Below are 110676 nucleotides of genomic sequence, written 5' to 3'. Positions count from 1 at the left end.
CTCGCCGCCTGGCTGCTCGACTCCGCGGAGCGGGGGACGGTCGGCACCTTCGACGCCGTCGGCCCGGTGGTGCCGTTCGGCGAGTGGATCGAGCTGTGCCGGGCAGTCGGTGGGCACACCGGGCCAACGGTCGCCGCCGACTCCGCGTGGCTGCTGGAGAACGGAGTCGCCCAGTACATGGGACCGCAGTCGCTGCCGATGTGGCTGGTCGAGCCGGGCTGGGAAGGCTGGTCCGCCCACACCGGTGCCGCGGCCCGCGCCGCAGGTCTGCGGCACCGGTCCCGGTCGGAACTGCTTGCCGACACGCTGCACTGGGAGCGCGAGCAGGGCCTGCACCGCGACCGCCGCGCCGGCCTGGACGCCGAGCGTGAGCGGGAACTGCTCGCCGCCCTGCCGCGGTAGCAGGGAGCCTTCAGGGACGGATCTCCAGGGCAGCGACTACAACGGGTTCGCCGACGGGCAGGGGCCCGCGGCGATCAGACAGGGTCGCTGTCGCGGCCGCTCGGAAGACGGGAGCCGGCCTTGTTGAGGGAGCGCAGGGCAACCAGCAGGAAGCCGATGTCGTCGAGCAGGACCGGGTCGGGCAGCAGGTCCACCGGGCTGACCAGGTAAACGATGGACGCCCAGAACAGCACCTTGTTCGACATCGGGATCCCCGATGCCCCGAGCAGCTTCCTGGCCCGGACGAGTTTCACCACCAGGACGGCCGCGAGCACCACGGTGACCACGACCGCCGCGCCGGCCAGCCACCAGAGCGCGCCGTCGCCGTTCATCAGTGTCCCTTCATGGGTGGACACCCCTCTTTCAGGAGAGGGGAGGATGCCGTCCGTTCAGCCTGAGCTCGGTGTGCGGTCCTGCGAGAGCCTGCCGCTGTTCGGTGCATCGGGCAGTCCGGGGTACGCACGGGAGGCGGGTTCGTCGGAGCGGGGCCTGCGCGTCTGCCTGACGCTTTTGCGGCACAGTTGCTGCGCCTGCAGCCGGGGCGTCAACCGATGTCGATGCCGGTGACGGCCGGGGTGCCGACGCCGATCGCGTCGTCCGGGTACCCGGCTGCGGCGAAGGCGCGCCGGGTCAGGTCCAGTGCCACTTCGCCGGCGGTGCCGTGGTCGGGCGCCTCGACCTCCAGGCGCAGTACGAATGTTCCCTCGGGCTCGTCCAGTGTGAGGACGTCGAGGTCGGGGACGCGGGTGCCGACCTCGTCGGGGTCTGCCGGGTGGACTGCGGCCAGCAGTGTGCGGCGCTGCGACTCGTCGAGCGGGTGTCGAAGGGTGCCTGGAACGGTGATCACGTAATTTCCATGGTGTGTGTCTCACCCGTCGGTGCGGTCGAAAACCCTCCTGCGGGGGTGATCACTCCCGCGGGGGGGGGTGGCGTCGACGTGAAAGACGTCGATGTTCTGGACGGCGACTCGGACTCATCGGCGCGCCGGGGCGGAGGTTCGGTGTCACTTCGCCGGGCGCCGGCGGGCGGGCCTGCTTCGCGAGGCGATGGGCGTGGCCCGGTGGTTCAGGCTCCTTCGACGGCGGGGGCCGGGACGGTCCGGGGCGCGGGCCCCGGCAGGTGTCGGCCTTGCAGGCTCTCGACGACGAGGGGAGGACAGCTGGGGCAGGAGGCGCGGTTGCCGACCCAGCGCCAGCCCTTCGCCCACATCGAGCGCCGCCAGGTGCGGGTCTCCTCGTACCGGTCCCCCTCATCGTCGTGGACCACGAGGTCGGGTGTTGAGACCTCGGTGGCGAGGCAGTCGCCGATCGAGCAGGACACGGTGTCGTGGCGGTACGCGGTGAGCATGGTCCCGCATCCTGCCAGGCCGCGGCACGGCGAGCCGTCAACCGGGCCGCGGACCGACGGCATTTTCTGACCGGAGATCAGGACGGGATCCCGCGTCAGCGGGGCGCGGGCGGCGCGGAGTCGGCGGGACCCGGCGGTGGGCCAGGTAACCGCCGGCCTCCCGATCACCGACCGGCGCAGAGGGGCCCGCGCGAGGTGGGCTCCTGCCCGACGGCCGCCGGGCCGGCGGCCGGTCCCCGTTCGGTCCTTCGTCAGTAGCTGATGGTCATCCGGAGGTTGGGCTTGTCGATGACGTGGTTGCCGCCGATCTGGTCGTCCGCCGTCCCGGCCGGGTGGAGCGTGATGGTGGGCCGGGCGTCCCGGGCCCCGTCCCAGTGGCGGATCCGGTCGCAGAGGCGATCGGCGAGGTCCTGCCGGCCGGGCCACGGCCCGTAGCGCCGAGTTCGAAGCGAATCGCGCCCTCGCTCTCGCGGCGGGTCGGGGTGAGGTGGGCGAGGGAGTCGCCCTCGGCGAGGGCGGGGCTGCGGCCTGGGACAGCGGGCCTGCACAGGCCCCTGTCGATGGCGGCCCGGTCGGCGGCGATGCGGCAGGTGTCCGGGTCGGTGGCGCTCAGCCGCAGCCAGACGCCGTCGAAAACTCGTCGCCCCGGACCGTCACGCCGGAGGCGAGGGCGGTCTTCGACTGTTCGAGGACGCATCGCAGAACGGCGGGGTCGATCGGCTGGTCGGCGTCTGTATGCGCTCGTGCCGGACTCCTCGGTGATCCACCTGTCCGATCCGCGGCTCGACGGCAAGCGACTGGTGACGGCGTGCGCGCAGGGGCACATGTCCAACGTGGTCAGGCGGATCGGGTGCCGGCCGTTCGTGGAGGCCGAGCTGTGGGCGCTGGCCGGTTGCCGTCTGGGCTCGGCAGCACTCGGCCTGGACGGTGCACCCCCTCGGGACGGCCGAGTTCCTGGTCCGGCTGCTGCGCGACGAGTTCGAGAACTGGCCGCTGAGCGACGTCAGCCTCAGAGGCGCTGGCACCGCACGGTTCCTGCACGAGGACGACGAGGATGGCGACGCGGACCCGGGGAACGGCCCCTGGGACCGATCCGGGCCGGGCCTGGCTTCGACCTCAACCCTCCGGTCACTCTCCGGAGTCGGCGCTGCCGTGGTTCGGAGCGCGGAAAGCTGTGCACAACAGCTGCTCGAATGCGATGACTTGGCCTCCCTGGCTGCGCAGCGAGCGGGTAGGGTGTCACGGTCCGCAGTCGGGGGGAAGGAAGCCGGGATGCCGGGAACCGCAGAGTGGGACGGGCTGTTCGACGGCATCGAGGAGGTTGCCGCGCAGACCGGGATGGCCCGGGCGTGGACCTACGGACTCTGCTTGCATCCTGCGCTGGACGTCCGGGTGCGGCTGGCCGCGGTCGAACCGATTCTGGTGGGGTACTCCGACCGGACGCACCCGCCGGAGGTCGTCGACGCCGCCGTCGCCCAGTCCGACTGGCGCATCCGCCGGGCATGGGCGGAGCACCAGCGAGGGATGAGCGTCGCGCAGTGGGTGCGGCTGATCGGTGACGAGCCCGCGGGATGGCGCCGGGACATCCTGCTGTACCGGGCCTCCTGGCACGCGCCGCGCCCCACCGCGCAGGACTTCGCGGGCTGGGCCGCCGACCCGGACCCGAAGGTGCGACTGCGGGCCCTGTACTTCCGCGGCATGCCCGAGCCGGTGGCCGCGGCCCTGGCCGCCGACCCCGACCCCGAGGTCCGGACGCTGCTGTGCGAACGCGGCTGGGAGTGGCTGGACGCGCACGCGCGGGCCCTGCTGACGGCCGATCCCGACCCGGAGGTGCGGGCGGCCGCCGAGACCCATGCCAGGCACGAACTCCCGATGTCCCGAGCCGAGTTCGACGCCCTGGACGAGGAGGAGCAGTCGGACGCGGCGAGCCTCCAGCACTTCGACGAGGACTGCCTGCGACACCTGCTCGACCACCCCGACGAGGAGGTCCGCCGCTACCTGGCCGAGAACGAGCGGCTGACCCCGGACACGCTCGCCGTCCTGGCTCGCGACCCCGAGGCGATCGTCCGGTCCCGGGTCTCGGTCCGCCCCGACGCCCCCGAGGAGTTGCGCGCCGAGATCGAGCCCGGCCTGCCCGCTCGCGTGCCGGGCTGGCAGATGCACTGGGTCGAGGACCAGCACGGCGATCCCGTGGCGATGCGCCGGCTCGCTGCCTCCGCGAGCACGGCCGTCCGGAAGGCCGCCGCCGGGGCCCGGACGCTGCCGCCCGACGTCCTGGAGCTGCTCTCCCGCGACCCCGCGGCCTCGGTGCGGTACGCCGTCGTCCACCACAACGAGGCACCGCCCGCCGAACTGCTGCTGGAGGCCGCCCTGAACTGGACCTTCCCCTGGTCCGTACTGGACCGCCCCGACTTCCCCCGCGAGGCGCTGAACGGCCTCGCCGACCACCCCGACCCGAAACGGCGCCGACTCGCCCTGTACGCCGCCGACTGCACCCCCGAGACCGTCGAACGCCTCGCCACCGACCCGGATCCGATGGTGCACGGCCCCGCCGCGGCCGACCCGCGCCTGTCCCCCGCCACCGCACTGCGCCTGCTCGCCACCACCGAGGCAGACTTCCGGGCCACCCAGGAAACCAGCGGCCTGCCCGTACCCGCCACCTACCGGCTCCGCACAGCCGTGATCCGCAACCCGCAACTGCCGGTCCCCACACTCACCGCCCTGCTCCGCGACCGGGGCTCGGCCCAGGACGCGGCCGCCAACCCCGCGATCCCGGCCGCCGTCGCACACCGCCTGATCGACCTGGCCACCCACCACCTCTGAGCCGCAGCGACGCGATTGCGCCCGACGCCGGCCGAGCCGGCCTCGACCTCCGCTGCCATGTCCGGACGGTGATCGACCAGATGCCGGCGCCGGTCGGCAGCCGACGGGCAGCGGCAGCAGGGTGTTGACGATCTCCGCAGCTCCACCCGGGACGTCCGAAGCCGGCAGAGTGACGGCTATCCCGGGCTGCCGTCCGACGCGAGAGTCCCGGAGACGACGAACGACGGCCCGACGGGCAGGCCGAGCCTCGCCGCCCAGGCCAGCGCATCGGCGAGAGTCGCATCGCCTTCGACCAGGCGGGCGGCAGCCAAGGAAGGCGGGACTTTCCCCTCGTTCAGCAGGACGTCCCACTGACTGCCGGTGAGGGCCAGGTAGCGCAGGTTCGGAAACTCCGCGAGCACGGTCAGGTCCTCAACCACAGCCTGGCACAGGTTCAGGCCGTGCAGATTCGGTGCCGTACGCAGTGGGGTGATGTCGGCCGGGGTGGTGGTGGCGAGGTCCAGGGAGCCGAGGTGCTGGTGGCCCTCGAGCGGGGCGAGGTCGCCTCCGTCGAGACTGACGGCCAGTGACTCGATGGGCAGGTCCCGAATGGGGGCGAGGTCGGTGACAGGGCGGCGCTTGAGTCCGAGCTCTCGCAGATGGGGTGCAGCGGCGAGCGGGGAGAGGTCCAAGGGGCCGACAGGTGCGTCGACCGGGATATGGACGGTCTGGAGATCAGGCGAGACGACACGGGGGATTCCGCCGGACTGCCACTCGGGCTTGGAGCCGGAATCACGTGGACCCTCCAGGAAGTCGATGTAGTCGACGTCGTCCTCCTCGACCTCGTAGGCGCCGCGGTCCAGCAGGTCCAGGTAGCGGGCGAGGAGCGAGGTGACGGAGTCGCAGACGTAGAGCGGCCCGTCGTAGTAGTCGCGCCCGATCTGGATCACTTGTCCGGGCTGTCCGGCACGGGCGGGGGACATGTCGACCGCCAGGTAGTTGCCGTCGTCGGCGGTGGCGAACGGGAGCCACCCGGGGTGCTCGAGGCAACGCCGGACCATGCCGGGCGGGTAGGTGTCCAGGACGACGGCGTCCCAGTGGTGCTCCCAGCCGGTCCACACAGGTTCCCGCAGGTCGGCGTTGTCGGCGACGAGCCGGGCGAGCGGCATCCAGCCGAGGTTGCCGAACAGGCCGCATGCGTCGTCCCCGCTGCCGTCGGCGAGCAGGTAGAGCGCTCGCAGGTCGGCGGGAAGCGGTCGGCCGAGGCGGCGCTCCGCGTCGGCGAGGTCCGCCTCGGTCACGGGCGGCGGCAGTGTCTCGGAGCGTCCCAGGATTTCGGCACGCCGCTCCAGGTAGGCGCGGAGCCGGGCAAGCACCAGGTCCGGGTCGCCCGCCGGGCCGGCCGTGCCCTCGGCCTCGGTGTACCCCGGCGGAACGAGCCGGTAGTCCTGATCCAGCACGGCCAGGAAGCCCGGACGCTCTCCGCGCAGGCGTGAGACGACGTCGCGGGACGCGACGAGCATGTACTCCCCCGACGGCCGGCACCGTACTTCCAGCCTGGTGCGTTCCCAGCCGCGGGCTGCACCCGCCGCAGCCGTCGCGTTACTCAGGTCCTCCAGGCCACGGGCCCCGTGGAACTGCCGCCGTGTCGCGTCGGAGAGAACGTACTCACCGGAGATGTCGCGACCGAAGTGGCCCTCGAGCACCGCCTCTGTCCACCCTTCTGGCGCCCTCTCCGCGATTGCCCCCACCACACGCACGACGGTTTGCTCGATCAACCCGGCCATGTTTTGTTCCGCTTCTGTCGACAATCCGCTGATCATCGCAGGGGGCCACGACAGACAACGGTCACCCGTGCGCGGAGGAGCACTTGGACGCTTCGGGTGGTGACACCGCCGGTGTGTGGACAGTCAGCGGCGGCCGCGCGCGGTATCCGAGGGCGAGCGTCCGTAGGCCACCCGTTACTGACGTCGGCGCGTCAGGGTGAACTGTTCCAGGCGATCCGCATGCCGTCGGGCAGAGCTGGGACAGCCCGGGTACTCATGTCCACAGAGTGAGCAATCCTGGGGAATCATGACGGGTGACCGTCACGACGCGGTCGGCCCGGCTCGCCGCATCCGGCGCGAGAAGATGACGGCTCGGTGGGGCCGCAATGCGCTGTGGGCCGCCATGGGCGGCTTTTTGCTGATGGTGGCGGTGTGCTCCCTGATTGCGCTCACCGATGACCCCGGCGGTGGCAGGCCGTGCCCGCCCGCCAAGGTCTGTGGTTTCGTCCGTTGAGCTTGCCGAACAGGCCAAGCGAACCCGACCGGCTTGCTCGGCCCCTCCGTGACCTCGTGTCCCGCCCCAACGAGCACGCACCTCAGTCGGTAATCCGCGCTGTCAGAAGATGCGGAATGTCCGGACGGTGCGCTGAGGATTGCTGCCGAGGACCGCGACCGCCCGCGTGTGTCCAGGGGTGCCGGGAACGGTGCGGGAGGCGGGGAGGGCGGCAGGGTCAGGGCGGGGGTCAGCGGCGCAGGGTGACGGGCAGCGCCTCCAGGCCGCGCAGCATCATCGAGTTGCGCCAGCGCAATTCGCGCTCCTGGCAGGCCAGGGTCGTTCCGGGGAAGCGGGCGAGGAGCGCGGTGAGCGCGATCTCGGTCTCCAGCTTGCCGAGCAGGGCCCCGAGGCAGCGGTGGATGCCACCGCCGAAGGCGAGATGGCCGGCGTCCTGGCGGTCGAGGACGAGGCGGTCGGGGTCCTGGAAGCGCGCCGGGTCGCGGTTGGCCGCGCCGAGGGACAGCAGCACGAACTCGTCCTGCGGGATCTCCACCCCGCCGACGTCCACCGGCTCGGTGGTGAAGCGGGTGGTGGCCATACAGATGGGAGAGTCGTAGCGCAGAAACTCATCGACGGCGCCGGGCATCCGGGTGGGATCGGCGCGCAGCCAGGCGGCCTGGCCGGGATCGCGCAGCAGTGCGAGGCACGAGGTGCTCAGCAGGTTCACGGTGGTCTCGTGCCCGCCGATCAGCAGCAGGGCGACCATGCCCACGATCTCGTCGTCCGTCAGCTCCCCGCGCTCGCGGGCCGCCATCAACTCGGTGAGCAGATCGGCGGGACGGTCATTGCGGCGGATACGCCGGTCGGCGATGGCCAGGACGTACGAGCCCATCTCCTGGACGGCTCGCAGGACCGCCGCGTGGTCGCCCTCCTGGGTGACGATGGCGGTCGACCACTCCCGGTAGAGGTCGCGGTCCTCGGGCGGGAAGCCGAGCAGTTCGCAGACGACGAGGATCGGCAGCGGGAAGGCGAAGTCACGTACCAGGTCCACCGTGGCGGTGGTGGTGCGGGTCGTGTGGCGCGCGGCTGCCGCGTCCAGCCCGTCGAGGAGTTCGCGGGTGATGCGCTCGACCATCGGCCGCATCGCCTCGACCCGCTTGCGGCTGAACGCCGCCTGGACCACGCGGCGGAGGCGGGTGTGGTCGGGCGGATCGCTGCTGAGCATATGGGTGATCTCGGCGCCCAGGTTGACGCCCTCGACCCGGCTGTCGGCCAGGGCCTGGGCGCGCCGCACATCCTGCGCGAAGCGGGGGTCGAAGAGCGCGGCCCGGACATCGGCGTAGCGCGGGATGATCCACAGCCGCAGGCCACCGTCGCTGTGCAGCACGGAGACCGGGGCCGATTCCCGCATCCTGGCCAGGGTCGGGTACGGGTCGCTGAGGAACGTCGGCGGGTCGTGGCGCGGTTCCGTCGTCTCGGGCTTGTCCGGCCGGTGCTTCTCCGGCCGGGGACTGTTCGTCCGGGGTGCTGCCGTAGCTGTGGTCATGATGTTCTCCTGTCCTCACCGGCGCGGCCGGCGCCGCGGCGGGGTGCCGGGCATGGCACCCCGCTACGGCGCTGTTCGGGCTCACTGCAGAGGCGACTACTTCTCCGTGTTCTCCTCCGTGCGGGTGGGGCAGCTCCGTGCCGGGCCGTTCGGCCGGACCGGGACCGCCTTGTTCAGGGAGGACCCGGCCGGCGGAATGATGAGTCCGCGCTCCCGCTCGGTGGCGCTGATGGGGTCGACGCGCAGTCCGTGACGCTTCATGGGATTGACCTTTCTTCGGTGTGATGGACGGGGTGGTGCGAGCCGGTCCGTCCGCTGTCGCGGCGGTCGGCGGTTCTGGGGGAGGCGCGCAGCGCGTCGTCGGCGTAGCGCACCATGGCGGCCCACGCGGCGGCGTGTCCGGCCGGGTCGCGGCCCACGTCGTGTCCGCCGCCGAGCCACTGGACCTGATGCGGGACGTCGCGGCGCCGCAGCGCGGCGAGATAGCGCTCGATCTGTTCCGGTGGGCACTTCTCGTCGTCCGCCGAGGCGGCGAGGAAGAGCGGGCCGCGTACACTGCCCACATAGGTCATCGGGCAGGCCGCGCGATAACGGTCTGGCACCTGCTCGGGGGTGCCGCCGAAGAGGCGGTCGTCGACCTCCCGCAGCGCGGGCGTCGTCGCCCGGTACGCCGCCGTGTAGTCGGCCACCGGGACGACGGCCAGCCCCACGTCCCACAGCCGGGGCTGGACGCCCATCGCCAGCAGCGTCAGATAGCCGCCCCAGGAGTAGCCGCACAGGCCGGTACGGCCCGGCTCCGAGACTCCCGCGTCGATGAGGTGGCCGCGCACCGCGGCGAGGTCTTCGAGCTGGGCGAGACCGACCCGGTGGCCGAAGTCGTCCCGCCAGCGGGGGCCGTAGCCCGTCGAGCCGCGGTAGTTGGTGCGCACCACGGCGAACCCGGCCTGGACCAGGGCCTCGGTCCGGGTGTCATAGGCGTCCCGGTCGTGGGTGTGGGGCCCGCCGTGGACGAGGAAGACCGTCGGCCAGGGGCGGTGGCCCGCCCTGCGGCCGGGCGGGGTGGCCACAAAGCTGTGGATCTGTCCGTACGGCCGACGTGTCCACAGCTCGCGGCGCCCGGATCCGGTCGTTCCGCCGGGCGCCGTGCCGCGTGACGCCGTCGTGGAGCGGCCGGAGCGGCCGGAGCGGTCGGAGCGGTCGGGACGATCCGGGGGTTCCGGGTGCTCCGCATTTTCCGAGCCTTCCGGGCCTTCCGGGCTTTCCGGGTGGCAGATCAGTGGCCGGGGCAGTTCGCCGTCGCGGCTCCACAGGCAGTGGACCGTGCGGTCGGGTGCGCAGGAGAAGTCGATGATCGTGCCCTCGGGCGTGGGAAGCACCGTCGTCGTACCGCGGTCGAGGTCGGCGCGCAGCAGGCGGCTGCGTCCCGCCCGGTCCTGCTGGACCAGCGCCGTGCGGCCGGGCCCGTACCAGCAGGCGGTGATCTCCGTGTCGAAGTCGAGCGCGGAGCCGGGACCGTGCGTACGGATCCCCTCGCCCTGCCGCCAGAAGGCCAGGGTGTAGCGGCCCGCGCGTTCGAGGACGAGCAGCAGTTCCGGCCGTGCGGTGGTGAGGTCCGGGCGGAAGCCCAGCGCCCACACCGCGCCGCCGTCGCCGTCCCCCGCTGTGCCGGGGATGGCATCCACGAGGACGCCGGAGGCCGGTGACCACAGCCGGACCGCGGCCGGTCCGGCCGGGCACCCCGCGGTGGCCAGCAGCCGGCCGCCGGGGGCCAGGCCCACCACTGCCGCATAGCCGGGCTCCTCGGCCACCAGGCGGGCGCGCTCGCCCGGCCGGCCGACGTAGTACCGCGAGCAGTCCCCGACCCCGACGCCGACGGCGGCGAGGCCGCTGCGGGGGTCGAAGGCCAGGCCGTGCATCCGCCCGGCGGGCACGCCGTCGAGCGCCGGGCGCGGGTGGCCGCCCTCGAACGGCCCGCGCAGCCAGCGGCCCTGACCGCCGGGAGCGGCGTCGAACCACCACAGGCCGTGGCCGTCCGGCTCGATGGCGGCGGTCTCCACACCCAGCGGTGCGGTGGTCGCCCGGCGGCGTTGATCCGTCGTCGGATCCCAGGCCACGATCTGCGGGAGACCGTCCACATACCGGGTCTCGACCGCTCGCCGCCCGTCACGGGCGGCGAAGGACGGGACGTGCACCGCCGGTCCGATATCGCCGCTCATCGCCGTCCCTCCCTTCGCTGGTGTCCGCTTCCGCCGCCGGTGGCCTCGGCTGTGGTGGCCTCCGACAGCCATCACACTGCCGGACGGGCGGGCTGCGTGGCAGAGAAGAAAGCGCAGCGGCACCGACAGTGAGCTACTGCCGGTGCCGCTGCGCTTTCTTCCCTGGCACCGGACGGTGGGCGGGCGACAGGGTGCGGGGGCGACCACATGGCCCGGACCCACCGAGGAGAAAGGGGCGACCCGATGACGATCGCGGCGACCCGGCCCAGCGCAGCCCCCGTCCCACCCGGCCGAGCGCCGAACGGCACAGCGAGCAGCAGGCCGAGCCGTGCGCTGACGGCGGTCTATGTCGCCGGCGCGGTGACCGCGTTGGGCACCCAGATGACCATGCTCGCGCTGCCCTGGCTGGTGCTGGAGACCACCGGCTCGGCCACCCGGGCGGGCCTGGTCTTCGCGGCCCAGGTGCTGCCCATGGCACTGCTCGGCTTCGCGGGCGGAGAGGTCATCCAGCGCCTGGGCGCCCGCCGGACCATGGTCGTCTCCGATCTCGCCCGCGCTCCCGTGGTGGCGCTGATCCCGCTGCTGCAGACCCTGGGCGCGCTCAATCTGGCCGTCCTCGTGGCGATCGTCGTGGCGCTCGGGGCGCTGGCCGTTCCGTACCACGCGGCACAGCGGGTGCTGGCGATGGAACTGCTGAGCCCCCACGCCCGCTCTCTGGCCCGCGCCAACAGCGCGCTGGCAGGAGTGACGAACGGCTCGGCGTTCGCCGGACCGGCGCTCGCGGGCGCGCTGATCCCACTGGTGGGGACCACATCCGTGGTGTGGCTGGACGCGGCCTCGTTCGCCTTCTCCGGCTTGCTGCTGCTGCGCCGCGTCCCGGCAGGGGGTGCCGGGGCCGGAGGGTCCGCGGCCGGGCCCCGCGGCCTGTGGGCGGGGGTGCGGCACCTGTGCGGCGACTGGTTCCTGAGCCGGGCGATGCTGTCCACCGTGGTGTTCGGGCTGATGCTGCGAACCCTGATGATCACCATGCCGGTGCTGGCGTTCACCCGGTTCGAGGGGGACGCCAGGGTCGGCGGCCTGCTGATCGCCACCGATGGCGCCGGTGGCCTGGTGGGCGCGGTGGCCGCCTATGTGCTGGCGACACGGGTCGCCCCCGTACGACTCGCCTGTACGGCCCTGGTCTGCGTCGCTCTGCCCCTGTGGACGCTCCTGGTGCCCGTGCCGGCCGGCGTGCTCGCCGCCGCCGTCGGCCTGTCGTCGGCCGCCGCGCCCCTGGCGAACGCGCCGCTGATGGGACTGCTCTCCGCCCGGCTGCCGGACGGCTTCGGGCCCAAGGTGTTGCAGGCCGTGGTCACGATCAGCACTCTGACCGGGCCGCTGGGCTTCCTGGCCGCGGGCGCCGTGCTGGACCGGGCCGGTGTCGCGGCGACCCTGTGGGGCGTCGCCGCGCTCGCGACGTTCGGCAGCGGCAACCTGATCCTGGCCCTGCGCCGCCTCCGGGCCACCGGGGACCCGGACTGACCCGGTCTTCCGAGAAGACCCCGGTGGGCGAGGGTCACGCGGCGGCGGAGTTCGCCGGAAGTCCTCCTCGCGGTACTCCGCGTCCGAGCCGGCCGCGGTGGCCTCGCGCAGCTCGATGCGGCGGATCCGGAGGCCGCCGCCGTCCCCGGCGGCGGCCTCCTCGCGCGAGCGGCTACGGCTACCGGGCTTCGTCGTGACCCGGGCCGGGCGCTGTCGGCGCGGTAGGTGTGGAGCCGGTCGGGGAACTTCGCCCGGGGGGAGGGGACCCGACTCGAGACGCGGAAGTAGCTGCGGGTCCCGAGAAGGCCAGGCGGCCGATGACGGGCCTGCGGAGCGGTCGGTGGCAGTGGTGCCGTCCTGGCCGAGAGAGTCGTGGGGTCCGGACGAGGTGCCGGATGCCGAGCGGTTCGGTGAGTGCGCGCAGCGCGGGCTCGGTGAGTTCCGCCGTCTCCTGGTCGGCGCTGATCAGGGCGTGCAGGGCCTCGGAGGTGCTGACAGAAACGGCGGTGCGGGCAGCGACGACCTGCACAGCAGCGGGGGTCCGGGCGAGCCGAGCGACGGGGCCCACCGTGCGGCGATCGGACCGGGCCACCCGGCGCCTCCACGGCCGGCACCAGGCCGGAGGGCCGGGACGGGGGCGGCCGTCACGCCCGGGTGCGGTACGCCTCCAGCCGGTCGGCGAGCTCGGTGGGGTGTCCGAGCATGAGGCAGTGGTCGCCCGGCAGTTCGTCGGGCGTGATCCCCAGGCGTTCCCGGACGATCCGGCGCATGTACGCGGCGGGGAAGAACCGGTCGTCCCGGGCCAGCACGAACTTCGTGGGCACGTCCGGCCACGCGGCCAGCGGCCACGGTTCCGTGAACGGGGTGGCCGACTGCCCACGCGCGTGCTGCTGCGCCTGCGCGACGAGGTCAGGCGGGGTGTCGTTGAAGAACAGGTCGGTGTCGTCGTCGCCCGGGGCCCGGCCGTCGCGCTCGTCCTGCTCGCGTCTGGCCTGCTCGTAGCCGGTGTTGGCCGTCCACTGGGCCGGGCTCTCGCCCGGTGCCGGGATCTGCGCCTGCACCATCACCAGGAGGTCCACCGGCACCCGGTCGCACACCAGCGGGGCGGTGAACCCACCGAAGGAGTGCGCCACCAGGACCACGCCGGTGCGGTCGCCGATCGCGTCGACCACGGTGGCGGCGTACTCGGCCAGCCCGGCCGAGTCGTCCTCGCACGGCAGGTCCACCGCCGCCACGTCGTGGCCCCGCCGTCGCAGCTCGGCCTCCACCCGGTGCCAGTACCACGGGCCCGACGCGGCACCGGGAATCAGCACGTACGCGGCCATGGTCGCCAGCACCTTTCGTCGGGCGGACGGAAGCGTCCACCTGCCGTGCCACCCTGACACACCGCCGGCCGGGTCAGTCGCTGTTCGGGGCCTGTCGGGGTGCGCGCAGGAGGCAGCCGAGGGCGGCGGCGAGCACGATGACGGTGACGACGACCAGGGAGGCGGACAGGCCGCTCATGAAGGCGTCCTTGACGGCCTGGGTGAGGGCCGGGCCCTGGGGGCCTGCCTGGTGGGCGACCTGAAGGCCGGCGGCGGCGGAGTCCCGTACGGACTGGGCTGCCTGGGGCGGGAGTCGGTCGATCGTCGGGGGCAGGGCGTTGCGGTAGTGGTTGCCGTAGACGGAGCCCATCAGGGCGATGCCGATGGCCGAGCCGACCTCGCGGGTGGTGTCGTTCATGGCGGAGGCGACGCCCTGCTGACCGCGGCCGAGGGAGCCGGTGATGGCGGCGGTGCCGACCGCGCCGGTGAGTCCGATGCCCAGGCCGCACAGGACGAGCCCGCCGAGGAACGGCAGGTAGCCGGAGTCCGCGTGGATGCGGAAGATGGCGAACAGGCCGCCGCCGAGCAGGGTCAGGCCGGTCACCATGACGGCCTTCATGCCGATCCGGGTGACCAGGCGGGGGGTGATCCGGGAGGTCGGCAGGACGACGACGGCGACGGGGACCAGGGCGACGGCGGCTTTCAGCGGGCTGTAGTCGAGGATGAGCTGCAGGTACTGCAGGCCGACGAAGAAGAAGCCGAAGACGGCCATGAACTGGACCAGGACGGTGACGGCTCCGGCGCGGAAGCCGCGGACGCCGAACAGGTGCGGATCCAGGAGCGGCTGGTCGTTGCGCAGCCCGAAGAACGCGTAGGCGGCGAAGCCCAGTGCGGTGACGACCAGGGCGGCGATCACCGGGGGCTCGGACCAGCCCTGTTCGTTGCCCTCGATGATGGCGAACACCAGGCAGCCGATGGCGGTCGCGGTGCAGATCGCGCCGATCACGTCGGGCCGGTGGGGGTGGGGGTCCTTGGTGTTGGGGGCGAGGGCCAGGGCAACGGCGCCGGCGGCCAGGGCGGTGACGGCGCTGGCGACGAAGATGGACCGCCAGCTGAACTGTTCGAGCAGCGCTCCGGCGGCGAGCATGCCGATGATGGCGCCGGCCGCGGCGAATCCGGACCAGACGGCCACGCCCTTGGCGCGCTGGTGCGCCGGGAACGCCGCGGTGATGGTGGAGAGCGTGCCGGGCATGATCATGGCCGCGCCGATGCCCATGACGACGCGCCAGACGATCAGGTGGCCGGTCGTGTCGGCGAGGGAGGCGGCGAGTGCGGCGCCGCCGAAGACCAGCGTGCCCGCGACCAGCACGTGGCGTCGGCCGAGGCGGTCGCCGATCGCGCCGAGCGGCAGCACCAGGGCGGCCAGGGCGACGGTGTAGGCGTCGGCGATCCAGGTGAGCGAGGCGTTGGAGGCGGAGAGGTCGACGGCCAGGGTCGGCATCGCGAGGTTGAGGGCCGAGACGGAGGCGACGACGAGCACGAGCGCCAGGCACATGGCGAACAGGACGCCGCGGTGGCCGGCGCGGCCGACTGCGATCTCCTCGGCGGGGCGGACGGGGGTGTGCGGGGTTGTGGTCATGACGGAACGTCCAGGGGCGTGTCGGTGCGGAAGGTGACGTCGTGGCCGGCGAGTTGGGCGCTCAGGCCGGTGTCGGACGTCTGCAGGGAGTCGAGGTGCAGGCCCTGCGGGAGGTTGCGCAGGGGGATCGGCCGGTCGAAGAGCCGCTCCAGCAGCCGCATCCCGGCGTCGGGCAGCCCGCCGGATGCGACGTGCAGGTCGGTGAACACGATGGTGTTGTCGGCGCCCGCGTCGACCTTCGCGGTGACGGTGCCGGCGCCGACCAGCGGCAGCAGGACCCGGGCGTCGACGTATCCGGGCCGGTCGCCGGCGGTGATGCCGACGCCGAGCGCGTCCGAGAGGTCGGCGTAGGACAGGAAGGCGTTCGCCTTCGCGGTGTCCGAGTGGGCGGCCTTCTCGTCACCGGCCTGCCGCAGGCCGGTGAGTTCGAGGTCGAGGCGGGTGATGGGCAGGCGCCCCTCGTCCGGGTCGGCCGGGATGGCGGCGGCGGTGATGTCGACGCGGTCCAGTCGGCCGCGGACGACCTGGCCGGTCGCCGGGAAGCCGTCGATGGTGACCGCGGGTGCGTGGGCGGTGCGGGTCGCCGCCTGGAAGGCGGCGGCGGTGCGGTGCTCGGCGTACGCGGCGACCGCGGCGTCGACCGCGGTTCCGGCGAGGGCGAGGACCGCGGCCGCGCCGGCGGCGGCGAGGAGGGGGCGGCGGCGCAGCGCCGCGAGGGGGGTGAGGGGCACGGGGTCCTCCTGGGCCGCGACCGGGGTGGTGATTGTTCAATCGATTCTGATGATGTCATCAGTATGACATGCGCGCTGCGCCGGACGCGATCGAAGCGACCGCGGAGCGGGGGGTCAGTCGTCCGGGATACCGGCGCCGCTGAGGGCCGGGACGGTCTTCTCCGGCCGGGCGAGGGAGCGGGCGCCGAGGCGGAACTGGTCGAGCTTGTCGATGATGGTCTGGCCGACCGGCGTGTGGCCCCAGATGCTGATGCCCCGGTGGGTGCTGGGCTGCCAGGTGGCCTCGTCGACGACGACCGGGTTCCAGCCGACCTCCCACTCGAAGCCCGAGGGGGTGCGGGCGTAGTAGGAGAGCTCCTTGTCGTTGGTGTGCTGGCCGACGGACAGCGCCATGTCGAAGCCGAGCTCGTGGACGCGCTGGTAGCTCCGGGCAAGGTCGTCGAGGCCCGCGGCCTGGATGTTGAGGTGCTGGACGCGGGTGCGGACCGGGTCGATGGGCAGGCCCCGTACGGCGGCGATCGCGATCGAGTGGTGTCGCTCGTTCACCCGCAGGAAGCGGATCTTGAGCTTGACGCCGCTGATCGTCTCGTCGATGTAGTCGGTCAGCCGCGCGTCGAAGACGGTGTCGAAGTAACCGCGCATCAGGGTGGGCCTGGCCGAGGTGATCGCGACGTGGCCGAGGCCCGCGTCGCCGGTGACCCAGCCGGAGGCGAGCATCCGCAGCGCGTCCGGGGAGGTGCTGGGCGTGGTGTAGATCTCCTGGGTGATGCCCTTGGGGCCGGGGAAGCGCAGCAGGCGCTCGACGCCGCGTGTCCTGGCCTCGTCGGCGGTGCCCTGCCGGACGGGCACGCCGCGGGCGCGGACGCGGGCTTCGATCCGCTCGAAGGTCGCGTGGTCGTCGACGTGCCAGCCCGTGGCGACGACGTCCTCGGCCGGGCCGCGCCGGAGCAGGAAGCGGCATTCCTGGTCGTCGAGGCGGAAGCGCATCAGGCCGGTGTCGAGGTCGTCGTGGTGCATGCCGATGGCGTCGGCGCCGAAGCGGCGCCAGTCGCCGAAGCGGTCGGTCTCGATGACGATGTAGCCGAGGTGGACCGCGCCGAACACGGAGGCGCTCGCCGTGGTGTTCATCGGCGGCCCGCCAGGAAGTCCCCGCAGAGCCGGTTGAAGAGCTCGGCGCGTTCGAACTGGACCCAGTGCCCGGTGTTGGCCACCTGGTAGAGGTCGCAGTTGGGCATGCGTTCGGCCAGCATCCGGCCGCCGGACGGGCGGTTCACCCGGTCCGCCGCGCCCCACAGCACGAGGGTCGGCACGGGCAGCCGGGACAGGCGCGGGTCGCGGGTGAAGTCCATCCTCCACAGGGTGCGCAGCGCGTGGGGCCCGGACGGCCGGCGCAGCGGCGGGGCGGCGACGACCTCGGGGTCGATGCTGTCCCGGTAGCGTGCGTCGATGATGCCGTCGGGCACGTCGGCGGCGTTGAAGACCAGGTAGGTGCGGATGAACTTCTCCAGCTTGGGCCTGGTCGGGCCTTCGCCGGTGTAGTAGTTCAGCAGGCTGTTGAGGCCGGGGGTGGGGACGGGCCGGCGGGTGGTGCCGACGCCGCCGGGGCCCATCAGGACCATGCGGTCGACCCGCTCCGGCGTGTCTAGGGCGAGCCGCAGTGCGCAGGCCCCGCCGTACGAGTTGCCGACGAAGTGGGCCCTGTCGAGGCCGAGTCGGTCGAGCAGGCCGCGGACGGTGTCGGCGAGGTAGCCGAACGGGTCGTCGCCGTCGACGCCCTTGGTGCTGCGCCCGTAGCCGGGCAGGTCGGGGACGATGACCCGGTACTCCCGGGCGAGGGCGCCGATGTTCCTGGCGTAGTTGGAGACTCCGGAGGCGCCGGGGCCGCCGCCGTGCAGCAGCAGGACGGGCGGGCCGTCGCCGGTCTGCGCGGTGAAGATCTTCTTGCCGGCGACGTCGAGGACGGACTCCTGCATCGTCGGAAGGTCGGTGTACGTGGTCATGGCGCTCCTCGGCCGGCGGTCGCGGCGGGGGTGGTGGGTCGGGCGGGTCGGGCGGCCAGTCCGCCGGGCGGCGGCTGGAGTCGGGCTCCGGGGGCGGCGGAGGTGTAGACGTAGGCGTCCGGGCGGAGCGCGAGCGTGGCGGCCCGGTGCCGGGCGAGCCAGGCGTGCAGCACTCCGTCGGCGTCGACGACCGCGCCCTCGGCCGGGTGCGAGCCGGGCGGCAGGACGGTCAGGGTCGGGACTCCGGCGCGCTCCCAGGCGGGCTCGGGTGCGGGGGGTCCGGTGTGCAGGAGGATCCACCGGCCGTCGAGGACGTCGTCCAGGCGGACCCGTGAGCCGTCGGGCGCGGTGACCCAGGGCTGGGGGATCTGGCGGCCGGTGGCCCCGGTGCGGGTGCGGGCCTGGAATCCGTGCGCGTAGCGCGCGACGGGTATCCAGTTGGCGTCGACCATCCGGCCGGTGAGGGCCCACGAGGGGCGCAGGGCCCGCAGGGCCGTGTCGCGGATCCGGGCCACCGGGAGTCTGCGCTCGGTGATGATCCGGCCGACGAACACGGCGCGGCGGGTGACCTCCTTGACGTGCGGTTTGCGCTCGGTCTCGTAGGTGTCGAGGACCGTCTCGGGGAGTTCGCCGCGCAGGACGGAGGCGAGTTTCCAGCACAGGTTCGCCGCGTCGCGGACTCCCGCGGCCATGCCCTGGCCGATCCACGGCGGCATCGCGTGCGCGGCGTCGCCGGCGAGGAACACCCGTCCGACCCGGAATCTGGCGGCGAAGCGGACGTGGTGGCTGTAGACGGTGGCGCGGAGGATCTTCACGCTGTCCCGGCCGATCCCGTAGCGGGCGACCAGGGCGTGGATCGCGTCCTCGGTGGTGAGGTGCTGCTCGTCGTCGCCGGGGAGGATCGGGAACTCCCAGCGGTGGTGGCCGAGCGGTGTGGGGCAGTCGACGGCGGGCCGGGCGGGGTCGCAGCGGAAGCGCAGCCGGTCGTGGTCGGGCCAGGGCTTGAGCATCCGGGTGTCGACGACCAGCCAGCGGTCCTCGTAGGTCCGGCCCTCGTAGCCCACGTTGAGCTGGGCGCGGGTGAGGCTGGAGCCGCCGTCGGCGGCGATCGCGTACCGGGCCCGCACGCGTCGTACGTCGTCGTCGGCGGTGGCGAGCAGGGTGAGGTCGACGCCGGTGGCGTCCTGACGCAGTTGCAGGCACTCGTGGTTCAGCAGCACCTCCACGTTCGGGTAGCGGTCGACGCCGTCGCGCAGGACCTGTTCGAGGGCGGGCTGGTAGATGAACATCTGCGGCGGGTGCCCGTGGCCGCGGGGGGCGGGGTTCGCGCTGATGAAGGTCCGGCCGCGGGCGTCGACGAAGTCGATCGGCCGTTCGGCGAGCATGTCCTGCTTCAGGCGGTCGGCCAGCCCGATGCGCTGCCAGATCCGGATGACCTCCTCGTCGGTGGAGATCGCCCGGGCCCGGGAGTAGATCCCGGCGTCGCGTTCCACGACGAGGACCTTCAGTCCCGCCCCTCCGAGGAGGTTGGCGGCGGTCACGCCCGTGGGCCCGTATCCGATCACCGCCACGTCGTACGTGCCGTCTTCGGCCTCGGGTCGGTCCATCGGTTTCCTCGCTGTCGCTCGTGCGGCGCGGCTCCTGGCGGCGCCCGCCGCGATCCTTACTGTAACGATCACTCCAATTGGAATGATTGCTACGGTAGGGTGGTCCCGCGGGACGGTCAAGGTCCCGATTCAGCGAAAGGGCCCCGCCATGACCAAGCCACAGGCCGAGCGCAGGCAGCGCGCCAACGGGGTGGAGTCCCGCCGGCGGATCCTCGACGCCGCCGTCGAGATCGCGGGCGAACGCGGGTACGAGGGCACGTCCATCGCCGCGGTCAAGGCACGCTGCGGGCTGCCCGCCAGCTCCATCTACTGGCACTTCAAGGACAAGGACGACCTGATCGCCGCGGTCATCGAGCGGAGCTTCGAGACCTGGCTGTCGGCCGTCGAACTGCCCGACGAGTCCATCGGCACGCCGCTCGAACGCGTCACCGCCATGGCGGCCAACGTGGCGCGCTCCCTCCTCGACGAACCGGACTTCCTGCGCCTGGGCCTCATGCTCGCCCTGGAGCAGCGCCCCACCGAACCCCGGGGACGCACCCAGTTCCTGGAGGCCCGGGCCGTCGCCCGGCAGAAGGTCGCCGAGGTGATCCACCTGCTCCTCCCCAGCCTGGAGGAGGACGACGTGGAGACACTCACCACCTACGCGATCGCCGGCGCCGACGGCCTGTTCGTCCAGCGTCAGATCAACGGCGACAGCGTCGACCTGACGAGGCTGTTCCGCCTGCACGCGGAGCTCGTGTACGAGGCGGGGCTCCGCATGGCGCAGGCCCACGCCTGACCCCTCCCCCGGCCCGACGCACCTGTGGGGCCGCGGACCTGCGGCCCCACCCCGTCCCCTGCCGCGGCCCGGCACCGTGCCGTCGTTCCTCGCCCTTCCCGTTTCCGGCGCGCGCACTCTGCGCCTCCTGCCCGCGCACCGCTCCCGCGCCGCACCGACGCGACGCGACCGCCCCCACAGCAAAGGCCACCGCCGATGACCACCGAACCCCACCGGATCGACGTCCACCAGCACGTAGTGCCGCCCCTGTACCGCGACGCCCTCGCCCGGGCCGGCATCGCCGAGGCCGGCGGCCGTGCCGTGCCCGACTGGAGCCCCGAGTCGGCGATCGAGGCGATGGACCTGCTCGGCACCGACACCGCCGTCCTGTCGGTCTCCACGCCCGGTACCGGCTTCCTCGACGACCCCACCGCCGCGGCCGACCTCGCCCGGCGGCTCAACGACTACTGCGCCGACCTCGCATCCCGGTACCCGCACCGCTTCGGGTGGTTCGCGACCCTTCCCATGCCGGACGTCCCGGCCGCCGCCGAGGAAGCCCGCCGGGCCCTGGCCGACCTGGGCGCGGACGGGGTCACGCTCCTCGCCAACAACCGGGGCAGCTACCTGGGTTCGGCGGGCCAGGACGCGCTGTGGCAGGTGCTGGACGAACACCGGGCCGTCGTCTTCGTCCACCCGGCCGACCTGCCCGCGCCCGCCGTCGACGGCATCCCGCCGTTCGCCGCCGACTTCCTCCTCGACACCAGCCGGGCCGCCTTCCTCCTCGTCCGCGCCGGTGTCCCGCGCCGCTACCCGCGCATCCGCTTCGTCCTCAGCCACGGCGGCGGGTTCCTGCCGTACGCCTCCCACCGGATGGCCGTCGCCCTGGCCGCCGAGACGGGGCGCAGCCCGCTCGACGTCCTCGACGACTTCCGCGGCTTCTACTTCGACACCGCGCTGACCTCCAGCCCGGCGGCCCTTCCCACGCTGCTCGCCTTCGCCCGCCCCGGACACGTCCTGTTCGGCAGCGACTGGCCGTTCGCCCCCAGCCCGGCGGGCCAGTACTTCGCCAACGGCCTCGACACCACCGTCCCGGCCGACACGCTCGCCGCCGTCAACCGCACCAACGCCGAAGCCCTCTTCCCCCGCCTGGCTTCCGCTCCCCCATCGCCGCCCCGGCCGCGGCCTGCCGTCGAACGCCTGCGCCGGTCCGCGCAGCGCGTCGCCGCGCGGCTCGCCTTCAAGCTGGTCCAGCCCGGCACCGACTGACCCGCGGCCACCCTCGCCGCCTGCGGCCGCCCGGCCGGACTCGGGCCGGGCAGGCGGGCGACCGCGCCGTCGACCGGTCTCAGCGGCCGGCGGCCCGCGGCCTGGTGCGCCGGGCGAGGACGGGCACGACTGCGAGGAGCGCCGTCGCCACAGCGAGCAGGGGGATCCCCTGCTTGAGGCCCTCCCGGTCCAGATCCTCCGGCTTCCCCGGCGGCACCCAGCCGGCCGGATCCACCAGGACGTCCAGCGTCCGGCCGACATCCGACCGGCCGTAGCAGCCCGAGGTCTGGTCGAGGAAGGCGTGCGGCAGGGGCAGCCCGTCCGTCCGGCGCAGATCGCACGTCCAACTGACCCGGTCGTTCTTGCCCTTGGAGCTGTGGGCGGCGGTCACCACGACCGAGGTGTGCACTCCGCTCAGGACCAGCACCTCGGACTGGATCGCCGGACCGACTCCGAGCAGCAGTGCCATCCCCGGCGGGACCATCAGAAGGACCAACCACGTGCTTGTCCGAGGCAGGATCGCCAGTGCACTGCCGAAGCAGAACACCAGGGTCCCCGTGATCAGGCTCACCACGGTGTAGTCCGAGTTGCTCCCGAGTGCCCCCAGGCCGATCAGCGCGAGCGGGGTGACGACCGCGCTGATGACACCGAGGCGTCCGGCCCGCGGGGACAACGTGCGGAACGTGCGGGTAGTGGCTCGCTTTTCGCCGTCCCCGGCCTCTGCGGCTTCCCGACCGTCCGACTTCACGGGAGCCGGTCCACCAGCAGTTTTGTTGCCCATTCCTGCTCCCTGTCGACGGTCGGGACAGTCTGGCGGACACCCCCGCCCCGGCAGCAGTCGGGGTATCAGGTGGCCGCGCGCAGGACCCGGGACAGGCCGAGGGCCGCCGTCCGCACCGCGGGGGCGAGCTGGGCGGGGCGGAAGCGGGCGCAGGGGACGGCCACCGAGAGGGCGGCCACCAGGGTGCCGCCGGCGAAGACCGGGGCCGCGATGCAGCTCACCCCCAGGGCCGCCTCCTGCTCCTCGTAGGCGAGGCCGGAGACCTGGATCTTCTCCAGTGCCGTGCGCAGCCGGGCGGGGTCGGTGATCGAGTGCGGGGTGAGGCTGGGCAGTGGCTGGGCGAGCACCTGCTCGGTGAGTTCGGCGCCGGAGAACGCGAGCAGAGCCTTGCCGATGCCGGTGCAGCTCAGCGGGAGGCTGCCGCCGATCCGGGAGGGCAGCCGGAGTGCTTCGTGTCCGTGGATGCGTTCGAGGTAGACGACGTCCAGGCCGTCACGGACGCCCAGGTGGACGGTCTCGCGGGTGGCTTCGAACAGGTCGTGGAGGAACGGCAGGGCCGTCTCGCGCAGGTCGAGGCGGTGCGGCACCAGCGAGCCGAGCTCGAAGAGCTTCGCGCCGAGGCGGTACTGCGCACCCGATCGGTCCAGCCAGCCCAGCCTGACGAGGTCCGCCGCGAGGCGGTGCACCGTGGGCTTGGCCAGACCCGAGCGCTCCGAAAGTTCCGCGAGGCGGAACGGACCGCCGCTCGGACTGAAGCATTCGAGGATGGCAGTGGCCTTGTCCAGCATGCTGCCGCCGCTTTCGTTCCGTGTCACGGAACAATGTTTGTCCCTGCCGGGGTGTCCTGTCTATACCGGGAGACACACAGCCGGCCACGTCGAGGCCGCTCGCGCTCTCTCCCCGCTCCTCCTGGAGGCAACCTGTGCCGACCGCTCCCGCCGGCGCCCGCCCGGGCCCCGACCAGACCCCCGCCGTCACGGCCGCAGAGCGGCTGACGGAAGCCGCCCGCACGCTGACGCCGTGCGCTCCGGTCCGCGACCTCTTCGCGGGCGGCGGCGACCTGGAGGCCGCGTACGCCGTCCAGCAGCTCAACGTCCGGCGCGCCCTCGGCTCCGGACGCCGACTGGTGGGCCGCAAGATCGGCCTGACCTCCGTCGCCGTGCAGCGCCAGCTCGGCGTGGACCGGCCCGACTTCGGGGCCCTGTTCGCCGACATGGCAGTGCCCGACGGCGGCGAGGTTCCCACCGGCCGGCTGCTGCAGCCCAAGGTGGAGGCCGAGGTCGCCCTCGTCCTCGGACACGACCTTCCCGACCGCGACTGCACGGTCGCGGACGTCCTGCGGGCGGTCGACGTCGCGCTCCCCGCCCTGGAGATCGTCGACAGCCGCATCGCCGACTGGGACATCTCCCTCGTCGACACCGTCGCCGACAACGCCTCGTGCGGCCTGTACGTCCTGGGGACCACGCCCGTCCCGATCGAGGCCGTCGACCTGGGCGCCGTCACGATGACGATGACCCGCGGCGGCCGGACGGTCTCCGAGGGCAGCGGCGCCGACTGCCTCGGCAGCCCCCTCAACGCGGCGGCCTGGCTCGCCGCGGCCCTGGCCGAGCGCGGCGACCCCCTGCGCGCCGGCGACCTCGTCCTCACCGGCGCCCTCGGACCGATGTCCCCCGCCTCTCCCGGCGACGAGTTCGAGGCCCGCATCTCCGGCCTCGGCTCCGTCGCGGTCCGCTTCGCCCCGGAAGGAGACCGCAGGTGAGCACCAAGGTCGCCGTCATCGGATCCGGCAACATCGGCACCGACCTCCTGATCAAGATCCTTCGGCTGTCCGGCAGCCTCGACGTCGTCGCCATGGCCGGGATCGACCCGGACTCCGACGGCCTGGCCCGCGCCCGCCGCCTGAAGGTCGCCACCACCCACGAGGGAGTCGGGGGCCTCGTCCGCCTCGACGAGTTCGCCGACGTCGACATCGTCTTCGACGCCACCTCGGCGGGCGCCCACCGCCACCACGAGAACGTGCTGCGCCCGCTCGGCCGCACACTGATCGACCTCACCCCCGCGGCGCTCGGCCCCTACGTCGTCCCGCCGGTCAACGGCGACGCACACCTCGACGCCCCGAACGTCAACATGGTCACCTGCGGCGGCCAGGCCACCGTCCCGATCGTCGCCGCCGTCAACGCCGTCACCCCGGTCCACTACGGCGAGATCGTCGCCTCGATCGCCTCCCGCTCCGCCGGCCCGGGCACCCGCGCCAACATCGACGAGTTCACCGAGACGACCTCCTCCGCCATCGAGAGGGTCGGCGGCGCCGCCCGGGGCAAGGCCGTCATCGTCCTCAACCCGGCCGAACCACCGCTGGTCATGCGGGACACCGTGCACTGCCTGGTCTCCGACTGCGCCACCGAGGCCGTCACCGCCTCCATCGAGGAGATGGTCGGCCGGGTCCAGGCGTACGTGCCCGGCTACCGGCTCAAGCAGCAGGTGCAGTACGAGAAGGTGCCCGCCGACGACCCGCTGCGCACCCTCGCCCCCGGCCCCGGCGACGCCCTGAAGGTGTCCGTGTTCCTGGAGGTGGAGGGCGCCGCCCACTACCTGCCCGCCTACGCCGGCAACCTCGACATCATGACCTCGGCGGCGCTGCGCACCGCCGAGCGCATGGCCGCCCACCGCGCCACGGAGGTGGCCCCGCGATGACGACCCGCGTGTACGTCCAGGACGTGACCCTCAGGGACGGCATGCACGCCGTCCGGCACCGCTACACCGTCGAGCAGGCCCGCACCGTCGCCGCCGCCCTCGACGCGGCCGGCGTGGCCGCGATCGAGATCGCCCACGGCGACGGGCTGGCCGGCTCCAGCATCACCTACGGGGTCGGCGCGCACACCGACTGGGAGTGGATCGAGGCCGTGGTCGACGCCACGCACCACGCGGTCCCCACCACCCTGCTGCTGCCCGGCATCGGCACGGTCCGCGAGCTGAAGCAGGCCCACGCCCTCGGCATCCGGTCGGTGCGGGTGGCCACCCACTGCACCGAGGCCGACATCGCGGCGCAGCACATCGCCGCCGCCCGCGAGCTGGGCATGGACGTGGCCGGCTTCCTGATGATGTCCCACCTCGCCGAGCCCGCCGAACTCGCCAGCCAGGCCAAGCTCATGGAGTCCTACGGCGCCAACTGCGTCTACGTCACCGACTCCGGCGGCCGCCTGACCATGGACGGCGTGCGCGCACGGTTCCGGGCCTACCGCGACACGCTCGACCCGGCGACCGAGCTCGGCATCCACGCCCACCACAACCTCGCCCTCGGCGTCGCCAACTCGGTGACCGCCGTCGAGAGCGGCGCCACCCGGGTCGACGCCTCGCTCGCGGGCCAGGGCGCGGGGGCCGGCAACTGCCCGCTGGAGGCCTTCGTCGCCGTCGCGGACCTGCTGGGCTGGGACCACGCCTGCGACCTGTTCCCGCTCATGGACGCCGCCGACGACCTGGTGCGCCCCCTGCAGGACCGCGACGTCCGGGTCGACCGGGAGACCCTCAGCCTCGGCTACGCCGGGGTGTACTCCAGCTTCCTGCGCCACGCCGAGACCGCCGCGGCCCGGCACGGCCTCGACACGCGCAGCATCCTGGTCGAGGTCGGTCGACGCGGCATGGTCGGCGGCCAGGAGGACATGATCACCGACATCGCCCTGGACCTCGCGGCCCGGGCCGGCGGGGTCTAGGAACGGTGGTCAGGCCGGCTCGGGCAGCGGCCGGGTGGCGAGCTCGTGCGCCTCGTCGGCGGGGACACCGAGCATGCGGAGGATCAGCTCGGCCATCTCGTCCCCGGCCTCGACACCGAGGTCGCGGACGGTATTGAGCTGGATCAGCCCGATCAGTGCGCCGCCGACCGCGGACAGGGCCACCATCGGGTCGGCGAAGGAGAACCGGCCGGAGGCCCTGCCGACCTCCAGGTCGCGCAGGGCCCGGGGCCCGAGCCCGGTCGGGGCCTGGATGTGCGGCAGCCCGCGCAGGCGCAGGATCTGGGTGATCTCGGGGTGCGAGGCGGCCAGCCGCAGGGTCAGGCGGATGTTGGTGGCGAACACCGCGGCCGGGTCGTCGATGTCCGCGGTGGCCCGGTCCAGCAGTTGGCCGTACTCCTCCAGGGCGTCGGCGACCGCGACGTCGAAGAGGTCGGCCTTGGTCGCGAAGTGGTTGTAGAAGCTGCCGAAGCCCACGTCGGCGCGCTCGGCGATCTCCTGGATGCTCGCGGAGGTCTCGCCGGTCTCGGCCAGGATCTGGCGCGCGGCGGCGACGAGCGCCTGGCGGGTGCGGGTGCGGCGGCGCTCGAAGCGGTTCGCGGTCGCGGGGTTCTCGGCGGTGTCCGGCAGCTCCTTCGACATGGCCCGAGTCTAGGGGGGTTCAGTTCTGATGACTCCATCAGTCACCCCCTCGACGCCCCCTGCCCCACATGGTGATGCTTTCATCAGTTACGAGCGACTCATCAGAGTCGTGCACCCATCCGCCCAGCCACCCGAAGGACCACGCGCACCGCCATGCAGTACACCCCCTACGACGAGTGGGCCGGCCTGATCGGCGACCGGTACGCCCTGCGCGAGGTCATCGGCCACGGCGGCATGGGAGAGGTCTGGTCGGCCGAGGACCTGGTCCTGCACCGCGCGGTCGCCGTGAAGCTGATGCACCCGCAGCTCGCCCTCGACGACGTCGCCCAGAGCCGCTTCCAGCGCGAGGTCCGCGCGGCCGCCTCCCTCAACCACCCGCGCGTCGCGGCCGTCCACGACGCCGGCCGGCTCGCGACCGCGCCGCCGCGCCCCTTCCTGGTCATGGAACACGTCTCCGGACACACGGCCGCCGAACTGCTCCGCGCGGCACCGCCCTCGCCGGAGGAGGCGGTGGCCTGGGTCGCCGGAACACTGGAGGCGCTCGCCTGCGCCCACGCGGCCGGGCTGGTCCACCGGGACATCAAGCCGGCCAACGTCATGATCACCAGCGACGGGCTGGTCAAGGTCATGGACTTCGGGATCGCCCACATCGCCGACGGCCACGACACCGGCCTGACCGGGACGGGCAACGCGGTCGGCACCACCGCCTACATGTCCCCCGAGCAGGCCCAGGGACTGCCCGTCGACGCCCGGTCCGACCTCTACTCGACCGGCTGCATGCTCTACGAGCTCCTCACCGGCCTTCAGCCCTACGTCGGGGACAGCCCGTTCGCCGTCGCCTACCAGCACATCTGCGCAGCCGCCCCCTCCCCCGCGGACATCGGCATCCGGCTGCCCCCGCACGTCGAGGCCGCCCTCGCCCGCGCCATGGCGAAGAACCCCGACGACCGCTTCCCCGATGCCGCCGCCATGCGGGAGGCCCTCCTCGCCCCGCCGGCGCACACCGTCGCAGGGCAGGGGGCCGACACGCTTCTCGAACCGCCGGCCGTCGAGGCGGCACCGGCCCGGACGGTCACCACTCCCGCCGGACCCCGGCACTCACCGCGGCCCTCCCGGCGCCTGGCCCTCGCGGGGCTGGCCCTGCTCGGTACGTGCGCGGGCCTCACCGCGGTGATCACCACCGGCCCGGACATCCCGCACGCGACCGGCCCCACCGCGCAGACCACGACCGCCACCGAAAGCTCTACCGCCGCGCCCTCCGCCACCCGTTCGGACAGCGCCCGCCCCGACCGCAGCGCCGGCCCGTCGGCGAGTCCCCACGCATCGACCGAACCCGCCACCCGGACCGTCGCCGTCCCCGACGACCTCGTCGGCAAGACCCTCGCCCAAGCGACGGCGGAACTGGCCGGGCTGGGACTGGACATCACCCTCACCCCCGGCTCCAGCAGCAGCCGCACCAGCACCGTGACGGCAACCGCCCCTCCGGCCGGAACACAGTTGGGCCCCGGCGACACCGTCCTCCTCACCACCCGCAGCGCAGCGGAGGCCACCTCCACCCCCCGCGCCACCTCCTCCACCCCCTCAGGCGGCGCAAGCTCCAGCGCCGGCAGCAGCCCGAGCACCTCGGTGTCGCCCACCCCCACCAGACCAGTGCCACCCACGCGGCCACCGCTCCCCTGACCGACGACAACCGGGCCATCCGTACGGGTGAGAGGCCGTGTCACAGACCGGTGCGGTACGTGTCGGGCGGGGAGACTGGCCGCACCAATCGGACGCACACCAAAGGATCGTGATGGCGGAGGAACTGTACGCGACGCTGAAGACCAATCAGGGTGACATCGTGGTCCGGCTGCTGCCGAACCACGCCCCGAAGACCGTCAAGAACTTCGTGGAACTCGCCACGGGCGAGCGGCAGTGGATCGACCCGAACACCGGACAGCCCAGCAACGAGCCGCTGTACGACGGCACGGTCTTCCACCGGGTCATCGAGGGCTTCATGATCCAGGGCGGCGACCCCCTGGGCAACGGCACCGGCGGGCCCGGCTACAAGTTCGCCGACGAGTTCCACCCGGACCTGGCGTTCACCAAGCCCTACCTGCTCGCCATGGCGAACTCCGGGCCGGGCACCAACGGCTCCCAGTTCTTCATCACCGTCGGGCCGACCACCTGGCTCACCGGCAAGCACACCATCTTCGGCGAAGTCGCCGACGCGGCCAGCCAGCGGGTCGTCGACGCCATCGTCGGTGTGGAGACCGGCCGCAACGACCGGCCGTTGGAGGACGTGGTGATCGAGAAGGTCGTCATCGAGACCCGCTGAACCCCCGCCCCGGCATGGCGCCCGGCCTCTGGTCCGGCGCCGTGTCGGGGCACGGCCACGGCCGGCGGACGGGCAGTCCGTCCGCGCCGCGGACCTCGATGCGCAGGCCGAACTCGTCGCGCAGCGCCGCCGCCTGCCCGGGGGTGGCCAGCAGGTAGTAGTCGTCGGCGCAGGGGCCGTCCCCGGGGACGCAGTGGAAGACCCGCGGGTCGTCACCGCCCGGGAGGAGATCCGCGATGCCCTCGTGGACGGCACCCAGGTCGAGGTAGTCGTCGGACTCCTGCTCGATCCGCCAGGACTTGGCCTCGCCGTTGACCTTGAAGTCGAGGTCCCGCAGCGAGCCGATCTCGCCGACCAGGGCCACGTCCGTCACGGCCACCGCGCCGCCGATCATCCGCTCCGCGACCTCGAGGATGTCGGCGTAGGCGCCCTCGGCGAAGTCGACGTCCTCGCCGTGGACCTGCACGGCCACGCCGCAGACCTCGAACACCCCGGTCAGTTCGTCGGTGCGCCGCTCCGGACGGGGCTCACCCCAGTCGGCGGCGTACACGCACGCCTCCTCCGCCTTCCGGCGGGTGATCATGCCGAGCTCGTGCAGCCGGACAGCCAGGCGCTGGTAGGTGTTCATCCCCGTGTTCTCGACCATGCGGCGGATTCTGACATGCCGTCACGACAGCGGGGCAGCGGCTTGAGCCGAACACCTGAACCAGTCAGTCCGTTGATCTACGCTCCGTCAGGAAGCTTGTGTAGCACCTGTGCTCAACCCGAGGGGAGACAAGGATGAGTGCGGAGATCGTCCGGTTGGTGGAGCAGACCGGCCCGTACCTGACCGCTGCGGTACGGGCCTACGGCGGGGCCGTCCTGGCCCGGGCGGGGAATTCCGCCGCGGACGCCACGTCCGACCTCGGCCGCCGCATCCTCCAAGCCGTCGCGCACCGGCGCTCCGAACCCGAGCAGGTCGCGCTGGCGGCAGCGGTCCAGGACGTTGCGGAGGACCCCAAGGACGCCGATGCCCTGGCCGCGTTGCGGCAGTTGCTGAAGCGGGCCCTGCGCGAGGACGCCGACCTGCGGGCCGAGATCGCCGCCCTCCTGTCCGCTCCCGCCGCCGCGAGCGAGCCGGCTCCCGCCTCCGACGCCATCGCGCTCCACCAGGCTGCCCTCGCCCAGGCCGAGCAGGTCCTCGGCAACACCCACCCCGACACCCTGACCAGCCGCAACAACCTCGCGCTCGCCTACCAGGCGGCGGGCGACCTGGACCGCGCCATCCCCCTGTACGAGATCACCCTCGGCCAGTCGGAGCGGGTCCTCGGAGACACCCACCCCGACACCCTGGACACCCGCAACAACCTCGCGATCGCCTACCAGGCGGCGGGCGACCTGGACCGCGCCGTCACCCTGTTCGAGACCACTCTCACCCAGTTCGAGCAGGTCCTCGGCAACACCCACCCCCACACCCTGGCCGGCCGCAACAACCTCGCCTCCGCCTACCAGGCGGTGGGCGACCTGGACCGCGCCATCCCCCTGTACGAACACGTCCTCACCCAGCGCGAGCGGCTCCTCGGCGCCAACGATCCCGACACCCTCGTCACCCTGGACAACCTCGCCGGCGCCTACCAGGCGGCGGGCCACCCGGACCGTGCCATCCCCCTGCACGAACACGTCCTCGCCCACTTCGAGGAAGCGCTCGGCGCCACCCACCCCCGCACCCTGGGCTGCCGGAGCAACCTCGCGTACGCCTACCACTCCGTGGGCGACCCGGACCGCGCCATCCCCCTGATGGAGACCACCCTCACCCAGTTCGAGCAGGTCCTCGGAGACACCCACCCCGACACCCTGAACAGCCGGGCCAACCTCGCGCTCGCCTACCACACGGCGGGCGACCTGGAGCGCGCCGTCCCCCTGTACGAGACCACCCTCGTCCAGCGCGAGCGGCTCCTCGGCACCAACCACCCCGACACCCTCATCAGCCTGGGCAACCTCGCCGCCGCCTACCAGGCAGCAGGCGACCTGGACCGCGCCATCCCCCTGCACGAGAACGTGCTCGCCCACTTCGAGGAAGCGCTCGGCGACACCCACCCCCTGTCCCTGACCTTCCGGGAGAACCTCGCCGCCGCCTACCAGGCAGCGGGCGACCCGGACCGCGGCGCCGCCCTCCACCGGACCGTCCTCAGCCAGCGCGAACAGGTCCTCGGCAACGACCACCCCGACACCCTGAAGAGCCGCAACAACGTCGCCCTCGCCTACCACGCAGCGGGCGAACCGGACCGCGCCGTCCCCCTGTTCGAGGCCGCCCTCCGCCAGTGCCTGCAGATCCTCGGCGACACCCACCCGACCACGCTGGCCGTCCGGTCCAACCTGGCCATCGCCCGCGACGCGGCGGGCGACCCGGACTGGTGACGGTACCGAGGTAGACCTGTCCGCGTTTGCCGAATCAGGTCGCGACCGCTCGGGGCGCGCTTGAGCGTGTTGCCGGCAACGACCCGCCGGCCCGATCGTCACATGATCGGGCCGGCATCGGTTGGTGGGGTGTTGTGAGCCACCATGAGCTGGGCCATCCGGTGCAACCGCTGCCAGACGCGCCGGCTGTCATCCTCGGTGACCTCCGGAAGGACCGTCTCGAGCCGGCCAAGGATGAGCCTCACGGTCGCCATCCCCCTCTCGTGGAGGGAACCACCGTTGGCGACCCACGTGTACGTGCAGCCCCCCAGCCTGGTGTCGAGCGACACCAGATCGACGCCCGCCACCTCAAGGGCGTTCCACCGGCGGTCCCACGGCCCGCTCTGATGCTCCTCCCACAGGGACACCATCACGGCCACAGGGTCTTCAGCGACATCCATGTCCTGCATCATCGCGGGCCCGCCTCGGATACGAAAGGCTGAGGCCACCGCCCGAATCCGCGTCGACCGGCCGACCGGCTTCCGGATGCAGTGTCAGCTGTGGTACTCCCGGCCCTCGATGCAGAAGCAGGCCGCGCTGATCGTGTCGTCCCCGACCCGTTCCGCCCGCGTCCACACCTGGGAGCTGCCTGGGCTGAGGTCGCCGTCGCATCCCACGCGCAGGATCATGTCGCGGTTCTCGATGTAGCCGACGATGTCCGCCTCGACGGCGGTGGGCTTGCGGCCGATCAGTTCGATCCCGTCGAAGAGGACTTGGGGGCCGGTGCGCCCGTGGACGCTCACCCGGGCCGGCCGGGAACCGTTCCCGTACAGGTAGTGCACGCTGATCCCGGCCCGGTCGTAGCGTTCCCTGCTCACGTGCCACGCCTCGGGAGTGTCGGGCTCTTCCCAGGGGCTGCCCACCGTGGAACGGCAATAGCCGTGGCTCTCGGCCGGGGCCTCACCGTCCAGGGCGGCCGACACCTGCTCCGGGCTCATCCCGAACCGCAGCGGGCCGACGCCCTCCAGCGGATCCAGCACCCACCGCTCCCGGTCCCCCAGTTTCCTCCACAACACCACGACAACCTTCCGACCGGCACCACCGATGATCTTTCCGGTCACCCTAGGCACGTCCGCCGACAACGCAGCCCAACTGCCTGCAGAGCAGCACGTGCCCACCCGGAAAGCCACTCACCGATCCAGCACGATCCGAAAGAGTCGGCCGGTGCACACCGCTGGTCACAGGGTCCACCGGCAGTACAGGCGGAGGCCGGCAGCCCCGGCGCGCCGGGTCAGGCCCGCCAAGGCCTCCAGGACGCCGAGTGCCGTCCGAGCATCGACCTGGCACTGCTGCAGTTCGGGCGTCTCGGACCACGGCCCGGCTGCGCGCGCCAGGTCGGCGGGCGCAGCCGCGGCGAGAGCCTCGACCAACGAGTCCGACAGGCTGAACACCAGCGGGGCGTCGTCCTCCGCGGAGGACAGCAGCTGCCCTGACCGCGGGCGCCGGACGACCTCCTCGTAGCCGCAGCCCGTGAGGACCGCTTCGAGCTGAGCGATGGCGACCACCGGGTCGATGTTCTTGAGGAAGACCACGTCGTGCCCCGCCTCAGCCGGCCCTCCGGGCCGGTCGACCACGGCGACAGCAGCCCGGTCGTCGGTGGCGGAGAAGTAGTCACACATCGTCATGCGCCGAGTCTGACATCCGCGGCCGACAGACCTCATCTGCGCGAAGCATTCAGCTCCGGCGCCGTCGAGGGGCACAGCAACGAGGTCATTGTCCGGAATCCGAGCGGTCGAGGTCGTGGGCGGTGCCGGCAACTGCCGGCCCGCAGTTGTGGGGCAGATGAGCGAGCACCAGGGCGACTGCTTCGTCAGGGGACTCGGCTTCTCCGATGTCCGCCGGTCCGTGAGGCGACCGGGTGTGCCACCAGGTCACTCGGTACCTTCCGTTCGCGGGGGTGATCACCGGGATGTCGTGGGTGTAGGGGAACCCGGTGCAGCGGCTGAAGTTCAGCGAATTGAGGCTGTGGAAAGGAAACAGGACTCGCAGCTGCGGCTGGGCGTAGGCAGCCTCGATGAGTTCATGGTCGACGAACCGTGCCGTGGTGTGCCGGTAGCTCGTCCACTGGGCCTCGACGCCGTCACCGCGCTCGTGGGCTTCGGCGAGCCGACTGTAGTCGACGAACGGGCATGCGGACTTCAGCTGTGCCAAGGTGGCGCCGGACTGCCAGGCGCCCATGGCCGACGCGACGGCGTCCAAGCTGGTCGTCGTGCCTCTGGCCATCCCGACGCCGCGTTCCCAGAAGCTCAGGATGAAGGCGCGCTCTGCGATGCCGAGGAGAGCGCTCGCCGTCCGACTGTCACTATCCATTCGGGCTCCGCTGCGCCACCAGCCCGGAGCGTCTTCGGGGAGCACGTCCAGCCCGTATCCGGCTTGATGAACGGCTGCCTGCAGGATGCTCCGGAGCGTTTCGTTCCGACCGAGTTCGGGATAGAGATGGGCCAGATTGTCCGTCGCGGGGTCGAGCGTCACGATTCTCCCTCTCGCCGATGCACTCCGGGACTTCGACGAGAGGAAGGAGCCTGAACTTGCAGGTATTCCGAGCCGGCGGGGCGTCAGGCCTGCCGGGGTGGGGCTCTACCAGGTCACGGGCAGCTCCTGCACCCCGTAGACGACCATGTCGGTCCGGTAGCGGATCGACTCGTACGGCACGGCGAGCCGCAGCTCGGGAAGCCGCCGGAAGAGGGTCTGCAGGGCGATCTGCAGCTCGGCGCGGGCGAGCGGCTGGCCGAGGCACTGGTGGACGCCGAAGCCGAAGGCGAAGTGGCGGCGGGCGTCGCGGCCGATGTCGAGCCGGTCGCCGCCGGGGAACACCTCGGGGTCGCGGTTGGCCGTGGAGACCATGCAGAGCACCCCTTCGCCGGCGCGGATCGGGGTGCCGTCCAGGTCGACGTCCTCGACGGCGACGCGCGGCACGCCCAGGTGGACGATGCTCAGCCAGCGCAGCAGTTCCTCGACGGCGCCCTTGGCGATGCCGGGTTCGGCGCGCAGGCGGGCGGCCTGTTCGGGGTTGCGGAGCAGGGCGAGGGTGCCGAGGGCGGTCATGTTGGCGGTGGTCTCGTGGCCGGCGACGAGCAGCAGGAGGCCCATGGCGGCGGCCTCTTCGAGGGTGATGTCGGGGCGGGCGGCGAGGCGTCCGAGCACGCTCTCGTCGGGGTGGCTGCGCTTGCGGCCGGTCAGTTCGCGCAGGTAGTCGGTGAGTTCGCGCTGGGCGACGCCGACGGCCTCGGCGGGGGCGGCGAGGTCGAGCAGGGCGGTGCTGCGGGCCTGGAAGAACGCGTGGTCCTCGTACGGGACGCCGAGCAGGTGGCAGATGACGAGCGACGGTACCGGGAGGGCGAAGGCGCTGACCAGGTCGGCGGGCGAGCCGTCGGCGATCATCCGGTCGAGGGTGTCGTCGACGATCCGCTGGATCTCGGGGCGCATGGCCTCGATCCGTTTGACGATGAAGTCTCCGGTGAGCATCCGGCGTTGGCGGGTGTGTTCGGCGCCGTCGAGGCGCAGGAAGGTGGGGGTGGCCCGGGTGACCAGTTCGCGGCGGCCGGGCGAGAGGAACGGGAAGCCCGGGTGGCGGGCGTCGGCCGAGAAGCGCTCGTCGGCGAGGACGGCCCGGACCTGGGCGTGGCCGGTGACCAGCCACAGCGAGCTGCCGTCCCACAGTCCGGCGCGGGTGACGGGCGCGGTGTGGAGGGCCTGGTCGTAGGCGGGCGGGGGGTCGAAGGGGCAGCCTCCGTCACGCGCGGCGGGGACGGCCAGGTCGGCGGGGTCGGTCGGGACGGCACGGTGTGCGGCGGTGGTCATTCCGGTCCTTCCGGTCCTGTCGCATGGGGCGGCTTGGTCACGCGTCGTGCACGGTGATGGCGTTGCCGGGGCACAGGGCTTTGGCGAGCCGGACGGAGGTGTGCTGCTCGGGCGCCGGTCCGGGGCGGAGCAGGCGGACCAGGCCGTCGTCGTCGGACTGGTCGAAGACCTCGGGTGCGGTCAGGACGCACTGTCCCGAGCCGCAGCAGCGGTCCTGGTCGACGGTCACCTTCATCGAGCACCTCCGGCGGGGGCGGACACGGTTGGCTGGGGTCGAGAGCACCTGCCGGTGGGGCGCGGGCACTCGGCCGACGTCGAAACGGTTGCCTGGGTCAACCGATAGCACGCCAACCAACGCCCTGCGTACCCACACGGCCGACTCACCCACCACCTGCCGCCAGGTGTCCGAATCCGTGCACCCACTTTCGGCCGTCCGGCAACCGACCGCTCCCGGCGGCGGCCCGCAACGCCTCCGGCCCGGGCAGCAGTACGACATTCCCGCGCGGGCAGGCCCCCTGGTGAGAGCCACGGTCGACGGCCCGAACACGCTCACGCTCGGTCAGCCGGCCCGCGCACCAGGGCACTGCGTGCCTCCGGCCGGGCGGGCCTGCCGACTCCCGCAGTGGTGGATCCGGCCACCTGGTACGTCGGACGCAGGCTGGAGCGTGCGCCGCAGGCCGGGTTCAGCCGTAGGCGTTGAACTCTCAGCCCCGACCGACGACGAAGCCGACACCGACCAACCTGTACGCGACAACAGGGAGTTGACGGCACTTCCGAAGTGCCGTCAACTCCCGCTACAAAATGCACCCGTTCGACACATCTCCGAGCAGCCGACCACGCATCGCAACCTCAGCTCCGGAGAGCGCGCTTCTCCCCGCCGGCGGCGGCGTTCAGCCCTTCCGGAAGACCGTGACCGCCTGCGGGTCGCAGCCGGTGCCGCCGGCCGCCGTCGCACCGTTGCCGTCGAGCACCTTGGTCCATGTTCCCGCCGGCAGGGTGACGTTGTAGGTGCTGCCGGTGGGGTTGGCGACCACGACGGTGTCGTACGCAGTCGGTGCGGCCGGGTCGGAGCTGGCGCGGGCGACGACCACGGCGCCGTCGGTCTGGGCGGTCATCTGGCTGTGGACGGCGTCCCAGCTGGTGAGCCGCAGGCCCGGAGCGGTCTTCCGCAGGGCGATGGCGTCGCGGTAGTAGCGGAAGACGGCGGCGTTGGTGGTCTTGTCGCCCCAATGGATCGCGTTGACGGCGTCGGAGGCGTTGTAGGAGTTCTTCGCGGTGGTGTAGTCCCCGTTCACGACCTTGGAGCGCAGGAACTCGTCGCCCTCGGCGATCACCGGGATCCCCTGCGAGGCGAGCACCAGGCCGACGGCGAACCGGTCGATCCGCCCCGCGGCACCGGCCGCCCCGCCACCGGCGCCGGAGTAGGTGATCTTGTCGTAGAGGTTGAGGTTGTCGTGGATGGACGCGTAGTTCATCGTCTGCTCGGGGTCGTACGCGAAGGCCGGGGTCCACAGGTCGGCGAGCGGCGCGGTGCTCTTCGCGTCGGTCGGTGAGCCGCGCAGGCCGAAGGCGATGGCGCCCGGGTTGCCCGAACCTCCCATGTACGCCATGACGTTGTCGTCGGTGCCGCCGCGGATCGCGTCGCGGTAGACCCCGTTGAACACGCCGACGTGGCCGCCGGCCAGGGCGGGCACGGTGCCGTACCGGACCTTCTGCGCCTCGTTCGGGTCGGCGGCCGCGCCGTTCCACGGCTCGCCGTAGAGCAGCAGCTTGCGGTCGGGGTAGCCGGCGTCGAGGTGGTTCGCCCAGGTGGAGACGTTGTTCCAGTAGTGCACGCCGACCAGGTCGAAGCGGAAGCCGTCGATGTTGTAGTCGCGGACCCAGTGCTCCAGGGAGTCCTGGATCATCCGGCTGACCATCGGGTTGCCGTCGTCGATGGAGTTGCCGGTGCCGGAGAGGTCGGTGGGCGTGTAGTACTTCCCGGTGATGCCGTTGAACACCGACGGGCTGTAGGTGTGGTTGTAGACCACGTCCATGACGACCCGGATGCCGTTGCGGTGGAAGGTGTCCACCATGTCCTTGAACTCGCGGATCCGGTCCTCGGGTTGGGTGAACTGCGAGTACTGCTCCTCGGGGACGTTGTAGTTCACCGGGTCGTAGCCCCAGTTCGGGACGGTGCTGCCGAAGTCGAAGGCGGGCATGATCTGGACGGTGTTGACGCCCAGCTCCTTGAGGTGGTCGAGGCCGGTCTTCGCCCCGTTGTTCGTGGTGCCCGCCTGCACCAGGCCGAGGAACTTCCCGCGCTTGGCGGGGTCGACCCCGGAACTGGCGTCCACCGTGAAGTCGCGCACGCTCAGCTCGTACACCACGGCGTCCTCGCGGTTCGCCAGTACCGGCCGGGGCGCCCAACCACCGGCCGAGGGGAGGACGGCGGCGGTGTCCACCACAACGCCCTGCGTGGTGCCGGGGACCACCATCTGCGCGTAGGGGTCGCGGACGGCCGTGCCGCCCGCCGAGAACTGGTAGCTGCGGCCCTTCAGATCACCGCCCACCACCGCCTGGTACACGTTCGAGTAGCCGCCGAGCGAGACCGGGGCGAGCGGGTACGTGCTGCCGCCGACCGCGACGGACACGTTCGCGCTGTCGGGCGACCAGATCCGGAAGGTGGTGGCGGTCGGGGTGTAGAGCGCGCCCAGCGTGTTCGCCACCGTGCCGCCGACGGAGCTCTGCACGGTCAGCAGATGGCTCGCGGAGCTGTACGTGAACGTGGTGGTCGCCCCGCCCGCGGGCACGGTGAAGCCGATGTTCGCACCGCCGGCCGCTCCCCCGGCGCCGTAGTTCTCCGTCCAGGACTGCCCGACGGTGACCTTGGTGTTCCAGGAGCCGGCCGGGATCGCGGTGGTCGAGAAGGTGAAGACGCCGTCGCCGTCCGGGTCCTGCATGACCGTCACCGCGCAGGCGGGGGCCCAGTCGGCGGAGCAGCCGAGCTCGGACTGGTAGTCGCCGACCGCCGTCACCACCGGCGCGGCGGCCTGGGCGGTGGCGGTGACCAGGTGGGTGGCCGGGTCGTAGCGGAAGGCGACCGCGGCGCCGCCGGCCGGCACGGACAGCGCGATGTTGGCGCCTCCGGCGGCGCCGTTCGCGCCGTAGTTCTCGGTCCAGCCGTTGTCGACGGCGACCTTGTACTCGTAGCTGCCCGCGGGCAGGTTCAGCGTGGCGCCCCAGCGCCCGTCGGCGAGCAGCGCCAACTGGGCCTGGGCGCAGGCGGGTTGCCAGTCTGCGGAGCAGCCGATCTCGGTGTCGAAGGTGCCCGGCAGGCTCACCGCGCCGGGGGCCGCCTGGGCGGTGTCCGCCGACAGCGGGACGAGGACGGCGCCGAGCAGGGCGGCGGCGAGGAGCGCGGCACGGGCCGATCCGGCACGTGGGGGTGCGGAGCGCGTCATGGGGGCTGCCTCTCGGGGCAGGCCGGGACGCCCGCACGGCGCGTGGGGGTGCGGCGGGCGTCCCGGAGTTCGGGTGGGTGGACTCCGATGCGCCCGGACCCGTGCTCCCCGGCCGGGGGCCGCGGGCCGGGGCGCGCCAGTGACGATCCCGCTTCGCGCGACGGCCGTCAAGGAGAACGGCAGAACATTCTGAAACTTTCAGAAAGTTTGCACATCATGTTCCCGACAATTCCTCAGCTGTCGGGCCGGGAACGGAGATACCCGGGCAGGTGGCCGTCGCAGCAGGCCCACTGCGTACCGCGGATGTCCACGACGGCGTACTTGGGCTCCCCCGCACACGGGTTGGTCCGGTCCCCTCCCCAGGTGCACCGCCGCCTGCTCTCCTCGCCGGAGATGCTCACGCGGTGGTGATCGTCGATCTCGGCCGAAGCGGGCCACCGCCCGGTCAGCCGCCCGACCCTGCAGACCTCGCCGGCCCCGAAGGCCTCGCCCACCCCGGCGGGCGTGAGGCCGGCGGCCTCGCCGAGGGCCTCCGGGGTGCGTGGGCGCGGGGTGGCGAAGATCCGGCCGTACGCCAGCAGCAGCCGAACCCGCTCGTCGGCGGGCCCGTGGATCGCGACGAGATCCCCGAGCGCACCGAGAAGCGGGTCCCGGCCCGCCCTCCCGGACCCCTCGGGCGGCAGTGGTGGGCAGATGGCACGGAGGTCGTCCAGCAGTTCCTGCGAAGTCATGCCCGGAAGCCTGCAGATGATCCCGCGTCAGGACAAGGGCTCAGCCGCGGCCGAGGGCCCCGGCGGTCCCCGCCCCCGTGGCGGCCTCGATCCCGGCGAGGATCTCCGCGCGGCGCTGCGGCCCGGAGGCGCGGCGGACGATCCGGCCGTCGCGGTCGAGCACCAGGACGGTCGGCGAGCGCAGGATCCCCAGGCGGGCGACCAGGTCGGGCCGCGCCTCGGCGTCGACCTCCACGTGGGTGACGCCCGCCGTCGCCGCCGCGAGACCGCCGAGGAGCCGGCGCGCCGCGTCGCAGGAGGAGCAGAACGTGGTGGAGAACTGCACCAGGGTGGCCCGCCCGCCGAGCGGCGACCCCAGCTCGGCGGCGGAGAGGGCGAGCCCCGCGTCGGCGCTGCGCACCCGCAGCCGGCCGTCGCGCGCCGTACGGACCGCGCCGAAGACGGCCGCCGCGACGAGGACCGCCGCGCAGATCACCAGTCCGGTCGGGTCAACCACGGGCCGGCTCCGCCCCGCGCAGCCGGGTGGCGAGCAGGTAGATCTCGCAGCCCAGGCAGTAGCCGAACGCCGCGTTGAGGAAGGCCGCGGCGAGCGCGGCGCCGGTGGCGGCGAGGCCGAGCCAGGCCGGTCCGACCAGGTAGCCGACCGTGCCGAGCAGGCCGAACGCGAGGCCGACGGCCTGTGCGAAGCGCGGCGGGCGCTCGTCCTCCAGCTCGGCGGGCGGGCCGAGGCGCGGCCGGACGAGGGTGCGGAAGAGCACGCCGTACGGGGAGCGGCGCAGGCCGAGGAGGGCGCCGGACGCGAAGACGGCGGTCTGTGCGGCGAGCAGCCAGCCGCTGCCGGTGACCAGGGTCGCGGCGAGGACGACGGTGGTGAGGGTGGCGGCGAAGCGCGGTCCGCGGGGGTCGATCAGGGCAGCGGAAGGGGCGCCGGCGGGGGCGTGGGACATGGGGGCTCCGGGAGGAAGGGCAGGACGGGGTCGTGGCGTGGTCAGGGACGACGACACGCCGCGGACCACACCCGACCGAAGTCGATGTGGGCCCTCGTCACCAGCAGCAGCCCGGAGCGCATCCGGCCATTGCAGCAGGGGCGCCGCCCGCCGTCAACGACGTCCCACCTGCCGGAACGCCGGCCTCCGCCGCGCCGGCGGCCGCCCCTGCCGTGGCTCAGCCGGGGTGACCTGCCCCCGCCGTGGATCAGCCGCCGAGCGCGTCCAGCGCGGCGCGCAGGCGGGCGGCGGCCTCGTCGGCGACGGCCGCCAGCTCGGGGTTCCCGGCGACCCGGACGATCAGCTGCGGGTCCATCGCCTCGACCACCGTGCGGCCGTCGGCGGCCCGGACCACCACGTTGCAGGGCAGCAGCAGCCCGATGCTGCGGTCGGCCCCGAGCGCGCGGTGGGCGAGCGGCGGGTTGCAGGCGCCGAGGATCAGGTACTCCTCGATCTCCTCGCCGAGCTTGGCCCGCAGGGTGGCCTGCATGTCGATCTCGGTGAGGATGCCGAATCCCTGGGCGGCGAGCGCGGCCCTGGTCCGCTCGACGGCGTCGGCGAAGGGCAGGTCGAGGGTGACGGGGATGCCGTACTCCATGCCGGGCTCCGTTCTCGGCGACGACTTCTGACGGCTGTCGTCGAGTGGACCACGGCCGCGACGCGGAAGGGCCCCCGCCATGCCGACGGGGGCCCACACGGGCACGGGGTTGCGGCCCGGTCAGTCGCCGACCGAGAGCTTCCCGGTGAGCCGGCCGTGCAGGTCGGCGCTCGGGTGGTTGAGGCCGACGATCTCGACCCGCTTGCCGCGCTGGGCGTACTTGTGCTCGACGGCGTCGAGGGCCGCGACCGAGGAGGCGTCCCAGACGTGGGCGAGGCTCAGGTCGACGACGACCTGCTCCGGGTCGCCCGCGTAGTCGAACCGGCCGACCAGGTCGTTGCTGGAGGCGAAGAAGAGCTCGCCGGTGACGGCGTACACCACCTGGCCGCCGTCGGGGTCGGTGACGGCGGTGACGTCGGCGAGGCGGGCCACCCGCTTGGCGAAGACAACCATCGCGGTGACCGAGCCGACGACCACACCGACGGCGAGGTTGTGGGTGGCCACCACGCAGGCGACGGTGATCACCATGACGGCGGTCTCGCCGGCCGGCATCCGCTTCAGCGTCCGCGGGGCGACGGAGTGCCAGTCGAAGGTGGCGAAGGAGACCATCACCATCACGGCGACCAGCGCGGCCATCGGGATCCGGGAGACGACGGGCCCGAAGACGACGCACAGCACCATCAGGAAGGCGCCGGCCAGGAAGGTGGACAGCCGGGTGCGCGCGCCGGACACCTTCACGTTGATCATGGTCTGGCCGATCATCGCGCAGCCGCCCATGCCGCCGAGGAAGCCGGTGACGATGTTGGCGACGCCCTGGCCGATCGACTCGCGGGTCTTGTTCGACCGGGTGTCGGTGATCTCGTCGACCAGCTTGGCGGTCATCAGCGACTCCATCAGGCCGACCAGCGCCATCGCGAGCGCGTACGGCGCCACCGTCCGCAGGGTGTCCAGGGTGAACGGCACGTCCGGCAGGCCCGGCACCGGCAGCGAGGACGGCAGCGCGCCCTTGTCCCCCACGGTCGGCACCGCGATGCCCGCGCCGAGCGTGACCGCGGTGAGGACCACGATCGACACCAGCGGCGCGGGGACGACCGCGGTCAGCTTCGGGAGGAACACCAGCAGCGCCAGCCCGGCCGCGAACAGCGGGTACACCGCCCACGGCACGTGGCGCAGCTCCGGCAGCTGCGTCAGGAAGATCAGGACCGCCAGCGAGTTGACGAAGCCGACCATCACGCTGCGCGGCACGAAGCGCATCAGCCGGGCCACCCCGAGCGCGCCCAGCACGATCTGGAACACGCCGGCCAGGATCACCGCGGCGACCAGGTGGCCGAGGCCGTGCTCCCGGTTCAGCGGGCCGATCACCAGCGCGACCGCGCCGGTGGCGGCGGAGATCATGGCGCGGCGCCCGCCGACCACGGCGATGGTCACGGCCATCGTGAACGAGGCGAACAGCCCGATCTTCGGATCGACGCCGGCGATGACGGAGAAGGAGATCGCCTCGGGGATCAGGGCCAGCGCGACCACCAGGCCGGCCAGCACTTCGGTGCGCCAGACCTTCGGGTCGGACAGCCAGTCGGGCTTCAGGCCGCGCAGGCGCGAGGACGTGGGGACGGGAACGGCGGCGGAGGACAAGGCTCGGTGGACCTGCTCGGCTCGGGCACGCCCGCCCGGCGGACCGGGGACGTACGGGAGGATGCGGGGCGCGGACCGCGGCGGGCCGACCGCGCCGACCGCCACGGGCTCGCGCACGTGCGTCTCCGGCGGGCGTTTCCCACCGGGGCTCCGTGGGCCCCGACACGACAACGGTGAGGCCGCGACCATGCGCCCTCACCGGCGGCAACTCTACCGTGGGGCGGGCCCGCACCGGCGCGCCCGGCGAGCCTGCGCGGCCGTCCTCCGAGAGGATGGGAACACTGCTGGAGCCGCCGCGCGACGTGCGGCGGGCCCGCCGCGGCTGTCGGAGGTGCGTGATGATCGAGGACACCGACCGACCGGACGTGGCGGCCGGGCCCGCGGTCGACTACCGGGCGGTCTTCCAGGCCCTGCCCGGCATGGTCGCGCTGCTCACCCCCGACCTGGTGTACGCCGACGCCAACGACGACTTCCTGCGGCTGTCCGGCCGTACCCGCGAGCAGGTGGTCGGCCGGTACCTCTTCGACGTCTTCCCCGACAACCCCAACGACCCGAACGCCACCGGCGCCCGCAACCTCGCGGCCTCGCTGAACCGGGTGCTGGCCACCGGCGAGCGCGACACCATGGCGCTCCAGCGCTACGACGTCCAGTCGGTCGACCGGCCCGGGGAGTGGGAGGAGCGGTACTGGAGCCCGGTCAACGCCCCGATCCTCGACAGCGAGGGCCGGACCGTCCTGCTGGTCCACCGGGTCGAGGAGATCACCCAGCTGATCCGCGCCCACGGCATGCCCGAGGGCAACCGGGCCCGCGTCCTGGAGGCCGAGCTGTACACCCGCGCCCGCGAGCTGCAGGACGTGAACGAGCGGCTGCGCGAGGCCCACGCCCAGGAGCGCGAGGTCGCGCTCGCCCTGCAGGAGGCGATGCTGCCCGCCCCGCGGCCGCTGGAGCGCCACCGCGCCGCCGTCCGCTACCGCCCCGCCCTGGGCGCGCTCAACGTCTGCGGCGACTGGTACGACCTGGTCGAGCTGCCCGGCGAGCGGGTCGCGGTCGCCGTCGGCGACGTGGTCGGCCACGGCCTGGCCGCCGCCGGGGTGATGGGCCAGCTGCGCAGCGCCCTGAGTGCCGCCTCCCGGGTCGCCCGCGGCCCGGCCCAGGCGCTGGAGGTGCTCGGGCTGTACGCGCGCTTCGTCGAGGGCGCCGAGTCGGCCACCGCGGCGACCGCGTTCATCGACGAGGCCGCCCACACCATCAGGTACAGCAGTGCCGGCCACCTGCCGCCCGCGCTGGTGCACCGCGACGGCACGGTGGAGTTCCTGGACGGGGCCACGGATCCGCCGCTCGGCGCCCGCCCCGACCACCGTCCGCGCCCCGAGGCGGCCACCCGGTTCTCCGAGGGCGACACGCTCGCGCTGTACACCGACGGCCTGGTCGAGCGCCGTACCGAGGACATCGACGTCGGCCTGGACCGCCTCGCGCGGTCCCTGGCTGCGCACCGCGCGGCCGACCCGGAGGTCCTCGCCGACACCGTCCTGGCCGAACTCCTGCCGCCCGACGGCGCCACCGACGACACCGCCCTGGTCGTGGTCCGCCTCTGAGCGGGCGGGTGTACGAACGCGGTCAAGAGCCTTGACGCCCCGTCGGCACCGCCCGTACGGTCTGCGCTACCGAAAATGTTTCCGGCAAGTTTCACGCTTCTTGCAGCAAGAGACCGCAGGAAGTGCCGTGCGCTTTTCGGGCAATCCCGGCTCCCACCCCACCAGGAGACCCCGTGGACCACCGCTCGCCCGTCCCCCACCGCCGGCGCAGCGCCTCCCTCGTCACCGCGACCCTGATCGCGGCGACGGCGGCGGCCGGACTCGCGACCGCTCCCCCCGAAGCCCGCGCCTCCACCCCGGGCAGCAAGACCGTCACCGCCACCCTGTTCGAGTGGAACTACGCCTCGGTCGCCAAGGAGTGCACCAACGTGCTCGGCCCGAAGGGCTACGGCTGGGTCGAGGTCTCGCCGCCCCAGGAGCACATCCAGGGCAGCCAGTGGTGGACCTCCTACCAGCCGGTCAGCTACAAGATCGCCGGACGGCTCGGCGACGCGTCCGCGTTCACCTCCATGGTCAACACCTGCCACGCCGCGGGTGTGAAGGTCGTCGTGGACGCCGTGGTCAACCACATGAGCGCGGGGTCCGGCACCGGCACCGGCGGGACCGTCTACACCAAGTACAACTACCCCGGCTACTACCAGGACTGGGACTTCCACTCCTGCCGGACCAACATCTCCAACTATGCCGACCGGGCCAACGTCCAGAACTGCCAGCTCTCCGGCCTGGCCGACCTCGACACCGGCAGCGACTACGTCCGCTCCACCATCGCCGCCTACCTCAACAGCCTGATCGCCAAGGGCGCGGACGGCTTCCGGATCGACGCCGCCAAGCACATCGCCTCCGGCGACCTCGCCGCGATCAAGGCCAAGCTCACCAACCCGGGCATCTACTGGGCCCAGGAGGTCATCTACGGCGCGGGCGAGGCCGTGCAGCCCGGCGAGTACACCGGCACCGGCGACGTCGACGCCTTCATGGGCGCCTACGACCTCAAGCGGATCTTCACCAGCGAGAAGCTCGCCTACCTGAGCAACTGGAACGACTCCTGGGGCGCCGGCTACCTCCCCAGCGCCAACTCCCGGACCTTCACCGACAACTGGGACACCGAGCGGAACGGGTCCACCCTCAACTACAAGAACGGCAACACCTACACGCTCGCCAACGTCTACCTGCTGGCCTGGCCCTACGGCTCGCCGAACGTCTACTCCGGCTACGAGTTCACCGACATCGACGCCGGCCCGCCGAACGGCGGCAGCGTCAGCGCCTGCTACCAGAACGGCTGGAAGTGCCAGCACGCCTGGCGGCAGATCGCCAACATGGTCGGCTTCCGCAACGCCACCAACGGCACCGCGGTGACCAACTGGTGGTCCAACGGCAACAACGCCATCGCCTTCGGCCGCGGCTCCAAGGGCTACGTGGCGATCAACCACGAGACCACCGCCCTCACCCGCACCTTCCAGACCTCGCTCCCGGCGGGCAGCTACTGCGACGTCCAGCACGGCGACCCGAGCGCGGGCGGCGGCTGCAGCGGCCCCAAGTACACCGTCGCCGCCAACGGCACCTTCTCCGCCACGGTCGGCGCGGGCGACGCCATCGCCCTCTACGCGGGCGCGGGCGGCTGACCGGTCGTACGTGAGGGACGGCCCGCTCCGTCCGGCCCGCGCAGGACGGAGCAGCGGGACGGAGCGGCCCGTCCCGTACGGGACGGGCCGCCGTACGGGACGGGCCGCCGTACGGGACGGGCCGCCGTACGGAGCGCGGGTCTAGCCTCCCCACCCCCACACCCGCGCGACGGCGAAGCCCACGAAGCTCAGCACCAGCAGGCCGATGGCCAGCAGGGGGATCCAGCTCGGCCAGGCCGTGCGCAGTTCGACCGGTTCGGGGACGGAGATCCCGTGGCTGGTCGACCCCTCGCACTCGGGTGTCTCTTCCGGTGTCCGCAGTCCGGGGCGGTCCGGATCGGGTGGGGTCGACGGGGTGGAGTCGGCGAGAGTCATGGCTGTCCTCCTCTGCACCCCATCCTGGCGGCCCTGTCCGGGGGGGTCCTCTCGCAGCGGTCGTGCACTGTTTTCGGGCGCGGCCCGGCGGGAGGACCACCCCTGATCACGTCACGAGCCGGAAACCTGCCGGGGGCCGAGTCCGCATAGGCTACGGCCATGATCGATCGAATGACTGTCCAGAGCGCCGTCGACGCACTCCTGGCGGGCAACCAGCGGTTCACCGCCGGCGAGCCCGAGCACCCCAACCAGGACGCCGCCCGCCGGGCCGCCACCGCCCCGTCGCAGAGCCCGTTCGCCGTGCTGTTCGGCTGCTCGGACTCCCGCCTCGCCGCGGAGATCATCTTCGACCAGGGCCTGGGCGACCTCTTCGTCGTCCGCACCGCCGGTCACGTGATGGGCCCGGAGGTGCTCGGCAGCATCGAGTACGGCGTCAGCGTCCTGGGCAGCCCGCTGGTCGTCGTCCTCGGACACGACTCCTGCGGCGCCGTCGCCGCGACCCGCGCCGCCATCAAGGACGGCACGACCGCGCCGGGGTACGTGCGCGACGTGATCGAGCGCGTCACGCCCAGCGTGCTGGCCACCCTCGCCGCCGGGTTCACCCACGACGACGACTTCATCAACGAGCACATACGGCACACCGTCGACCTGCTGCTGGACCGCTCCCGCGTGGTCGCCGACGCCGTCGCCGCCGGTGACGCGGCCGTGGTGGGCATCTCCTACCGCCTCGACGACGGCACCGCGCAGATCGTCACCGCGCGCGGCCTCACCGGAACGACGGTCTGACGGCAGCCCGCCACCGAGGGCCGACCGGCCCCGCACCGGGGCCGGTCGGCACCGTCCGCCGCCGTCCCCGGGGCGGAAGACTGGCAGCGCAAGCACCCCGAGGCTGACGCCGCCGACGCACAGGCGGCGGTGGGAAGAGTTGACGTCCTCCTCCGGCTAGAGCCGGGGGATTCCGGCCGCGCCTGCGGCACGGGGCTTGTGCCCCGGTCCGCCGGCGTGCCGGTGGGTTCCTGTTTCGACGGGCTGTGCCCGGCGTGGGATCGCCACGCCGGGTCTGACCGGCCCTCCGCAGGCGTTGAGCCTGTCCGCCCGTCCGGCGGCCAGGATGTTACGAGAGGCGTTGAGATCACGGTCATGAACCGTCCCGCACGCGCCGCAGGTCCATGCACGGACGCCGAGGGGCTTGGGGCCGTCCAGGACTTTGCAGGACGAGCACACCCGGGAGGTGGGCTCCCACCGGCCGATGACGCCGACATGACGTCCGTAGCGGGCGGCCTTCTCTTCGAGCATGCGCCGGAAGGTGGACCATCCGGCGTCGTGGACGGACTTGGCGAGCCGAGTCCGTCCCAGGCCGCGCACGTTCAGATCCTCCAGGTACACCGCTTGGTTCTCGCGGATGATCCCGGTCGTCTGCTTGTGCAGCCAGTCCCTGCGGGTGTCGGCCACCTTGGCGTGTGCCTTGGCAACCTTCCTCCGGGCCTTGGCCCGGTTCCTGCTCCCCTTGGCCTTGCGGGACAGCTCGCGCTGCGCGGCCTTGAGTTTCTTCTCGGCCTTGCGCAGGAAGCGCGGATTGTCGATCACGGTGCCGTCGGACATGACGGCGTAGCTGGTCAGTCCGAGGTCGATCCCGACTTCGGCGGCCACCGCGGGAAGATGCTCGGCTTCGATGTCCACGACGAAGGACACGTGGTAGCGGCCGGCCGGGTCGAGGATCACCGTCACCGAGGACGGGTCGGCAGGAAGGGCGCGGGACCACTTCACCCGCACATCACCGATCTTCGCCAGGTTCAGCTTTCCGTTGCCCCGGATGCGGAACCCGTTGCGGGTGAACCGGAGCGACTGCCGACCGTCCTTGCGCGACTTGAACCGGGGCAGCCCGACCGGCCGCCCGGTGCGTTTGCCCGACACGGAGTCGAAGAAGTTCCGATACCCGGTGTCCAGGTCCCGAAGAGACTGGATCAGCGGATCGACGCCGACCGAGGCAAGCCACGCCCGATCGGCAGTCTTCTTCGCCCCGGTGATCACCAGCTTCTGGAGATCTGTGCTCCTGGGATACGGCAGGCCGGCCTTCCGGGCTTCCTTCCGTACCGCCAACGCATCGTTGTACACCACCCGCGCACACCCGAACGTACGGGCAAGCACCGCACGCTGACCCGCCGTCGGACAGATGCGGTAGGAGTACCGAAGGTGCACAGGATCAACCTACCGAGGGCCACTGACAACAGCCTCCGTCAGAACATCCGAAGACCGCTCCGCCGCTCCGCGGCTCCGGTCCAAGGACCCTCCCCCACCCTCCGGGCGGGGGGACCCCCATCTCACCGGCCTGAAGGCCGGAGCATCCTGAGAGATCAAAGGTGAGAGCAATGCGCGCCGTGATCGTCTACGAGAGCATGTACGGCAACACCCGGGAGGTCGCCGAGGCGATCGCCGAGGGCGTCCACGAGGCCAGTCCGGACGCGTCGGTCAGCTGCCTGCCGGTCGCCGAGGCGGGCGTCGACGTCACCCGTGCGGCCGATCTGCTGGTGGTCGGCGGGCCGACCCACATGCACGGCATGACCAGCCGGCTCAGCCGGAAGATGGCGGCCTCCGCCGAGGCGGGGAAGGCCGGGCACGAGGAGCAGGCCGAGGAGGCCCGCGCCACGGCGGAGGGGCCCGGGCTGCGCACCTGGTTCCACTCCCTCCCGGACACCGAGCCCGGCACCCACGCCGCCGCCTTCGACACCCGCGCCGCGATCAAGCACCCCGGCGGCGCGGCCGAGGGCATCGCCCACCGGCTGGCCCGGCACCACTACGACGTCGTGGCCGAGCCGGAGGGCTTCCTGATCGACGAGTCCGACGGGCCGCTGCGCGCCGGGGAGCGCGAGCGGGCCAGGTCCTGGGGCGCCGCGCTGGTCTGAGCGGGTGTCTCCGAACGGACGGCGCCGCCGGCCGGGGTGTCCCGGCCGGCGGCGAGTGCCTGCAGCGACTGTCAGTGCACCTTTCTGCTGGTTCCGACGCACAGGGCCCAGATGACGAAGGCGTCGACGGCGATCAGGACGACCGACCAGACGGGGTAGTGGGGCAGCCAGAGGAAGTTGGCGATCATGCTCAGGGCGGCCACGACGATGCCGACCACCCTGGCCCAGACCGCGCCGCTGAAGAGCGCCAGTCCGGCCAGGACGATCACGATGCCGAGGATCAGGTGGATCCAGCCCCAGGCCGAAGTGCTGAACGAGAACGTGTAGTCGCGGGTGACGACCACCAGGTCGTCCTTGGCGATGGCCGAGATCCCCTGGAGGAGCTCCAGGGTGCCGCCGATGACCAGCATGACCGCGGCGAAGACGGTCAGCCCGGCGGCGAACGGCCGGTGCTCGGTGGCCGGGGCACCGCGGTCGGGTCCGGTGACGCTACTGCTCATGTCGTGCGCTCCTTCTGCGATGCCCGCGTCGCGGACGGCGCGGACCGGAAGGAAGGGGCCGGCGAGGACGGGCTCCGCCCGACCGCGTCGGCGGCCTCCACCCTCATCGTAGGAGCCACCCCGCGACGCGGCCTGGGCCGCCGGGACCACGGCCCTGGGCCGTCCGGCCCCGAGCCGGTGCTTCCCACCGGACATTACCGGCCGGTAGCATCGCCGCTGTCCGTCGAAGGACCTCACGCACCGCACGCCCCGCACGCCCCCGTCGAGAACGCCGAGGAGCACCATGCCGACCGACCGCTCTGCCCGTCTGCTCAGCGGCCTCCTGCTGGGCGCCGGTGTCGCCCACTTCGTGGTGCCGCGCCAGTTCGACGCGATCGTGCCGCGCAGCCTGCCCGGCTCGCCGCGCACCTGGACCCACCTCAGCGGCGTCGCGGAGCTGGCGGTAGGCGCCGCCGTCGCCCTCCCGGCAACCCGCCGGGCCGGCGCACTCACCGCCGCCGGACTGTTCGCCGCCGTCTTCCCCGCGAACGTGAAGATGGCCTACGACTGGCGCCACAAGCCCGCCCCGCTGCGGGCCGCCGCCCTCGCCCGGCTCCCCCTCCAGGCCCCGCTGATCGCCTGGGCCCTGCACGTCGCCCGCGGCTGACCCCCGGCGGCGGTGAGTGCGCCGGCCCACCCAGTGTCCCGAGTCGGAGATTCGGTGGCAGTAGGCGGCGACCTTGTCGAGGATTTCGTCGGCGGTCTTGGTCCGGACGAACGGTCGGGGGTTGTCGTTCCAGTCGGCGAGCCAGCTGCGGATGTCGCGTTCGAGGGCCTGAACGGAGCGGTGGACGCCGCGGCCGAGCTTCTTGGCGGTCAGCTCGGCGAACCACCGCTCGACCAGGTTGAGCCAGGAGGATCCGGTCGGGGTGAAGTGCAGGTGGAAGCGTGGGTGGGCCATCCAGATCTAGCTCCAACGCTGGCCGGAACGGGTCTTCGAGCGGCAGGAAACCGTTGGCGACACCGGGACGGCGGATGACAAGGTGCGGTCATGACGCCGCAGTATCAGATCCGCGCCGACTACGACGCCCGAACCATCGTGGTCTACCAGGCGTACTCGTCCGAGATCGCCGACGCCGCGCTGCGGGCGGGGCGTTTCGTCGCACCGTTCTCGTTCCAGCGGATGACGTGGATCAAGCCCTCGTTTCTGTGGCTGATGCACCGCAGCAACTGGGCTCGCAAGCCGGGGCAGGAACGCGTTCTCGCAGTGCGGATGACACGAGACGGCTGGGAGCAGGCGATGTCCCAGGCGGTACGGACGACCGCGGACCCGCAGACACTGGCTCAAGCCGCCGTGCACCTTCAGTGGGACCCCGAGCGCTCGCTGCGCGGAGCAGCTCTCAACCACTACAGCATCCAGGTCGGCATCGGTCGCCACCTGATCCGCACGTTCGCCGAAGACTGGGTCGTCAGCCTCACCGACCTCACGCCGCAGGTCCACAAGGCCGCGACGCTTGTCCGAAACGGTCGCGCCGCCCAGGCTCAGCGGCTCCTGCCCCCCGAGCGCGTCTACCCGATGAACCGGAGCATCGAAGCGCACCTCTCGCCCAAGTAGTTCACGGCCGAGGGCAAGAACGGATCTGTCCCTGGACCTGCCGGTCGAGCTTGGTCAGGAGCTTCTTGAACTCCGCTGTGCGGTGCCGGCGGTGGAGTGAGCCGATGACCTTGCCGGTCGCCGTGTCCAGCGCCGCGAACAGTGTGGTGATGCCCGAGCGGACGCAGTCGTGGGTGCGGTGCTCGGGCACTCCGGGCATCATCGGCAGCACCGGCTGGGACCGGTCCAGGGCCTGGATCTGCGACTTCTCGTCGACACACAGCACCAGCGCCCATTCGGGCGGGGCGAGGACGATCCGTGACCGCAACGCCGGCGCCTGGGCCGTCGAACGGCGACGCACCCAAGACTGCAGCACTTCCCGCTGCCCATCGGTGACCGGCAACGGCGGGATCTTCGGACCAGGACGACTCACACCCGACTGGCGCCGAATCTCCGACTCGGGACACTAGGCCGGGCGCCGCTGGCCGGGCATCACCACGCGTCCCATCGCGGCGTCGAGGCGGGCCAGCATCGGGGGGTCGGCCACCGTCTCCAGCGCGGCCAGCAGGAGCTCCAGGGTGAGCGGGTCGTTGTCGGCGACGGCGCGGGCGATCCGGTCGACCAGGTCGCGGGGCCGGCCGCCGGAGGGCGCGGGCACGGCCGTCACCTCCGTTCCGGGGCCGCCAGGACGCGCGGCATGCGCTCCGCGACCTGGTCGGCGAGCTGCTCGAACGCGGACCGCAGGAAGGGCGCGGCCAGCCGGGCGGCGCCCTTGAACCGCAGCTGGGCGCGGTAGACCAGGAGGGTGCGGCCGTCGACCGGGCGCAGCGTCATGTCGTCGGTCGCGGTGACCGTGCGGTTGCGGCCGACGAAGAGCAGCCGGTCCGCCTGGTAGCTCTCCAGGGTGTACGTGAGCTGGGTCCGGCGGCCGCGGAAGCGGGACACGTTGAGCCAGCTCGCGCCCGGCGCGACCGGCCCGCTGTCGATCCGGGTGCAGCTCTCGGTGCCCGGGTCCCATTCCGGCGCGTTCCCGAAGTCGGCCAGGTAGGCGAGCACGTCGTCGGTGGGGCGGTCGAGGACGATGCTCCGCTCGACGGTGACCATGGCGGTGTTCCTTCCGGGGTACGGGCGCGCTCCCTGTCGCCCCTTGTTCGGAGCGCGGGCCCGATCGGATGGCACCGCCTACCGCCGTTGCGGGTCAGCGGTCGGGGGCGAGGGCCTGCCAGCCGGTTTCGAGCAGGTCGAAGGCGCGGGCCACCGCCCGGCGGGGATCCGCCTGGCCGAAGGCGGCGCGGGGGGCTTCGAGGGCGAAGTGCGCCAGGGCCGCGCAGGCCGGGTCGTCCTCGGGCAGGCCGCTCTCCTCGGCGACGACCCGGGCCAGGGCCGCGGCGTGGCGCATCCACATGCCCTGGAGGTAGTCCCGCAGGGCGGGTGTGCCGTTCACCAGGGCGAAGAAGGCGGTGAAGCGCTCGTCGCGGCCGGCGGCGGCCATCCGGTGGCGCAGCGCGTGCTCGCGGAGTGCCGCCGGGATCGAGCAGCCCTCGGGGCGTTCGCGCACGGCGGCGAGCAGCCGGGCCTCCTGGTCGGCGTCCTGGTCGAAGACGAGCGCCTCCTTGACCGGGAAGTGCTTGAAGAGCGTGGTGGTGGACACGTCGGCCGCGTCGGCGATCTCGCGGATGCCGACGTCGTCGTAGCCGCGCTCCAGGAAGAGGCGCAGGGCCGCGTCGGCGATGGCCTGTCGGGTGGCGGCCTTCTTGCGTTCGCGGCGCCCGATCGGCGCGGGTCCGGTGTCGCTCTCGCTCATGTCGGGGATCGTACCGCCTTGGGTGGTGCGGGTTCAAAAGTGCAACCGTTGCACTTATGAAGCCGTTCTGGTTTTCTGGAGGCATGAACACCCGTATGAACACCACCCCCGCACCACGCATCGCCGTCGTCGGCGCCGGACCCGCCGGCCTGACCTGCGCCCGGATCCTCCAGCGCCACGGCATCCCGGTCACCGTCCACGACCGCGACGGCGGCCCCGACGCCCGCGACCAGGGCGGCACCCTCGACCTGCACCGGGACAACGGCCAGATCGCGCTGCGCGAGGCCGGACTGCTGGAGGAGTTCCACCGGCTCTCCCGCCCCGAGGGGCAGGAGATGCGCCAGCTGACCCCGTCCGGCGAGCTGGTCTTCCACCACGTCCCCGAGGAGGGGGAGCGCACGAAGCCGGAGATCGACCGCGGCGTCCTGCGCGACCTCCTGCTCGGTTCGCTGCGGCCCGGCACCGTGCGCTGGGGCAGCGCGGTCGAGGCGGTGGAGGGCCCCGCCGGCGGCCCCCGGCGGCTGCGCTTCGCCGACGGCTCCGCGGTCGAGGCCGACCTCGTCATCGGCGCGGACGGCGCCTGGTCCCGGGTCCGCCGCGCCGTCTCGCCCGCCACCCCGCAGTACACCGGTGTCAGCTTCCTGGAGGCCTGGTTCCACGACGTCGGCAACCGTCACCCCGAGATCGCCGAGCTGGTCGGCCGGGGCGGGGCGGCGGCGGCCGACGGCGAGCGCGGCCTGTTCGCCCAGCGCAACGGCGGCGACCACATCCGCGTCTACGTCATCCAGCGCGCCCCCGTCGACCACCTCGCCGCCGCCGGCCTCACCACCGGGCACACCGATGCCGTCCGCGCCCGCCTCCTGGAGTCCTTCCAGGACTGGTCACCGCGGCTGCGCCGGCTGATCACCGACAACGACGGCCGGTACGTCGACCGGCCGATCCACGCCCTGCCCGTCCCTCACACCTGGGAGCACGACCCCGGCGTGACCCTGCTCGGCGACGCCGCCCACCTGATGCCGCCGCTCGGCGTCGGCGTCAACCTCGCCATGCTCGACGCCTGCGAACTCGCCCTCGCCATCGCCGGGAGCGACAGCCTCGGCGCGGCCGTCCGCGCGTACGAGAGCACGATGCTCCCCCGCTCCACCGCGATGCAGCAGCTCCTCGACGGCGGGGCCGAGGAGCTCCTCTCCCCCGACCTCCCCGACTTCGCCACCGAGGACGCCCGCTGACCGGCGCCGCGCTCTCACCAACCTCCGGTCCCGGGCGTGCCCTTGAACGGGCCGCGGATGCGGGAGGTGATCCAGCCGCCGTAGAAGTCGCCCGGCTGGGGCGACACCGGCTCCTCGCCGACCCGGCACTCGTCGACCCGTTCCGGGTAGAACGCGAACGCGTCCCGGATCGCCTCGAAGCCGGGCAGCGGCTCCGGATAGCTCCAGGCCGCCCGGGCGCCCACCCTCGCGTCGACCCTCAGGTCCCAGTAGCGGGCGACGCCCTTCCACTCGCACTGCGTCTGCCCGGCGGCGGGCACCAGCAGATCCGTGCGCACGTCCTCCGCCGGCAGGTAGTAAACCGGCGGATGGCTGGTCTCCAGCACCCGCACCGACCGGACGGAGTCGGCCACGACCAGCCCGCCGAAGGTGACGACGACCCGCTCGCCGCACGGCACCACGACCGGCGGGCGCGGGTAGTCCCAGACGGATTCGGTACCGGAGTCGTCGAACGTCATCGCCCTCTCCTTCCACGTCCGCCGGGCTTCAGCCTCGTCGCCGCGGCCGGCCAGCGCCCCTCGCAGCGAATGCGCAGCGGTCGGCGAGGCTCTCAGGACGCCGTCCGGGGCTCGGGCGGCGCGGGCAGCGCCCAGCGGATCGACCGGACCACGGCCGTGCCCAACGGCCGGAAGGCGCATTCGAGCAGCGGAACGGTGGGCAGGCCGAGCAGCGCCCGGTGCTCCGGCTCCAGCAGGTGCACCGCGGCCGCCGCCAGCGCGCCGTACGCCGGGCGGACGGGCCACGGCAGGGGCGGGTGAAGCAGCAGGAAGCGGGCGGCCTCGCGCGCCTCGTCCGTCCGGGCGAGCTCGGGCCGGTACGAGCGCAGCACGGCGTCCAGTCCGGCGCGGTCACGGGGCGGGTCCTCGACGCCGAGGGCGGCCGCGACGACGGCCATGTCCGCCACGTAGGCGTCGTACCCGGCCGGGTCGAGGGGCGCGGCGCCGTACACCTCGTGCGCGCGCAGGAAGCTGTGCGCCTCCGCGGCGTGCACCCAGGCGAGCAGGTGCGGGTCGTCGGCGCGGTACGGCAGGCCGGCCGCGGTCGTGCCCCGGATCCGGTGGTGCACCGCGCGCACCCGGTCGACCGCGGCCTGCGCGTCCGGGGCGGTGCCGAAGGTGGTGACCGCGAGGAAGGTGCTGGTGCGCTGGAGCCGGCCCCAGGGGTCGCTGCGGTAGCCGGAGTGCGCGGCGACCGCCGCCATGGCCGACGGGTGCAGGGACTGGACCAGCAGGGCGGCGAGGCCTCCGACGAACATCGAGGCGTCCCCGTGCACGGCCCTGATCGCCGCGTCCGGCGGGAACCAGCGCGGCCCGGGCGTGCCGTGGATGCGCCGCCGCTTCGCCGGCCCGTCGGGGCCGGCCACCCGCTCGAACAGCGCGGTCCCCAGCTGCTCGCGCAGGCCGCGGTGCGTCAGCCGCTCGTGCAGGCCGCCGGGCGTCGCCCGGTCGTCGGCGTCCATGCCGTCAACGGTAGGAACCCTCCGCTGCACCATCAAGCGCCGGCGGCGGCGCGGCCGCACAACCGGACCACCACCGGCACGGTGTCGTCCGTCCGCCCGCCCGGCGGGAGGAGGTCGGCGAGGAGCGCGTCCGCCAGGATGTCGGCGTCGGCCGCGTGGTGCCGGGCCGGCGAGTCGGCGAGTCGGCGCAGCCCGGACCGGGCCCAGCAGGGGACGCCGTCCGGCCGGACACCGGTGCCCTCATGCCCGGTGAACTCGCGAGCGCTGCCGAGGACACGCTCGACCTCGCGAGTCGGTGGTGCGCCCCGCCCGAGCGCGGGCCGTCAGGGGCTGCGTCGCGGTTCGCCGGACGGGCCGGGGCGCAGGAGCGCCGTCCCGTCCGCGAGCCCGTCCACGACGGCCTCCGCCCAGGGCCGCGGGTCCGCCCCGGCGGGGAGGTGCGGGGCGCTGCCGGCCACGGCCCGGCCGGCGAATCCCGTGTCGAGGTGGGGCGGCCGGACGTCCAGGACGCCGATGCGCCCGGGGCGCACCTCCAGGCGGACGGTGTCGAGCCACCCGGCGAGCGCGGCCTTGGAGGCACGGTAGGCCGCCGTCGTGGCCAGCGGGCGCTCGACCACGATCCCGGTGACGGCGCCGATCGCACCGCCCGGACCGACGACCCGCAGGGCGCCGCGCAGCACCGCGACCGGAGCGAGCCCGTTGACCGCCATCAGGTGCTCCTCGACCTCGGGCGACATCTCGTCCGCGCGGCCGAACGCCACCACCCCGAACGCGGTCAGCACGGCGTCGAGCCCGCCGAGGAGGTCGGCCGCGCGGGTCGCGAGCGATGCGCAGCCGTCCAGGTCGTAGGCGTCGAAGCGCAGGGTGTCCGGCGCACCCGTACGGCGGGCGACGGCCGCGAGGCGGTCGGGATCGCGACCGGCGGGCACCACCCGGGCACCGCGGTCCGCGGCGACGGCGGCGACCGCGCCGCCCAGCTCGCCGGTGGCACCGGCGACCAGCAGTCTCAGCCCGTCCACCTGCCGGATTCCCGAAGGGCCCGTCTGCTGCTCTCCCCCGCTCACCGGCCGGCCACCCGGACGAGCCGGCGGAACGCGGCCACCAGCGCGACGGCCCCGGCGACGGCGGCCGCCGAGGCCTCCGGGGTGGCGGCGCCCGCGCAGACGGCCGCCGCGCCGGTCGCGACGGCCAGCACCGCGATGAGGACGACCAGTGGCGCGGGACGCCAGAGCAGGCGCCGGACGCGTCCGGGCCACCGGCTCAGCAGCCGGTCGAGGGCGGGGTCGCTTGCCCGGAGCCTCCGCTCGATGGTCTCTATGACGTCGAGCTCCGCTCGGGTGAGCCGTACGGTCATGAGTCCCGCACCTCCATCGCCGGGGAGGTTCCAGCCTGCCGACGGCCCGCCGCGCGGGGCAGCTCGCAGCGCTCGTGCAGCGCATCGCCGGCTGTCCTGCGGTGCGCAAGGATCGTTCGGGTCCGACGGCGTGTCAGGCCGCGCTCGCTTCGAGTCGATCTACCGTGGCTATCGGCTCCCGGGTGCCGGGACGACGGGCACGGAACGAGGTCGGGATGGACGCGGGGCTGTGCGTGGGCCGCCGGGTGGCGCTGCTGCGGGAGGCGTCCGGGCTCACCCGGGTCGAGGTCGCCGAGGCGGTCGGGCGCAGCACCGAATGGCTGCGGGCCGCCGAGGCCGGCCGACAGCGGCTCGACCGGTACGCGATGGTCGACGCCCTCGCCGACGTGCTCGGTGTCGCACCCGGCGAACTGCTGGGCCTGCCGTGCGGCCGGGAGGACCCAGTCACCGGGCCGCTCCACCGGGCCGTCCCGGGGCTGCGCCGGGCCCTGCTGCGGGTCGGCCTTCCCGCCCGGGCCACGGCCGACCCGCCGACCGCCGCCCTGCGCGCCACCGGCCCGTTCTCCGCCGGAGCGCGACCGGCCGACATCGCCTCCACCGCCCCGCGATCCGCCGACCCGTCCCCCGCCGACGTACTCCCCGCCGGCCCGGACCCCGCCGACCGGCCGTCCGCCGACGCGCTGCGGCGCCGCCTCTCGGCGGCGGTCCGCCACCGGCAGGAAGCCCGCTGGACCGACCTCGCCCTCGCCCTGCCTCCGCTCCTGGACGACCTGCGGGCCCACACCGCCGACGCCCCGGCCGGCGCCGAACCGTCCCGGCTCCTCGCGCGGGCCCTGCACGAGACCGCCCTCCTGTCCAAGCGCCTGGGCGCGCTCGACCTGGCGGCGCTCGCGGCCGCGGAGGTGCGCCACCTCGCCGAGCCCGCCGCGGACCCGGTGCTGTCGGCATCGGCGCTGTGGCTGCAGGCCGAGGTCGACCTGTGCGCGGGCGCGGTGTCCGAGGCCGCCGCGTGCCTGGACGCCGGGCTGGCCGCGACCGGAGCGGTGCTCGGCCGGGCGGACCCGCAGGCATGGGCGGTGTGGGGCACCCTGCACCTGGTGTCGGCCGTACTGGAAGGGCAGCGCGGACGGCAGGCGGAGTCCTCGGCGCATCTGGCCGAGGCGGCCTCGGCGCTCGCGCACACGGATGTGCCGTCGTCCGGACCGACCGGGTTCGGCGAGGGCGAGTGGGCGGTCCACACCGTCCACGCGGCCCTCGAACTCGGCGAGGACCTGGGCGCCCTGGCACGGATCGAGGGGATGGACCTCCGCGTCCTCCCGGCCGAGCGCCGGGCCCGGCACGGCATCGACCGGGCGCGCGCCGCGGCCCGCGCGGGGAACACGGTGGGCGCGGCCGGTGAGCTGCTGGCCGCCGACCGGGTGGCCTCCCAGGTGGTGCGGACCCACCCCTTGGTGGGCGAGCTGCTGCGCACCGTGCCGTCGAGCCGTCCGGTGGTGGATGCGGCGGCCCGGCTCGGGGTGCGGCTGTGACGGCCGTGACGGCCGTGACGGCTGTGAGGGCTGTGAGGGCTGTTTCGGCTGTTTCGGCTGCGGGCCGCGCGGCGGCGGTGGCCGCGTCGGCGGCCCTCCGGCGCCGGGCCGGAATCCGGTCGGACCTGCGGCTCCGAACCAGCCGAGCGGGCGGACCGGACACCGCGCGCGACGAAGACCGGCATGGCGGGCCCGGCGGCACCGGCCGGGACAGGGCGAACGAGGAGGCATGATGCGTGCGGTCGGTTCGGCGGATGTCGTGGTGGTCGGGGCGGGCCTGGCGGGGCTGGCGTGCGCGCTGGACCTCGCGGCGGCCGGGCGGCAGGTCCGGCTGCTGGAGGCGTCGGACGGGGTGGGCGGGCGGATGCGCACCGACCTCGTCGACGGGTTCCGGCTGGACCGCGGGTTCCAGGTGTTCAACACCGCGTACCCGCAGGTGCGGCGCCGCCTGGACGCGCGGGCGCTGCGGCTGCACCGGTTCACCCCGGGCTTCGTCCTGGCCGGGTCGCGCGGCCGGTTCCGGTTCGTCGACCCGCTGCGGCGGCCCGACCTGGCAGCCGACCTGCTGCCCGGCCGGATGCTGCCGCCGCGGGACGTGGTGGCGCTCGGCGTCCTCGGTGCGCGTGACCGGCTGCTGCCGGCCTCCCTGCTGCGCGGCGGACGCGACGTGTCGACGGTGGCGGCGCTGCGCGGCGCGGGGATCTCGCTGCAGACGGTCGACGGGGTGCTGCGGCCCTTCCTCGCCGGGATCTTCCTGGAGGACACGCTGACCACCTCCAGCCGGGTGTTCCACTTCTACTGGCGCAGCATGATGCGCGGGTCGCTCACCCTCCCCGAGGCCGGGATCGGAGCGGTACCGGCCCAGCTCGCCGCGCAACTTCCGCCGGGGACACTGGAGTTGGAGACCCGGGTCGCGGGCGTGGGCGAGGACGGCGTGCTGCTGGAGGGCGGCCGGGAGATCGGCGCGCGCTGCGTCGTGGTGGCCACCGACCCGCGCACCGCGGGCGCCCTGCTCCCGGGCCTGCCGGTGCCGGCGCTCCGGGCGGTGACGACCTTCTACCACGCGGCCGAGCGCAGCCCCCGGGCCGAGCCGATGCTCCTGGTCGACTCCGACCGTCGGCTGCTCAACTCGGTGGTCCTCTCCGAGGTGGTGCCGGGCTGCGCCCCGCCGGGGCTCTCGCTGGTGTCGACCTCGGTGCTGGGCACCGGCGCGGACGAGGGGACGGTCCGGGCCCGGCTCGGGGAGCTGTACGGGTGCGACACCTCGGGGTGGCGGGCGCTCGCCGCGTACCGGATCCCCGGGGCGCTGCCGGCCATGCCGGCCCCGCACCCGCTGAGCCGCAGCAGCCGGTGGGCGCCGGGGCGGTACGTGTGCGGCGACCACCGGGCCACCGGATCGGTGCAGGGCGCGCTGGCGTCGGGGGCGCGAGCGGCCCGCGAGGTGCTGGCCGACCTCGCGTCCGCGTCAGGGGGCTGACGCCCCGCGGGCCGCCTCGGCGGCGAGCACCTCGGGCAGGCCGGTGAGCCGGTCCAGTCCGGCGACCGAGCGGGCGGTGCGGTGGTTGGCGGCGAGGACGTCCCGGTGGCGGTCGACGAAGGCCCAGTACCCGGTGGTGAACGGGCAGGCCCGCTCGCCGAGCCCGTCCGCCCAGCGGCGGAAGTCCGCGAACGGCACCAGGAAGCCGCGCGGTGGCAGCACCTCCACCTGCGGCAGGGAGGCCACCAGCCCGAGGGCCGCCCGGGAGGTCGGGTGGCACACTGTCACCGGCGCCTCGCCCACCGCCCGGCGCAGCCCCTCCCGGTACGTCTCCGCCCGGACGTACCGGGCCCGGCCGCCCAGCTCGGCGGCCCGGTGCCGCATCGCCGACAGGACCAGGTGCGCCTTCGCCCGGTGGAAGCGCCGCCGGCGGAACACCGACCGGGCCTCGATCAGCAGCACGGGTGCGTCGGCGTCCGGCCCGTCCTCGCCCGGCTCGGTGAGGTACGGGCCCAGCTGGTCGCCGAACAGCCAGTGCACGCGCGCCGCGCTCATCGGGTGGTCGCCGCGGGGTGGCGGTGGCGGTAGTACGGGTTGTCGAGCGGCAGCCGGCCGCTGACCCGCCCGTACATCCCGAAGGTCGCGACGACCAGGCCCATCACGAAGCTGAAGACCACATTGGGGATGCGGAACGCCAGGACGTTCGCCCCCGAGTCCAGCAGGGCGAGGTTGACGAAGCCACTGAGCACGAACAGCCCGCCCACCACGATGTTGATCGTCGAAGCGGCGTTGCCCCCGACCACGGCCCCGCCGATCAGGACGGCCGCGGTGACGATCGAGATCAGGCTCAGCAGGCCGTTGCTCGACAGCCCGGCCACGTCCTGGCCGGTGGTACTGAAGAACGCCAGGCCGTCGGCCAGGCCGAGGCAGCCGAAGACCAGCAGCACCACACCGCACAGCCCGGCCCCGACCCGGTACACCCGGGCCAGCCGGTGGTCGACGGGAAGCTCGTCGCGGAAGTCCATGATCGCTCTCCTGTCCGCATCCGGAAGCGGGCGCCTCCGACCACCACCGTCGGCGCACGGGCCCGGGCCGGACACTCGCATCGTTCGCGCATCGCTGTCCCGCAGAATCGTGCGTCTGCGGGCGACCTCTCGCGTGCGCCGGACAACCGCCGCCGTACGTGACGAGGGGAGTCGGGGTCCGACGTCGTCAGCGGGTGAAGGTGTCGATGCCGGCGATCCGCCAGCGGCCCCCCTCGCGGACGGCGTCCACGGCGAACATGGCGGCGGCGTAGCTCGCGTTGTCCTTTCCGGTGGCGTCGGCCGCCGTGCTGACGTTGCGCTGGTCGGCGAAGACCAGCAGCCGGGCCCGGTCGCCGTCGAGTCGGACCACGCCGGCGTCCGTGACGGTGGTGGTGAGCACCAGCTTCTGCTGCGGGGCCTGCCGGCGGACCTGGGCGAGCATGCCGGCGTACTGCTGGACGGCACCACCGGTGAGCAGGGTCTTGGCGGCGTCGTCGGTGCGGGCGGTGTCGGCATAGTTGTACGAGAACAGCGCGTTCACCGCCTGGACCACGGCACCCTTGACCTCGCTCGTCCGGGCCGGGTCGGCGAGCGCGGCGTTGTGCGCGGCGCCCCCGGAACGCAGGTCGGCCGCCCGGCTCGCCGCGAGCGCGCTGAAGCCGCCGAGCAGCACGCTGAGCAGCGCGAGCGCCGCGAGCACCGGCGTGCGACGTGATCGGCGGGGTGGGGCGTCCTCGGTCGCGGGTTCGGGGGCAGCCGGGCGGGACGGTGCGGTGGGCTCCGCGGCGGACGGGCGGGCAGCGAGGCGGCGTTGACGGTTGATCACGTGGCGGGTGGTGGTCGACATGACGTCCTTTCACGGGTGACAGGCGGCGGGCTGGGCAGCGGCGAGGGCTACCCGCCGGTGGCGGACCCCATGGGTGCCTGGCCGAGGGCGCTGAGCTTCCAGCCCGTGGGCGTGCGGGTCAGTTCGCCGAGCAGCCGGCTGTCCTTGACGGCGGGCTGCTGCTTGGGCGCCTGGACGGTGATCCGCAGAGCCACCAGCACCGCCGCCCGGCCCGAGCGTTCGTCCAGTTCCGTCACCGCCCCGGCCAGCACCTTGGCGGTGCTCACCGTCTGCGCCTGGGTCACCTGCTTGCCGAACTCCGTCCGTCCCTGGACGAGTTGCTCGTGCAGGTCGCCGGTGGTGGAGGCCTCCCAGAGGTCCAGCCCCCGGGCGAGGTCGGCGTGGTCGAGGGTGTTCATGTTCTGGATCGCCTGCTCGCCGGCTGCCAGCGCCTGGTCCCGCGAGCGGGCGTAGGCCGCGGTGTCGTCGTGCGCCGCGGAGTACCAGGACCATCCCGTCCAGGCGGCCGCCACCGCCGCGGCGACCAGGAGTGCCACGGCCGCCGCCAGGACCGGGTCGAGCCGTCGTGCCGCCATCTTCCGTTCTCCTAAGGGGCTGTGGGTCATCGGGCTGTGAGTTCGGTGATCCGCCAGTGGCCGCCGGTCCGGCGGGCCGTGACCGAGAGCTGGGCGGCGGTCGTGTTCGCGGTCTTCCCCTCGCGCTGGGCGGTCTGGTCGAGGAAGACCAGCAACTTCGCCTGTTCACCGACCAGTTCGGTGACCCCGGCGCGCACCACGCGGGTGGTCAGGGTCAGCTTCTGGTCCTTCACCTGCTGCTGCACCTGCGCGAACAGGGCCTGGTACTGCGTGGCGGCCGTGCCGTCCAGCAGCTCGCCGGCCGCCTTCGCCGTCGCGGCGGTGTCGGTGGGCGTGTAGGAGAAGATCCGGCCGAGCGTGTTGCCGACGTCTCCCACCACCTCGGCGGTGGTCTGGGTGTCGGTGAGCGCCCGGTCGGCGTTCGCCCGGGCCTCGGCCCGGTTGGCGAGGAGGAAGAAGGTGCTTCCCCCGAGGACGAGCACCGCGAGGGCGAGCGGCAGCGGCCAACGCCTCGGCCGGGGCGGCGGTTCGGGGAGGTCGTCGTCCGTCACGGGTGTTCCTCTCAGCTGGCGCCGACGGGCACGGCGGTCAGCGAGGTGACCTTCCAGCCGTCGGCTGTCCGGGCGAGCCCGGCCTCGAAGCGCTTGCGGTCGGTACTGGGGCTGCCGGCCTTGGGCGACAGCTCGACTGTGACGGTCGCGATCAGTCGGGCGGTGCCCGCGCGGGTGTCCAGTTCGGTGAGGGCGGCGTCGGTGACCGAGCCGTGCGCGGAGGTGCCGGCCTGGCGCAGGGTGGTGGCGTCGGCGTCGCCGGTGCGCTGCAGTTGGTCGTGCAGCGGGCCGGTGGTCACGTCCAGCCACCCGCGCAGGCTCGCTTCGGCCTGCCCGGCGTCCACGGTATTGAGCCGGTCGAGCGCCGAGCGCCCCTGCGCGAGGGCGGCGTCCCGCGCCTGCCCGAACGCGAGCGTGTCGGACGTCCGCACCTGCCAGTACCGGCCGCCGGCCAGCACGCAGAACGCCGCGGCGAGCAGCACGGCGGCCCACGCGGCGGCCCGTCGCAGTCCGGCGCCTGCGCTCCGGCCCTTGGCCGGCTCACCACCGTGCTCCGTCTGTGGCGGCTCCGCCGGGGCGGGTTCGGTCGCCAGGGCCGGTGGCAGGGCCTGCTCCGGGTCGGCGAGTTGCTTGCGGGTGGTCACTGCGTCGCCTCCAGGCCGAGCAGGGCGGCGAGGCCGCTCGGGGCGCCGGCCGGGAGTGCGGGGAGGCCGAGGGCGCCGGGGAGCGCGGTCCGGGCTGTGTCCGTGCGGGCCGTCGTCGTGGCGGAGAGCGTGGAGCCGGGCTTGGCCGGGGTGGGGACGCCGCCGCGCGGGGCGTTCGCCGAGCCGCGGACGGCGGTGCCGGTGCCGGGGCTCGCGGTGCAGCGGGCGGCGGTGTTGAAGGCGGGGGCCGGTCCGGTGTCGAGGCCGTTGCGGTAGGTGGTGCCGCCGTACCCGGACGTGCAGGGCAGCGGGGAGAAGAAAGTGACGGCCATGCCCAGGTGCGCGCCCTTGTCGTCGATCGCGGTGGCTCCGGCCGCGGCCACGGCGGGGAGGCGGACCAGCAGTTCCTCCAGGCCGCGTTGGCGGGTGACCGCGAGGTCGGAGGTGGTGAGCAGGTTGGCGATCACCACGCTCAGGCCGGGGTCGAGGTCGCGGAGCAGTGCGCTCACCTGTCCGGTGGCCTCCGGGGCTGCGGCGATCAGCCGCCGCAGGTCGGTGTCGGAGTCGTTGAGCTGTCCGGCGAGGCCTGCCGCGCTGCTCGCGAAGGTGCGCAGGGCGTCGCTCTCCTCGGCCTGGGTGGTGAGGACGGCGCGGCCGTCCTCCATCAGCGTGATGTTGTTCGGCAGGGACTTGCTCGCCGCGTCGAGCAGGTGGCTGCTGTTGTCCAGCAGGGCCTGGAGGTTGGCGTTCTGGCCGTTGAAGGCGGCGCCGAACTCCTCGACCACGGTCCGCAGTGACTCCACCGGCACCGAGCCGGCCAGCGCGTCGACGCTGGTGAGCAGGTTGGTGACCGGGGGCGGTACGGACGAGTCGGCTCGGGCGACCACCGCGTTGTCGGTGAGGTACGGCGGCGCGTCCTCGGTCGGCCGCAGGTCGATGTACTGCTCGCCGACGGCGGAGAGGTTCGCCACCACGGCCTTGAGGCGAGCGGGGATGCGCGGGGTGGCGTTGTTGATCCGCAGTTCGGCCTCGACGCCGTCGGGGGTGAGCCGGATCGGGCCGACCCGGCCGACCGAGACGCCCCGGTAGGTGACGTTGGCGTGTTCGAACAGGCCGCCGGTCTCCGGGAGTTGGACCCGGACGGTGTAGTAGCCGCGCAGCCCGACGTACCGGCCGAGGTCGGCGTACCGGACACCCAGGTAGCTCAGCACCAGGACGGAGACGAGCAGGAAGGCGAGGTTCTTCAGCCTGGTGGTGCGGGTGAGCATCAGCGGCCTCGCTTCTGGGGGGCGGTGACGGGCGGCAGCGGGAGCGGCAGCCCGCCGCCCTTGAGGTGCCGCAGCAGCGCCGCCTGGTCGGTCGGCACGTCCGTGGGGGTGTCGGTCGGCGGGTCGGTCGGCTCTTCCGTCGGCTCGTCGGTCGGTTCGTCCGTCGGCTCGTCCGTCGGTGTGGGCTCCGGCGTCGGGTCCGGGGTGGGCGGCGGGGCGTTGTCCGCCGGGTCGAGGGCCGGGATGATCTGGGTGCCGGGCGCCGCGGTGAGGTCGAGGTAGACGTTGAGGTAGTCGCCCTTGACGCCGCGCAGCACCTCGTCGGTGAAGGGGTAGGTGAGCAGCACCTGCAGCGAGTCCGGCAGGGCCTTGCCCGCGTCGGCGAGCCGTTGCAGGGTCGGGGCGAGTGCCTTCAGGTCCGCCACCATGTCGTCCCGGCTGCGGTTGACGGTGTCGACGGCGACGGCGGAGAGGCCGTCGAGGGCGCGGAGCATGGTGACCAGGGCGCCGCGCTGCTGGTCGAGCACCTTGAGGCCGGGGCTGAAGTCGGTGAGGACGGTGCCGATCTGCTGGTCGCGGGCGGCCAGGGTGGCGGAGAGCCGGTTGACGCCGTCGAGGGCGTCGGTGATGTCCTGCCGGTGGGCGTCCAGGTCGGCGGTGAGGGTGGCGAGCCGGGTCAGCATGGAGCGCAGTTGCGGCTCGTTGCCCGCCATGGCCTTGTTCAACTCGGCGGTGATGGTCTGGAGTTGGGCCACTCCCCCGCCGTTGAGCAGCATCGAGAGCGCGCCGAAGACCTCCTCCACCTCGACGCTGCGGTCGGTGTGCGCGGCGGGGATGACGGTGCCGGTGGCGAGGCTGCCCTGCTGGGCCTCGCCGCTGGGCGGGGCCGACAGTTGCACGTACTTCTCGCCGAGCAGGCTGGACTGTTCGACGTGGGCGTAGGCGTTGGCGGGCAGGCGCACGCCGCCGTTGATCCGCATGGTCACGACGGCCGACCAGTCGCCGGGGGCGAGTTCGATCCTGGTGACCCGGCCGACCGCCACGTCGTTGACCCGGACGGCGGCCTGCGGCACCAGGCTGAGGACGTCGGCGAAGTGCGCGGTGATCTCGATCGGGTGGGCCCCGAGGTCGGCGCCGCCGGGCAGCGGGACGTCCTGGATGCCGTGGAAGGAGCCGGAGCAGCCCGCGAGTGCGAGGGCCAGGGCCGCGGTGGCTGCGGCGGCGACGGTGGCGCGTCTCATCGGCCCGCTCCCGTCGTGTCGGCGCCCACGCGAGGCAGCGGGAGCGGCGGGCCGCTCAGTTCGTTGAGGTTCACCCGGCCGTCGAGGGTGCCGTGGGCGGCGTCGAAGGCGTTGAGGGCGTTGTCGGCGGCGAGCGGCGCGACGTCCATCAGTTCGGCGAGCGAGGCGCGCTGGTCGACCAGGGACTGGGTGATCGGCACGAGCCGGTCGACCGCGGTCTTCAGCCGGGCCCGGTTGTCCTGGATGAAGCCCTTGACCTGCCCGAGCGCGGTGGCGAGCTGCTGCAGGGCCGCGCCGAGGTTCTGCTTGTCCTCGGCGAGGAAGCCGGTGACGTACGCGAGCTGGTCGGTGGCCGAGCGGACCTTGCCGTCGTTCTCCTTGAGCATGGCGGTGAAGGACTGCAGGTAGTCGAGGGTCGCGAACAGGTCGTCGCTGTGCCCGGAGAGGGTGCGGGCGGCCTGGCCGAGGCCGGCGATCGAGTCGCCGATGGCGCGGCCGTTGCCGGAGAGGTTCTGCGCGCCGGTGTCCAGGAGCTGCGAGAGGGCGCCGGTGGCGTTGGCGCCGTTCGGGCCGAGGGCGTCGGCGAGTTGGGTGACCGACTGGTAGAGCTGGTCGAGTTCCAGCGGGTTGGAGGTGCGCTCGACCGGGATCTCGGTGCGGTCGGCGATCTCGGGGCCGCCGGTCCAGGCCGGGGTCAGTTGGACGTACCGGTCGGCGACGACGCTGGGCGCGACCACGACCGCCTTGGCGTCGGCCGGTACCCGTACTCCCGGGTCCAGGGTGAGGTCGACGCGCACCCGGGTGCCCTGCGGCCGCACCGCGTCGACGGTGCCGACCTTCACGCCGAGGATCCGCAGGTCGGAGCCCGGGTAGACGCCGGTGGTGTGGTCGAACCAGGCGGTCAGGTGCTTGCCGTCCGGCTGGTGGGCGGCGAGCACCCCGAAGGTCACGGTGCCGCCGACGACGGCCAGCGCGGCGGCGCCCGCCAGTGCCCGCCGGCGCAGCGCGGGCAGCTCACGCGGGGATCGCGCGGTCATCACTGGCCTCCCTGGGGCTTGGGCGGCCGGCAGCCGCTCTCCGGGGCGCTGCCCGCGGGCAGGTAGTTCCGGGGGACGACTCCGCACAGGTAGCCGTCGAACCACCGGCCGCTGCCCAGGGTGTTGCCGAGCAGGCGGTAGTACGGCCCGGCGAGGGCGAGGGTCTGGTCGAGGCTGCCCTGGTTGGCGGTGAGGACGGCGGTGACGCGGCCGAGCGCGTCCAGGGTCGGGGCGAGCTGCCGCTCGTTGTCCGCCACCAGGCCGCTCAGTTCGGTGCTCAACTTCTGTGTTCCGAGCAGCAGTTGGTGGATCGCGTCGCGGCGCCGGCGGATCTCGTCGAGCAGCAGGCTGCCGTCCGAGAGGAGTTGCTCGAAGCGTCCGTCCTGGTCGGCCAGGGTCTTGGTGAGCTGCCGGCTGCCGGCGAGCAGTTCGGCCAGCCGGCTGTCGCGGCTCGCGACGGTCTTCGAGAGCGCGGAGAGCCCGTCGGCGGCGCTGCGCACCGAGGCGGGGGTGTCCTTGAAGGTGTCGGCGATGGTCCGGAAGCTCTCGGCGAGCTGCTTGCCGTCGATCGCCCCGGTGGTGCGTCCGAGCTCGTCGAAGGCCTGGGTGACGTCGTACGGGGAGGTGGTGCGGGTGAGCGGGATGCGCTCGCCCGGGGTCTGGCGCCGGGCGCCGAGCGGGTCGACGGCCAGGTACTTCTCGCCGAGCAGGGTCTTGATGCCGATGGCGGCGGTGCTGGCGTCGCCGATCCAGGCGTCCTGGACGGCGAAGGCGACCTTCACCTTGGCGCCGTCCAGGGCCACTTCGGTGACCTTGCCGACCTTGACGCCGGCGATCCGGACCTCGTTGCCGGGGCGCAGGCCGGCCGCGTCGCTGAAGTCGGCGCTGTAGCCGGTGCCGGAGTCGACGAAGGGCAGCGCGTCGGCCCGGTAGGCCAGTGCGGCGACCATGAGCAGCAGGAGCAGGCCGACGGCTCCCACGGCGGCGGGGTTGCGGTCCCGCAGGGGGCGGAGGGTCGTCATCCGCGGCACCTCGATTCGGTGACGGGCAGGCCGGTCGGCGGCGCGCTGCCGTCGTAGGTGGTGACGCCGGTGACCTTGGCCTCGCAGAGGTAGAGGTTGAGCCAGGAGCCGTAGGAGGTGAGCCGGCCGATGGTGCGCATCTTCTCCGGGGTGGTGCGCAGGAAGCTCTCCACCTGGCCGCTGTTGTCGGCCAGGTTGGTGGAGAGCCGGCCGAGCTGGGCGACCGAGTCCTTGAGCGGGGCGCGGCCCTGGTCGAGCAGTCCGGCGGTGCTGGTGGTCAGCCCGGCGATGGCGTCGAGGGACTGCCCGATCGGCTCGCGGTCGGCGGCGAAGCCGCTGACCAACTGCTGCAGGGTGCCGACCAGGTCGGCGAAGCCGGCCTCGCGGCTGTTCACCGTGGCGAGCACCGTGTTGAGGTTGTCGATCACCTGGCCGATCACCTGGTCCTTGCCGGCGAGCGTGCTGGTGAGCGAGCCGACGGTCCGCAGCAGGCTGTCGACCGTGCCGCCCTGGCCCTGCAGCACCTGGACGATCTCGTTGGCCAGCTGGTTCACCTGGTCGGGTGCGAGGCCCTGGAAGAGCGGCTGGAAGCCGTGGAACAGCTGGGCGAGGTCGAGGGCGGGGGTGGTGCGCTCCGCCGGGATGAGGCCGCCGGGCGGCAGGGTGCGGTCGACGGCGCCGGGGCCGCGTTCCAGGTCGACGTAGCGCCGTCCGACCAGGTCGAGGTACTTGACCGAGGCGGTCACCGACTCGGGCAGCGGCTTGTCGCGGTCGACCGAGAAGTGCACCTGGGCGATCCGGTGGTCGACCACGCTGACGCTGTCCACCTGGCCGACACGGACGCCGGCGATCCGGATGCTGTCCCCGGGGGCCAGGCCGGTGACGTCGGTGAACCGGGCCGTGTACCCGACGGTCCGCCCGACGCCGGTGTCCGCGATGCTCAGCGCCAGCGCGCCGGTGGCCAGGCCGGTCACCACCACGAACACCAGCGACTTGGTGAGCGGCCCGGCGAGGCCGCGCCGGCGGGTCCGGTCCTCGCTGCTCATTCGACCGTCACCTCCGCCCCGCGGAAGAGCGGGCCGGCCAGCAGGCTGGCCCAGTCGGGGGCGCCGGCCGGCAGCGGCGCGCCGGGCGCCCGGGTCCTGAGGAGCTCGCCGACAAGTTGGTTCTCCTGCGGGGAGTTGGGCAGGCCCAGGCCGCTGGGGTCCGGTCCGGCGAAGGAGGGCACGTCGCTGAGCGGGGTGGTCCGGCCGGTGTACGGGACGGCGTAGCACTGCGGGCCGCCGCTCGCCCGGTACACCGGGGTGTCCTGCCCGGGCAGGTACCGGCCGCGCGAGGGCAGGGTGGTGACGCTGACGTGCAGGCCGGGCTGGTCGGTGCCCTTGCCGAGGGCGCGGTCCATGGCGGGTACGAAGTTGGCCATCGTCCTTAGCGTGCACGGGAATTCGGGTGCGTAGCGGGCGAGCAGGTCGAGCGTGCCCCGGCTGTCGGCGGTGAGGTGGATCAGGTTGTCCCGGTTCTGCCGCAGGAAGGTGGTGAGGTCCTGGGCGGTGGCGGTGGTGGTGCCGTAGAGCGTGGCCAGTGCGGCCTGCCGGTCGACGAGGGTGGCGCCGGTGCGGGTGAGGTCGCCGAGCGCCTGCACCAGGTCGGGCGCCGCCTGGTCGTACGAGCGGCTGACGGCGACCAGCTGGTGGATGTCCTCGTTGAGGGTGGGCAGTTCGGGGTTGAGCTGCTCCAGGTAGCCGTCCAGTTTCGTCAGGGTCGTGCCCAGCTCGGTGCCGCGGCCGTCCAGCGCGGTGGCGACCGCGCTGAGGGTGGCGGAGAGCTTGGCGGGTTCGACGGCGGTGAGCACCGGCATCAGGTGGTCGAGGACCTGCTGCAGCTCGATCGCGTCGGCGGAGCGGTCCTGCCGGATCACCGCGCCGGCCCGCAGGTGGCCGGCCGCCGGCTGCGCGGCGTCGGGCACCAGGGCGACGTACCGCTCGCCGAACAGCGTGGTCGGCAGCAGCTGGACGGAGACCCCGGCCGGGATCTGCGCCAGCCGCTCCGGGTCCAGCGCCAGGGTGAGCCGGGCTCCGCCGCCGTCGCTGCTGATCCGCCGGACCTGGCCGACGACCACGCCGCGCAGCTTCACGTCGGCGTTCAGGTGCAGTTCGTGGCCCGCGCTGCCGGTCTCCACCACGACCTCGGCGGAGTCGGTGAACGCCTTCTCGTAGACGGCCACCGAGAGCCCGGCGAGCAGGGCGGGCACCAGCAGGAACACCACCCCGGCGCCGCGCCGGCGGTACTTGCGGGCGGCGTTCATCCGGCCACCCGCACCGTCGTGGTCGCGCCCCAGATCGCCAGGCTGAGCAGGAAGTCGGCGAGGCTGATCACCACGATCGCGTTGCGCACCGAGCGCCCGACCGCGATGCCGACCCCGGCCGGGCCGCCCTTGGCGGTGTAGCCGTAGTAGCAGTGCGCCAGGATCACCACCACGCTGAACAGCAGCACCTTGAGGGTGGAGAGCAGCACGTCGGCCGGGGAGAGGAACAGGTCGAAGTAGTGGTCGTAGGTGCCCGCCGACTGGCCGTTGACGTACACGGTGACCGCCCGCGAGGCCAGGTAGCTGCTGAGCAGGCCGATGCCGTACAGCGGGGCGATCGCCACGATGCCGGCGATCACCCGGGTGGTGACCAGGTACGACATGCTGCGCACGCCCATCCCCTCCAGGGCGTCCACCTCCTCGTTGATCCGCATCGCGCCGAGCTGCGCGGTGAATCCGGCGCCGACGGTGGCGGACAGGGCGAGTCCGGCGACCAGCGGGGCGATCTCGCGGGTGTTGAAGTAGGCGGAGATGAAGCCGGTGAAGGCCGTGGTGCCGAGTTGGTCCATCGCGGCGTAGCCCTGCAGGCCGACCACCGTGCCGGTGAACAGCGTCATCCCGAGCATCACCCCGACGGTGCCGCCGATCACGCCCAACCCGCCGCTGCCGAAGGCGACTTCGGCGAGCAGCCGGCGCACCTCGCGGGAGTAGCGGCGGAGCGTGCGCGGTACCTGGAGCAGGGCCTGGAGGTGGAAGAGCAGGTGGTCGCCGCTCTCGTCCAGCTTGTCGAGCAGGGCCATGGCTCAGGCTCCCTTCTGCGGGACGAGCTGCAGGTAGATGCCGGTGACGGCGACGTTCACCAGGAACAGCAGCAGGAAGGTGATGACCACGGACTGGTTGACCGCGTCGCCGACCCCCTTCGGGCCGCCGCGCGGGTTGAGCCCGCGGTAGGCGGCGACGATCCCGGCGATGAAGCCGAAGAGCAGCGCCTTGAACTCGCCCACGTACAGGTCGGGCAGCTGGGCCAGCGCGGAGAAGCTGGACAGGTAGGCGCCCGGAGTGCCGTGCTGCAGGCCGACGTTGAAGAAGTAGCCGCCGAGCACGCCGACCACCGAGACCAGGCCGTTGAGCAGCACCGCGACCAGCATGGTCGCCAGCACCCTTGGGACGACCAGGCGTTGGACGGGCGAGACGCCCATCACCTCCATCGCGTCCAGCTCCTCGCGGATCTTGCGCGAGCCGAGGTCGGCGCAGATCGCCGAGCCGCCCGCGCCGGCGATCAGCAGGGCGACGATCAGCGGGCTGGCCTGCTGGACGACGGCCAGCACGCTGGCCCCGCCGGTGAACGACTGGGCGCCCAACTGCTGGGCCAGCGAGCCGACCTGGAGGGCGATGACGGCGCCGAACGGGATCGAGACCAGGGCGGCGGGCAGGATGGTGACGCCGGCCACGAACCAGAACTGCTCGATCAGCTCCCGCCACTGGAACGGCCGCCGGAAGGTGTCGCGCACGGTGGTCGCGGCGAGCTGGAACAGCCGGCCGGACTGCCGCAGCGCGCCGAGGCCGGGGGTGCGCGTCCACGGAACGCTCATGCCGGGCCCCCCTGGCGGGGGATCAGTCCGGCGCCGATGGCCGCCCGGGCGGCCGGGGGCAGCCGGTCGCCCATGGCGAGCACCCGGGCCCGGCGGCGCTGCACGGCCGCCCGCGGGCCGAGGCCCGGCGAGGGCTCCAGCTGCGGCAGCAGCGGGCCGGGCGGCTCGGGGACGTGGTCCTCCAGCGCCAGCTGCGCCTCGTCCTTCTCCTCGGACATCCCGATCGGGCCGGCCCGGCGGCCGGTGAGGAACTGCCGCACCACCGGCTCCTGGCTGGTGAGCAGCAGCTCGCGCGGGCCGAAGGCGACGAGTTCGCGCCGGAACAGCATGCCCATGTTGTCGGGCACGGTCGCGGCGATGTCGAGGTTGTGGGTGACGATCAGCATCGTCGCGTCGATCTGCGTGTTGAGGTCGATGAGCAGCTGGGAGAGGTAGGAGGTGCGCACCGGGTCGAGTCCGGAGTCCGGCTCGTCGCACAGGATGATCTGCGGGTCGAGCACCAGGGCCCGGGCCAGTCCGGCGCGTTTGCGCATGCCGCCGGAGATCTCGCCGGGCAGCTTGCCCTCGGCGCCGACCAGGCCGACCATCTCGATCCGCTCCATGACGATGCGGCGGATCTCGCTCTCCTTCTTCCTGGTGTGCTCGCGCAGCGGGAAGGCGATGTTGTCGAAGAGCGTCATCGAGCCGAACAGTGCGCCGTCCTGGAACATCAGGCCGAACAGCTTGCGGGCCTCGTAAACGTCCCGTTCGGGGCTGTTGACCATGTCGACGCCGTCGACCACGACCCGGCCCCGCTCGGGCTTGAGCAGTCCGATCACGGACTTGAGGAAGACGGTCTTGCCGGTGCCGGAGGGGCCCAGCATCACGCTGACCTCACCGGCCGGCAGGGTGAGGGAGACGTCCCTCCAGACGGTCTGCTCGCCGAAGGACTTGGTCAGACCTTCGACGGTGACTTCGATGCCCATGACACCTCCCGGGGTCGCGGTCGTTGGCGGTCAGCGGCGGCGGGTGGGCGGGTCGGGGATGACGATCTCGGGTTCGCAGCCGTTGGGTTGGTCACTGGTGGGGGTGCAGATCGGGCCCTGCATCAGGTTGAGCGAGTTGCCGGGGCCCGAGACGGCGGCGGTGAACAGGGCGTCGAGGTTCTCGCCGTGGCTGCCGCAGCCGGTGAACGGCGGGACGTACAGGTCGGTCTGGGCGAGCGGGCCGCCGCCCTGCAGGGTGTAGTCGGGCTTGCCGTCGCCGCCGTCCGGCAGGTAGCCGTCCTGGCGGCCCTTGAGCACCAGGTCGACCGGCTCGGCGGTGCGGCAGTTCGGGCCGACGTCCAGCGGGGTGCCGTTGACCTTGACGTCGTAGATCCGCATCGACTGGTGGCCGCCGATGGTGAACAGGCTCGGCTGGTTCCAGTTGGCGTTGCCGGTGGCGACGATGGTCAGCAGGCCGAGCGGGGTGAACTCGATCTTCGCGGTGGTCGGCACGAACCCGTAGGTCAGGAAGGTGGACTCGGCGACCGGGAGCTTCAGTTCGCCCAGCGAGTCGGCCTCGAAGTACCCGTCGGTGTCGCCCCAGAGCATCACCAGCCGCCGGGTCAGGTTCAGCCCGACCAGGGCGGGCGACTTCGCCGGGTCGTTGATCAGCGCGGCCTGGCCGAGCTTGGCGACGTTGGCGAAGCCGTCGGCGTACGCGCAGGCGGGTACCGACGGGAAGGGGTACTCCGGGTCGGGCAGCACCATCGCGCCCTCCGGCACCGGGGGCAGCCGCTCGGCGTCCAACGCGCCCTCCGGCGGTTCCGGGCACTGGTTGGTGCCGGAGTGGTAGCCGGCCTGCACCCGGATGGCGGCCGCCTCGCGGGCCGCCGCGCCGGGCACGGTCAGGCCGGCGGGGCCGGACGGGGCCGGCGAGCCGCTCGCGGAGGCCGGCCCGCCCGGCGCGGCGGTTCCGGTCGGCGCCCCGCTCCCGGTGGCCCCGCCCGACGGCCGTGCGGGACCGCTCCCACCAGGCGCGGGGGCCGACGGAACGGCGCTGTCCGCCGGCCCCTCGGCCACCACGACCCGGCCCAACTCCGCAGCCTGGCCCGCGACGGGGGCGCAGGCGACGGCGATGCGCGCGGCGGTCGCCGAAGCGGCGCTCGCGGCAGGGGAACCCGCGGCCGGAGCGCTCGGGGTCGGGGTGCTCGCGGTCGGAGCGGGGACCGCCGCGTTGGTGGTCCGCTGGACCGTGAGGTCGAGGGCGAGCGCCCCGGCCGTGAACGACACCTCGCCGGGCGCGGCGACGGTGACGGCCGGCACGGTGCCGGTGAAGGTGAGCAGGCCGTCCTTGTCGCCGGGCAGCGGGGTCGTCGAGGCGGCCAGCGCGGTCCAGTCCGCGCGCACCGACGTCGCGCCCTGGCCGATCGCCGCGGTCAGGGCCGCCGTTCCGCTCGCGGCGACCACCTCGCCCGCGCCGGCCGCGGTACCCGCCAGGTCGGCGGGCAGCGGCACCCGGAGCGTCAACTGCCCCGGCCGGAAGGCCGATCCGGCCGACGCGCCGCTCGGGTAGCTCTGCTGGAGCTCGACCGTGACGCTCCGGTTCCCGCCCGGGAAGCCGCAGGTGTAGTCCAGCGCCAGCCGCCCGTCCTGGCCGCCGGAGGCCGAGTCGGTTCCCGGCAGCAGCCCCGCCAGCAGCCCCGCTGCGGCAACGGCCGCGAGGCGCACCGAGCGGCGCGTGCCCACTGCATTCCTCATGGCTGTGACTCCTCGGCCCCGAATCGGGGCGTGCGGGTGGAAGCCCCGGGCACAGGGCGAATTGCCGGCCGGCCCGGGGCTGGATTTTCGTTCGGGAGGCAGGACACTACGGTCCGGTAACAAGCAGCGACAAGTGATCGCACACGGGAAAAGTCGGCGATCTCGCCGGGGCGGAGAATTTTGTCATCCGCTGATAAAGCCCGCGCGACGCCCTTGTCATTCGATGAGCATGCCTCAGCCGCCTCCCGGCCCGGGGTCTGAGCCGGGAGGCGGCTGAGGACAGGTCCACCGCACCCGGAAGGAGGCGGGAGCGGTGGACCCCTCAGCGGTCAGTCCGGTCGGTTCGGGCCCGGGATCACGGGGAGGTGATCGTCTGCGACCCGTTGAGGACGTAGTTCGCGGTGTAGGTCGCCGCGTCCCCGTTGTTGAGCAGACCCAGGCAGGTGCCGGACACGTTGTACGCGTGCAGATCACCGCCACTGAGGCTCAGCGTGTGGGTCGAGTTGGTGTACGTCCCGGTGAGGGTGGCGGTGCTGGTGCTGGTCGGACCCGCGAAGTCGGCGGTGCAGCCGGCGCCGCTGATGTGGGCCTTGACCCCGGTGAGGGTGCCGGTGGTCACGCCGGTGGCGGAGTTGTAGCTCACGGCGTTGAGGCTCCAGGGGAGTCCGTTCGGGGTCACCGAGAAGGTGATGCCCAGCGGACCGGTGCAGCTCGTCCAGCTCACCGAGGTGATGGAGGAGATGGCGGTGCCCGAGAGGCCGGAGCCGCTCTTCAGGGTGCCCGCCGCGCTGGAGGAGGAACAGGTCAGCTGCGTCCCGGTCTTGGTGTCGAGCAGCTTGGGCGAGGTCGCCTTGGCGGTCCACGCCCCACCGGGGGTAACCGTCCAGGTGCCGGCGGCCGAGGCCGAGCCGGCGGTCATACCGAGGGCCGCGGTGAGTGCGGCGGCGGCCACCGTGGTGGACTTGGTCAACTTGCGCACGTGCTGATCCTTTCTGGGAGTTCGCGGGCCGGTTCTTCCGGAATTCCGAAACGGCTCGAAGCGGAATTCCGGAAGCGGCCCACCATCTGGGACGTTGCACCGATGCGAATCGGCCGTCGTCGTGGAAGTGGACGTTACGCACGGGTAACAGGGCCGCGCAACACTCCCGCCGGAGATTTCCCGGCGGAACTTACCGGCGGGTATTTTCTTGTCTCCGCACAACAGAAAGGGAGTTCACGCTTATAAAGAAATGAGCACCCCCACCCGGGCCGGCGCACCGCACCGCCCCGACGCCCGGGACGACCGTCCGCGGCGGACTAGACCGGTTCAGTGCACGGAGGGTGCGCGGACCGCCACCGGTGGTCTATCTTTCAACTGTCGCCGAGAGTTTGTACGCTGCGCGCCTCGCCGGGGCCCACCACGCCCCGCCCGTACCCGAAGGCGACCCGCACCGCTCACAGCAGCCGACCAACTGGGAGCACCGACATGACCGCAGGGCGACAGCCCCCGGAGCGCACCGAGCCGTTGGGACCGCTCCCACGCGAGCTGGCCGCCGTGATGAGGCCCGAACTCCCCAGCCTCCTCAAGGAGATGGCGTCCGAGATCGTGGCCGCCATCCCCGAGTACGCCGAGCTGCTCGACGGCCCCAACGCCCGGGTGATCCGGGTCGGCATCGAGCAGAACATCGCCACCTTCGTCGACCAGATCGCCGCCCCCACCGCCACCACCTCCTTACGCGACGAGATCTGCCGCCGTTTCGGCCGCTTCGAGGCGTACGAGGGACGCAGCCTGGACATGCTCCAGACCGCGTACCGGATCGGCTGCCAGGTCGGGCTGCGCCGGGCCCGCGCCGTCGGCAAGCGCTACAACCTCTCCGTCACGGTGATGCTCGCCTTCGCCGACGCGCTCTTCGCCTACATGGGCGACCTGGCCGAACTCTCCCGCGAGGGCTACCAGCAGGCCATGGCCGAGCTGGGCGAGGAGCCCGACAACCGGCGCCGGCGGCTGCTGCGGCGCATCCTCGGCGGCACCGCCGTCGCCCGCAGCGCCCTCAACGAGCTCGCCGACCACGCCGGTTGGCCGCTGCCGACCGAGGTCACCCTGGTCGCGCTGCGCGCCACCGCGCTCCCCTCGCGCACCGTCCTCGACCGGGACGTCCTGATCGACTTCGCCGATCCCGAGCCCCACCTGCTGGTCCCCGGACGGATCGAGGGCGAGCGCCGGGCCTCCCTGGAGAAGGCACTGAGCGACTGCCGCGCCGCCATCGGCCCCACCACCCCGCTGGACGAGGCGGCCGACTCGCTCCGCTGGGCCCGGCAGACCCTGGTGCTCGTCGAGAGCGGCGTCATCACCGACCAGCCGCTCGCCCGCACCGAGAACAACCTGCTGCCGCTCTGGCTGCTGAGCGACCCGGGCCTGGTCCGGCAGCTCGCCGCCCGCCACCTGGCGCCCCTGGCCGATCTGACGCCGGCCCAGCGCGCCCGGCTGATCGACACCCTGCGGATCTGGCTCACCACCCGCGGCACCGCCGCCCAGATGGCCGAGGCCCTCGGCGTCCACCCGCAGACCGTGCGCTACCGGATGCGGCTGCTCACCCGCGCCTTCGGCAGCCGGCTCACCGACTCCGAGGAACGGTTCGCCATCGAGGTCGCCCTGCGGGCCCTCCAACTGCAGGGGCCACGCAGCGGCTGAGGCGGGGCAGGGCTGAGGCGCGGCGGCTGAGTTGCGGGGGCTGAGGCACGGGCGCCCCTCATGCTCCGGTGCCCGCGAAGCGGCGCCGGCGCGCCGAAACGAACGAGAACGCCCCGTACGCGACGAGCCCCCCGGCCACCGCGCCCAGCAGCCACGGGCCGGTGGCACTGTCCGCGAACGACCGGAGCGTGCCGTCCATCCCCTTGGCGCGCCCCGCGTCGAACCGGACGGCGGGCAGCAGCACGAAGACCCCGGCGACGCCGTAGACGGCCCCGCGCGCCAGGTTCCCGGACACCCCGATCGCCGTCACCACGGCGCGGGTCCGGGACCGCATGGCCGCCGTGTCGAGCTTGCGCAGGAAGCGGCGCTGGACGGCCCGGACGGCGATCGCGACGCCGATGCCCAGCAGGACCAGGCCCGCCCCGCCCACCAGCCGGCGGCCGACGGGCCACCCCAGGGCGGTGGCGGTCCAGTCCCGGGAGGCGGCGTCGCCGTCGGACCCGCCGCCGGCACCCGCCGCACACGCGGCCGTCCCCCAGCACACCGACGCGTGGAACACGGCCCGCCCGGCCAACAACACCCTGCTGCCGGTCTTCTTGCGACCCGACTCGCCGAAGACCGCGGTCGAGGCCCGCCACACGGCCATTCCCGCGAATCCGGCGGCCGGCGCCCACAGCATCGCCGGGCCGAACGGCTGCCCGGCGATCCGGCGCAGTGCCCCCTGCCGGTCGGCCTGCTCGCCGCCGTCGCCGAACGCGATCCGCAGGGCGAGCACGCCCACCAGCGTGTAGAGCACGCCGCGTGCCACGAAGCCCGAGCGGCCCGCCGTCCTGAGCAGCCGGCCCCGCGCGAGGCGGCGGCCGGCGAAGCGGGTGTCCATCCGGTCCCTCCCTTCCCGTGCCGGTCGGGCTGCGCTCAGTCGACGACCCGGCTGCGGGTGGCGAGGTTGCCGAGGACGACGTAGACGACGGCGGGGACGCCGTAGTCCAGCAGGACCTGCGCGGTGTGGTTGGACACCGTGAACAGCCCGCGGGACCACGCGGCCAACCAGTCGGCCGCGTCGTGGAACCAGCGGACCACCGTGTTGGCCTGGTTGGCGTCGAACAGGTCCAACAGGATCCAGATGACCAGGATGCTCGCGACGATGTGGGCCACCGCCGAAATGACCGAAGTTGTCCGTCTCATGGACGCCCTTCTAGCCGCAGCCGCCGTCCGCAAACCCCGTCAGAGCGGGAGTCCGGTCAGGACGGAGGCGACCGCGTCCACCGTCAGGCGGTGCCAGGCGGACGCGCCGCGGAGCATCGCGTGGCCCCCGCGCGGCATCGGCACGGTCTGCACCCGTGCCCCGGCCGCGGCCGCCCGGCGGGCGAACGCGAACGACTGCGCGGCCGAGGTCCGTCGGTCGTGCGGGTCGTGGAGGACGACCAGGCTCCGCCGGGCCAGGTGGTCGACCGGTTCGCCGGGCGGGCACCAGGGCGCCAGCGCCACCACCCCGCGCACCCGCGGGTGGTCCGCCACCGCGAGGGCTGCGCGGCCGCCCATCGAGTGGCCGACCAGGACGACCGCCAAGTGCGGTGCGAAGGACACCAGTTCGTCGAGGGCCCGGCGCGCGTCCCGCACGGGGTCGGCGCGCGGCCCGTTCCAGCCGCGGCAGCGGTAGCGCACCCGGGCGGTCAGGACGACGTCCCCGGGCAGTTGGCGGCGCACCGCGCGGGCGAACGGCGTCATCCGGCGTCCCGGCAGGTCGAGCCGGCCCGGCGGGTCGAGGCTCTCGCTGCGCCCGCCCGGCAGCAGCAGGACGGCCGCCCGCGCTCTCCCGGGGGTGTGGAGCACCTCCAGCGCGGACGGCTCGCCTGTCTGACGGATCGTCAATTCCTCGTTCTCCTGGACGGTCAGTGCAGCGGGCCGCACAGGGCCGGCGCGGTGGCCTCCTGCGGGAAGGCCGGGTTGAGCTCGCTGGCGCCGAGGACGTTGTCGTAGCGGCCGTTGCCGTTGTAGTCGATGCCGTGCACGACGACGACGGCGTTGTCGTGCCGGACCTGCTGGGCGACGTCGGAGGTCAGCTGGATGGTGCGGCTGTAGTGGAAGCTGCCGGTGGACGGGAAGCGGTCGACGGCCAGGGCGCTGCCGGGGCTGGTGTCGCCGGTAGTGGTCAGCGAGGTGCCGATCGGCCCGTAGGCGGGCAGGCCGTCCGTGGTGCTCATGGAGCGGTGGCCGTTGTGGATGCCCGCGTCGCCGGCGTCGGGGCATTCGCCGTTGCCCTTGACGTGGATGTGCATGGCGTGGGGCGCGCCGCCCAGCAGGCCGGTGGCGTTGACGGCGATCCGGGCCGTGTTGTCGCTGTTGAGCTGGACGGTGGCGGTCCCGACGCCGTGGACGTGGTTGGTGGGGACGGGCAGCAGGATGGCGAGGGTGAAGCTCGACTGCCGCGGGGCGAGGAAGTCCGAGGTGCGGAAGGCTGCCGAGGTGCGGCCGTCGTCGCTGCCGGGGCCCTCGTGGGCGAAGGCCGGTGCGCCGGCCGCGCCGAGCAGGACGGCGGCCAGGAGCGGTGCTGCGAGTTGTCGAACGTTCATGGCGGACGGGGTCTCTCGTGAGGTGCGTCGCGCGGCGGTGGGTCCGGCCGCGTGCTTCCTACCTGGACTTCGGAGACGCCGTACGCCCGGCTTGGTCGGCGACCGAGCCGGGCGTCCGGAACTGCGGGTCAGGAGGTCGGCATCAGGACGGTGTCGATGATGTAGACGGTGGCGTTCGCGGTCTGGACGTTGCCGCACACGACCTTGGCGTTGCTGTTCACCGTGAAGTCCTCACCCGACCCGGTCACGGTCAACTCGCTTCCCTCCAGGGTCTTGTGGGTGCCCGGCAGGGCGGTCGGCGCGAGCCGCTCCGGGGTGACGTGGTACGTGAGGATCTTGGTCAGCTTGTCCTTGTCGGCGAGGACCGCGTCCAGGGTCGCCTTCGGGATCTTCGCGAAGGCGTCGTTGGTGGGCGCGAACACGGTGATGTTCTGGGCGGAGTTGAGCGTGTCGACCAGGCCGGCCTGCTTGACCGCGGTCACCAGGGTCGACAGCGCCGGGTTGTTGGACGCCGCCGTCGCCACCGGGTCCTTCGCCATGCCGGCGAACGACCCCGCGCCGTCCTTCGGTACCGCCGCGCACGCGGCACCGAACGGCTGGTCCGCCATCGCGGCGCCGGAGGCCGAGGAGCCCGGGGCGGACGCCCCGGCGGAGGTGGGGGCGGACGAAGCGGCCGAACCGGACGAGCCGCTGCTGCAGGCGGTCAGGCTGAACGCCAGCGCTCCGGCGGCGAACAGGGCGGCGATCGACGTGCGTCGCGAAACGACAGTGCTCATCAGGGTGCTCCTTGAGAGTGGCCATGGGTCCGACCGGGCCGTCGAGCGCCTGCTGCGGCGCGAGGTCGGTCTGCGACTGTGATTCGGATCGGTCCCGCCCGCGGATGGGTGCGACCTGTCCCCTTTTCGGGACGGCAGGGCGGGACGGCGGGAACGGGGTCAGGAGGTGGGCATGAGAACGGTGTCGACGATGTAGACGGTGGCGTTGGCGGTCTGGACGTTGCCGCACAGGACCTTGGCGTTGTCGTTGACGGTGAAGTCCTGGCCCGAGCCGGTGACCTTGGCCTCGCCGCCCTGGAGAGTCTTGTGGCTACCGGGCAGGGCGGTCGGCGCGAGGCGGTTGGGGGTGACGTGGTAGGTGAGGATCTTGGTGAGCTTGTCCTTGTCGGCGAGGACCGCGTCCAGGGTCGCCTTGGGCAGCTTGGCGAAGGCGTCGTTGGTGGGGGCGAACACGGTGATGTTCTGCGCCGAGTTGAGCGTGTCCACGAGGCCGGCCTGCTTCACCGCGGTCACCAGCGTGGACAGCAGCGGGTTGTTCGACGCAGCGGTCGCGACCGGGTCCTTCGCCATGCCGGCGAACGAGCCCGCCCCGTCCTTCGGGACGGCCGCGCACGCGGCGCCGAACGGCTGGTCCGCCACCTGCTCGACGGGCGCGGTCGCCTGGGCGGTCTGCGAGACGGCGGCGGACGCGGTGGCCTGGTCCATGGCCGTGCCGCCGCCGCTGCTGCAGGCGCTCAGGCCGAGCAGGAGCGCGCCGGCCACCAGGACGGTGGCGACGGAGGAACGGCGGATGCTGGTCAGCGACATGCGATGTCTCCTGGGACGACTCGGTGGGTGTGCGAGAGTGCGTGATCATCCGGGCAGCGCTGATCGCCGCCCGAAGCCTTGAGGGGTGGGGCTTCCCGCCTGCCGGCGGGCGCGCCGTCAGGTGACGGTGACGACGGTGCTGTGCCAGCCGGTCGCACCGGCCGGGAACGGGGCGGTGCGCTGCTCGGTCTGCACGGCGCCCGACGTGTCGGTGGCGCGGACCTCGATGCGGTGGGTGCCGGGCGCGGCGCCGCTCCAGGTGTGGGTCCACTGGCGCCACAGGTCGGGTCCGCCGTCGGCGGCCTGCTGCGCCGGCTGCCAGGGGCCGCCGTCGACGCGTACCTCGACCGCGGCGATGCCCCGGTGTGTCGCCCAGGCCGTTCCGGCCAGCGTGACGTCCCCGGCCGGGACCCGGGCGAACGGCGCGGGGACCTCGATCCGGGAGGCGGTGCGCACCTCGCCGCGCCGGTCCCAGCCCCGGCGCACCCAGTACGGGTCGTACGAGGCGAAGGTGGTGACGTCCAGGTCGACCAGCCACTTGGTGGCGGAGGTGTAGCCGTAGAAGCCGGGCACGACGCTGCGGCACGGGAAGCCGTGGGCCACCGGCAGGGCCTCGCCGTTCATCGCGACGGCGAGCAGCGCCGGTCGGCCGTCGAGCACCGACTCCAGCGGGGTGCCGATGGTCATGCCGTCCTGGGAGCGGCCCACCAGCTGGTCCGCGCCCGGCCGTACCCCCGCCCGGCGCAGCAGCGCGGGCAGCGAGGCGCCCAGCCAGCGGGTGGTGCCGACGTAGGGCCCGCCGACCTCGTTGGAGACGCAGGACAGGGTGTGGTCCAGCTCCTCCAGCGGGAGGCGCAGCAGGTCGTCGAAGGTCAGCAGGAGCGGGTGGTCGACCATGCCGCGGATGCGCAGTGCCCAGTGCCGGGGGTCGATCCGCGGCAGGGTGAGGGCGGTGTCGACGCGGTAGAAGTCGGCGTTCGGGGTGGTGAACGGGGACAGCCCGGGAACGGCGGGGTGGAGGGCGAGGGGAAGCGGCGGGAGCGGGTCGGCGGCCGGCGGGATGCGGACCGAGGCCCGGACGGCACCGATGTCGTAGCGGCGGTCGGAGAGGATGCGGCCGCCGAATCCGGCGAGTGCGCCGAAGGCGAGGGTGCCACCCGTGGCGAGCAGGACGGCCCGGCGGCTGGTGCCCCCGGCAGGCCGATCGCGGCCGGGGTCGGCGGCTTCCGCTCCGGCTTCCGGTGGCCCCTCGTCCTCGGCCCGGTCGGCCGCAGGCACGTCGCCGTCGGACCTGCCGGTCGGCGGCTCGATGCGATCGCCACGGGCTGCCCCTGGGGTGTCGGCGGGGAGCGTGGTGGCCTCCGGCCCGGCGGTCGGGATGTCGGCGGCCGCGGCTTCGACCGCCCGGGGCGTGGTCGCCTGTCGCAGGAGGCGGGCGAGCAGCAGCATCGTGCCGGCACCGACGAGGCCGGCGGCGAGGGCCGGCGCCGCGTCGGCGGGCGCGGCGCCGGGCCGGGAGAGGGCGGCCCAGACCCCGATACCGCCGAAGAGCACGAACACGGCGGCGCCGAGCGGAGGCCGGCGGTGGGCGAGCAGCCCGGCGAGGACGGCGAGCAGGGCCATCGTCAGGTGGATCCCGGCGAGGAGGACCGGCTTGTCGTCGGTGCCGAAGGTCCGGACCGCGTACTCCTTCAGCGGAGTGGGCGTCAGGTCGATCGTCGCCGAGCCCACCGCGTACACCGGGGCGGTCTCGGGACCGGTGAAGGCCGCGACGAGTTCACCGGCGCCGACCGCCGCGGCCGCGGCGGCGAGTCCGGTGGCGGCGGCGGCCGCGAGGCGGGCCGTCCGGCGGCGCACCGGGCTTCGGGGGGTGGGTGTCTGGGTGCTCACGTCCGCCATTCGGCGCGTGGTGGCCGTCGGACGGGTCGCACCTTGCCGATCACCCGATCGGGTGAGGACGGCCGCCGTGCCCGCCGATCGCGGGACGGCGGCGAAAGGATGTCCGGTTGCGGTCCGTGGGACTCGGCGTACCCGGGGACCAATCCGCGGCGCTCCCGGCTTCGAACAGGGGGTGTCACACTTCTTCGTCCGTGCCGGCGGTCGCTGTCCCGCCGGCCATGGGAGGACCCCTGATGCTGTTCGTTCCGTCGCCGGTCCGGTTCGCCGGGCTCCGGGCCGTGGGGGTGCCGCGGTGAGCGCCGTGGTGCACCTGTCGGGTCCGGGGCGTCCCGGGCCCGATCTGAAGGAGCTCGTCGGGAAGGTCGCCCTGGGCGATCAGAACGCCTTCGGCGGGCTGTACGACGCCGTGGCCGGCCCGGTGCTCGGGCTGGTGCGGCGGGTGCTGCGCGATCCCGCCCAGTCGGAGGAGGTCACGCAGGAGGTGCTGCTGGAGGTGTGGCGCAAGGCCGCCCAGTACCGCCCGGACCGGGGCGAGGTGATGGCCTGGGTCCTCACCATCGCGCACCGCCGCGCGGTGGACCGGGTCCGGGCCGCGCAGGCGGCGGCCGACCGGGAGCAGCGGATCGCCTCCGCCTCCGCCACTCCGGCCTTCGACGAGGTCGCCGAGCAGGTCGAGGGGCGGTTGGAGCGGGAGCAGGTCAGGCGCTGCCTGAAGTCGCTCACCGAGTTGCAGCGCGAGTCGCTGACCCTGGCCTACTTCCGGGGCTGTACCTACCCGCAGGTCGCCGACCTGCTGGGCGTCCCGCTGGGGACCATCAAGACGCGGATCCGGGACGGCCTGATCCGGCTGCGCGACTGCCTGGGGGTGACCGCATGAGCACCGCCGACCTGCACACCCTCACCGGTGCGTACGCCGCGCACGCGCTGGAGCGCGACGAGCGGGAGGAGTTCGAGCGGCATCTGGCCCGCTGCCCCGCCTGCGCCCAGGAGGTCGCGGAGTTCACCGCGACGCTGGCCCGGCTCGGGTCCGCCCAGGCGGTGCCCGTCCCGGACGGGCTCAAGCTCCGGGTGATGGCCTCGCTCGACACCGTCCGCCAGGAGCCGCCGCTCGGACCGCGGTCCGCACCGGGCTCGGTGCGCGGCGGGCTGCGCCGGACCTGGCCGCGCTTCGCCCTCGCGGCCTGCCTGGCGCTGGCCGCCACGGCCGGCGGACTCGCCGTGCAGCAGCACCGGGAGGCGGAGCAGGCGCGGGCCCGGGCGGCGGCGCTCCAGCAGGACCAGGAACGGATCACCGACCTGCTCACCGCCCCCGACGCGCGCTCCACGTCCACCAAGGTGGCCGGCGGCAGCGGCGTCGCCACCGTGGTGTGGTCGCACGACCGGAACGCGGCGGGCTTCCTCGCCTCGGACATGCCGCCGCTGGCCCAGGGCACCACGTACCAGCTGTGGTTCGCCGACGGCGCGACGATGCGGCCCGCCGGGCTGATGGCCTCCCCCACCGGTGCGCTGCTGCTGAGCGGCCCGCTGGACGGGGCGAGCGGGGTGGGTGTGACGGTGGAGCCGGCCGGCGGGTCGCTCCACCCGACCGGGGCTCCGGTGCTCCTGCTGCCCGTCACCTGAACCCGGGGGGCTCCGGGTGCCCCGCCGGTCACCGCGACGGCGACCGGCGGGGCGGCAGCGGCAGGAAGCCGCTGGTCCTGGCCGTGTACTCGGCCCACCCGGGGCGCTGCTGGGAGGTCATCTGCCGCTCCAGCATCGGCTTTCCGCTGCCGAAGGCGAGCAGCCAGGTCATCAGCAGCGTGCTGGGCAGGAACAGCAGGGCCGCCGCGTGGTGGGCGCCGATCAGGTACAGGCCCCACCAGACGCACGCGTCGCCGAAGTAGTTGGGGTGCCGGGTGTAGCGCCACAGCCCGCGGTCCATCACCCGGCCCCGGTTGGCGGGGTCCGCCTTGAACCGGGCCAACTGCCAGTCGCCGACGCTCTCGAAGAACAGGCCGACGCACCAGAGGGCGGCGCCCGCGGCGTCGATCGGGCCGAGGCGGTCGGGCAGGTACTGGGCGGCCTGCACGGGCAGCGAGACGAACCAGACGATGCCCGCCTGCAGCAGGTAGACGATCCGCAGCGCGAACCGGGTGCGGGCCGGGCCCTCGGGGGCGCGGGAGAGCATGCGGGCGTACCGCGGGTCCTCGCCGGTGCCGCGGCCGCGCCACCAGATGTGCGCGGACAGCCGCAGCCCCCAGACCGCGACCAGGACGGTGACCAGCACCCGGCGTCCCGGGTCGCCGTCGCCGGCCGACAGGACGTAGCCGGTCACCGCGACGGCGGTGAACGCCAGGCCCCACGCGACGTCCACTCCCCGGTGGCGCCCGGTGCGGACGCCGACCGCGAACGCCGGCAGCATGACCGCGAGCGCGACGCCCGCGGTCACCGCGAAGTTGATCAGCAGCGCGGGCACGTTCACCGACTCGCCCCCGCCCGACGGTCGGGGCCGGTGGTCGCCGGGTCGCGGGTGAGCAGCACCTGCTGGACGTCCAGGTACCCGGTGCGGAACCCGGCCTCGGAGTAGGCGAGGTACAGCTCCCACATCCGGCGGAAGACCTCGTCGAAGCCGAGCGCGGCGACCTGCTCGGTGTGCTCGGTGAAGCGTTCGCGCCACAGCCGCAGGGTCTCGGCGTAGTGCGGCCCGTACGCCTCGGCGCTCGTCACCCGCAGGCCGCCGTGCCGTTCGGCGTTCTCCTCGATCGCCCGCAGGGACGGGATCTGCCCGCCGGGGAAGATGTACTTGAGGATCCAGGTGTGCGTGCCGCTGCTGGCGAGCATCCGCTCGTGCGGCATGGTGATGGCCTGCAGCGCGACCCGCCCGCCGGGGGCGAGCACCCGGTCCAGGGTGGCGAAGTAGGCGGGCCAGAACGGGCGGCCCACCGCCTCGATCATCTCCACGCTGACCACCGCGTCGTAACTCCCCTGCACCGCACGGTAGTCGCACAGCCGCACCTCGACCCGGTCGGCGAGGCCGGCGGCGGCGATCCGGCGGCGGGCGAGCGCCAACTGCTCCTCGGAGAGGGTCAGGCTGACCACCCGCGCACCGCGCGCGGCGGCGCGCAGGGCGAGTTCGCCCCAGCCGGTGCCGATCTCCAGCAGCCGGGTGCCGGGGCCGACCTCCGCCAGGTCGAGCAGGCGGTCGATCTTGCGGTGCTGCGCCGCCGGGAACCCGTCCCAGCCGGCGACCGGCAGGCCGTCCGGGCCGGTCGGGAAGACCGCCGAGGAGTACGACATGGTCGGGTCGAGGAACAGCGCGAAGAGCTCGTTCGAGAGGTCGTAGTGCCGCTGGATGTTGCGCCGGGCGTTGCCCGTGGTCGGCAGTTCGCCGGGCGGGGTGCGGCGGACGGCGAGCCGGCGCAGCCACGCCGTACCGGCCGGGACCAGGCGCTGCGGCGCGGCGGCGAGCGCGGTGAGCAGCCCGACCAGGTCGGGGCTGTCCCAGTCGCCCGCCTGGTACGCCTCGCCGAAGCCGATCAGGCCGCTCGCGCCGACCCGCCGGTGGAAGTCCGTGGGGCGGTGCAGGGTGAGCACGGGGGCGCCGGCGGGCACGGGTCCGCCGGCGGGCGTGCGGACGTGGATGCCGCACCGCTCGGCCGCGCGGCCCAGCAGGCGCCGCGCGACGGCGGACCGCAGCGAGCCGCCGGCCGGCACCCGGGCGACGTCCGGCCAGCGGGTCGGGTCGACGTCCGGCGCCGGCGCGGCCGGGTGGAGCGCGGTCGGGAACAGCGGCGGGGTGGTCGGGTCGGCCTGGACGGTCATGCGGTGCGCTCCTCGTGCGGGAGTTCGGACGGTACGGGCTGTGCAGGCGGTACGGGCTGTGCGGGCTGTGCGGGCGGCGCGGATCCGGCGTTGTTCCGGGGGTGGACGGGCAGGCCGCGCAGCCACAGCCGGATGCCCTGGTAGCGGATGTGCGCGCTGACCGCGAGCGTGGACAGCGGGTGGCCGAACGCGGTCCGCAGCAGTGCCACCGGACCGGCGGGGCGGGCCGCACCCCGGACGGTGGCGGTGAACGGCCGTTCGCCGTCCAGCTCCAGATGGATCGTCAGATCCAGCCGGGCGTCCGGCTCGGGCAGGCGCATCCGGTAGCGGCCGGCCACCGGGAAGAACGGGGAGACGTAGAACTCCTTCCGCGTCCCGGCCGTGCCCGCCGCGTCGGGCCGCAGCAGGTAGCGGTGGCGTCCGCCGTAGGTGTTGTGCACCTCGGCGACGGTGCACAGCGGGCGGCCCGCGGCATCGCGGCACCAGTAGACGGTGAGCGGGTTGAACACGTGCCCGAACACCCGGGCCTGGGTGAGCATCAGCACGCGACCGCCGCCCAGGTCGATGCCGTGCGCGGCCAGGAACCGTGCCAGGTCCTGCCGGACCGGCTCCCCCGCGCGCCCCGGTCCGTGGTCACCGGCGCGGAACCCGGCCAGCGGCCGCAGCCACCGGGGTACGGGCGGCATCCGGTCCAGGTCGACCAGCCACAGGTAGCCGCGGTGGCGGAAGGCGTGCCGGACGGGCGCAGTGCGCACGTGGGTCGTCACGCAGGGGTAGAGCACCGCTCCCCACCTGCCGGGGAGGGTGCGCGGGGCGGCCGGTGCGGTCACGGCGCGCCCACCCCGAGCAGCGCGTGGGCCGCCTGGACCCCGGACCGGCAGCCGTCCTCGTGGAACCCCCAGCCGTGGTACGCGCCGGCGAACGCGGTGCGGCCGGTGGTGAGTTCGGGCAGCCGCCGCTGCGCCGCGACCGTCTCGCCGGTGTACACCGGGTGCTCGTAGACCGTGCGGGAGACCACCACGTCCGACGGGAAGGGGGCGTCCCGGTCCTCGTTCAGGGTGACCAGGTAGTCGGCCGGGGTGCCCAGCCGCAGCAGCCGGTTGAGGTGGTACGTCACCCGGACCCGGTCGGCCGGCCCGTCGCAGGCCGGCATCCGGTAGTTCCAGGACGCACGCGCCCACGCCGCCCGCGGCAGGACCGAGGCGTCGCGGTGCAGGACGGTCGGGTTGCGCGAGTACCGGAAGGCGCCGAGCACCTCGCGTTCGGTCGAGGTCGGGTCGGCCAGCATCCGCAGCGCCTGGTCGGCGTGGGTGGCGATCACCACGGCGTCCACGTCCGCACGCCGGCCGTCCGCCGTCGCCAGCGTCACGCCGTCGGACCGGCGCCACACCCGCCGCACCGGCGCGAGGCGGTGCACGGAGCCGAGCCGCTCCGCGATCCGCTCCACGTACGTGCGGGAGCCGCCCACCACCGTCTTCCACGTCGGCGAACCGGTGACCGACAGCATCCCGTGGTTCTCCAGGAACGTGAACAGGTACCGGGCCGGGTAGTCGCCCGCCAGGTCGGGCGCGCACGACCACACGGCGGACACCACCGGCGTCATGTAGTGGCCCACGAAGTACCGGCTGAACCCCTCCGCGGCGAGGAACTCCCGCAGGCTCGGATCACCCGCGCCGGGATCCGCCAGCAGCGCCTTCGCCCGGCGGTGGAAGCGCGGCACGTCCGCCAGCATCGCGATGTAGCGCCCGCGCAGCAGCGCCGACGGCTGCGCCAGCAGCCCGGCCGGGCCGCGCGCCCCGGCGTACTCCAGGCCGCACCCCTCGCAGTGCACGGACATGCTCATCTCGCTGTCCTGCGTCTGCACCCCCAACTCGCGGAACAGCGCGATCAGATGGGGGTACGTGCGCTCGTTGTGCACCAGGAAGCCGGTGTCCAGGGCGAGCTCCCGGCCGTCCGCGCCGGGCACCGACTGGGTGTGCGCATGCCCGCCCAGCCGGTCCTCCGCCTCGAACAGCACCACCTCCGCACCGGCCCGGCGCAGCTCGTACGCGGCCGTCAGGCCCGCGACGCCGGCGCCGACCACGGCCACGGTGCGGTGCGGACGTCCGCCGCCGTCGTCCTGGCGGCGCGGCACGGGCGAGCTGATCTGCTCGGAGACGGGCATGCTCACGGGGGGCCTCTCTGACCGGGACCGCTGCGCGGCCGACCACGGTTTGCACCACCCATTCGGAGCCGCCCCGCCCGCGGATTGGCCCCCGCCCGCGGATTGGCCCCGCCGCACCGCGTCCCTCACCACCCCCTTACCCGTCGGCCCGACCCGACGCGTCACCCGGAGTGCCCGTGGCAGGATGCTCGACATGGCTGCTGCACGGGCACTGAGCTTCGGAGCGATCGCCGAGGCCTACGAGCGGTACCGGCCGGGCTACCCCCGGGAACTCGTCGACGCGGTGGCCGCGTACGCGGGCCGGCCGCTTCGGACAGCCCTGGAGATCGGGGCGGGGACCGGCAAGGCAACCCGCCTGTTCGCCGGACACGGGATCGCGGTCACCGCGACCGAACCCGACGCCGTCATGCTCGCCGAGCTGACCAGGACCGCACCCCCGAACGTGACGGCCGTCCGGGCCGCGTTCGAGGACCTGCGGCCCGGTACGACGTACGACCTGGTCTACGCGGCGGCCGCCCTGCACTGGACCCGCCCGGAGGGCCGGTGGCCGAACGTGGCCGCCCTCCTCGAACCCGACGGCGTGTTCGCCTCGTTCGGCGGCCCGGTCCAGCTCGCGGACCCGGCCGTCGAGGAGTCCGTGCGCACGGCCCGCGCGCCGTTCCTGGCCACCGACGAGATCCCCTCCCCCGACGGGACCGCACCCGACGCGGAGATGCAGTGGCCCGGCACGGAACTGCAACGCTCACCGCTGTTCCACGACGTCCGGCAGACCACCGTCCGGCGTCGCCTGACACTGAGCGCCAAGAACTACGTCGGCTACCTGTCGACCGTCTCCGCCTACCTGCAACTCCCACCACCGATCCGGCAGCAGGCCTACACCGCGATCGCGCTCGCCCTGCCCGACACGGTCGAGATCACCGCCGACATCACCGTCCACCTCGCCCGCCGACGCCCCGCCCAGTCCAGCCGTAGATCGTGATCACGAATGGGAAGATCTTCACGCCGGATAGTCTGCGGTGAGGCCGCCATGTTGGCTTCATCCCAACGCCAGGAAGGCTGTGTCGTGATCCGTCCGGAAGTGGCCGAGTTCATCGCTCTGGGTAAGCTTCCCGCCGAGGACGATGATCGGCCGGACGAAGTTGTTGAAGCTGCCATCGACCAAGCCGCAGATCTTCTGGGTCGCATCGCTCGCCCCGTGACCGATGAGGAGGCGCACGCTCTGGCGGAGTGCTTCGGCGAGGACCTGTGCTTCGGTGTGGCCTGGACTCTCCTGCATACCATCGAGACGGCTCCGCATGCGCGTGAAGACCAGCCTGAAGCCGCGCGACGATGGCGCGACGGTCTGACGAGCCAGTAGCACTCCAGACGTAGATCCTGATCTTCACGGCAGGGCGGCGGCTTGCCTGCGGTAATGGAGTGTCGGCAGGCGCTGCGTCCCGAACGGTGCGGGCGTCACCCGGCCAACGTCAGTTCTCGCTGGCCAGCCCCCACAGGTGCACGGCAGTCCCGTCCTTCGAGATCGTGTACCACCTGCCGCCCCCAGCCGCGCGCGCAGGTCCTGAGATTGGGATGGGGTAGGAGATCTCGCCGAGCAGGTCCCTGCCCTTTACGTCGACGAGCCAGTGACGGACCGATCCATACCGGGCATCGCACTCGGAGGTGCCGGCAACGACGGTGTCCTCGTCCACGAACGCCGCTTCGAAGTCCCAGTAGACCCTGTCGTCGCCGGTGTTCTGCGGGTGCGTCGGCACGGTGTCCGCGGCGTCCAGCTTCCGCGTGACCTTCGAGCCGTGCTCCAGCTGATGGAGCGAGAGGGGCCACTGCCCGACGGGAACAGTCAGGAGCCGCCGACCGGATGGGCTCACGGCGAGAAGGATCCGCTCAATGCCGATCTGCTCGGCGGTCAACTGCTGCCCGTCCCACCGTCCCCACAGCACGGGTGACCCTTCTTCGCCCTCACCGAGGCTCAGCCCCATCTGCGATGGGTCCGGGTGTGACGTGTGCTCGGAGTTGGAGGCCACGGTCCCGGTGTTTACACGTCCGACGATCCTTCCGTCGACGGCGTCCAGGACCACCCACAGTTCCTGGTCGTCCTCCGTGTTCCCGTCGCCGGCCAGCGGCCCGCGGACGTGTGCCCAGACGAGCTCGCCGTCCGCGCTGACGGCGGCCGAACCGCCGTCCGCGTAGAGGTGCTCCCTGTCGTCCGCGTACTCGTCGAACGACGTGTGCAGCAGAGGACAGCCACCCCAGCAGCCATGCCCCACTTCCCACCGCGTCGCACCGGACGCCTCCACCGACCTCACTGCATGAACGCCGGCAAACACCGCCGCATCACGCTCCGGTGACACCGTCACCGTCCCAAAGCGGCGAGGCCAGGGCGCCGGGAACCGGATCTCAGCGCCTAGACCGGCGTCAGGCTGATCAACATCGACCACCACCACCTCGGCGTCGCCACGCTGCACGAGGAGCGTGCGGTTCGGCCAGCACAGCACCCGCGGAGCCTCCGCCGACGCAAGGTCCAGCGGAGCAGAAACGGTGGCGATGAGACGAGCGGCGATGGTCACGGTTTCTTCCAGCCACAGACGACGGGCAGAGCAAGGGTCTGGCAGCCCAATCCTACGGGGACCGCCAACGCCACCAGGCGGACCCCGAGCCGCGTCACTGACGTGGCCTCCGTCAGACCGACATCACGCTTTCAAATTCAATACGGCGAGCCGGAGCAACTTCAAGCAGCGCCCGAGCATGTCGATTTGATGACCATCTCCACATTCACTCTTGATGGCGAAAATGCCCTCCCGAGTGCGGGTGGTATGTGTACGTCTCGCCGGCCGGCCCTAGCCTCTCGCTCGTGATCACGAGGTCACTTTGAGCGAAGAGGAAGTTCGATGCTTCGAAATCTGATGATTCGCGCCGTCGGGATTGCCGCGACGGTCGGGTGCCTGACCACCCTGACGGCCCCGGGCGCTGCCGCACAGCAGGGCAAGCCACTGAAGTGGGTGGCGATGGGTGACTCCTACATGGCGGACGTCATGGTCCCGTCGTGGCAGACGCCGGCCGAGGCGGACGGTTGCGGCCGGTCCAGGCACGACTGGGAGCAGCAGCTGGCAGATCACTTGAACACCCAGAGCCCGGGCTGGGTGCAGCTGACCGATGTCACCTGCGGCAGTGCGACCGTCAAGGCCGGCATTCTCGGCCGGCAGACCACACTGCTCGGTCCGCCTTTCAACGACGTCCCGGAAGGCGGGTATCCGGCCCGCCCGCCGCAGGTCGACTCGATCGCACCCGACACCGACGTCGTCACCGTCGGGATCGGCGGCAACGATCTCGGGTTCGGCCCGATCATGACGAAGTGCATGGAGCTCGGCGCCGAGAACCAGAGGTGCCAGCCGTACTTCGAAACCGGGCCCGGCAGGCCCGAGCTGGATGCGGGCTGGGCGAATCTGCGAGAGGGGCTCGCCGACACCATGCAGGCCATCAAGGAACGTGCCCCACAGGCGAAGGTGTTCGTCATGGGCTACCCCGCGGTGGCCGGGGCGCCGATCCAGGACCAGTGCAAGCGGGAGTTCCTGGGCATCCCCAACTTCTACAAGCTCGGCTCCATGATGAAGGAGGACGCCCCCTGGTTCGACGAGGTCGAGCAGGGCCTCAACTACGAGGTGGAGAGTGCCGCGGCGAAGGCCGGGGCGACGTACGTGGACACCTACACCAGCAGCATCGCCCACGGCGCCTGTCTGCCCTCGGGCGGGGCCAACCAGCCGCCCAACCCGGACAAGTGGATGTACGGGGTCTTCGACAAGCTGGTGCTCCCGCCCGGCGTCGACAAGCCCGCGCAGAGCCAGTACCACTGCGGGATGCGCGACGAGGTCGAGAACTCGCTCCCGGTCGGGGTGCCGTTCATCGCCGGTGAGGCGTGCACGCTCGTTCACCCGAACTACTACGGGGCGCAGAACCAGATGCGACAGGCACACACCATGTTCGAGGGCGTGGGGCTGACGCCGCCGAACAGCGTCGTCGGCGGCTGAGCCCGTCGACCGGCCGACCGTCGCACTGGGCCCGCTCCGTCCTCGCCACTGCTTCAGGCGGCTGACGCACCGCTCGACCGTGTTTCGTTCCTTGTCAGCCTCGTGGTCGAAGCCGGGCGGGCGGTCTCCGCGTGAGCCGCGTCGCAGCCGGTGGCGGACCTGGTCCACCGGCTGCGGGAAGACCGTGGGGATGCGCCGATCGCGCACGCGGGTGCGTCGCCGGCCTGTCCGGCCGTCACAACGAGCGCCGGCGGACAGGCCCGGGCATCGCTGACCAGATGAACCTTGGCGCTCAGGCCTCCGCGCGAGCGCCCGATCGCGTGGTCGGCGGGCTCGCCCCGGCTGCCGTCACCCTCTGCGAGCCCCGGCCGCATGCGGGTGCGCCCTGCCGGGGCGCACCCGTCCGGCACGTCCACACGATCGCCTCAAGCGTGCGTCGGTGGTCACCGACCGTCCCTTCTCCACGCGCGAACGAAGAGGACAAGCCCGATGGCTCCCCAGGCGGAGAAGACAGTCAGCCTTGCCAGGTGCCAGCCGGACGGGAAAGCGATCTCGTCCATCAAGAACCACAGGGGTGAGATCACATAGAGAAAGTCCGTCCCCTTCAGCCGCGCCCTCTTGGCGCGTCCCTCCGCCTCGGTCGTCGACGAGTCCCCCGACGGTCGACACCCGTCATCCACGCTGCCGACCTCCCGCCCTTCGGACCGCCAGGCAGGCGAGGAACCCGGAGAACATGACCGCCATCACCGAAACCAGCAGGCCGGTTTCCCCGAGATAGGCAGCCGTCCCGCCGAGTGGAAATCCCACGCAGCCGATGAGGTAGGCGAGCCTCGATTCACGTTCCGACCGTGCCGCTCGCCACGCGCAGAGGATTCCCAGGGCAATGTCGGCGATGAGATGGCCCAACTGGTCCTCGTACGGTTCATGAGTGGCGGTCGAGGCGAGAGGCTAGCAGATCGAATTCACCCGGCCGAGCTGCAACCTGACGGCCGGGGGTCATTCCCAGGGGTCGTGGCCCAGGTCTGCGGCGGCTTCCTCGTCGTCGTGCAGGAACCGCGGTGCGGCGACGCCGCCCTGGATGCCGACGTCGCTCAGTGGCCACTCCTCGAACCGGTCGCGCAGCAGCCTGACGAGGAACTCCGCCATTCCGAACGGGTAGACCGTCCAGGCTGCGTGGTACCGCGACCGGACGGCGACCGGCCAGCGGTCCGGATCGGGGTCCGCGGCGGGGTGCGCGCGGCCGCGGCCGCACTCTACGTGCCGGCCACGACAATCCTGGCGGACGGGCGGGAGGAACACTTGGCTCCGGCCCGCGACGAAACCCCGGGAGATGAGCGAGCGCGAGTACCTCGCTCTTGTCGGCCGGCGCCCCGGCATGTTCACGGGCAGGGCCTCGTTCCACCTGGTGACGGCCTTCCTGACCGGCTATGCGGAGCACGCCGGCCGGCACGGCGGCCCCAGCCCGCTCACCGGGCTGCACGAGTGGCTCGTCGCCCGGCGCGGGCGCGACTGCAACCACGGCTGGCCGGGACAGGTCCTGCACCTCGCTCTGCCGCACGGCTGGGACGACCTCTGGGACCTGCCGCCCGAGGACGAACAGCGGGCGATCGAGGTCCTGTTCCAACTCCTCGACGCCTTCCTCGCCGAGCGCGAATCGGCAGCCGCCACCCGGCCCCGGACTGACGTCGGGCACAGCGGCCCACCTCGTCCGCGGGAGGTCCGGGAGGGCCCGGGAGGGTCCGGGAGGCCCGGCGAATCGCGGTGGTGCGGGCACGGCCGGACGAATACCGTGGGCGCGCTGATCACGACCTGTGACGCCGGCGGGGTCCGGCGCGTACGCGGTGGGGGCTGGGGCATGGCTGGGTTGGGTGGGTTTCCGCTGCACTACCGGGTGACCGTGGTGGTGGCGTGGGTGCTGTGCGGGCTCAGCGTGCTCTGCCTGGTCTCGACGTGGCTGCCCGAACCGTACGTCGCGCCCGAGTGGCTCGTCTTCGCCCTGTTCTTCGCGGTGGCTCCGGTCTTCGCGATGGCGTTCCTGCTGCCGTCCGTGGAGGGGCTGACCGAGGTGGGGCGCCGGGACGCGTCCGCGCTGCTGCCCTGGATCGGGCTGGTGCCGGGACGGCTGCGGGCCGTCCACGGCGCCCTGGTCCTGCTGGCCTTCGTCGGTTTCGTCAGCGGCGCGGCGTCGGCGAAGGACGTGTTCGCCGACGCGCACGGCTACCACCGCCGGTACAAGGACCGTACCGCCCATCCGCACCTGGTGGTGGACATCACCGAGGCGGAGTACAACGCGGCGACCGCCGGCGAGTTGCGGCTCTTCACCGCCGGCCCGATCGCGTTCCAGTCGATCGGCGGCCTCGTGATCTTCGCCACCGGCCTCGCGGCCACCTCCCGTCGCCGCACGGCCCAGAACCCCCCGGGCGGCCACGGCCAAGCGCCGGCCCCAAGTTAAAAGGGCTGTCCCGTACAGCGGGTGGACAAGGAGGGGGCGTCGGCTGGTGGTCAGCCGAAGAGCAGGTCCACGTCCTTCTCGATGCAGACCTGCAGGACGACTGCGAGTTGGCGGACGTCCTCGCTATCCGCGAATCGGTTCGTGCCAGGCGCGACCGCATCCGCCGCCGCAGGCGGCCAACGGCGACAGTCCGGCGCCTCAACCGGGCGGGGCGATGGACGTGCACAGACTCGACGTGCCGCGTTCGGAGCACGGCCGAGCACCACGATCTGCACGTTTCACCGCGAAGGCCGTTCGGACAGCCCGAGAACGTACATCGCGAAGCATTGCGTCTCGAACAAGAGTCAGCCGGCCCTCAAGACGTCAGCGTAGGCAGAGGCCTGCTTCCCAGGGCGTCGGCGAGGACATCGCTCTGGGTCCGGGTGAGATTGAGCGCCCACAACACCGCCGATTCATCTGAGCCCAGCTCAGCGTGCCGTTGGCTGCCACCGCTCAGAGGGGAGTCGGCACCACCGCGGCGCCTGGCTGCAGGCCGTCTGTTCCGGAGGAGGTGGTCAGCCACGTCCTGGGCAGAGTCGTCCGGTGCTCCGACGGCCGTGAGCGCGGCGTTCACCCGTGCCGGCGCTTCCGGCGGCAGTTCGTCGTCGGCGAGCATCGGCAGCAGAAGCAGGAGGCGGGCGTCGGTGTCGTGCACGCCGGGTGCCGTCAGGTCCGGCGTCTCGGCGATGTGCACGATGTCGCGCCAGGAAAGGCCCGGGCCGTACCAGTCTCCGTCGTAGCTGGACAGGTCCTGTGCCCGAGGCCAGTCCGGTCGGGTCAGCAGGTAGTCGATCCCGAGGTCGCCGACGAGGTTCCGGTGGACGACGACGGCGCTGTGACCGCCTTGGAACGGGATGCGCAGCACCGGCCAGGCCTGGTCGTCCAGGAGGACCTCGGACAGGGCGTCCGTGTCGGCGCCGTCGTCACCGAACCACTCGGGTGCCGGCCGGGCCTCGTCCGAGGAGAACCGGCACATGGCCGGCAGGTGATTGGACCAGAACCCGGCACGCTCAAGCAGCCGCTCACCCGCGACCAGCGGCCCGTAGTCGTATCCCTTGATCAGCACGGACCGGAGTGTCTCAGGCCCTGCCGACACGCCTTCGCCGCCAAGCCGCCGGGAGTAGCGGGACAACCCTCAGGACCTGCACTGGGTGGCGTCGTTGTCAGCGCCGCTGTGCATGATCGGAGCGTCAGCTCTTCTCGGAAAGGGAAGTGTCGTGCCGATCACAGACCAGCAGGTATCGGGACACGCGTTTCTGCGGGAAATGTACGACGACTCGTACTTCCCTGATCACCTGGTCGACCGGGGCAGGGCGATCCTGCTGAAACTGTGCGAGCGCGTCGAGGCCGAGCGGCCGTCGGATCCGGAGGCCTTGTACGCGCTCACCCAGGCTGCCACGGAGGAGTTCAACCTGCTGGACCGGGAGTTCATGGCGGCCGGGAGCGGGATCGAGACGGTTGCGCGTGAGTGGATCTGTGACGAGTTCTGCTTCGTCGCATCGGCGTACGGGTTCACGGACGCGGATGCGGAGAAACTGACCGCCGATCGGGACTGGTGACCGTTTCGGGAAGACCGCCTTCGGTCATGGCCGCCAAGGGTCTCGTGGCCGGCGTAACCGGTGCCGTCCTGCCAGGAGTCTTCCGAGGGTCCGCCGGACGAGGTGTCAGGCGAACAGGTAGGCGGCCTCGCCGCCGGCCAGCAGTGCGGCGAGGGTCCCGGTGGAGATCCACATCCCGGGAAGGAAACGCCGGTGGGACATCCAGAGCAGCTGGTCCGAGCGGCGGTTGACAGCGAGGTAGGTCAGCCCCAGGGCGACGAGCAGTCCGCCGAACACGGCGGCGCCGAGCGGGACCAGGTACCAGCGCCCGGTCACGGGCGACGTGCACGTGCCGTCCGGGTCGCACAGGACGGGTACTTCGCTGCCCCCCGGAAGCGGCTTCGGCAGGTCGGTCAGCGTCCACTTGGCCGCTGCGAAGTCGTTGCTGCGGGAGGACTCACTGCCCCTGCACACCACGGTCCGGTGTCCGGACGCCTCCCAGGTGACGCAGGAGCTGATGGTCATGCGCAGCACCGGACGGTGGGCGGTCTCCCGCGCATCCACCGACTGCGGCACGCTGCTGATCATCAGCACCGCTCCGACGATCGCCACGATCGCCATGCGCAGGCGCTTGTACCGGGCCGACTCGCTCATCGACGGATCCTGCAGCAGGCCCGCCCGGGTAATCCGAACATCGGTCATGAACGACTTTCACTCTCCCTCTGCCGCACACCCTTCGCGGCGCCGCCGGCCAAGGTACACGAACGGGCTTGCGATCAAACAGCAAATTCCCGCCGACGCCGATGGGTGCGACACCCGCGGACATGAGTCCGATTCGAGTCACTGCCACAACCGTGCCGAGGAGGGCCCAAGGAGAGGTAATCCCCGCCTCTATCCGGCAGGTGCTGGAGGCGCGCCCGACTCGACGGCGGCCCGGTCCGGCCTGACGGTGCGCCGGCGTGGGGCGGCGGATCTCGCGTTGGCGGATCGGGGGGCCGTCACAGGCGGCGGGGGCCGGCGCCGTCCTCGGCGAGGGTGTCGCCGGGGTTGAGGAGGGCGCAGGCTTTCATGGAGAGGCAGCCGCAGCCGATGCAGCCGGTGAGTTCGGTTTCGAGGCGTTCGATGGTCTGGCGGCGTTCTTCGAGGCGGCGTTTCCAGCCGCGGGAGGCGCGCTGCCATTCCTGGTGGCTGGGCGGGCGGTCGAGCGGGACGTCGGCGAAGGCTTCGCGGAGGTCTTGGAGGGGGATGCCGATGCGTTTGGCGACGGAGACGAGGGCGACGCGGCGGAGCATGTGGCGGGGGTAGCGGCGCTGGTTGCGTTCGTCGCGTTCGGAGGCGATGAGGCCGAGTTCTTCGTAGAACCGCAGGGCGGAGACGGCGGCTCCGGTGCGGGCGCTGACTTCGCCGATGCTCAGCCAGTCGTCGGGGGTGGGTCGGGGGTTGCCGGTGGGGTTGCTGGTCATGCGGGGCGGCCTCCTGTTTGACCTCAAGATTACTTGAGGTCATAGCGTCGGCTGTGTCGGAACGGCAGGCAGGAACCAACCCTGAGAGGAGGGCTGCCCGATGACGTTCGTGATCGCGTTGCCCTGTGTGGACGTCAAGGACATGGCGTGCGTCGACGAGTGCCCGCTCGACTGCATCTACGAGGGCGAGCGGATGCTGTACATCCAGCCGGACGAGTGCACCGACTGCGGTGCGTGCGAGCCGGTGTGCCCGGTGGAGGCGATCTTCTACGAGGACGACACGCCGGAGGAGTGGCGGGTGTTCAACGCCGTGAACGCGGAGTTCTTCGCCGACATCGGCACCCCGGGCAGCAGTGCGAAGGTGGGCCCGTTCCCGAAGGACCATCCGGTGGTGGCCGCACTGCCCGGGCCCGGCGCCGGCTGAGGTCAGCGGTCCGCCCGGGCGAGGCCGATGACGGAGAGCAGGCCCCAGCCGACGGAGACGGTCAGGGCCATGGCGCGGTGTCGGCGGCCGGGGAGGGTGCCGGTGAGCAGGGCGGCGTCGCCGAGGTCGGAGGCGATGCGGAGCAGGGTGGCGGTGCGCAGGCTGCGGTCGTCGGGGGCGCAGGCCATGGCGAGGCCGCAGGCGGCGTCGCGGAGGGCGAGGGGGCGCAGGCAGGTCGCGGTGTCGGTGGGCACGGTGCCGTCGGGGGCGGTGAGGCCGGACGGGCGGGCGAGCAGGGCGGGTCGGGCGGCGACGGCGATGCCGTACGCGGCGGTGGCGGCGCCGACGGTCCGGAGCAGGGTGCGGTCCATCGTGGTGGTTCCTCCGTCGGGGGGTCAGTGGGTGGCGCGGGCGCGGGCGGTGATGTTGCGGGCCATGTCGCCGAAGACGAATGTGTGGAAGGGGGCGACGGACCACCAGTAGGCGTGTCCGGCGAGGCCGTGCGGGTGGAAGAGGGCGCGTTGGCGGTAGTGGGTGCCGCCGTTGCCGTCGGGGGTGACGGAGAGTTCGAGCCAGGCGAGGCCGGGGAGGCGCATCTCGGCGCGCAGCCGGAGCAGGTGTCCGGGCTGGATCTCCTCGACCCGCCAGAAGTCGAGGGAGTCGCCGACCCGCAGCCGGCCGGGGTCGCGGCGGCCGCGTCGCAGGCCGATGCCGCCGACGAGGCGGTCGAGCCGGCCGCGGACTTCCCAGGCGAACGGGAAGGAGTACCAGCCGTTGGCGCCGCCGATGCCTTCGACGACGCGCCAGACGTCCTCGGGCGGGGTGGTGACGGTGAGTTCCTTCAGGTCCTGGTAGAGGCTGCCGCCGGCCCAGTCGGGGTCGGTGGGCAGCGGGTCGCTGGGGGCACCGGGAAGGGAGGCGGAGGACCAGTGGGTGCGGACGTCGGCGTCGCGGATCCTGCGCAGGGCGAGGGCGACGGCCCGGCCGAAGCCGATCGGGCCGTCGGGCGGGTCGGGCGACCACTTGGCGATGTCGTGTTCGGAGCAGACCACTTCGTGGCGCAGCGATTCGACGAGCGGCCGGGCGATGGAGTTCGGGACGGGGGTGACCAGGCCGACCCAGTGGCTGGAGAGCCAGGGGGTGAGGGCGGGGGTGGGCAGGATCAGGCGGGGCGGCAGGCCGGCGACCCGGGCGTAGCCCTGCATCATCTGCCGGTAGGTGAGGACGTCGGGGCCGCCGATGTCGAAGGTCCGGTTGATGTCGGGCGGGAGGTCGGCGGCGGCGACGAGGTGGCGCAGGACGTCGCGGACGGCGATCGGCTGGATGCGGGTGTTGACCCAGCGCGGGGTGACCATCACCGGGAGCCGTTCGGTGAGGTAGCGGAGCATTTCGAAGGAGGCGGAGCCGGAGCCGATGATGACGGCGGCGCGGAGTTCGGCGGTGGGGACGCCGCTGTCGCGCAGTTCCCGGCCGACTTCGGCGCGCGAGCGCAGGTGGGGCGAGAGCCGGGCGGCGGGGACGCCGCGCGGGACGAGTCCGCCGAGGTAGACGATGCGGCGTACCCCGGCGGCGTGGGCGGCGGCGCCGAAGTCGTGGGCGGCCTGCCGGTCGGTGGCCTCGAAGCCGGGGCCGGTGCCGAGCGAGTGGACGAGGTAGTAGGCGACGTCGATGCCGCGCAGCGCGTCGGGGAGGGTGTCGGGGCGGGTGACGTCGCCGGTGGCGGTCTCGACCCGGGCGCGCCAGGGCTGGTCGCGCAGGCGTCCGGGGTCGCGGGCGAGGCAGCGCACCCGGTGGCCGGCGGCGAGGAGTTCGGGGACCAGGCGGCCGCCGATGTAGCCGGTGGCGCCGGTGACCAGGCAGGTGGGCGGTGCGGTCATGGCGGTCTCCGGGTCAGTCGAGGGAGCGGGCGGCCCGGAGCCTGGTGTTCAGGTCCTCGGGGGCGACGAGCGGGGCGGGGTAGTCGGGGGCGAGCAGCCAGGGGCGGTGGACGGACGGGCCGGGCAGGTGGGCGAGTTCGGGGATCCAGCGGCGGACGTACGCGCCGTCGGGGTCGTACCGGTCGGCCTGGCGCAGCGGGTTGAGCACCCGGTTGGGGCGGGTGTCGGTGCCGGTGCCGGCGACCCACTGCCAGTTGAGCTGGTTGTTGGCGAGGTCGCCGTCGACGAGCAGTGCGAGGAAGTGCGCGGCGCCGGTCCGCCAGTCGTGGTGGAGGGTCTTGGTGAGGAAGCTGGCGGTGAGCAGCCGGGCCCGGTTGTGCATCCAGCCCTCGTGGGCGAGTTGGCGCATGCCGGCGTCGACGACGGGGTAGCCGGTGCGGCCTTCGCGCCAGGCGCGGGCCTCGCGCTCGTCGTGGTGCCAGTGGTCCTCGCGGCTGCGGTAGTCGTGGTGGGCGGCCTCGGGCCGGGCGGCGAGCAGCTGGTGGTGGAAGTCCCGCCAGGCGAGTTGCCGGACGAAGGCCTCGGCGCCCTCGCCGCCGTGCTTGAGGGCGCGGGCGACGAGTTCACCGGCGGACAGGCAGCCGAAGTGCAGGTACGGGGAGAGCCGGGAGGTGCCGTCGGCGGCGAGCGCGTCGTGCAGGTCGGCGTACCCGTCGACGTCCCAGCGCCGCCACTGCTCGCGGGCGGCGCTCTCGCCGCCGGTCGGCAGGGCGGGTGAGGCCGCGGTGGCGGTGGGCAGGGCTTCGCCGCCGACGCCGTCGGGGGTGCTGAGCGTGCGCGGCGCGCCGTGCACGGAGCGGCGCGGGGCCTGCTGCCAGGCCCGGTGGTAGGGGGTGAAGACGGCGTAGTGGTCGCGTCCGGCGGGGGTGACCTGGCCGGGCGGGAGCACGGTCAGGACGCCGTCGTGGACGTGGAGGCGCTCGCCGAGCCGCTCCCGCAGCCGGTTCTCCCGCCGCCGGGCGAAGGCGCTGACGCCGGCGGCGACGTGCACGCTGTCGGCGTCGGTCTCGGCGGCCACCTTCGCGGCCTGCTCGGCCGGGTCGCCGTGCCGGACGACCAGGCGGGCGCCGGTGCGGCGCAGCGATTCGTCGAGGTCGGCGAGGCAGTCGGCGAGGAAGGCCTGCCGGTTGGGGGCGCCGAACCCGGCCGCCTCGACGGCGGGGTCGAGGACGAACAGCGGAACGACCTGGTCGGCCGCGCGGGCGGCGGCGTGCAGGACCGGGTTGTCGTGCAGTCGCAGGTCCTGGGTGAACAGGGCGACGGAGACGGTCATCGGTGTTCCTCGGGGTCGGTGCGGTAGCCGTCGGCTGGCGTCTTCCCGCATGTTCGGAGTCCGTCCGGCGACCGGATTGCCCGGGTTCCGACGCTACGCGGCACCGGCCCGGGAAACGCTGCACAATGAATGCGAGTCGTCCGGCGCTGCACAATCGCTGCACGGTGGCGTCGTGACCCCGAGCACCTGCGCACCGCCCGTCCCGCCGCCGGCCGTCCCGGCCCGCGCGGCCGACCCCGCCGAGCTGATGGCGGCGGTGGCCCGCGGCGACCGGGACGCGTTCGCCGCGCTGTACGGGACGCTCGCGCCGCCCGTGTACGGCATCGCGCTGCGGACGCTGCGCAGCCCGGCGCACGCGGAGGAGGTGGCGCAGGAGGTGCTGCTGGAGGTGTGGCGCACGGCCGCCGCGTACCGGCCCGAGCGGGGCACCGTGCTGGCCTGGGCGCTGACCATCGCCCACCGGCGCGCGGTGGACCGGGTGCGCGCCACGCAGGCGGCCGACGCGCGGGAGGTGCGGGTTGCGCTGCGTGAGCGGCCCGCCGCGGAGTCCGTCGCCGACCAGGCCGAGCGGCTGCTCGACGGGGAGCGGGTGCGGCACGCGCTGGCGGCGCTGACCCGTGCGCAGCGGGAGTCCCTGGTGCTGGCGTACTACGGCGGCTACTCGCAGCGCGAGATCGCGCAGTACCTGGGCCTTCCGCTCGGTACGGTGAAGACGCGCATGCGGGACGGGCTGCTCCGGCTGCGCGCCGCCCTCGACGACCGCGAGCCGGCAGGGACGACGGCGACGGCGGAACGGAGGCGGCGGTGAGCGGGCAGGACACCGCGGCACAGGCCGCTACGGAGGGCTCCGCGGCGCAGGCCGGTACGGAGGACACCGCGGCGCAGCCGGGCAGGCAGGACGCGGCGGCGCGGGCGTCCGCGCAGGACACCGCGGCGCAGTCGAACACCCAGGACCCGGCGCGAGCGGCCGCGGCGCCCGGTGCCCCGGACGAGGCCGGCATGCCGACCGGCGCGGTGGCCCGTCACCTCGGGGTGTCGCCGACCACGGTCCGTTCCTGGGAGCGGCGCTACGGCATCGGACCGGCCGGCCGCCGGCCCGGCCACCACCGGCGCTGGAGCCCGGCGGACATCGCCGTCCTGGAGGCCATGTGCCGCCTGACGGCTCGCGGGGTGCCGCCCGCCGAGGCGGCCCGGGTGGTGCTCGCCGGCGAGGGCGCCGGACGCCGTACCGACCCGCCGGCGCAGCCCGACGCCCCGGCGGCCACCGCGCCTGCGGCCACCGGCCCGGGCGGCAGCCGGGCCCTGCACGTGGGCACCGTGCGCCCGGAGTGCCGTGGCCTGGCCCGCGCCGCCGTCCGGCTGGACGCGCCGGAGGTCGCCCGGATCCTCCAGGAGGTCCTGGCCGCGCTCGGCCCGGTCGACGCCTGGACCGAGGTGATGATGCCCGCCCTGCGCGCGGTCGGCCGCAAGTGGGCGACCGACGGCGAGCAGTACGTCGAGGTCGAGCACCTGCTGTCCTGGCACGTGGCGACCGCGCTGCGGGCGGCCGCCGTCCGTCCCGAGCCGCTGCGCGCCCTGCCGCCGGTGCTGCTGGCCGCGATGCCGGCCGAGCAGCACACCCTCCCGCTGGACGCGGTCGCCGCCGGTCTGACCGAGCGCGCCGTCCCGTTCCGGATGCTCGGCGCGGCCGTCCCGCCCCGGGCGCTGCTGGACGCCGTCCACCGGATCGGGCCGGGCGCGGTGATGCTGTGGGCGCAGAGCCCGCAGACCGCCGACGCCGGGCTGGTCCGGCACGTGGTCCACGCGGTGTGGGGTCCGCGCGGTTCCCGCAACCGGGCGTTGGTGCTGGCCACCGGCCCCGGCTGGGGCCGCTCCGACCACCCGGAGGGCACCGCGGCGCCGCGCAGCCTGCTCAGCGCGCTCGACCTGATCGAGCGGACCGTGACCGCCTGACCCCGGCCGCTGCCGGGACACGCCGGACGCGGACCGGGATAAATCAGGTATAGCGGGATCCGGAACCCGTATATTCACCCCACCGCTGCGCGCCCTAGGTTCGTCTCCACGTCAGCGCAGCAAGGGAGATGGGATCATGGATCAGCTCTGGTTCCAGGTCGACGTGCCGATCAGGAGCACCGACGCGCCTGCCGGGCAGGGCTTCCACGTTCTCGTCGGGCAGGCCGCCAGCGGGTCGCAGGCGCTGTCCCTCGCGCGGGCGACCTGCGAGGCGGCGCTGGCCGCGCGGTCCGCGGGCCTGGCCGTGCCGATCCGGCGCCCGGACGGGTGGGGTGCGCGCGGTGTGCGCCCGGGCTGGACCCACGACTGGTCGGCCGCGACCGTCGCCCACTGGCACTGCGACAGCCTGCTCTTCACGACGTGAACCGCCCGCCGCTCACGGCCTGAACCGCGTGCTCACGAGGTGAACCGCGCGAGGTCGTGCCGCGAGAGGGTGCCGGTCTTGCGCATGGCGCTGGCGATGTGCTGCTCGACCGTGCGCGGGGACAGGTGCAGGGTGGTGGCGATCTCCCGGTTGGTCAGCCCGCCCACCGCGAGTTCCACCACCTCGCTCTCCCTCGGCGAGAGCCCGTCCGCGTGCGAGGGGCGGCCGGGCGGGCGGCCCTTCCTGGCCGGCTGCTCGGTGCGCAGCAGCGCGCGGGCCCTGGCGGCGTCCCAGGTCGCCCCGAGGTCGGTGAACTGCTGCTCGCAGGACTGGAGTTCGGCGACGGCCCGGACCGTGCCGGGGTCGGTCGCCGGGTGCTCGGCGGAGGCCGCCTCCGGCCGCGCGGCCAGCAGGCAGCGGGCCGCGCCCTCCGCGGTGAGCGCCCGGGCGTAGGGCCGGGGCAGCGCGGCGTAGGCCGCCGCGGCCTCCCGGTAGAGGCCGACTCCCTCCTGCGGCCGCCGGCGCGCCTCGGCGAGCGCGGCCCGGCTCCACAGCAGCGCGGCGCGGGCCACGGGTGCCTCCCGGCCCTCGATGCCCCGGTCGAGGTCCCGCACCATGGCCTCGGCCGCCGGCAGGTCGCCCGCGCGGGCGACCGCCTCCACCGCCCAGGGGGCCAGCTCGGCGGCCCACGGCCAGACGCCCTTGGCGGACACCTCCGCCCACGCCCGTCGGGCCAGCTCGGCGGCGGCCGGGTCCTGGCGGGCCAGGGCGAGCCGGACCAGCGCGCCGGAGACGGTCGCGGCCAGCGGCGCCGGCAGGTCGCCGGGCCCGGCTGCGCCCCGGTCCGACAGCCAGCCGAGCGCCGAACCCCAGTCGCCCTGGGCGAAGGCGAGCAGCCCGCGCACCACCCGGGCGTCGGAGGCGATGAACGGCATGTCGGCGGTGGCCGAGACGAACCGCTCGCACCGCTGGGCCAGCCCCTCCCACTGACCCGTCCACCACTCCAGCAGCAGCCTGGTCCCGAGCGCGGTGTGCTCGCTGTACGGGGCGCCGCTGGTGGTGGAGAGGTCGAGGCCGTCGGCGAGCAGGTGCTCGGCGCGCTCGTAGAAGCCGAGCCAGACCGCGGCGTCGGCGGCGTTGCACAGGCCGCGGGCGGCGTGCTGGCGGCAGACCGGGTCGGGGCTGTCGGTGGGCAGGGCCTCCACCAGCTCCCAGGCCTCCCGGTCGCCGCAGCTCATCGCGAACGTCGTCCGGTTGGCGAGGACTGCCGCGCGCAGCGCCTCGTCGCCGCTGGCCTCCGCGGCGGCGACGGCCTGGTGCAGCCACCGCCGGTTGAGGTCGATCGGGCTGCCGAACAGGTACGGGAAGGCCAGTCCCGCCATCGCCCGCCCCGCCAGGTCGGGCCGGATCTCGCGCAGTTCGGCCACCGCGGTCTCCAGCTCCGCGCAGCCGGCGCCGTACCGGCCGATCTGGTTGCACAGCATCAGGCCGAGGTCGAGTCGCAGCTCGCCGCGGACGGCGGCGGGCAGGGTGGCGTCCCGGACGATCTGGCTCAGCACCTCCACGGTCTGGTCCGAGCGCAGCGCGACCACCGCGCTGCGGGCCAGCAGCGGCGCCAGCCGGGCCCGGACCTGCGGCGGGACCGCGGGCGAGGCGAGGGTGCGCTCCAGCAGTCCGATCGCCCGCTGGTGCCGGCCCGCGTCGGCGTCGGCCAGGGCCGCCCGTTCCACCGCCCGCAGCCAGCCGCCGATCTGGCCGGCCGCCCGGCGGTGGCGGGCCACCGCCTCCCACGGGACCGGCTGGCGGCGCACCAGGACGGCCGCCGCCCGGCCGTGCAGCTCCTGGCGCAGCGGTCCGGGCACGGCCTCGCCGAACGCGGCGGCGGCGAGCGGGACGGGCAGCCCGTACGCGGCCTCCGCGCACTCCGCCAGGGCCGCACCGGCCAGGGCGGCGAGCAGGGCGTCCCGGCCGGCCGCCGCGTCGAGGCCGGCCACGGCGACCAGCTCGTCGCGGGCGGCCGGTCCGTCCAGCACGGCGGCGGCCCAGACGATCGGCCGGTGGGCCGGGGGCAGCGCAGCGGTGCGGCCGAGCGCCAGCTCCGCCAGCCGGACGGGCACCCCGGCCGCATCCACGTCCTCGGCCGTGCACGCCTCCCCCGTGGGCCCGCTCCCCGTGGGCCCGCTCCCCGGGCGCTCGCCACCCGGCCGGTCGCCACCCGGGCGCTCGGCTCCGGGCCGTCCGCCGTCCGTCCGGTCGCGCAGTGCGGCGAGCAGGTCGACCACCACCCGGGGCACCCCGGCGGAGCGCTCGTGCAGCCGCTCGGCGGCCTCCTCCGTGCACCGCTCCCCCAGCACCTCCCGTGCGGCCTCGCGGACGCGGTCAGGGCCCCACGGCGCGATCCGGTGCCGCAGCACCACCAGCTCGGACGGGTACCGCACCGGCGGGGCGCCCAGTGGCAGACCGGGTACGGCCAGCTCCTCGGGCCGGTGGGCGACCACCGCCGCCAGGCCGCGCCCGGGGTGTTCCAGGAGGCCGCGCAGCCACTCCCGCTCGTCCTGGTCCGCCCGGTGCGCGTCGTCCACCAACAGCAGGACCGGTCCCTCCCACCGGTCCTCCCGCGGCCGCGGCCCGCCGGACCCGCAGCGCCAGCGCACCCGATTCGCCTCGGCGGCCTGCGGCAGGGTGCTCAGCGCGTCGAGCAGGTGGCTCTTGCCGAGGCCGGCGGCCCCCTCCACCAGCACCAGCACCGGCTCGGCGCCGTCGGCCAGGGCACGCCCCAGGACGGACGGCCAGGCGAAACCGTGTGTCGCGGCCACCGCGTCACCTCTCTCGTACGCCACGCCGGGCCACCCCGGGCAGGCGTCGGTGTCGAACCACCGATCGTCCCACAGGGCGGCGCCGGGGGCAGCCTCCCCGGACTCCGCCGACCGCGGGCGGGCCGCGGTCGCGAAGGTGCCCCGGTCCGCGTACGGGCTTCCGTCGCACAGAGGCGTGGGGGTGCGTACGGCGGTTGCCGGGAGGCGGTCGCACAGCGCGATCCGCGGACCGGGGCGGTGTCGGCGACCGAGGCGGGCGGTCAGGGATTTCCTGCTGGCTCTCGCCCGTCCGGTGGACCGACAACCGGGAACCTACGGGCCCGGCCCGCCCGGCGAACATACGGGTGGGGCAGGATCCGGATACCTAATCAATGGCCCCGCCGCGCACCCCACCGCTGCGGAGGCCCGCCGGCCGGCCGCCGCGATTTCTGCGTATCCGTGAATTCGTCCTCCGGATGGAGCCGTCGCCGCGGCCGCCCCTAGCGTCCTCCCGCCGAACCGGTTTCCCCCAACAACCCCGGCTCGGCGGGAGGAATCTGATGACCCGCAAGACCGCCCTCGCGGCCGCCGTCGCGGCCGCCCTCACCCTGGGCACCGCGACCGTCGCCGTCACCCAGTCCACCGCGCTCGCCAGCTCGGCCCGCCCCACCCCGGGCTTCCAGGCGCTCTCGGCGGACGCCCGTGCGCAGGCCCTCGGCGCGGCCGACCGGGAGGCGTCGGCGACCGCCCGCGCGCTCGGCCTCGGCGGCGACGAGAAGCTGGTGGCGAAGGACGTCCTGGTGGACGCCGACGGCTCCCGCCACGTCCGCTACGACCGCACCTACCGCGGCCTGCCGGTGATCGGCGGCGACCTGGTGGTGCACCGCGCCGCGGACGGCCGGATCACCGGCACCGACCTCGCCCACCAGGGCGCGGTCACGCTCTCCACCGTGACCCCGCGGCTCACCGCGGCGGACGCGTCCGCGCACGCCGTCCGCAGCGCCAAGCACGTGAAGAACGCCAAGGCGGACACCGCCGGCGGCCAACTGGTGGTGTACGCGGTCGGCAAGATACCGGTCCTCGCGTACCGCTCCACGGTCTCCGGCGCGGGCGAGAACGGCGCCGCCTCCCGCGAGGCGGTCGTCCTGGACGCCGCCGGCGGCGCCGTGCTCGACCAGTACGAACTCCACCAGGACGTCTCCGGCAGCGGCAACGGCGTCCACGACGGCCAGGTGTCGCTGGAGACCACCCAGTCCGGCAGCAACTACCAGCTGGTGGACGGCCTGCACGGCAACACCGCGATCTACGACTCCAACAACAGCCCGCAGTCCAACCCCGGCCAGAACGCCCGGCTGTTCAGCAAGTCGAGCAGCAACAGCTGGGGCAACGGCTCCACCAACAACCGGGAGAGCGCCGCCGTCGACGCCGCGTTCGGCCTCGCCAAGACCTGGGACTACTACAAGAGCACCTTCAACCGCAGCGGCATCCGCAACGACGGCCGCGGCGCCCCGGCCTACGTCCACGTCGACAACAACCTGCTGAACGCCTTCTACGACGACAACTGCTTCTGCATGTCGTTCGGCGACGGCAGCTCGCAGAACAACTACACCCCCGTCACCTCGCTCGACGTCGCCGGCCACGAGATGACCCACGGCGTCACCGCCGCCACCGCCGGCCTCAACTACTCCGGCGAGTCCGGCGGCCTCAACGAGGCCACCTCCGACATCCTCGGCACCATGGTCGAGTTCTACTCCGCCAACGCCAACGACCCCGGCGACTACTACATCGGCGAGAAGCTCAACATGTCCACCGGCTACTTCCGCCGCATGGACAACCCCGCCGTCGACGGGAAGAGCCTCGGCTGCTGGAACTCCAACGCCGGCTCGGTGGACGTCCACTACTCCTCCGGCATCGGCAACCACTTCTTCTACCTGCTGTCCGAAGGCACCGGCACCAAGACCATCGGCGGCCGCTCCCACAACGGCACCACCTGCAACAACGACACCTTCGCCGGCATCGGCAAGGACAAGGCCGCCGCCATCTGGTACCGCGCCCTCAGCGCCTACATGACCTCCACCACCAACTACTCCGGCGCCCGCACCGCCGTCCTCAAGGCCGCCGCCGACCTGTACGGCACCAACTCGCAGGAGCGGTACCTCGCCTCCAAGGCCTGGGCCGCCGTCAGCGTCGGCACCGCCCTGCCCGACCCGGGCAACGGCACCCCCACCCCCACCCCGAGCCCCACCTCCAGCCCGACCCCGGGCGGCAACGCCCTCGCCAACGGCGGCTTCGAACAGGGCACCACCGGCTGGACCCAGAGCGCCCAGGACATCACCAACTCCACCCAGCAGGCCGCCCACGGCGGCTCCTGGTACGCCTGGATGATGGGCTACGGCAGCGCCGCCACCGAGTCGCTCTCCCAGAGCAACATCGCGGTGCCCGCCACCGGCACCCCCAAGCTCACCTTCTGGCTGAAGGTCACCACCCAGGAGACCGGCACCACCGTCTACGACACCCTCAAGGTGAACGTCAACGGCACCACCCTCGCCACGTACTCCAACGCCAACGCCGGCACCGCGTACGTGCAGAAGACCGTCGACCTGAGCGCCTACAAGGGCCAGACGGTGAAGCTCGAGTTCGCCGGCCAGGAGGACGCCTACGCCTCCACGATCTTCCTGGTCGACGACGTCGCCATCGGCTGACTCTCCGGCAGACCGGCGCGGGGGGGGGGGGGGGGGGGGGGCCCCCCCCCCCCCCCCGGGGGGGGGGGGGGGGGGGGGGGGGGGGGGGGGGGGCCGGGGGGGGGGGACCCCGCCGGGGGGGGGGGGGCGGGGGGGGGGCCCCC

Annotated in this window: 109 protein-coding genes and 4 pseudogenes (1 of these 113 only partly in view); 34 read left to right on the top strand and 79 right to left on the bottom strand. The window is 73.3% G+C overall.

Annotation, left to right across the window (positions count from 1 at the left end; all coding sequences use genetic code 11):
- Positions 1-402 carry the end of an NAD-dependent epimerase/dehydratase family protein gene (locus tag ACGFX4_RS16020; protein ID WP_393073878.1) on the top strand. Its footprint begins 588 nt before the window's first position, so the window shows 402 of its 990 coding nt (coding positions 589-990); its start codon lies beyond the left edge, outside the window; it ends in the stop codon at positions 400-402.
- A gap of 74 nt (positions 403-476) precedes the next feature.
- Here the strand turns inward: ACGFX4_RS16020 and ACGFX4_RS16015 are convergent, their stop codons facing one another.
- The 3 genes from ACGFX4_RS16015 to ACGFX4_RS16005 form a co-directional block, all read right to left on the bottom strand.
- Entirely contained in the window at positions 477-773 is a 297-nt protein-coding gene (locus ACGFX4_RS16015) for a hypothetical protein (RefSeq protein WP_393074118.1), read from the bottom strand.
- Between the two features lie 212 nt (positions 774-985).
- Positions 986-1288 (bottom strand): hypothetical protein, encoded by a 303-nt coding sequence (locus ACGFX4_RS16010; RefSeq protein WP_393073875.1) that lies wholly within the window; start codon positions 1286-1288, stop codon positions 986-988.
- A 218-nt stretch (positions 1289-1506) separates the two neighbouring features.
- Complete coding sequence (locus ACGFX4_RS16005) at positions 1507-1788, bottom strand: hypothetical protein (protein ID WP_393073872.1); 282 nt, start codon at positions 1786-1788, stop codon at positions 1507-1509.
- 1272 nt (positions 1789-3060) lie between these two features.
- On the opposite strand from ACGFX4_RS16005, the gene ACGFX4_RS16000 reads away from it, so the two are divergent.
- Entirely contained in the window at positions 3061-4611 is a 1551-nt protein-coding gene (locus ACGFX4_RS16000; protein WP_393073869.1) for a hypothetical protein, read from the top strand.
- 176 nt (positions 4612-4787) lie between these two features.
- Here ACGFX4_RS16000 and ACGFX4_RS15995 read toward each other — a convergent pair whose 3' ends face one another.
- Positions 4788-6413, bottom strand: coding sequence for an SMI1/KNR4 family protein (locus ACGFX4_RS15995; RefSeq protein WP_393073866.1), 1626 nt, complete (start codon positions 6411-6413; stop codon positions 4788-4790).
- Positions 6414-6663: 250 nt separating this feature from the next.
- Here ACGFX4_RS15995 and ACGFX4_RS15990 point away from each other — a divergent pair, with 250 nt between their 5' ends.
- Positions 6664-6870 carry a hypothetical protein gene (locus tag ACGFX4_RS15990; protein ID WP_393073863.1) on the top strand — a complete coding sequence of 69 codons (207 nt, stop codon included), beginning with the start codon at positions 6664-6666 and terminating at the stop codon, positions 6868-6870.
- Positions 6871-7099: 229 nt separating this feature from the next.
- Here ACGFX4_RS15990 and ACGFX4_RS15985 read toward each other — a convergent pair whose 3' ends face one another.
- From ACGFX4_RS15985 to ACGFX4_RS15975, 3 genes are all read right to left on the bottom strand, one after another.
- Complete coding sequence (locus tag ACGFX4_RS15985) at positions 7100-8398, bottom strand: cytochrome P450 (protein WP_393073860.1); 1299 nt, start codon at positions 8396-8398, stop codon at positions 7100-7102.
- A 96-nt stretch (positions 8399-8494) separates the two neighbouring features.
- Positions 8495-8659 carry a hypothetical protein gene (locus ACGFX4_RS15980; protein WP_393073857.1) on the bottom strand — a complete coding sequence of 55 codons (165 nt, stop codon included), beginning with the start codon at positions 8657-8659 and terminating at the stop codon, positions 8495-8497.
- Positions 8656-10614, bottom strand: coding sequence for a prolyl oligopeptidase family serine peptidase (locus tag ACGFX4_RS15975; RefSeq protein WP_393073854.1), 1959 nt, complete (start codon positions 10612-10614; stop codon positions 8656-8658). The genes ACGFX4_RS15980 and ACGFX4_RS15975 overlap by 4 nt, the downstream gene beginning before the upstream one ends.
- Before the next feature lie 243 nt (positions 10615-10857).
- Here ACGFX4_RS15975 and ACGFX4_RS15970 point away from each other — a divergent pair, with 243 nt between their 5' ends.
- Positions 10858-12135, top strand: coding sequence for an MFS transporter (locus ACGFX4_RS15970; RefSeq protein WP_393073851.1), 1278 nt, complete (start codon positions 10858-10860; stop codon positions 12133-12135).
- 644 nt (positions 12136-12779) lie between these two features.
- On the opposite strand, the gene ACGFX4_RS15965 is transcribed toward ACGFX4_RS15970, so the two are convergent.
- The 6 genes from ACGFX4_RS15965 to ACGFX4_RS15940 form a co-directional block, all read right to left on the bottom strand.
- On the bottom strand, positions 12780-13460 hold the full coding sequence (locus tag ACGFX4_RS15965; RefSeq protein WP_393073848.1) for an alpha/beta hydrolase: 681 nt from the start codon (positions 13458-13460) through the stop codon (positions 12780-12782).
- A 73-nt stretch (positions 13461-13533) separates the two neighbouring features.
- On the bottom strand, positions 13534-15078 hold the full coding sequence (locus tag ACGFX4_RS15960) for an MFS transporter (RefSeq protein ID WP_393073845.1): 1545 nt from the start codon (positions 15076-15078) through the stop codon (positions 13534-13536).
- A complete protein-coding gene (locus ACGFX4_RS15955; protein WP_393073842.1) occupies positions 15075-15809 on the bottom strand; it encodes a DUF2993 domain-containing protein in 735 nt (244 codons plus the stop codon). Before ACGFX4_RS15955 ends, ACGFX4_RS15960 begins: the two co-directional genes overlap by 4 nt.
- A gap of 114 nt (positions 15810-15923) precedes the next feature.
- A complete protein-coding gene (locus ACGFX4_RS15950) occupies positions 15924-16937 on the bottom strand; it encodes a VOC family protein (protein WP_393073839.1) in 1014 nt (337 codons plus the stop codon).
- Positions 16934-17809: an alpha/beta fold hydrolase gene (locus tag ACGFX4_RS15945; RefSeq protein ID WP_393073836.1), complete on the bottom strand. Its 876-nt coding sequence runs from the start codon at positions 17807-17809 to the stop codon at positions 16934-16936. Before ACGFX4_RS15945 ends, ACGFX4_RS15950 begins: the two co-directional genes overlap by 4 nt.
- Complete coding sequence (locus ACGFX4_RS15940) at positions 17806-19416, bottom strand: bifunctional 3-(3-hydroxy-phenyl)propionate/3-hydroxycinnamic acid hydroxylase (protein WP_393073833.1); 1611 nt, start codon at positions 19414-19416, stop codon at positions 17806-17808. The genes ACGFX4_RS15945 and ACGFX4_RS15940 overlap by 4 nt, the downstream gene beginning before the upstream one ends.
- Positions 19417-19564: 148 nt before the next feature.
- Between ACGFX4_RS15940 and ACGFX4_RS15935 the strand changes: the two genes are divergently transcribed.
- The gene (locus tag ACGFX4_RS15935; protein ID WP_393073830.1) at positions 19565-20194 is read left to right on the top strand and encodes a TetR family transcriptional regulator; all 630 of its coding nucleotides are present in this window, start codon (positions 19565-19567) and stop codon (positions 20192-20194) included.
- 195 nt (positions 20195-20389) lie between these two features.
- Positions 20390-21439 (top strand): amidohydrolase family protein, encoded by a 1050-nt coding sequence (locus tag ACGFX4_RS15930; protein ID WP_393073827.1) that lies wholly within the window; start codon positions 20390-20392, stop codon positions 21437-21439.
- A 79-nt stretch (positions 21440-21518) separates the two neighbouring features.
- Here ACGFX4_RS15930 and ACGFX4_RS15925 read toward each other — a convergent pair whose 3' ends face one another.
- Positions 21519-22112 (bottom strand): hypothetical protein, encoded by a 594-nt coding sequence (locus ACGFX4_RS15925; RefSeq protein ID WP_393073824.1) that lies wholly within the window; start codon positions 22110-22112, stop codon positions 21519-21521.
- 173 nt (positions 22113-22285) lie between these two features.
- Positions 22286-23008, bottom strand: a complete 723-nt coding sequence (locus ACGFX4_RS15920; RefSeq protein WP_393074115.1) for an IclR family transcriptional regulator — start codon at positions 23006-23008, stop codon at positions 22286-22288.
- Positions 23009-23142: 134 nt separating this feature from the next.
- Here ACGFX4_RS15920 and ACGFX4_RS15915 point away from each other — a divergent pair, with 134 nt between their 5' ends.
- The 3 genes from ACGFX4_RS15915 to dmpG are packed head-to-tail and all read left to right on the top strand — an operon-like array spanning position 23143 to position 25930.
- Complete coding sequence (locus ACGFX4_RS15915) at positions 23143-23979, top strand: 2-keto-4-pentenoate hydratase (protein WP_393073821.1); 837 nt, start codon at positions 23143-23145, stop codon at positions 23977-23979.
- Entirely contained in the window at positions 23976-24914 is a 939-nt protein-coding gene (locus ACGFX4_RS15910) for an acetaldehyde dehydrogenase (acetylating) (RefSeq protein WP_393073818.1), read from the top strand. Before ACGFX4_RS15915 ends, ACGFX4_RS15910 begins: the two co-directional genes overlap by 4 nt.
- A complete protein-coding gene (gene dmpG, locus ACGFX4_RS15905) occupies positions 24911-25930 on the top strand; it encodes a 4-hydroxy-2-oxovalerate aldolase (protein ID WP_393073815.1) in 1020 nt (339 codons plus the stop codon). Before ACGFX4_RS15910 ends, dmpG begins: the two co-directional genes overlap by 4 nt.
- Before the next feature lie 9 nt (positions 25931-25939).
- On the opposite strand, the gene ACGFX4_RS15900 is transcribed toward dmpG, so the two are convergent.
- A complete protein-coding gene (locus ACGFX4_RS15900; RefSeq protein WP_393073812.1) occupies positions 25940-26590 on the bottom strand; it encodes a TetR/AcrR family transcriptional regulator in 651 nt (216 codons plus the stop codon).
- Between the two features lie 153 nt (positions 26591-26743).
- Between ACGFX4_RS15900 and ACGFX4_RS15895 the strand changes: the two genes are divergently transcribed.
- Both ACGFX4_RS15895 and ACGFX4_RS15890 read left to right on the top strand, forming a co-directional pair.
- A complete protein-coding gene (locus tag ACGFX4_RS15895) occupies positions 26744-28270 on the top strand; it encodes a protein kinase (RefSeq protein ID WP_393073809.1) in 1527 nt (508 codons plus the stop codon).
- Positions 28271-28382: 112 nt separating this feature from the next.
- Positions 28383-28907, top strand: a complete 525-nt coding sequence (locus ACGFX4_RS15890) for a peptidylprolyl isomerase (protein WP_393073806.1) — start codon at positions 28383-28385, stop codon at positions 28905-28907.
- On the opposite strand, the gene ACGFX4_RS15885 is transcribed toward ACGFX4_RS15890, so the two are convergent.
- Positions 28891-29553 (bottom strand): hypothetical protein, encoded by a 663-nt coding sequence (locus ACGFX4_RS15885; protein WP_393073803.1) that lies wholly within the window; start codon positions 29551-29553, stop codon positions 28891-28893. The genes ACGFX4_RS15890 and ACGFX4_RS15885 overlap by 17 nt on opposite strands.
- A gap of 134 nt (positions 29554-29687) precedes the next feature.
- On the opposite strand from ACGFX4_RS15885, the gene ACGFX4_RS15880 reads away from it, so the two are divergent.
- Positions 29688-31304 (top strand): tetratricopeptide repeat protein, encoded by a 1617-nt coding sequence (locus ACGFX4_RS15880; protein WP_393073800.1) that lies wholly within the window; start codon positions 29688-29690, stop codon positions 31302-31304.
- Positions 31305-31402: 98 nt separating this feature from the next.
- On the opposite strand, the gene ACGFX4_RS15875 is transcribed toward ACGFX4_RS15880, so the two are convergent.
- From ACGFX4_RS15875 to ACGFX4_RS15820, 12 genes are all read right to left on the bottom strand, one after another.
- On the bottom strand, positions 31403-31744 hold the full coding sequence (locus ACGFX4_RS15875; RefSeq protein ID WP_393073798.1) for a hypothetical protein: 342 nt from the start codon (positions 31742-31744) through the stop codon (positions 31403-31405).
- Positions 31745-31837: 93 nt separating this feature from the next.
- Positions 31838-32323 (bottom strand): hypothetical protein, encoded by a 486-nt coding sequence (locus tag ACGFX4_RS15870; RefSeq protein ID WP_393073795.1) that lies wholly within the window; start codon positions 32321-32323, stop codon positions 31838-31840.
- A 198-nt stretch (positions 32324-32521) separates the two neighbouring features.
- Positions 32522-32968 (bottom strand): hypothetical protein, encoded by a 447-nt coding sequence (locus ACGFX4_RS15865; RefSeq protein ID WP_393073792.1) that lies wholly within the window; start codon positions 32966-32968, stop codon positions 32522-32524.
- Positions 32969-33053: 85 nt separating this feature from the next.
- Complete coding sequence (locus ACGFX4_RS15860) at positions 33054-33815, bottom strand: DUF6193 family natural product biosynthesis protein (RefSeq protein WP_393073790.1); 762 nt, start codon at positions 33813-33815, stop codon at positions 33054-33056.
- Between the two features lie 105 nt (positions 33816-33920).
- Complete coding sequence (locus ACGFX4_RS15855) at positions 33921-35144, bottom strand: cytochrome P450 (protein WP_393073787.1); 1224 nt, start codon at positions 35142-35144, stop codon at positions 33921-33923.
- Between the two features lie 37 nt (positions 35145-35181).
- On the bottom strand, positions 35182-35379 hold the full coding sequence (locus ACGFX4_RS15850) for a ferredoxin (RefSeq protein ID WP_393073784.1): 198 nt from the start codon (positions 35377-35379) through the stop codon (positions 35182-35184).
- Between the two features lie 655 nt (positions 35380-36034).
- Positions 36035-38587, bottom strand: coding sequence for an alpha-amylase family glycosyl hydrolase (locus ACGFX4_RS15845; protein ID WP_393073781.1), 2553 nt, complete (start codon positions 38585-38587; stop codon positions 36035-36037).
- 233 nt (positions 38588-38820) lie between these two features.
- Positions 38821-39318 (bottom strand): hypothetical protein, encoded by a 498-nt coding sequence (locus ACGFX4_RS15840; protein WP_393073778.1) that lies wholly within the window; start codon positions 39316-39318, stop codon positions 38821-38823.
- Between the two features lie 40 nt (positions 39319-39358).
- Positions 39359-39814, bottom strand: coding sequence for a thioredoxin family protein (locus ACGFX4_RS15835; RefSeq protein WP_393073775.1), 456 nt, complete (start codon positions 39812-39814; stop codon positions 39359-39361).
- Positions 39807-40265 (bottom strand): DUF4395 domain-containing protein, encoded by a 459-nt coding sequence (locus ACGFX4_RS15830; protein ID WP_393073772.1) that lies wholly within the window; start codon positions 40263-40265, stop codon positions 39807-39809. Before ACGFX4_RS15830 ends, ACGFX4_RS15835 begins: the two co-directional genes overlap by 8 nt.
- Positions 40266-40512: 247 nt before the next feature.
- The gene (locus ACGFX4_RS15825) at positions 40513-40902 is read right to left on the bottom strand and encodes a DUF302 domain-containing protein (protein ID WP_393073770.1); all 390 of its coding nucleotides are present in this window, start codon (positions 40900-40902) and stop codon (positions 40513-40515) included.
- A 120-nt stretch (positions 40903-41022) separates the two neighbouring features.
- Positions 41023-42534: a SulP family inorganic anion transporter gene (locus ACGFX4_RS15820; protein ID WP_393074112.1), complete on the bottom strand. Its 1512-nt coding sequence runs from the start codon at positions 42532-42534 to the stop codon at positions 41023-41025.
- 338 nt (positions 42535-42872) lie between these two features.
- On the opposite strand from ACGFX4_RS15820, the gene ACGFX4_RS15815 reads away from it, so the two are divergent.
- The gene (locus ACGFX4_RS15815) at positions 42873-44129 is read left to right on the top strand and encodes a PP2C family protein-serine/threonine phosphatase (RefSeq protein WP_393073767.1); all 1257 of its coding nucleotides are present in this window, start codon (positions 42873-42875) and stop codon (positions 44127-44129) included.
- A 236-nt stretch (positions 44130-44365) separates the two neighbouring features.
- The gene (locus ACGFX4_RS15810) at positions 44366-45748 is read left to right on the top strand and encodes an alpha-amylase family protein (RefSeq protein ID WP_393074110.1); all 1383 of its coding nucleotides are present in this window, start codon (positions 44366-44368) and stop codon (positions 45746-45748) included.
- 141 nt (positions 45749-45889) lie between these two features.
- On the opposite strand, the gene ACGFX4_RS15805 is transcribed toward ACGFX4_RS15810, so the two are convergent.
- Positions 45890-46123, bottom strand: coding sequence for a hypothetical protein (locus ACGFX4_RS15805; RefSeq protein WP_393073765.1), 234 nt, complete (start codon positions 46121-46123; stop codon positions 45890-45892).
- A 171-nt stretch (positions 46124-46294) separates the two neighbouring features.
- Between ACGFX4_RS15805 and ACGFX4_RS15800 the strand changes: the two genes are divergently transcribed.
- Positions 46295-46909 (top strand): carbonic anhydrase, encoded by a 615-nt coding sequence (locus ACGFX4_RS15800; RefSeq protein ID WP_393073763.1) that lies wholly within the window; start codon positions 46295-46297, stop codon positions 46907-46909.
- Between the two features lie 156 nt (positions 46910-47065).
- Here the strand turns inward: ACGFX4_RS15800 and ACGFX4_RS15795 are convergent, their stop codons facing one another.
- Positions 47066-48322, bottom strand: coding sequence for an RNA-guided endonuclease InsQ/TnpB family protein (locus ACGFX4_RS15795; protein ID WP_393073760.1), 1257 nt, complete (start codon positions 48320-48322; stop codon positions 47066-47068).
- Between the two features lie 170 nt (positions 48323-48492).
- Between ACGFX4_RS15795 and ACGFX4_RS15790 the strand changes: the two genes are divergently transcribed.
- Positions 48493-49026 (top strand): flavodoxin family protein, encoded by a 534-nt coding sequence (locus ACGFX4_RS15790; RefSeq protein WP_393073758.1) that lies wholly within the window; start codon positions 48493-48495, stop codon positions 49024-49026.
- A gap of 71 nt (positions 49027-49097) precedes the next feature.
- On the opposite strand, the gene ACGFX4_RS15785 is transcribed toward ACGFX4_RS15790, so the two are convergent.
- Positions 49098-49526 (bottom strand): hypothetical protein, encoded by a 429-nt coding sequence (locus ACGFX4_RS15785; RefSeq protein ID WP_393073756.1) that lies wholly within the window; start codon positions 49524-49526, stop codon positions 49098-49100.
- A 283-nt stretch (positions 49527-49809) separates the two neighbouring features.
- Between ACGFX4_RS15785 and ACGFX4_RS15780 the strand changes: the two genes are divergently transcribed.
- Positions 49810-50172: a hypothetical protein gene (locus tag ACGFX4_RS15780; protein ID WP_393073753.1), complete on the top strand. Its 363-nt coding sequence runs from the start codon at positions 49810-49812 to the stop codon at positions 50170-50172.
- A gap of 33 nt (positions 50173-50205) precedes the next feature.
- On the opposite strand, the pseudogene ACGFX4_RS15775 reads toward ACGFX4_RS15780, so the two are convergent.
- A pseudogene (locus ACGFX4_RS15775) lies at positions 50206-50469 on the bottom strand (IS630 family transposase); the annotation flags it as partial.
- An 87-nt stretch (positions 50470-50556) separates the two neighbouring features.
- Between ACGFX4_RS15775 and ACGFX4_RS15770 the strand changes: the two are divergent.
- Positions 50557-51120 (top strand): DUF4291 domain-containing protein, encoded by a 564-nt coding sequence (locus ACGFX4_RS15770; protein WP_393073751.1) that lies wholly within the window; start codon positions 50557-50559, stop codon positions 51118-51120.
- A 34-nt stretch (positions 51121-51154) separates the two neighbouring features.
- On the opposite strand, the pseudogene ACGFX4_RS15765 reads toward ACGFX4_RS15770, so the two are convergent.
- The 4 genes and pseudogenes from ACGFX4_RS15765 to ACGFX4_RS15750 all read right to left on the bottom strand — a co-directional run.
- Positions 51155-51415, bottom strand: a pseudogene (locus ACGFX4_RS15765) (IS630 family transposase); the annotation flags it as partial.
- 150 nt (positions 51416-51565) lie between these two features.
- Positions 51566-51757 carry a hypothetical protein gene (locus ACGFX4_RS15760; RefSeq protein WP_393073748.1) on the bottom strand — a complete coding sequence of 64 codons (192 nt, stop codon included), beginning with the start codon at positions 51755-51757 and terminating at the stop codon, positions 51566-51568.
- A gap of 5 nt (positions 51758-51762) precedes the next feature.
- Positions 51763-52203, bottom strand: a complete 441-nt coding sequence (locus ACGFX4_RS15755) for an SRPBCC family protein (protein ID WP_393073745.1) — start codon at positions 52201-52203, stop codon at positions 51763-51765.
- Between the two features lie 94 nt (positions 52204-52297).
- Positions 52298-52903, bottom strand: coding sequence for a TetR/AcrR family transcriptional regulator (locus tag ACGFX4_RS15750; protein ID WP_393073742.1), 606 nt, complete (start codon positions 52901-52903; stop codon positions 52298-52300).
- Between the two features lie 95 nt (positions 52904-52998).
- On the opposite strand from ACGFX4_RS15750, the gene ACGFX4_RS15745 reads away from it, so the two are divergent.
- A complete protein-coding gene (locus ACGFX4_RS15745; protein ID WP_393074107.1) occupies positions 52999-54132 on the top strand; it encodes an FAD-dependent oxidoreductase in 1134 nt (377 codons plus the stop codon).
- A gap of 14 nt (positions 54133-54146) precedes the next feature.
- Here the strand turns inward: ACGFX4_RS15745 and ACGFX4_RS15740 are convergent, their stop codons facing one another.
- The 4 genes from ACGFX4_RS15740 to ACGFX4_RS15725 all read right to left on the bottom strand — a co-directional run bounded on the left by ACGFX4_RS15740 (position 54147) and on the right by ACGFX4_RS15725 (position 56984).
- On the bottom strand, positions 54147-54629 hold the full coding sequence (locus ACGFX4_RS15740) for a DUF427 domain-containing protein (RefSeq protein WP_393073739.1): 483 nt from the start codon (positions 54627-54629) through the stop codon (positions 54147-54149).
- 92 nt (positions 54630-54721) lie between these two features.
- A complete protein-coding gene (locus ACGFX4_RS15735; protein ID WP_393073737.1) occupies positions 54722-55630 on the bottom strand; it encodes an oxygenase MpaB family protein in 909 nt (302 codons plus the stop codon).
- Between the two features lie 323 nt (positions 55631-55953).
- Positions 55954-56649 carry an SDR family NAD(P)-dependent oxidoreductase gene (locus ACGFX4_RS15730; protein ID WP_393073734.1) on the bottom strand — a complete coding sequence of 232 codons (696 nt, stop codon included), beginning with the start codon at positions 56647-56649 and terminating at the stop codon, positions 55954-55956.
- Positions 56650-56690: 41 nt separating this feature from the next.
- Entirely contained in the window at positions 56691-56984 is a 294-nt protein-coding gene (locus ACGFX4_RS15725; protein ID WP_393073732.1) for a DUF3040 domain-containing protein, read from the bottom strand.
- Positions 56985-57199: 215 nt separating this feature from the next.
- On the opposite strand from ACGFX4_RS15725, the gene ACGFX4_RS15720 reads away from it, so the two are divergent.
- Positions 57200-58513 carry a helix-turn-helix domain-containing protein gene (locus ACGFX4_RS15720; protein ID WP_393073729.1) on the top strand — a complete coding sequence of 438 codons (1314 nt, stop codon included), beginning with the start codon at positions 57200-57202 and terminating at the stop codon, positions 58511-58513.
- Positions 58514-58745: 232 nt separating this feature from the next.
- Complete coding sequence (locus ACGFX4_RS15715; protein ID WP_393074105.1) at positions 58746-59990, top strand: NAD(P)/FAD-dependent oxidoreductase; 1245 nt, start codon at positions 58746-58748, stop codon at positions 59988-59990.
- A gap of 147 nt (positions 59991-60137) precedes the next feature.
- On the opposite strand, the pseudogene ACGFX4_RS15710 reads toward ACGFX4_RS15715, so the two are convergent.
- The 17 genes and pseudogenes from ACGFX4_RS15710 to ACGFX4_RS15630 all read right to left on the bottom strand — a co-directional run.
- Positions 60138-60545 (bottom strand): annotated as a pseudogene (locus ACGFX4_RS15710) (cryptochrome/photolyase family protein); the annotation flags it as partial.
- Complete coding sequence (locus tag ACGFX4_RS15705) at positions 60542-61015, bottom strand: DUF4383 domain-containing protein (RefSeq protein WP_393073726.1); 474 nt, start codon at positions 61013-61015, stop codon at positions 60542-60544. The pseudogene ACGFX4_RS15710 and the gene ACGFX4_RS15705, both read right to left, overlap by 4 nt.
- Before the next feature lie 187 nt (positions 61016-61202).
- Complete coding sequence (locus ACGFX4_RS15700) at positions 61203-61862, bottom strand: hypothetical protein (RefSeq protein WP_393073724.1); 660 nt, start codon at positions 61860-61862, stop codon at positions 61203-61205.
- Between the two features lie 47 nt (positions 61863-61909).
- Positions 61910-62410, bottom strand: a complete 501-nt coding sequence (locus tag ACGFX4_RS15695; RefSeq protein ID WP_393074102.1) for a hypothetical protein — start codon at positions 62408-62410, stop codon at positions 61910-61912.
- A 53-nt stretch (positions 62411-62463) separates the two neighbouring features.
- Positions 62464-62988, bottom strand: a complete 525-nt coding sequence (locus tag ACGFX4_RS15690) for a hypothetical protein (protein ID WP_393073721.1) — start codon at positions 62986-62988, stop codon at positions 62464-62466.
- A gap of 11 nt (positions 62989-62999) precedes the next feature.
- Positions 63000-63497, bottom strand: a complete 498-nt coding sequence (locus ACGFX4_RS15685) for a hypothetical protein (RefSeq protein ID WP_393074099.1) — start codon at positions 63495-63497, stop codon at positions 63000-63002.
- 131 nt (positions 63498-63628) lie between these two features.
- Positions 63629-64900, bottom strand: coding sequence for an MlaD family protein (locus ACGFX4_RS15680; RefSeq protein WP_393073719.1), 1272 nt, complete (start codon positions 64898-64900; stop codon positions 63629-63631).
- Positions 64900-66141, bottom strand: a complete 1242-nt coding sequence (locus ACGFX4_RS15675) for an MCE family protein (RefSeq protein WP_393073717.1) — start codon at positions 66139-66141, stop codon at positions 64900-64902. The genes ACGFX4_RS15680 and ACGFX4_RS15675 overlap by 1 nt, the downstream gene beginning before the upstream one ends.
- Positions 66138-67178, bottom strand: coding sequence for an MCE family protein (locus ACGFX4_RS15670; RefSeq protein ID WP_393073715.1), 1041 nt, complete (start codon positions 67176-67178; stop codon positions 66138-66140). Before ACGFX4_RS15670 ends, ACGFX4_RS15675 begins: the two co-directional genes overlap by 4 nt.
- Positions 67178-68200, bottom strand: a complete 1023-nt coding sequence (locus tag ACGFX4_RS15665) for an MCE family protein (protein ID WP_393073713.1) — start codon at positions 68198-68200, stop codon at positions 67178-67180. Before ACGFX4_RS15665 ends, ACGFX4_RS15670 begins: the two co-directional genes overlap by 1 nt.
- Positions 68197-69246, bottom strand: coding sequence for an MCE family protein (locus ACGFX4_RS15660; RefSeq protein WP_393073711.1), 1050 nt, complete (start codon positions 69244-69246; stop codon positions 68197-68199). Before ACGFX4_RS15660 ends, ACGFX4_RS15665 begins: the two co-directional genes overlap by 4 nt.
- Positions 69243-70505 (bottom strand): MCE family protein, encoded by a 1263-nt coding sequence (locus ACGFX4_RS15655; protein WP_393073709.1) that lies wholly within the window; start codon positions 70503-70505, stop codon positions 69243-69245. Before ACGFX4_RS15655 ends, ACGFX4_RS15660 begins: the two co-directional genes overlap by 4 nt.
- Entirely contained in the window at positions 70502-71305 is an 804-nt protein-coding gene (locus tag ACGFX4_RS15650) for an MlaE family ABC transporter permease (protein ID WP_393073706.1), read from the bottom strand. The genes ACGFX4_RS15655 and ACGFX4_RS15650 overlap by 4 nt, the downstream gene beginning before the upstream one ends.
- Before the next feature lie 3 nt (positions 71306-71308).
- Positions 71309-72097 (bottom strand): MlaE family ABC transporter permease, encoded by a 789-nt coding sequence (locus ACGFX4_RS15645; protein WP_393073704.1) that lies wholly within the window; start codon positions 72095-72097, stop codon positions 71309-71311.
- Complete coding sequence (locus ACGFX4_RS15640) at positions 72094-73062, bottom strand: ABC transporter ATP-binding protein (RefSeq protein ID WP_393073702.1); 969 nt, start codon at positions 73060-73062, stop codon at positions 72094-72096. The genes ACGFX4_RS15645 and ACGFX4_RS15640 overlap by 4 nt, the downstream gene beginning before the upstream one ends.
- A 30-nt stretch (positions 73063-73092) precedes the next feature.
- Positions 73093-74820, bottom strand: coding sequence for a DUF6801 domain-containing protein (locus tag ACGFX4_RS15635; protein ID WP_393073700.1), 1728 nt, complete (start codon positions 74818-74820; stop codon positions 73093-73095).
- 355 nt (positions 74821-75175) lie between these two features.
- Positions 75176-75799, bottom strand: coding sequence for a hypothetical protein (locus ACGFX4_RS15630; protein WP_393073698.1), 624 nt, complete (start codon positions 75797-75799; stop codon positions 75176-75178).
- Positions 75800-76285: 486 nt separating this feature from the next.
- Between ACGFX4_RS15630 and ACGFX4_RS15625 the strand changes: the two genes are divergently transcribed.
- Positions 76286-77491 (top strand): PucR family transcriptional regulator, encoded by a 1206-nt coding sequence (locus tag ACGFX4_RS15625; protein ID WP_393073695.1) that lies wholly within the window; start codon positions 76286-76288, stop codon positions 77489-77491.
- Between the two features lie 58 nt (positions 77492-77549).
- Here the strand turns inward: ACGFX4_RS15625 and ACGFX4_RS15620 are convergent, their stop codons facing one another.
- From ACGFX4_RS15620 to ACGFX4_RS15590, 7 genes are all read right to left on the bottom strand, one after another.
- Positions 77550-78371, bottom strand: coding sequence for a DUF1206 domain-containing protein (locus tag ACGFX4_RS15620; RefSeq protein WP_393073693.1), 822 nt, complete (start codon positions 78369-78371; stop codon positions 77550-77552).
- 35 nt (positions 78372-78406) lie between these two features.
- Positions 78407-78676 (bottom strand): hypothetical protein, encoded by a 270-nt coding sequence (locus ACGFX4_RS15615; RefSeq protein WP_393073691.1) that lies wholly within the window; start codon positions 78674-78676, stop codon positions 78407-78409.
- Between the two features lie 39 nt (positions 78677-78715).
- A complete protein-coding gene (locus tag ACGFX4_RS15610) occupies positions 78716-79363 on the bottom strand; it encodes an alpha/beta fold hydrolase (protein WP_393073689.1) in 648 nt (215 codons plus the stop codon).
- 20 nt (positions 79364-79383) lie between these two features.
- On the bottom strand, positions 79384-80064 hold the full coding sequence (locus tag ACGFX4_RS15605; RefSeq protein WP_393073686.1) for a hypothetical protein: 681 nt from the start codon (positions 80062-80064) through the stop codon (positions 79384-79386).
- Positions 80065-80192: 128 nt separating this feature from the next.
- Positions 80193-80840: a fasciclin domain-containing protein gene (locus ACGFX4_RS15600; RefSeq protein WP_393073683.1), complete on the bottom strand. Its 648-nt coding sequence runs from the start codon at positions 80838-80840 to the stop codon at positions 80193-80195.
- Between the two features lie 159 nt (positions 80841-80999).
- A complete protein-coding gene (locus ACGFX4_RS15595) occupies positions 81000-81647 on the bottom strand; it encodes a fasciclin domain-containing protein (RefSeq protein WP_393073681.1) in 648 nt (215 codons plus the stop codon).
- 117 nt (positions 81648-81764) lie between these two features.
- Positions 81765-83546: a molybdopterin-dependent oxidoreductase gene (locus ACGFX4_RS15590; protein WP_393073678.1), complete on the bottom strand. Its 1782-nt coding sequence runs from the start codon at positions 83544-83546 to the stop codon at positions 81765-81767.
- A 292-nt stretch (positions 83547-83838) separates the two neighbouring features.
- Between ACGFX4_RS15590 and ACGFX4_RS15585 the strand changes: the two genes are divergently transcribed.
- Both ACGFX4_RS15585 and ACGFX4_RS15580 read left to right on the top strand, forming a co-directional pair.
- Positions 83839-84423 (top strand): sigma-70 family RNA polymerase sigma factor, encoded by a 585-nt coding sequence (locus ACGFX4_RS15585; protein WP_393073676.1) that lies wholly within the window; start codon positions 83839-83841, stop codon positions 84421-84423.
- Positions 84420-85166, top strand: coding sequence for an anti-sigma factor domain-containing protein (locus ACGFX4_RS15580; RefSeq protein WP_393073674.1), 747 nt, complete (start codon positions 84420-84422; stop codon positions 85164-85166). The genes ACGFX4_RS15585 and ACGFX4_RS15580 overlap by 4 nt, the downstream gene beginning before the upstream one ends.
- Before the next feature lie 28 nt (positions 85167-85194).
- Here ACGFX4_RS15580 and ACGFX4_RS15575 read toward each other — a convergent pair whose 3' ends face one another.
- The 4 genes from ACGFX4_RS15575 to ACGFX4_RS15560 are packed head-to-tail and all read right to left on the bottom strand — an operon-like array spanning position 85195 to position 89511.
- Entirely contained in the window at positions 85195-85947 is a 753-nt protein-coding gene (locus ACGFX4_RS15575; RefSeq protein ID WP_393074097.1) for a DUF1295 domain-containing protein, read from the bottom strand.
- A 56-nt stretch (positions 85948-86003) separates the two neighbouring features.
- Positions 86004-87347: a class I SAM-dependent methyltransferase gene (locus ACGFX4_RS15570; RefSeq protein ID WP_393073671.1), complete on the bottom strand. Its 1344-nt coding sequence runs from the start codon at positions 87345-87347 to the stop codon at positions 86004-86006.
- Complete coding sequence (locus ACGFX4_RS15565) at positions 87344-88177, bottom strand: DUF1365 domain-containing protein (protein ID WP_393073669.1); 834 nt, start codon at positions 88175-88177, stop codon at positions 87344-87346. Before ACGFX4_RS15565 ends, ACGFX4_RS15570 begins: the two co-directional genes overlap by 4 nt.
- Positions 88174-89511, bottom strand: coding sequence for an NAD(P)/FAD-dependent oxidoreductase (locus tag ACGFX4_RS15560; protein ID WP_393074094.1), 1338 nt, complete (start codon positions 89509-89511; stop codon positions 88174-88176). Before ACGFX4_RS15560 ends, ACGFX4_RS15565 begins: the two co-directional genes overlap by 4 nt.
- A gap of 193 nt (positions 89512-89704) precedes the next feature.
- On the opposite strand from ACGFX4_RS15560, the gene ACGFX4_RS15555 reads away from it, so the two are divergent.
- Complete coding sequence (locus tag ACGFX4_RS15555) at positions 89705-90490, top strand: class I SAM-dependent methyltransferase (protein ID WP_393073667.1); 786 nt, start codon at positions 89705-89707, stop codon at positions 90488-90490.
- 84 nt (positions 90491-90574) lie between these two features.
- Entirely contained in the window at positions 90575-90868 is a 294-nt protein-coding gene (locus tag ACGFX4_RS15550; protein ID WP_393073665.1) for a hypothetical protein, read from the top strand.
- A gap of 109 nt (positions 90869-90977) precedes the next feature.
- On the opposite strand, the gene ACGFX4_RS15545 is transcribed toward ACGFX4_RS15550, so the two are convergent.
- Positions 90978-92075 carry a hypothetical protein gene (locus ACGFX4_RS15545; RefSeq protein ID WP_393073662.1) on the bottom strand — a complete coding sequence of 366 codons (1098 nt, stop codon included), beginning with the start codon at positions 92073-92075 and terminating at the stop codon, positions 90978-90980.
- 321 nt (positions 92076-92396) lie between these two features.
- On the opposite strand from ACGFX4_RS15545, the gene ACGFX4_RS15540 reads away from it, so the two are divergent.
- Positions 92397-93533 (top strand): SGNH/GDSL hydrolase family protein, encoded by a 1137-nt coding sequence (locus ACGFX4_RS15540; protein WP_393073660.1) that lies wholly within the window; start codon positions 92397-92399, stop codon positions 93531-93533.
- Between the two features lie 39 nt (positions 93534-93572).
- Here the strand turns inward: ACGFX4_RS15540 and ACGFX4_RS15535 are convergent.
- Both ACGFX4_RS15535 and ACGFX4_RS15530 read right to left on the bottom strand, forming a co-directional pair.
- Positions 93573-93920 (bottom strand): annotated as a pseudogene (locus tag ACGFX4_RS15535) (IS5/IS1182 family transposase); the annotation flags it as partial.
- A 609-nt stretch (positions 93921-94529) separates the two neighbouring features.
- Complete coding sequence (locus ACGFX4_RS15530; protein WP_393073658.1) at positions 94530-94679, bottom strand: hypothetical protein; 150 nt, start codon at positions 94677-94679, stop codon at positions 94530-94532.
- Positions 94680-94863: 184 nt separating this feature from the next.
- Here ACGFX4_RS15530 and ACGFX4_RS15525 point away from each other — a divergent pair, with 184 nt between their 5' ends.
- Positions 94864-95985, top strand: a complete 1122-nt coding sequence (locus ACGFX4_RS15525; protein WP_393073656.1) for a hypothetical protein — start codon at positions 94864-94866, stop codon at positions 95983-95985.
- 355 nt (positions 95986-96340) lie between these two features.
- On the opposite strand, the gene ACGFX4_RS15520 is transcribed toward ACGFX4_RS15525, so the two are convergent.
- The gene (locus ACGFX4_RS15520; RefSeq protein ID WP_393073653.1) at positions 96341-97090 is read right to left on the bottom strand and encodes a hypothetical protein; all 750 of its coding nucleotides are present in this window, start codon (positions 97088-97090) and stop codon (positions 96341-96343) included.
- A 151-nt stretch (positions 97091-97241) separates the two neighbouring features.
- Between ACGFX4_RS15520 and ACGFX4_RS15515 the strand changes: the two genes are divergently transcribed.
- Positions 97242-97583, top strand: coding sequence for a DUF5713 family protein (locus ACGFX4_RS15515; protein WP_393073650.1), 342 nt, complete (start codon positions 97242-97244; stop codon positions 97581-97583).
- Positions 97584-97688: 105 nt separating this feature from the next.
- Here the strand turns inward: ACGFX4_RS15515 and ACGFX4_RS15510 are convergent, their stop codons facing one another.
- A complete protein-coding gene (locus ACGFX4_RS15510; RefSeq protein ID WP_393073647.1) occupies positions 97689-98216 on the bottom strand; it encodes a hypothetical protein in 528 nt (175 codons plus the stop codon).
- Positions 98217-98560: 344 nt separating this feature from the next.
- On the bottom strand, positions 98561-99025 hold the full coding sequence (gene soxR / locus ACGFX4_RS15505; RefSeq protein WP_393073644.1) for a redox-sensitive transcriptional activator SoxR: 465 nt from the start codon (positions 99023-99025) through the stop codon (positions 98561-98563).
- A gap of 100 nt (positions 99026-99125) precedes the next feature.
- Between soxR and fdxA the strand changes: the two genes are divergently transcribed.
- Entirely contained in the window at positions 99126-99449 is a 324-nt protein-coding gene (gene fdxA, locus ACGFX4_RS15500) for a ferredoxin (RefSeq protein WP_393073641.1), read from the top strand.
- A 2-nt stretch (positions 99450-99451) separates the two neighbouring features.
- Here fdxA and ACGFX4_RS15495 read toward each other — a convergent pair whose 3' ends face one another.
- Genes ACGFX4_RS15495 through ACGFX4_RS15485 form a run of 3 tightly spaced genes read right to left on the bottom strand, consistent with a single transcriptional unit; the run spans position 99452 to position 102659 of the window.
- Positions 99452-99820, bottom strand: a complete 369-nt coding sequence (locus ACGFX4_RS15495) for a hypothetical protein (protein ID WP_393073638.1) — start codon at positions 99818-99820, stop codon at positions 99452-99454.
- 24 nt (positions 99821-99844) lie between these two features.
- Positions 99845-101326, bottom strand: coding sequence for an SDR family oxidoreductase (locus tag ACGFX4_RS15490; RefSeq protein WP_393073635.1), 1482 nt, complete (start codon positions 101324-101326; stop codon positions 99845-99847).
- Positions 101327-101339: 13 nt separating this feature from the next.
- On the bottom strand, positions 101340-102659 hold the full coding sequence (locus ACGFX4_RS15485; protein ID WP_393073632.1) for a cryptochrome/photolyase family protein: 1320 nt from the start codon (positions 102657-102659) through the stop codon (positions 101340-101342).
- A gap of 172 nt (positions 102660-102831) precedes the next feature.
- On the opposite strand from ACGFX4_RS15485, the gene sigK reads away from it, so the two are divergent.
- From sigK to ACGFX4_RS15470, 3 genes are all read left to right on the top strand, one after another.
- Positions 102832-103467: an ECF RNA polymerase sigma factor SigK gene (gene sigK / locus ACGFX4_RS15480; protein WP_393073629.1), complete on the top strand. Its 636-nt coding sequence runs from the start codon at positions 102832-102834 to the stop codon at positions 103465-103467.
- A 191-nt stretch (positions 103468-103658) separates the two neighbouring features.
- The gene (locus ACGFX4_RS15475) at positions 103659-104612 is read left to right on the top strand and encodes a MerR family transcriptional regulator (protein WP_393074091.1); all 954 of its coding nucleotides are present in this window, start codon (positions 103659-103661) and stop codon (positions 104610-104612) included.
- Positions 104613-104748: 136 nt separating this feature from the next.
- Complete coding sequence (locus ACGFX4_RS15470) at positions 104749-105036, top strand: hypothetical protein (RefSeq protein WP_393073626.1); 288 nt, start codon at positions 104749-104751, stop codon at positions 105034-105036.
- A 32-nt stretch (positions 105037-105068) separates the two neighbouring features.
- On the opposite strand, the gene ACGFX4_RS15465 is transcribed toward ACGFX4_RS15470, so the two are convergent.
- On the bottom strand, positions 105069-107876 hold the full coding sequence (locus ACGFX4_RS15465) for a LuxR C-terminal-related transcriptional regulator (RefSeq protein WP_393073623.1): 2808 nt from the start codon (positions 107874-107876) through the stop codon (positions 105069-105071).
- A gap of 515 nt (positions 107877-108391) precedes the next feature.
- Between ACGFX4_RS15465 and ACGFX4_RS15460 the strand changes: the two genes are divergently transcribed.
- A complete protein-coding gene (locus tag ACGFX4_RS15460; protein WP_393073620.1) occupies positions 108392-110533 on the top strand; it encodes a M4 family metallopeptidase in 2142 nt (713 codons plus the stop codon).
- Positions 110534-110676 lie beyond the last annotated feature (143 nt).

It is taken from the genome of Kitasatospora sp. NPDC048365 (genome assembly GCF_043200835.1).
Taxonomy (GTDB): Bacteria; Actinomycetota; Actinomycetes; order Streptomycetales; family Streptomycetaceae; genus Kitasatospora; species Kitasatospora terrestris.
This window is presented reverse-complemented; position numbering and strand designations above follow the sequence as displayed.

Bases quoted from the DNA above. Each gene is read 5' to 3' on its own strand.
- ACGFX4_RS16015 (WP_393074118.1), bottom strand. From the start codon at position 773: ATGAACGGCGACGGCGCGCTCTGGTGGCTGGCCGGCGCGGCGGTCGTG.
- ACGFX4_RS16005 (WP_393073872.1), bottom strand. From the start codon at position 1,788: ATGCTCACCGCGTACCGCCACGACACCGTGTCCTGCTCGATCGGCGAC.
- ACGFX4_RS16000 (WP_393073869.1), top strand. From the start codon at position 3,061: ATGCCGGGAACCGCAGAGTGGGACGGGCTGTTCGACGGCATCGAGGAG.
- ACGFX4_RS15995 (WP_393073866.1), bottom strand. From the start codon at position 6,413: ATGATCAGCGGATTGTCGACAGAAGCGGAACAAAACATGGCCGGGTTG.
- ACGFX4_RS15990 (WP_393073863.1), top strand. From the start codon at position 6,664: ATGACGGGTGACCGTCACGACGCGGTCGGCCCGGCTCGCCGCATCCGG.
- ACGFX4_RS15985 (WP_393073860.1), bottom strand. From the start codon at position 8,398: ATGACCACAGCTACGGCAGCACCCCGGACGAACAGTCCCCGGCCGGAG.
- ACGFX4_RS15980 (WP_393073857.1), bottom strand. From the start codon at position 8,659: ATGAAGCGTCACGGACTGCGCGTCGACCCCATCAGCGCCACCGAGCGG.
- ACGFX4_RS15975 (WP_393073854.1), bottom strand. From the start codon at position 10,614: ATGAGCGGCGATATCGGACCGGCGGTGCACGTCCCGTCCTTCGCCGCC.
- ACGFX4_RS15970 (WP_393073851.1), top strand. From the start codon at position 10,858: ATGACGATCGCGGCGACCCGGCCCAGCGCAGCCCCCGTCCCACCCGGC.
- ACGFX4_RS15965 (WP_393073848.1), bottom strand. From the start codon at position 13,460: ATGGCCGCGTACGTGCTGATTCCCGGTGCCGCGTCGGGCCCGTGGTAC.
- ACGFX4_RS15960 (WP_393073845.1), bottom strand. From the start codon at position 15,078: ATGACCACAACCCCGCACACCCCCGTCCGCCCCGCCGAGGAGATCGCA.
- ACGFX4_RS15950 (WP_393073839.1), bottom strand. From the start codon at position 16,937: ATGAACACCACGGCGAGCGCCTCCGTGTTCGGCGCGGTCCACCTCGGC.
- ACGFX4_RS15945 (WP_393073836.1), bottom strand. From the start codon at position 17,809: ATGACCACGTACACCGACCTTCCGACGATGCAGGAGTCCGTCCTCGAC.
- ACGFX4_RS15940 (WP_393073833.1), bottom strand. From the start codon at position 19,416: ATGGACCGACCCGAGGCCGAAGACGGCACGTACGACGTGGCGGTGATC.
- ACGFX4_RS15935 (WP_393073830.1), top strand. From the start codon at position 19,565: ATGACCAAGCCACAGGCCGAGCGCAGGCAGCGCGCCAACGGGGTGGAG.
- ACGFX4_RS15930 (WP_393073827.1), top strand. From the start codon at position 20,390: ATGACCACCGAACCCCACCGGATCGACGTCCACCAGCACGTAGTGCCG.
- ACGFX4_RS15920 (WP_393074115.1), bottom strand. From the start codon at position 23,008: ATGCTGGACAAGGCCACTGCCATCCTCGAATGCTTCAGTCCGAGCGGC.
- dmpG (WP_393073815.1), top strand. From the start codon at position 24,911: ATGACGACCCGCGTGTACGTCCAGGACGTGACCCTCAGGGACGGCATG.
- ACGFX4_RS15900 (WP_393073812.1), bottom strand. From the start codon at position 26,590: ATGTCGAAGGAGCTGCCGGACACCGCCGAGAACCCCGCGACCGCGAAC.
- ACGFX4_RS15895 (WP_393073809.1), top strand. From the start codon at position 26,744: ATGCAGTACACCCCCTACGACGAGTGGGCCGGCCTGATCGGCGACCGG.
- ACGFX4_RS15890 (WP_393073806.1), top strand. From the start codon at position 28,383: ATGGCGGAGGAACTGTACGCGACGCTGAAGACCAATCAGGGTGACATC.
- ACGFX4_RS15885 (WP_393073803.1), bottom strand. From the start codon at position 29,553: ATGGTCGAGAACACGGGGATGAACACCTACCAGCGCCTGGCTGTCCGG.
- ACGFX4_RS15880 (WP_393073800.1), top strand. From the start codon at position 29,688: ATGAGTGCGGAGATCGTCCGGTTGGTGGAGCAGACCGGCCCGTACCTG.
- ACGFX4_RS15875 (WP_393073798.1), bottom strand. From the start codon at position 31,744: ATGGATGTCGCTGAAGACCCTGTGGCCGTGATGGTGTCCCTGTGGGAG.
- ACGFX4_RS15865 (WP_393073792.1), bottom strand. From the start codon at position 32,968: ATGACGATGTGTGACTACTTCTCCGCCACCGACGACCGGGCTGCTGTC.
- ACGFX4_RS15855 (WP_393073787.1), bottom strand. From the start codon at position 35,144: ATGACCACCGCCGCACACCGTGCCGTCCCGACCGACCCCGCCGACCTG.
- ACGFX4_RS15850 (WP_393073784.1), bottom strand. From the start codon at position 35,379: ATGAAGGTGACCGTCGACCAGGACCGCTGCTGCGGCTCGGGACAGTGC.
- ACGFX4_RS15845 (WP_393073781.1), bottom strand. From the start codon at position 38,587: ATGACGCGCTCCGCACCCCCACGTGCCGGATCGGCCCGTGCCGCGCTC.
- ACGFX4_RS15840 (WP_393073778.1), bottom strand. From the start codon at position 39,318: ATGACTTCGCAGGAACTGCTGGACGACCTCCGTGCCATCTGCCCACCA.
- ACGFX4_RS15830 (WP_393073772.1), bottom strand. From the start codon at position 40,265: ATGTCCCACGCCCCCGCCGGCGCCCCTTCCGCTGCCCTGATCGACCCC.
- ACGFX4_RS15825 (WP_393073770.1), bottom strand. From the start codon at position 40,902: ATGGAGTACGGCATCCCCGTCACCCTCGACCTGCCCTTCGCCGACGCC.
- ACGFX4_RS15815 (WP_393073767.1), top strand. From the start codon at position 42,873: ATGATCGAGGACACCGACCGACCGGACGTGGCGGCCGGGCCCGCGGTC.
- ACGFX4_RS15805 (WP_393073765.1), bottom strand. From the start codon at position 46,123: ATGACTCTCGCCGACTCCACCCCGTCGACCCCACCCGATCCGGACCGC.
- ACGFX4_RS15800 (WP_393073763.1), top strand. From the start codon at position 46,295: ATGACTGTCCAGAGCGCCGTCGACGCACTCCTGGCGGGCAACCAGCGG.
- ACGFX4_RS15790 (WP_393073758.1), top strand. From the start codon at position 48,493: ATGCGCGCCGTGATCGTCTACGAGAGCATGTACGGCAACACCCGGGAG.
- ACGFX4_RS15785 (WP_393073756.1), bottom strand. From the start codon at position 49,526: ATGAGCAGTAGCGTCACCGGACCCGACCGCGGTGCCCCGGCCACCGAG.
- ACGFX4_RS15780 (WP_393073753.1), top strand. From the start codon at position 49,810: ATGCCGACCGACCGCTCTGCCCGTCTGCTCAGCGGCCTCCTGCTGGGC.
- ACGFX4_RS15770 (WP_393073751.1), top strand. From the start codon at position 50,557: ATGACGCCGCAGTATCAGATCCGCGCCGACTACGACGCCCGAACCATC.
- ACGFX4_RS15755 (WP_393073745.1), bottom strand. From the start codon at position 52,203: ATGGTCACCGTCGAGCGGAGCATCGTCCTCGACCGCCCCACCGACGAC.
- ACGFX4_RS15750 (WP_393073742.1), bottom strand. From the start codon at position 52,903: ATGAGCGAGAGCGACACCGGACCCGCGCCGATCGGGCGCCGCGAACGC.
- ACGFX4_RS15745 (WP_393074107.1), top strand. From the start codon at position 52,999: ATGAACACCACCCCCGCACCACGCATCGCCGTCGTCGGCGCCGGACCC.
- ACGFX4_RS15740 (WP_393073739.1), bottom strand. From the start codon at position 54,629: ATGACGTTCGACGACTCCGGTACCGAATCCGTCTGGGACTACCCGCGC.
- ACGFX4_RS15735 (WP_393073737.1), bottom strand. From the start codon at position 55,630: ATGGACGCCGACGACCGGGCGACGCCCGGCGGCCTGCACGAGCGGCTG.
- ACGFX4_RS15725 (WP_393073732.1), bottom strand. From the start codon at position 56,984: ATGACCGTACGGCTCACCCGAGCGGAGCTCGACGTCATAGAGACCATC.
- ACGFX4_RS15720 (WP_393073729.1), top strand. From the start codon at position 57,200: ATGGACGCGGGGCTGTGCGTGGGCCGCCGGGTGGCGCTGCTGCGGGAG.
- ACGFX4_RS15715 (WP_393074105.1), top strand. From the start codon at position 58,746: ATGCGTGCGGTCGGTTCGGCGGATGTCGTGGTGGTCGGGGCGGGCCTG.
- ACGFX4_RS15705 (WP_393073726.1), bottom strand. From the start codon at position 61,015: ATGGACTTCCGCGACGAGCTTCCCGTCGACCACCGGCTGGCCCGGGTG.
- ACGFX4_RS15700 (WP_393073724.1), bottom strand. From the start codon at position 61,862: ATGTCGACCACCACCCGCCACGTGATCAACCGTCAACGCCGCCTCGCT.
- ACGFX4_RS15680 (WP_393073719.1), bottom strand. From the start codon at position 64,900: ATGCTCACCCGCACCACCAGGCTGAAGAACCTCGCCTTCCTGCTCGTC.
- ACGFX4_RS15675 (WP_393073717.1), bottom strand. From the start codon at position 66,141: ATGAGACGCGCCACCGTCGCCGCCGCAGCCACCGCGGCCCTGGCCCTC.
- ACGFX4_RS15670 (WP_393073715.1), bottom strand. From the start codon at position 67,178: ATGACCGCGCGATCCCCGCGTGAGCTGCCCGCGCTGCGCCGGCGGGCA.
- ACGFX4_RS15665 (WP_393073713.1), bottom strand. From the start codon at position 68,200: ATGACGACCCTCCGCCCCCTGCGGGACCGCAACCCCGCCGCCGTGGGA.
- ACGFX4_RS15660 (WP_393073711.1), bottom strand. From the start codon at position 69,246: ATGAGCAGCGAGGACCGGACCCGCCGGCGCGGCCTCGCCGGGCCGCTC.
- ACGFX4_RS15655 (WP_393073709.1), bottom strand. From the start codon at position 70,505: ATGAACGCCGCCCGCAAGTACCGCCGGCGCGGCGCCGGGGTGGTGTTC.
- ACGFX4_RS15650 (WP_393073706.1), bottom strand. From the start codon at position 71,305: ATGGCCCTGCTCGACAAGCTGGACGAGAGCGGCGACCACCTGCTCTTC.
- ACGFX4_RS15645 (WP_393073704.1), bottom strand. From the start codon at position 72,097: ATGAGCGTTCCGTGGACGCGCACCCCCGGCCTCGGCGCGCTGCGGCAG.
- ACGFX4_RS15640 (WP_393073702.1), bottom strand. From the start codon at position 73,062: ATGGGCATCGAAGTCACCGTCGAAGGTCTGACCAAGTCCTTCGGCGAG.
- ACGFX4_RS15635 (WP_393073700.1), bottom strand. From the start codon at position 74,820: ATGAGGAATGCAGTGGGCACGCGCCGCTCGGTGCGCCTCGCGGCCGTT.
- ACGFX4_RS15625 (WP_393073695.1), top strand. From the start codon at position 76,286: ATGACCGCAGGGCGACAGCCCCCGGAGCGCACCGAGCCGTTGGGACCG.
- ACGFX4_RS15620 (WP_393073693.1), bottom strand. From the start codon at position 78,371: ATGGACACCCGCTTCGCCGGCCGCCGCCTCGCGCGGGGCCGGCTGCTC.
- ACGFX4_RS15615 (WP_393073691.1), bottom strand. From the start codon at position 78,676: ATGAGACGGACAACTTCGGTCATTTCGGCGGTGGCCCACATCGTCGCG.
- ACGFX4_RS15605 (WP_393073686.1), bottom strand. From the start codon at position 80,064: ATGAACGTTCGACAACTCGCAGCACCGCTCCTGGCCGCCGTCCTGCTC.
- ACGFX4_RS15600 (WP_393073683.1), bottom strand. From the start codon at position 80,840: ATGAGCACTGTCGTTTCGCGACGCACGTCGATCGCCGCCCTGTTCGCC.
- ACGFX4_RS15595 (WP_393073681.1), bottom strand. From the start codon at position 81,647: ATGTCGCTGACCAGCATCCGCCGTTCCTCCGTCGCCACCGTCCTGGTG.
- ACGFX4_RS15590 (WP_393073678.1), bottom strand. From the start codon at position 83,546: ATGGCGGACGTGAGCACCCAGACACCCACCCCCCGAAGCCCGGTGCGC.
- ACGFX4_RS15580 (WP_393073674.1), top strand. From the start codon at position 84,420: ATGAGCACCGCCGACCTGCACACCCTCACCGGTGCGTACGCCGCGCAC.
- ACGFX4_RS15575 (WP_393074097.1), bottom strand. From the start codon at position 85,947: ATGCTGCCGGCGTTCGCGGTCGGCGTCCGCACCGGGCGCCACCGGGGA.
- ACGFX4_RS15570 (WP_393073671.1), bottom strand. From the start codon at position 87,347: ATGACCGTCCAGGCCGACCCGACCACCCCGCCGCTGTTCCCGACCGCG.
- ACGFX4_RS15560 (WP_393074094.1), bottom strand. From the start codon at position 89,511: ATGCCCGTCTCCGAGCAGATCAGCTCGCCCGTGCCGCGCCGCCAGGAC.
- ACGFX4_RS15555 (WP_393073667.1), top strand. From the start codon at position 89,705: ATGGCTGCTGCACGGGCACTGAGCTTCGGAGCGATCGCCGAGGCCTAC.
- ACGFX4_RS15540 (WP_393073660.1), top strand. From the start codon at position 92,397: ATGCTTCGAAATCTGATGATTCGCGCCGTCGGGATTGCCGCGACGGTC.
- ACGFX4_RS15530 (WP_393073658.1), bottom strand. From the start codon at position 94,679: ATGGCGGAGTTCCTCGTCAGGCTGCTGCGCGACCGGTTCGAGGAGTGG.
- ACGFX4_RS15525 (WP_393073656.1), top strand. From the start codon at position 94,864: ATGAGCGAGCGCGAGTACCTCGCTCTTGTCGGCCGGCGCCCCGGCATG.
- ACGFX4_RS15510 (WP_393073647.1), bottom strand. From the start codon at position 98,216: ATGAGCGAGTCGGCCCGGTACAAGCGCCTGCGCATGGCGATCGTGGCG.
- soxR (WP_393073644.1), bottom strand. From the start codon at position 99,025: ATGACCAGCAACCCCACCGGCAACCCCCGACCCACCCCCGACGACTGG.
- fdxA (WP_393073641.1), top strand. From the start codon at position 99,126: ATGACGTTCGTGATCGCGTTGCCCTGTGTGGACGTCAAGGACATGGCG.
- ACGFX4_RS15495 (WP_393073638.1), bottom strand. From the start codon at position 99,820: ATGGACCGCACCCTGCTCCGGACCGTCGGCGCCGCCACCGCCGCGTAC.
- ACGFX4_RS15490 (WP_393073635.1), bottom strand. From the start codon at position 101,326: ATGACCGCACCGCCCACCTGCCTGGTCACCGGCGCCACCGGCTACATC.
- ACGFX4_RS15485 (WP_393073632.1), bottom strand. From the start codon at position 102,659: ATGACCGTCTCCGTCGCCCTGTTCACCCAGGACCTGCGACTGCACGAC.
- ACGFX4_RS15475 (WP_393074091.1), top strand. From the start codon at position 103,659: ATGCCGACCGGCGCGGTGGCCCGTCACCTCGGGGTGTCGCCGACCACG.
- ACGFX4_RS15470 (WP_393073626.1), top strand. From the start codon at position 104,749: ATGGATCAGCTCTGGTTCCAGGTCGACGTGCCGATCAGGAGCACCGAC.
- ACGFX4_RS15460 (WP_393073620.1), top strand. From the start codon at position 108,392: ATGACCCGCAAGACCGCCCTCGCGGCCGCCGTCGCGGCCGCCCTCACC.